The organism is Streptococcus sp. sy018, assembly GCF_007859185.1.
Lineage (GTDB): Bacteria > Bacillota > Bacilli > Lactobacillales > Streptococcaceae > Streptococcus.
Map to the genome: position 1 here is coordinate 57,672 of NZ_VOHN01000002.1, position 115,343 is coordinate 173,014.

The window sequence follows — 115,343 nt, forward strand, 5'->3', positions numbered from 1 at the left end:
TTGTTTGGCAATCTGCCCCGCTTCCTTACTAGTCAAATGAGCTGGGTGATTTTCGCGACCTTCAAAGAAATACACATCTGCCAAAAACAAATCGGCATCTTTGGTAAATTCTGCTAAGCCTTCAAAATAGCCTGTGTCACCAGTAAAAACTAAGACTTGATTGGTTGCAACTTCACGAATACGCATGGCATAACAAACCACCGGATGTACCGTCTTGATGAAACTGATTTCAAAAGGACCTATCTGATTGACACGATCAACTTGATAGGCTTGTCCTTTTAAGGCTGTTCCCATGTTTAACTTAGCAAATTCATGTTCATCCTCATCATGACCATAAATTGTTAAAGTCGGTGATGATTTGGGATAAAGCAAACGATAATGTCCCAAAACACCCAAATCAGCAATATGGTCTGGATGATAGTGACTAATAATCACCGCATCTAGATCTAAGGGATTAAGAATTTTTTCCAACTCTGTCACAGCTCGACTACCTGCATCAATTAGCAGATTAAACCCATCTTGACTGGTCAATAAATAACTAGTTGTTCCAGCATCTTGATAAGGATAACCACCCCAACAACCCAAAGTTTGTAATTTCATTTAAACATTTCCCTTCGTCACTTTTTCTACCATTATATCATAGCTTGACAAAAAGACCTTGAAATCTTTTGTTACAGATTTCAAGGTGCTGATTAAGATAATTGAAGAAAAATAAAACCAAGAACAAATAGACACAAGATGAGTAACAAAACCAAAATACCAGATACACTGGTTAGCGTTAAATTGGACAAACATGCAAAAATTAACAACAAAGTTGTTGCTAGAGAAAACCATAACTTAGCAATCAAGTCTGCTGAAACATTGGTTGATGCCTTGCTGACTTCTGTTAACTCTTTAATCTCTTGTTCTACTTGTTTCATGATGAGTCCCTCCTACTTTATTATTTCGTAAAAGCAGATAAAAAATAGAAGAAATCAATGATTTCTTCTATTCGTCTCTTATTTCAAGTTATTAACAAGTTCAACAACTTTTTCCACAGTGAAGCCATATTCTTCGATCACTTTATTAGCTGGAGCTGACGCACCAAATTGATCAATACCAAGAACTGCTCCGTCTAAGCCAACATATTTATACCAGCTTTGACTTGCTGCCATCTCAATCGCAACACGACGACGCACTTGACTTGGCAAGATACTTTCTTTGTATTCTGCTGATTGTTGGTCGAACAAGTCAGTTGATGGTACTGAAACCACACGAACTTTAGTTCCTGATTTTTCAAGTTCCTTAGCCGCTTTAACAGCTAGGTTAACTTCTGAACCAGATGCCAAAAGAATGGTATCAAAGTCACTTGATGTTTCATAAGTTACATAAGCACCCTTAGCTACTTCATTGAACTGACTGCCTGCTTCAACTTCTAGATTTTGACGTGTTAAAACAAGGGCAGTTGGTGTTGTCTTACTTGTTAGGGCATAGTGCCAAGCCGCTTGTGTTTCACGCGCATCTGCTGGACGAAGAACAGTCAAGTTTGGCAAAGCACGAAGAGCTGCTAAATGTTCGATTGGCTCGTGAGTTGGCCCATCTTCACCAACTGCAATCGAATCGTGGGTAAAGACATAAGTCACTGGCAAACCTTGAAGGGCAGATAGACGCATTGCTGCCTTAACATAGTCTGAAAAGACGAAGAATGTTCCACCAAAGACACGAACACCGCCATGAAGTGCCATACCGTTTAGGACAGTACCCATAGCAAACTCACGCACACCAAATTGGATATTACGGTTAAGTGGATTTTGAGCATCTTGCAAACCATCTTCTTTGATGTAAGTCATGTTAGAGTGAGCCAAATCAGCTGAACCACCAAGGAAGTTTGGCAAGACCTTAGCTACGGCATTGATGGCATCTTGTGATGAATTACGCGTTGCTTGTGAGAAACCATCTTCATAAGCTGGGAAGTCTTTTTCTGTCAATTCAGCAACTGGTTCGTTAGCTAGAACGGCTGTTAACTCAGCTGCCATTTCTGGATAAGCTGTTTTATAGTCGTTGACTAATTTTTCCCAAGTGTCATAGGCTGCTTGACCACGATCTGCCACTTTTTCTTTGAAATCAGCATAAACTTCTGCTGGCACTTCAAATGGGGCATAATCCCATCCAAGAGCTTGACGAGTTGCTTTTGTTTCTTCTTCACCAAGTGGGGCACCATGGACACCGTTCGTTCCTTGTTTGTTTGGTGAACCAAAACCGATAACGGTTTTTACTTCAATCAAGCTTGGTTTTTTAGTTGCCTTAGCTTCTTCAAGGGCTTTTGAAATAGCTGCCAAATCATTGCCATCTTCAACTAGACTTGTATGCCAGCCATAAGCCTCATAGCGAGCACGGATATTTTCAGAAAAGGCATCTTTTGTTTCTCCATCCAAACAGATGTCATTTGAATCATAAAGGACAACCAACTTGTCAAGGTTTTGTTTACCAGCATAAGAAGCTGCTTCTGCTGATACCCCCTCCATCAAATCTCCGTCACCACAGATAACATAAGTGTAGTGGTCAAAGATTGGGTAACCTTCTTTATTATATTTTGCAGCAAGGAAACGCTCAGCTTGAGCCATACCGACAGCTGTTGCAATACCTTGACCCAATGGTCCTGTTGTGGCATCAACACCTTGGGTATGACCAAATTCTGGATGACCAGGTGTTTTTGAATTCCATTGACGGAAGTTTTTAATTTCTTCCATACTAACGTCTTGATAACCTGATAGGTGCAAGAGGGCATAAAGCAACATTGATCCATGACCTGCTGATAAGACAAAGCGATCACGGTTAGCCCAATCTGGTTGATTTGGTGTGACACGTAAATGCTTAGTATAAAGACTATAAGCCATTGGAGCTGCCCCCATGACAACACCTGGGTGACCTGATTTTGATTTCTCAATTGCATCAACTCCTAAAAAGCGGATAGCATTAACTGATAAGTTAGACATGTAAAATTCCTTTCTATTTTAAGCTACAACTTGGTAAGCTCTTACATTTTAATATTAACAAAAATATCCGCTTATCGCAAGGATAGGCGGATATGGTTTTCAAACCAATTGATTATAGTAAAGCTTTGAATTGGATATTAGAATCTTGTTCGAAGCAATCATCAAATCCGCGTGGGTGATGGTATTCGATAATATCTTTATCTTGTGGATAAGTGTATTTACCACCAACTTCCCAAATAAATGGATGGAATTTATATTGTAAACGTTCTTTACGCATTTTCCACAATTCTAAGATTTCATCGGTTGACGCCATAAAGTTTGACCAGATGTCATAGTGAACTGGGATAATTACTTTAGCACGAAGATTTTCTGCCATACGAAGAAGGTCAACAGAAGTCATCTTGTCTTGGATACCGATTGGGTTTTCACCGTAGTTATTAAGGGCAACATCAATCTCAAAGTCTTTACCATGTTTAGCAAAGTAATTAGAGAAGTGAGAGTCTGCTCCATGGTAGATTGTTCCACCTGGTGTTTCAAAGACATAGTTAACTGCCTTACGGGCCATTTCTTCATCAGTAACAGCAAGTCCACTCAATTCACCACCAGCTTCTTCTGCACCTTCTACTGGTAGAGTTACCAAGCAAGTACGGTCAAATGATTCAACGGCATGAACTTTGACATCTTTAAACTCGAAGCTATCACCTGGTTTCACAACGATGATACGATCTTCTGGAACACCCCATTTTTTCCAAATCTCACCACACTCGTAAGGACCAACAAATTTGACATGGTCAAGTTTTGGATTGTTGATAATTGCCGCTGCTGTATTGATGTCAATATGATCACTATGGAAATGAGAAACCAAATAGTAATCCAACTCGTTAATAGCAAATGGATCGATAACCATTGGTTGCACACGGAGATTTGGTTGCAATTTACGCACGCCTGCCATATTAGCCATTTGGTGACCACGAACCATGTCTTTTACTTTTTTAGTTGATTTACCACGAGCTGACCATAAATCCATAACTAAGTTAGCGCCACCTGGTGTTTTCACCCAAACTCCACAGTTTCCTAGCCACCACATCGCAAAATTATCTGCTGGGACAACTTCTTCTTCAATTTCTTCATTTAACCATGTGCCCCATTCTGGGAAAGTGCTTAAAATCCAAGATTCTCTTGTAATATCTTTTACATTAGCCATTTGTGTTCCTCCTCAAAACAATAATAAATAAGTTTCTTTACTTTTTTATTATAGTAAATGACAAGAAAAAGAAAAAGACCAAGTCTTACACAAGTCAGTGTTCACTTGTCACACCTTGAAAATGACTTGCTAAAACTTGATCTTCAAACAAACGACAAATGGCTTGACTTAGGTTTTGAGCTTGGTCTGATTGAGATAAATGAGGGAGTAATAATTGATTGATTTGTTCTTCAAAATAAGGCAAGCGATGACTAAAATCATGTTGGCGAGAAAATTGTTGAAGCTTTCTAACGTCTTCAGGCGATAAAATAGGATGTACTTGGATTAAGGGAAACTGTGTTTCAAAAGCATCACTGGTTGAAATCAAAACATCTGCCACCAATAAATCTTCAACACTTTTGAATTGCTCGCTAGTAAAAATCGCCTGAATACTATTGACTGGTAAGTAATCTTGACACTGTTTTAGGAGCAATTTTTGCATGGCAACCCCGTCGTCACAAATGATATAAACTTGCTTGGGTAAGACTGGACCAGACGTCAGTTGAAAATGGTTGATATACCCACCAAAATGAATGGTGAGGTAAGCCAAATCATCATCATTCAATTCAAGTTGCCAGGCTTCTTCTAAAATGGCAGATACTTTTTTCACTGCTTGAAAAACTTGTTGGTATTTTTCTTTGATGTGTTTGGTGAGCGGATTTTTAGATAGAATGCCATATTGTTTACGAAAAATGAGAGACTTAACATGCGTCAACAAGCGTTTATTTAAGTCTTCTTGATTCAAAATAATTGTACCACAAGCTTCTTCAAAGGCTTCAATGAAGGTGGTTAAGATCTTGGTCATTTCCAAGAAATCCTTGCTGCTAATATGGGTATCCTTATCCTTGCGATAAGATAATAGTAAAACTGCTATCAGGCAAGTATCAACATCATCTAAAGCAATACCTATTCGCTCCCAAATGGACTGGCTTAGGGCCTTAGCCACTTGATACTCAATTCTCTCATAGACTGGAGCAAATTTTTGTTCAATATCTGCCGTATCTTCTGTGGTCAAATCCATATTGTGATAAGACAAGAGTAGATAAGGCAAAATGCGTAACATCATCTTGACTTCTGAACGGTTGATTTTTTTACCCAATTCATGTTCTCTCTGGCTCAGCTCTATCAATAGAAAATCTTGCACTTGATCGGACAACAGCTCTTCTTGACCAAAAATCAAAGCTAATTTTTCTCGTAAAATATTGATAAAGCTATCACTGGCTTCATTAAAAATATCATAAAGAAAGGAATGAACATATTGGATTTTATTGATTGGGTGACATTGAAGAAAATAGCCTTGCGATTTGTTGGCATAAAGGTTAACCTTATACTGCTCTTGTGACAGACGATAGCGAATGTCATTGAGGTCATTAAGAACTGTATTGCGTGACACATCGGTTAATTCCATCAATTTTTCAATGGTGACACGAGCTGGAGATACGGCAATATAAACTAGCATCAACTGAATACGTTCGTCAATACTCATGATATAACTATCTGCCGCCACCTCATCCAAAAGTTTTTGACAAGCTTTCTTTTGATTGGCATCCAATAACAAGCCAATCCGAGGTTGACTGACAAGCGGATTAACCGTTTCTGGCAAGGCGTCATTGATTTTTTCTAAGTGATAATAAATCTTTCGCCGTGACTGCTCCATCGCACGACTAATGGCCATAACCGTTTCTGGATGATCAAGCTGAATGAGGTAGCGTAATAAATCGCAACTACTTTTATCCAATAAAATCATAAGTGATTTCCTTTCTCTTTCATCTCCATTATAGCATAGATACCAAATTTTATAACGCTAAGGACCGTCACTTAGCAAATCCACAAAAAAGCCTAGTCGATTACACTAGACTTTTCATTTTTTTAATGTGCATCTCCTTTTTGCCCATAATAAGCATTAGGACCATGTTTACGCAGATAATGCTTATCCATGATATATTGCGGAGCTGGTTCCACTTGTGGATTGATTTGTTCAGTGTAGCGATTCATGCATGCCACTTCTTCTAGCACGACTGAATGATACACTGCTTGTGCAGGATCTTTCCCCCAGGTAAATGGGCCATGATTACGCACCACAATACCTGGTACGGCAACTGGGTCAATGCCACGCTCTGCAAAAGTTTCAACAATCACTGCACCTGTTTCTTTTTCATAGGCTGAATTAACTTCATCTGCCGTTAACGAACGTGCACATGGAACAGGTCCGTAGAAGTAATCCGCATGAGTTGTCCCATAAAAAGGAATATCACGACCAGCTTGTGCCCAGCCCACTGCTTCTGTTGAGTGTGTGTGAACCACTGCTCCAACTTCTGGCCAAGCCTTATAGAGAGCAACATGGGTCGCCAGGTCAGACGATGGATTCAAGTCACCCTCAACCACATTACCATCCAAGTCAGTGACTACCATATTTTCTGGACTAAGTTTGTCATAATCCACACCAGAAGGTTTAATCACGATACGACCAAGTTCACGGCAAACTTCAGAAACATTACCCCAAGTAAACTTCACTAGACCATGTTCTGGTAGGGAAACATTGGCTTCATAAACACGTTGACGCATTTCTGCTAATGATTTTGGCATATTAGAATAACCCCGCTTTCTCAATCAATGGGTATAGAAACTCTTGTGCTTCTTTAATTGCTGCACGCGTTTCTTCCACTGTTTCACAATTTTCAGACCACATTTCAATCAAAAATGGGCCATTATAGTTGGTTTCTTTCAAAACGGCAAACATATTTTCCCAATCAACGCAACCTTGACCAAACGGCACATCACGGAATTGCCCCTTAGAGCTTTCTGTAACAGCATAAGTGTCTTTTAGATGAAGGGCTGCAATTGAGCGATGACCAAGTAGGAATTCACTGTAAATATCATTGTGCCAAGCAGACACATTGCCAGTATCTGGGTAAACAAAGAGATATGGCGAGTCAATTTCTTTTTCAATGGCTAAGTATTTTTCAATCGAGTTAATAAATGGATCATCCATAATCTCGATGGCTAGCATAACTTGAGCTGCTTCAGCCCAGTCACACGCCAAGCGTAGGTTTTTCAAGAAACGTGCTCTGGTTTCTGGCGATTTTTCTTCGTAGTAAACGTCATAACCAGCCAACTGAATGGTACGAACACCCAAATCTTGAGCCAACTCAATACATTGTTTCATGGTTTCCAGTGATTTGGCTTCCAGTTCTGGATCATTTGACCCTAGTGGGTAACGACGATGACCTGAGAAACAGATGGTTGGAATACGCACGCCTGTTTCATAAATGGCCTTAACAACTTCCAAACGTTCTTCTTTACTCCAGTTTAGGCGAGCCAAACGATCGTCTGATTCATCCACAGACATTTCAACAAAATCAAAACCGAGTTCTTTAGCAAAATTCAATCGCTCTAACCAAGTAAACTGTTTTGGTGTTGCTTTTTCATAAATACCAATTGGACGCTTCATGGCCTACCCCCAAATACGACGGATTTCATCCTTGAATTCACGAGCTGCTTGTGCAGGATTTTCTGCTTCGGTAATACCACGACCAGCGATAAAGGTATAAACGTCAACGCCCTCAAATAATTTCAAGGTATCCACATCAAGACCACCTGTAACTGATACACGGAAACCCATGTCAATCAATTTCTTAACTTTGTTAAGGTCTTTTTCACCCCAAGTTTCACCTGCAAGAAGGGCGTCACGAGATTGATGGTAAATGGCTTGAGAAATACCTGCATCCAACCATAATTGAGCTTGTTCATAAGTCCAGTCACCATACAACTCAATTTGAATTTCTCCTTTATCACCATTTACTTCTTGGATGGCTTTAAGGGCTGCTGACATGGTTGGAATCGTTGCTGAACAGATACACGTCATCCAGTCAGCACCACGCACGGCATTGTTTTTAGCAATCGTACCACCAGCGTCCGCACACTTGGTATCTGCCACGATAATCTTATCTGGAAACAGATTGCGAAGGACTTCTACCAACTCACTTCCCACTTGAAGTAAGCAAACTGTCCCTGCCTCAATAATATCAACTTCTGCACCAACTGCAACGGCTGCCTTAACAGCACCTTTCAAGTCAGAGTGGTCAAGGGCAACTTGTAAATTTGGAATATGTTTTGTCATTTTTTCTCCTCTTTTCTATTCGTTTATTCAACTTATCTTAGCTTTCCAAATCAAGACCTTCAAGATATGGGCTATTTTTTGATTCTTCAACCATAGCTAGCACTTCTTCAGGACTTTGACATGCCACTAGACGCTCGATTGAATTTTCCAATTCAAAAAGAGCAATAATTTGTGGAATCGCTACTGATGTGTGAATCGCTGCTGATGTTGCAGCAAGTGTGAGAAGAACTGATACTTCCTTACCGTCTGAGAAAGTTACTGGCTCTGTCAAGGTAATCAAAGAGAATGAATCACGATTAACACCTTCACCTGCCTGAGCATGTGGCATTGCCATACCTGGCATTAGGATGTAATAAGGGCCATGTTCTTCTGTTGACGCAATGATATTTTCATAGTAGGTTTCTGTAACAGCACCACTCTCAATCAAAGGGTTAACTGCCAACTTAACAGCCTCTTGCCAAGTTGTAGCTGTCAAACCAAGACGAATCGAATTATTTTCAGTGAATGATTTTTTCAAGTTCATAAGTATTTCCTCCCATTAACAGAGGGGCTTTCGTTTTATGAAAGCCCCCGCCATCTCTATTATTTCAATGCTGCTTCCAATTTTGTTTTGATTTCATTATCATCCATCAAATTGTCAAGACCAATCAATTTACCATTGGTGCGACCTTCTAACTCGCTAATGAGGTGATTTGAAGCGACGATAATATCATAACCACCAGCTAATCCTTTAGCTTCACCAACTGAACATGATGCAGACTCAAAGTTAGTCACGCCTAGACCACGAAGAGCATTTTCTACTTTCATTTTGATCACCATTGATGATCCCATACCATTACCACATGCTGTAAGAACTTTAACCATTGTATTTTCCTCCTGTCAAATCAATTTCTAATCGTTTATTAAATTATTCACCTTGAGCTTCACCACGATAGTAAGCTTCTTTATCTTTCGCTTTGGCAAATTGAAGTTGTGGGATAACCAATAAGAATACACAAACCAACACATAACCAGCCAAGCCAAGATATTTGAATAGGTATGCAAATGGCAACCATGGGAATTCAAAGTCGATATTTCCGTGATAACCACCGTATGCTGCCAAGTCAAGTAGGCCTACTGCAACTGCACCAAGAGCTACTTGAAGCACACCAGAGATAAATGATAGAATAACTGCTGCTTTCCAACCACCACGCTTGTCAGCGTAAACTGCGATTGCCGCATTATCAAAGAATACTGGAACGAAACCTGTGATGATCAACACTGGGTTTTTGAAGACAATCAAGAGAACAATTGTGATCAACTGACCAATCAAACCAACTGCAAATCCTGAAAGAACTGCGTTTGGTGAACCAAAACCATAAGACGCTGCAACGTCAACCGCTGGGAACGAACCTGGAAGTAATTTAGATGAAATACCTTGGAAGGCATTAGTCAACTCACCAACGAACATGCGAACCCCTTGCATCAAGACAAATAGATACACTGAGAAAGTAAATGCTGTTTGGATAACATACATGAAGAATGATTGTTTCGCTGGGTTAAATGGTGTACCTGATGTGATAACTTCTGCATTAGACATTACATCTGGACCCAAGATAGTCAAGATTAATCCGAAGAAGATTAACATCAGTGTTGCTGAGGCAACCACTGTATCATGGAAGATGTTCAAGAAAGTTGGTAATTTAAGATTATCCAAGTTGTCTTCTTTTTTACCAAGTTTTGGAGCAACTTTATCAACAAACCAAATTGCAAATTGTTGTTGGTGACCGATGGCAAAACCACCACCACCTGTCAAGCGTTGTGTTGCTTCAACAGTCATATTTGAGCTGACTGCCCAATAAAGACCACAAATCACACCGATAGCGATAACACCTGCACTACTACGAAGTTGTGGCACAAGTAACAAAACAATCAAAGAAACGGTTGCTGCTTGTTGCACCATGATATGACCAGTAATGAAAAGGGTTCTAACTTTAGTCAATTTACGCAAAGCAACTAAAAGAATGTTAACTCCAAAACCAATCAAAAGAGCTGTTGTTGCTGCACCAACGAAGTCTGGGAATTGCTCAGCAATTTTAGTATTTGCAGCAGTCAAACCAAAGTAAGGGTCGATAACTGCCGCACCAATCTTGAATTTATAGTTTAGGGCTGCCAAGATTGGACGGAATGTAGTAACCAATCCTCCTGCACCAACATTCAAAATCAAGTAACCAACTGTTGCTTTAACAAATCCTGCATAAACATCATGCAAGGGTTTTTTCAAAAGTAGGTAACCGATCAGAACGAGCAAACCGACAAAGAACGCTGGATTCTGCAAAATATTTTGCGAGAACCAGTTTAATAGGTTAAAAATGACTTCCATTTTAAAACTCCTTTTCTTTTTATTTTTTCTTATTTACAGTCCTATTATATCTTTTGTAAGCGCAAACAAAAAGACCAATAAGTACACAAGCAAGTGTTCAAAGATAGTGAGTGAATAGTTTAGCAATCTTTTGAAAAAAATTAAAGAAAATTTGTCAAGGGACTTTACTTTACAAAAAGATTATGTTATCATAGTAAAAGTTGACTAAGATAGTCTAATATATTTTAATCTTTGAAAGGAGTCTATCATGGCTGTTCCTGCACGTCGTACGTCAAAAGCTAAGAAAAACAAACGTCGTACTCACTATAAATTGGCTGCTCCTAACGTAGCATTCGATCAAACAACTGGTGACTATTCACGTTCTCACCGTGTATCTCTTAAAGGATATTACAAAGGACGTAAAGTTGCTAAAAACGCTAACTAATTAGAAGGGAGTTATCATGCGCGTTAATATCACTCTTGAACATAAAGAATCAGGTGAGCGTTTGTACCTTACTTCTAAGAACAAGCGTAACACACCAGATCGTCTTCAATTGAAAAAATACTCACCAAAACTTCGCAAACACGTTGTATTTACAGAAGTTAAATAATGGGTCAGTACACGTCAATAGGACGGTAAAAACCTTGATTTAAAGGGATTCTTGAAATTTCAAATTTCACTGTATTTCAATAAAAATCAATCGAATGACTACATTTTTGACTACATTTTTTGTGAAATAAATTTAGACATTCGGATATATAAAAGAAAACAAGCTCTAGTAATTACTAGAGCTTGTTGTAATTTCTACTTTTATAAATTAGAGTATTGCTCTATACATTAGTCATTTTACTAAAATAAATTGAATTTAGACAAATCAAATTCTGACTTGAAAAAAGAGCAATAGACTTTTTGTCCTGAGCAAGAATTTGAAGAAATGGAGAGAAAACAAAATGGAAACCGTTGATTTTAGAGAATATCTTAACAAACGCTTAGAAAACGAAAAATTTAAAAAAGGATATACTGAAGAATTAGACAAATTGCTAAGTTCAGTAGCAGTAATGAAGGCAAGACATATAAAAACCCCTTAACTAGGTAACTAGTTAAGGGGTTTAATATCACTTAAAAACATATTCCTAATTAAGTGAATTGTTTCTTTAATCAAATACCTTTAGTAAGAGGAGAACGACCATTATTTTTTAAGAATTGATTACAAGATTCAACCGTTACATTTGGTAATATTGCCCACTGTAAAAAAAGATTATACATAGAATGTAAAAGACTCTTATTTTTTAATGAATAAGACGCTGCTTCTACTAATTGTTCACTAATCTCATAGGGAAGAGAAAGTCCAATACAAATAGCGACCACTGTTTCTATAGAAGGGTTCATCTTCTCATTTCTAATCTTAGAGATGGTCTCAGTAGCCACACCTATATCAGCCGCTAGTTCTTCATTTGGAACATTGAATTCTTTCATCAAATATTTAAGTGCCTCACCAAATTGATATGGCATCTTTAGTGATAACTGATGTGCTTCTTCGTAATCCTTTAGTTGTAAACTATCTAAATCTACATTTTTGATAATAACTTTTTCTAGCAAAGCTGGACGATTTAATGAAGTCATCATCTCAATAGCTATTTCAGTCTGAGCATAATTTTTAGTGAGAACTATACAAGCTTCATCCATGTGCTTTCTGGCATAGTCAGTCAATACCATTTTAAAGTCACCCTTTTGTGCCTTTATTCTTAAATAGTCAGGGTGATTTTTACAAAGATGAGATTCAACATAAACCAAGGCTCCATATTCTAAGGCTTGACGTAATTTAGGGTTTTCTTGCTTTAGTTTTTCTAATTCTTTTTCACTAATGCAAAACGTTTGCTTAGCATTTAGAAAACCTGATTTCCAACTATGAGCTGGTACATAGGCTGAATCTACCCACTCATAAACTCCTCTAGCCAACTCATAACCTAAGTGTGTCAAACGAATTTTAACTGCTTGTCGAGAGACTCCAAAAAAGTCTTTCAATTGATTAATGACTTTCTTCATTATAAGCAGTTCATCTGCCTCTGGATAGAGTTGTTTTTGCTCTTCAGTGACTTCTTCAACCTTTTTGATAAAGCTTGTTTTAGGCAAAAGAACTTTATTTGCAATACTATTAGCTTGATATTCAATATAGCTATGGCTATCAGCCTCAATTTGATGACTTGCGACTTCTAAGTCCTTATGAGCTACACGGTGCAAATGCCAATGTAAACATTCGTGCACAATTGTATTTGCCAAAACACCTTGTTTCTGATGACGAGAATGAGATTTGTTGATTAAGATTGTTCCTGCCTTAAATTGTGTTTCAGGATCATCTACAATATAAATCTTTCCAAGAACATCTAGTGTATCTGTTTCAACTAACGTTAAGTTCATTTTATCAACTAAAGCCATGTAATCCAACGGTTGAGGGGTTACTGGGTTTTCGGGGAAATAACGACTAACAAATCGCTCTGCTACCCACTCCAGTTCATCTGAAGCGAGTTTAAACTGACCTTGTCTTTTTTCATAGACAGATTTAATCTCACTTTTTTCAATCGGCTGACTTACGTTCAAATCTAAGACAACTTTCAGTAGGCAACGTCGCATGGCAGCATCTGTATTTGGTTGATACGTCTCACGATTATATAGATAGCACTCGATTTCCAAATCAAGAGTAATTGTTTCTAAAGTTGATTGCAAGCAAGTTACTGATTCGTAGCTTGCTCCTTCAATCACATATTTTTCTGATAAAGAATACTCATCTAAACAAGTTCTGAGAGCTTGATGATACTTTTCTTTTAACGTGCGTTTCAGTTCCTGATTTTCTGTTAAGGGTCGAGCACTTCCATTTTCAAATCGGGCTAAAAGTTCTTGACGTTGCTCTTCAAAGAGACCTCCTGGATGCAATCGCCTGATTAGCTAAGTTATCTGCTCGATCATTATAGGTCACGCCAGAATGTGCTTTAACCTTGATGAAATCAATATCTAAGCCATCCACAAGTTCTTGATAACGTTTAACGTAGTATTTGGAAATTGGTTTTTCTGCTTTCCAACCTCCAGTTACCCATTCTTCAATTCCGGTATAGTCATAATAGATAGCTGCACTTGCATAACCCTGTTCTTTCATCCATGTTAGCGCATGAATAACAGAGAGCACTTCACCTGCAACTTGATAGCTCTCTACAAAGCTATCGTCTTGACTTGGAATCGCTAATTCTTCAATGACTTGGTCGTCTTTTAGGATAACAATTCCACTACCATAGATTTGAGATTCTGAATCAAAAGAACCATCTACATAGATTTCTAATTCTTTACTTGTCATGTCAATCATTTGTGCATCTTTTGGCAACATGTAGGCTTCTGCCTCTTCCAAAGTAGGAAAGCCTTTAAACTCTGCATTAGAGAAGCTTTTCACTTCTTGTTCAGCTTCTGGCCAACTGGTATAGATTCCAGGTTTTCTTCCGTTTCTTACTGCGTAGTATCTATTTTTCGCCATTGTTATTCCTCCCAACGTGCTTTCTTTTGTTTTAATCCGACTAGACCAAGGAGTGTAACTCCAATAAGAGCAAGGAAACTAGTTTCTTTTACTCCTGTTTGTGGCAAACGTTTTTCTGTGTTTGTATCATCAGTTACTGGCTTACTCATTGCTTGATTCACTTTATTGACTAATTTTTGATAGTCTTGTGGGTTGCTTTGAGCAAAAGAGTTCATTATAGGTTTATGACGTAATGTTTCAACTGGTTTAGTTGCAGTTGGCTTAGCTGGTACTTCAACTGGTTTTACTTCAGTTGGCTTAGCTGGTACTTCAACTGGTTTTACTTCAGTTGACTTAGCTGGGGTTTCAACTGGTTTTACTTCAGTTGGTGTAGCTGGCACTTCAACTGGTTTTACTTCAGTTGGTGTAGCTGGCACTTCGACTGGTTTAGTTTCAGTTGGCTTAGTTGGTACCTCAACTGGTTTTACTTCAGTTGGTTTAGCTGGTGTTTCAACTGGTTTTGTTGCAGTTGGTTGAGCTGGTGTTTCAACTGGTTTAGCTTCAGTTGGCTTAGCTGGTACTTCAACTGGCTTAGTCTCAGTTGGTTGAGCTGGTGTTTCAACTGGTTTAGTCTCAGTTGATTTAGCTGGTTCAACTGGTTTTACTTCAGTTGGTACAGTTGGTACATCAACTGGTTTAGTTTCAGTTGGCGTAGCTGGTTTTACCTCAGCTGGTTTAGCTGGTGTTTCAACTGGTTTAGCTACTTCAACAACTTCTTCACCCTTACTGTCAGCTAACAAGGCTTGGGCGTCATAGATGCCTTTAATCTTATTGTAGGTGTTGACTGCTTCATCACGCGCAAGAAGGGCTTCTTTTAAGGTTTGGCGTTTAGTTTCAAGGCTAGCTAGGGCTGCGGTTAGGCTAGCGTCAGCAGCTACTTTTTGCTCACTGGCTTTTGCAACAAGGGCTTTAGCTTTGGTAAGATTAGCCTGTGTTTCAGCTTTTAGGGTTTCAATATCTGACTTAACCACAAAACGGTAAGTGCGGCGTGGACCTGCGACTACTTCTTTACCCTTGTAGTATTGGACAAAGGTTGGGTCAACTTTATCGGTTGAACTAACAGAACCATCCATGTTGTAAGTGGTTGACGTTAAGTTTTTGTCAACCATGGCATATGATAGTTTATTGAAGTTGGCGTCTTCCCAGTCACCGTCAGCAACACTATTCATTCTGAAGTCTGTGTCTTTTTTCTTAGCTTCGATGTTGTTATCATACATGAAGGTCATAATAGCTTGGTAAACACCATTTGGATTAGTTTGGTCTTCGTTAGCATTTTTAGCTAGACCAACACCGACATAACCGACACGACCCATCATGGCTGTGCGGTGACCGACAGCGCGTGCTTGAGTGAATGGGTTGGCTTCAATCTTACCAGTTGTCATATCAATGAGTTGTTGACGGCGCTCGTTTGACTTTAATTCAACATTACGTGTATCAGCAAACCATCCTAGGAATAGATAATTAGCTAATTCTTTGTCTGAGCGAATGTTACTGTATGATGTGTCCGTTGCAGATAATTGATTAAGCTTTTTACCAGCAACATGTGCAGCTAATCCGTCACTGTAGGCGTTTTCATTTTTTTCAAAAAAAAGAACACCCTGACTGGCGTTTTCTGTAGACTTCACTTTATCTTTAGTGATAATTTCACCGGAACGATCAGTCATCCAGTAGTTACCGACTTCATCATTGTCTGTGTTTCTCACGTATAGTTTTGATGAATGCGTCATTTCATTACGCTCAGCGTTTTCTTCAGCACGGGCTTGGGCAGCACGAATAGCATCACTGTCTGCGACAACATTTGCCGTAATGCCATTAGCTTCATTGAACTCGTTGATGTACTGGGCCATGTACTCCGATACTTTTGCCATATCTGGGGTGTACTCAAAATCACCAGTTTCTTTAAGTGACTTGGCTTGTTCAGGGGTTAATTCAACCACTTCTTCAACCTCGCCCGAGTATGACCATGAGTTGTTAGGATCTCCTAGATAGGTTTCACCATTAATTTCTTGTGTCACACCCTCTTGTTTTGAATACTCCTCTTGCGGTAGGGATACTGAATCCTTAACCATAAGGGTTTCTTCTACTGTTGGTGCTGTTTCTACTTGAGTAGCTTGCTCTTCAGCTTGAGCAAGAAGGGTTTGCGCCGTTTCAAGATTGGTAGCTGCTTGTGTGCTATCAGCTTGAGCGGTATCAACAGCCGTTTGAGCGGTATCAACGGCTGTTGTTGCGACCATAACTTGGTTGCTTGTCGTGTCAACCGTCGTTTGTGCTTCTGTCACCTGCTCAGCGGTAACGGTAACCTCCTGTGCTTGGGTTTCAGCGACTGGTTGGTTAGTTGGTACTGCTACTTCTTCGGCTTTAACATTACCTGCTAAGCCAAGTGTTGCGATGGTACCAGCAGCTAGGATTGTTTTTGTTTTTTTTGTTTTTATTGTGATCATCCTTTACTCCTTTCAACATGATGATTTTAAAAAACGTTTGCGTAAGCACTTAATGTCAGATTTAGACCTTTGCCTACTTTTTCTGATAGATTGGCCTACTCTCCTCCCTCTCTATCAGCTATTCAATTGTCAAAGGTCTATCTCACTTAAGTCTTACATCATCAGTTTATCATAGGCACATGACCCCTTGTTAAGGGTGGTGCATATAGGTTCAAAATACATCTAAAAGGGGTACCCCCCCCCCCCCGATTTTTGATTTTTGCTACCTATAGGTTGTCTCTATTTTTGGTTGAGGCTTAAATATGATATGATGAAAAAAAGAACAACAGGAGGAAATGATGCCTCATCATTTTGGAAAAGTTTTTCGTCAGTTGAGAGAAAAAAGAGACTTATCAATCAAAGCTGCCGCTGGAGAAGTCGTTTCTGCTCAATTTTTAGGACGCTTTGAAAGAGGAGAAAGTAGTATTAGCTTAGAGAACTTCTCACGTCTTTTGATTACTATTGGTCTTGATTGGGTGGATTTTGCTCAAATTCATCATCAGGATAGACTCTATCAAGGTAGAATTGCTATGGAAAAATTAGCGATTAGCCCGATTGAAGTTCAACAACAAGCCAAAAAAGTTAGCTCTGATATGGAGAACATTAGACAAGACAATCCTTTCCAGTATGACTTGGAACAAAAACTCTTTTATTTAAAGGCTAGGGGACAAGTTGAAAACTTTAAGACTTATGAAAAAGAAATTAGACACTTTATCAATGAGATAGAAAGTCGAGAATACCTTAGCTTACTGAATCATATTGAAACAGATTTTTACTTGTGTATTATTGAAGCCTGTCCTTACCAGTTTGTCAAACGAATGACCAAACACTTTCTTGAGGTTTATTCCAAACAAAGCACACTTGAACAAGTAAAAAGTGCTCAACGAATCCTGATTGCGACTGTGGGCTATTTTTCTAAACGTGGTTATTATTTACGAGCAGACTTGTTAATTAAAAAAATTAGGTCAAAACCTTATCTTTTTAAATATCAGCAAACCTATGAAATGATTTGTCTTGAAATGGAAGAAACTTATCATCTGCTACGTCAAAACAAAGTAGAAGGACTTTCAAAAGCTCGGGTGATTATTGAGTGGTTAACATTAAGTCAACAGTTTGAACCCCATTACCGAGAAGAATTAGCCTTATTTCATCAAAAAGTACAAGAACTCAATTATACAGGAAAAGAATTGTATGGATAAGAGAGTTTTATTTGACAAAGTATCATTTGTAACCTATACTTAAGATAGTAAACATCGTTAACGATGATAGGAGTGACGGTTCTGACTCCTTTACCAAATAAAAATTGACCGAAACGATGATAGGAGTGACGGTTCTGACTCCTTTACCAAATAAAAATTGACCGAAACGATGTTAATGATAGAGAGTTCCTCTCTATCATTTTTTACATAAGGAGTAATAAAGTTGACACTTCAATATGAACAAGAACTATATACTTTAACAAGTGATTTTTACAAAGATTATCCACACAATAGATTTCCTGAAATTCTAAAACCTAGTGGAAATCGTACTTATAACTGTATTGTTGTTGAGTATAAAGATTATTTTATTTGTGTTCCATTTCGCAGTCAGATGAAACATCGAAATGGTTATCATTTTAGAAATACAAGTCGCTCACGTCGTTCTCTCTCTGGTCTAGATTATTCAAAAATGGTAATCATACAAAATTCAGCCAGATATTTAAGTACAAGCCATGTGCTTATCGATAAAGATGAATATATTGAAGCAATGAGTCAATCAAAACGTATTATTTCTGAAATAACAAGATATTTAGATGATTATATCAATCATAATCAGCATCATATCACATTAAATAAACAAAAATATCAAAAAAGATATGCTTATTCAACTTTAAAATATTTCCATGATATATTACAAATTCTTTAAATCAAAAACTGACAAAAAAAGACCTTAATGGTCTTTTTTCTATTACTATGAAAAACTAGTCAACTCTTTTCTTGTCAGAATACTTTTTGAACTCTTTGTTTTTTAGCTCCATATCTACCTCTAACAACCTAGCAAAAGCTGGGTTGTTTTTTCTTGTCAAAGTACATATCTACTTCTTTTTTAAAAAATAATTAAATTTTTTTTCTTATTTTTTGACCTGTGAGGTCATTTTTCTACTGTAAAAATAAAGATTTTAACTTTTTATAACCTGACTAAAAGCTTATAAATCGCTTAGTTATACGCTTTATAGACCATGACCTGAGAGGTCATGGTCTTCTTTTCTTATCTGTTTTATGATGAAAACATCAAGGAATTATTCTTGATAAAAAATAATCACAGTTCTATATGATGCGCATCAAATGGACGGATTGAAACTAATTATGATGATATGACGATAACGGTCATATCTTGCATAAATGGTTTTGCCGTTTATTTGGCGTGCTTTTATGCCAAGGCGTTCAAAACTACTGCTCATAACTGTTTCTATTTGTCCTATAAAGAAACTGTTAGAAAGAGGCATAGTATGTCTAAAGTAACAGAACGTCGTCATCAAAAAATAATAGAAGCTGCAAATAATAAAGATTGGAAAACAGTCTCACACTTACTTAATCAACCATTAGACAATCTTAAACGTCAAGATCGCAAATATCACTTACTTAGTTTGGATGCGACTATTGAACGATTAGGAAGACCTACTAATATTATTGACATGTATTCAGATTATCGTCATGAACCTCTGAAATATTTACTTCTGAAAGAACAAAATGAACGGATTTGCCGAGCTTTATCAACATTGTCAATAGATGATTTACATATTGTCATCGAAATCGCTATTTACAACACCTCTACACTTCAATTAACCAAAGAAACTCGATTCAAGAGTCATAAAACGGTTAAGAGCCATTATCAAAAAGCTCTAAATGTTTTAAAACAAGAGTTAAAAGATTATTTCTAAAAAATTTAAAAAATAATTACCAATTACTCTAATTATTTCTCCTGATAGATAAGGAGGTAAAAATGTATGACATAATCTATTGTCCAGCTCATGACATTAAACCGAGCATGTTGCTCTACACTAAACAAACAATAAATAATACACGAGGTATTTAAACTATGAAAATGAGACCACAATACCGCAAAAGCGGATACTCAAACCAAACAGCAGAACAATATGTTGACCTTCAAGCTCCTATCCACTTGCTTAGTGACGAGCTTGAACCCCAACAAAAATTTGAAGATGGAAGACCAACAAGTGAAATTGTCGCCTACAAAACATGGTTTGGTCAAAAAGGACTACCACCATTTCAAGTGAAATTCCTTGAAAAGCCTGACCTTCCTGAATATCTTTCTCTTGTTAGTTTTGATAACTTACAGGCATGTGAAGTAAGCTATAATGTTTACTTCAAAGCTGACGGATTGAAAGAGGTGAAATAATGGATGGGATTGTTTCACAAGGTCGTGCCAAGTTGGAACAATACCTGTTACAGAGCCTAAACATGGCTTTAGGATCTGTTTTACAGGGTGAGACCTCCTACACTAATTCATTTGACATCATTGTACAAGAAAACGGATTCATCTTCGTTCCACGTCTTCCAACTGGATTTATTATTGATGACGACTTGTATCAAAAGATTTTCTTAATCGCCAATGCGTCACTTTATCCCCAATACACATTGCTAAAGCAAAATTCTGCCTACTTTGTCGCATTGAAAACAGATGATATTCATGTTCAACGAGGCCTATTCTTCCCTTGGAAAAAAGGAATTTCTGAACGTCTAGTCATTCCAGACCTTGAACAATTTTCTACATCTCTAAAAGGCAATGATATTCCTATCATGAAAAATCTAGTCATTAACTATGATAAGGTAACTTCCATTGCTATTGCTGGAAACTCAGGAAGTGGGAAAAGTTATGCTCTAACGTATTTGCTAAGTTTTCTTAAAAACATCTCTGACTTGATTATCGTTGACCCTAAATTTGATACCCCTTCACGCTGGGCAAAGCAACATCAAATTGCTGTTATTCACCCTCAAGAAAATCGCTCCAAGTCTGATTTCGTATCAGAAATTAATGAAAATTTGAGTCAATGTTTAACCATCATTCATAAACGTCAAGGGATTCTCTTTGAAAATCCACGTCATGAATTTAAACATCTGACTATCGTCATTGATGAGGTACTTGCTTTATCCGAAGGAGTTAATAAGAATATCAAAGATTCATTCTTATCTCTATTGTCTCAGATTGTACTATTGGGACGGTCAACAAAGGTTCATCTACTCCTTGTCAGTCAGCGTTTTGACCATAATACAATCCCTGTCTCAGTGCGTGAACAGCTCAATGTACTCATCCAGATTGGAAATATCAATCAGAAAACTACACAGTTCTTATTTCCAGACCTCAACCCAGAAGGCATTGTGATTCCCATTGGAAAAGGGACCGGGCTTATTCAGATTATTGATAATGAACATCCCTATCAGATTATACCCCTGCTTTGCCCTACGTATTACACAAAGAAAGGTATTTTATAGCCAATGAAAAGAAATTACTATCAACAAACTTTCAACATCTGCACTTTGTTCTTTATTATAGGAGTTCTTTGTGCTGTTGGTTCTACGTTATTCAGTATCAGCATGACTTCCTTACAAAGTACTGTTTATCTGTCTTTCATTTATCAGTTTGTAGGTATACTTTATACCATTAGCTTGTTTATTGCTATTGTATCAATCTTTTTTCTTTCAGTTCTTGTTTATTATGAGTTTTTCTTACGATTGAAAGAAGACAATCTAACAAACCTATGGAAATCTGTTCATCAGACATTTACTATGCGTATTTTTTTAAGGCAAAGCGAACGCTCTAAAACCGTGACAACCATAGAACAAGCAAGAGTAATACGCTACAACCCGATTAACAAATACTTTAACCGAGCGATTCAAAAAGCAACTGTAGATATTCGAAAAAATAGAGTTACACTATTGATTCGGATTCCTAAAACTCAACAGGCAACAAAAATTCTAAAAGATATGGAAATGCTTATTAGTGAAGAAATTGCCAACCGTAACCCTGACTATTATTTTTCACGACCTGAGCGAAGCGGAAAATGGTTGTACTTTATCGGTACTAAACGAAAATAGTTATAAGGAACGGTGCTGTGGCTCACGAAGTGAAGGCCAAACAGCACCGTTCTATACTCTGGATGTTATGGGGTTACTACGACCCCCCATAACATCAATAATCAACAATCAGCAAAATTCAATCTAGAAAGGCAAATATTCTATGACAAAAGAAAAACGTTCAAACAAATGGGCATTTCTACTTTATCAAGATAGTACCCCTAAAAACTACCTTGATATTCTTGAAGATATGCACATCCCATTTATCCTGAGTCCTTGGCACGACAAGGACATCAATCGACAAACAGGAGAATTCAAAAAAGCACATAAGCATGGTGCATTATTCTTTGACTCACTGAAAAGCTATTCACAAGTATCTGAGTTATTAACTGAGAAATTAAACACGCCAGCTCATATCGAAATCGTCATGAGCCCAAAAGGGATGTATGACTATTTTATCCACGCTAACGACCCTAATAAGACACCTTATGATATTAACGATATTGAATTCGGTTGTGGCTTCGACTTAGACAAGTTTTTAATTAGCAATAATACTGATGGATTTATTACCTCAGTCATTGATATTATTGAAGAGAATAATTTTACGGAATTTAAAAATTTGGTGCTCTATGCACGACGTGAAGATGCTAAACTCTTAGAATTCATAATGGAGAAGACCTATTTTTTCTCTCGATATTTGGATTCTAGGAGACATGATAATAGAAAAGAGGATTACTAACATGACAAAAACTAACGAACATATAAAGTTAAATCAAATTGAACAACTTCTAAATTATCTCATTACCCTAATACAAACTCAACAACAAGAATTAAAAAGCAATGGACTGGTTACTCAAAAGGAATTATTAAAAATTCTCAATATCTCCCCGAACACACTAAAATCATGGGAAAATACAGGTCTTAGACGACTAGAACCTCCCATTGAAAACACCCGAACTGTCTATTATAAAATGGAAGATGTGATCAATTATTTAACTCCTTAATCTAAAATATGCTAAAATAAAACTATCACATTAAAAGAAATGTGAAGGTCTTATTTTAGCCTTTTATATATCCGATAAAGAAGGCTAACGTGAAAAAAGAAATTATCATCCATAACAATCGTAAGATTATCAAGACAACTAAAAACAACGGTTCTGTAAGCTACACTCAAAGAGGCGTTTATATAGGAATTGATGTGAAAACAAATAAAAAGGTGACATCATCTCTCACTGCCAAAACTTTAAGAAGTCTTGACCGAAAAATTATCCAAGCTAGATTGGATTTTGAAGCAAAAGGGTCAACATTAAAAGAAACAGTAGTCATCAATAATTTTGAAGAACTGGCTGAAGCGTGGTTTATTAGTTTCGTCACTTGGGTTTCTTCTCAAAATACTATCAATCGTGTTAGAAGCTATCTTGACACTTATATCATCCCTAAATTTGGAGAATACAGACCTGATGCCATCAAATCTGCTGATATTCAACTATGGGTCAATAAACTCGCTCAACAATCAAAAAAATCAGTTGAATCTGGAGTAAAAAAATCAAAAAAGGGGCACGCCAAGGACTTTGGAGCAGTTATTCATAAGATGAGTGATATTTTTGATTTTGGTATAACCAACTTTGAACTTTCTCATAATCCTGTAAGAACAATCAAAATTCCACCAAAACCAAAGTCATCTAAAGAACGGGTACGAGTCTTACATGAACAGGAATTATCAAGATGGCTTAATTTTTTAAACGATCTACCAGACACGCGAACTAATAGGCGTTTCAGAATTATTTGTGATACACTCTTAGCTTCAGCACTACGTATTAACGAACTTCTCGCTCTAACTATTCACGATTTAGACTTTGAAACAAATGAAATTATCGTTAATAAAACTCTCATGTGGCGAGCAGGAAATCGAAAACTCGGTATTAAAGGGGAAATGATTTGTAAAAATAGTGCTAAAACTGATTCAGGAAATCGTCGAGTTGCTGTTCCTCGACAAATTCTTATAGATTTACAAACTTTTTACAATGAAATGAGCAATTACTTCAAAGAACATAATTTACCTTGTGTTGATTTGATTTTTCCAACTATCTATGGTAACTATATGTGTGATAGAAATGAACGAGCAACTCTGAAAAAGCGTTTAAGTGAGTTAGGGTTACCAAATTATGGTTTTCACCTTTTCCGACACACACACGCTTCTTTAATGCTAAATGCTGGTGCAAATTGGAAAGAACTTCAAACAAGAATGGGACATAAGTCAATCAAAACTACAATGGATACCTATGCTGAACTAGCTCCTAAAAAGAAGGCTGAAGCAGTTGATATTTATCTTCAAGAAATTGCTAGACTTACAAGTTGATTTTATGACTACATTTTTGACTACATTTTCTTAGTAAAAAAATTAAAAATACTGATATATCAACATTTCTAGCACGCTAAAATAAGATTTCTAACCTTTACAGAAGTTAAATAATTGAATAAAAAAAACTCCTATGAAATCAATATTTTATAGGAGTTTCTTTTATTCATAAACATATAAAATTAGTCCCACTTGCCATCTAGAACCTCTTTCAAAAATTTCTTAGGTAGCCAAAATGAATGTTTGGTAATCCGTCTTTGGTTCGGTAAAATATCGGTATCTGAAATTTTACCTTTACCAACAAACTTGCCTTGTTCTAACTCATATAATGTATTTTGAGCATGGATTTTAGTAAATACTACCTTATTTACTTTACTTTGGGGAAAGTTAGTTGAAACTTTATTTCCTTTTTGAGTTAATTGAACACCATCTATTAAAATCTGACGTGTTTCTTGCCAAACTCGTTTAACTTCATTTATTTGTCTATCAGGAAAACCCCAAAATTTTATTCGATCTAAGACAAACACCTTGGGTGAAATTTCTTTAAAGACAACAAAAAGAAAACGTTTATTACAAATTTCTAAATATGGTTGTGATTCTTCCCAAATATCATTAGAAACTAATTCTTTAAAATTATAAGTCTTAAATGGAGAGTCCTCTTTTGGCAAACCTTCTTTATTCACACGAATCACACGCATATTCATATTAGCTTTTTGAAATTCTTGAGTTTTATCAACATCACCTGTTAATCCAATCATTTTTCGAATTAGGATATTATTTTTTCCTTTTGCTTTTGGATTAACATCAAATTTTTCATAAAGCTCTTTTTCCGTCATTCCTTGATATTGTAAAATCTTTTGGGTGATAATTTCAGTAAAACTTTGTTTATTATTCTTAACAGTAGCTACAACACTTTCTTGTTCTTTTTGATTAAAAATTCTATTATTAATCAAATAAGTCATGTAGCTAGATTTCAATTCCCATGCTCGTTGTTTAGCTAGTTCGTTACTAAATGGTTGCTCACGAAAATCTCTTCCTTTACCTGCTCCTTTTGTACACGTTGAAAGATAATTTCCATCAGATTCAGATAATTCATGAGCTTTTCCTTGCTTTATTTTAGCAGTGATACGTTCATAATCCTCTAAAATCACTTGCATATCTTCGGCAAACCATTCAAAAAGAAATACTTTTTCAATCATATAATCAGCCATAGTCTGATTAGGAATTAAACCGTTATAAAAAAGTAATAAAATTTTTGAGCATTTTTTCCATAAATGAGTGCCATAAAAATCGTCAAGATTTTCATCCATATAATTTAAAATCGTTAGAACTAATCTTTCCTTAGCACTAATAGAACCATTTTTATTAACTTTAAAAGGAGTTACTTTTAATTCTACACCAATTTTTTGAAAATCAGCTTCTGAATCACTGTTTGGAAGATAACCATAAAAATATTTTTCAATATAATTTCCATATTGCCCTTTAGATTTCATACTAATCTTCTTATCAAGAATATTTGAAACTGTCTTATTTTGAAAATCCTCATAAGTTTTATATGGGGTTTTCTGATATTCTTCAATAATCTGTTCAAATTTCTTCCCCAAAAGAACTTGAGAATAATTTATAACACTATCAATATTATTCTCATCATAATCATATAATTGTTTTTCCATTGTAATCTCTTTTCTAAACATTTTCTATTTATTATATCAAATTCAAATCTTGATCAATAAGAAAATTTTAGGTATAATAGTAAAAAGTACATAAAAAGATAGAGGAATATATGAAAGTCTTAGAATTATTTGCTGGTGTAGGAGGGTTCCGTATAGGACTCGAAAACTCAGATAAAGAATTATTTCAAACAAAATGGGCTAATCAATGGGAGCCCTCTAGAAAATCTCAAGATGCCTTTGAAGTTTATAATTATCATTTTCCTGATAGTGATAATATCAATATTAGTATTTCAGACATTACAGACGAAAAATTCGCTTCAATGGATGCAGACATGATTGTTGGTGGATTTCCATGTCAAGATTATTCAGTTGCTCGTTCTAAAAAAAATGAACAAGGTATTGAAGGTAAAAAAGGCGTTCTCTTTTGGGAGATTATTCGTGCAACTCGCATCATTAAACCAAAATATTTGATTTTAGAAAATGTCGATCGTCTACTTAAAGCTCCATCAAAACAACGTGGGCGTGATTTTGCTATCATGTTAACAGCTTTCAACCAACTAGGGTATTCCGTTGAATGGCGTGTTATCAATGCTGCTGAATATGGTAGAAGTCAACGTAGAAGACGTGTTTTCTTTTTCGTCTATCATAATGATACTGATTTTGCTACACAAGTAGATTCAAAATTTGAAAATCAAAATCCCGTTTTTGAAGAAAATAAATATGATGATTACATCTTTAAAACAGGACTTTTTGCAAGTCAATTTCCAATCAAACAAGTCCCTGTCAAGAAACGCCAAGTCTATTATGAGCTTTCAGATGATATTATAGAAGTTTCAGATAATTTTACAGGTACAGTATGGAATACAGGCGTCATGAGACACGGAAAATACTACTCAATTGACACTAAATCAGATTATATTGGACAGCCGATCACACTAGGTCAAATTTTACAAGATGAAATGGATATTCCAAAAAAATACTATGTAACTGACCAAGCTAAACTTGAAAAATTTCAGTATCTGCGTAGTTCAAAACGTATTGAAAGAACTTCTGCTGATGGCCATACTTACATTTACTCAGAAGGCGGTATGTCCCCAGTAGATGACTTGAATCTCCCAGGACGCACTATGCTAACATCTGAGGGAACCGTGAACCGCTCTACACACTTTTTAAATGTGAAAGGAAAATATCGATTAATAACACCTGTTGAAGCAGAACGATTACAAGATTTCCCAGATAATTGGACAGCTAAGAAAAAACTCTCTGATGGTAGCATTGTTGAAGTCTCAGATAAAATGCGCATGTTCTTCATGGGGAATGCTCTTGTAACGGAGATTGTTAGACAAATTGGAGCATTTATTTCAGAATTAGAAAAATAAGTATTGTTTTAAAATAATAGAGCCATCAAAAACAGATAAAATCTAATTTTTAATTTATCCTTTCCTGAAATTTATTATATTTTGGTTCAAATTATTCACAATTTCCATAGAACTTAAAAAATCAAATTGGAACTTTCCAATTTGATTTTTTGTTAGACACTCCAAACACTCTCTAAGATATTGGTCTGATCTCGATCTGGACCAACGGAGAAGGTAGAAATACGAACGCCTACTAATTCACCAATACGACGAACATAATTACGAGCATTTTCTGGTAAATCTTCTAGACGACGAACACCTGTAATATCCTCTTGCCAACCTGGTAATTCTTCATAAATCGGCTGACAACGTTTTAATTTTTCTAGACTAGCTGGGTAATAATCAATTCGTTCGCCATCCAAATCATAGGCTACACAAATTTTAACAGTATCAAGTCCGGATAGCACATCAATAGAATTCAAGCAGAGGTTAGTAATCCCTGAAACACGACGACTATGACGCATTACCACTGAATCAAACCAGCCTACACGACGTGGACGACCTGTGGTTGTGCCATATTCATGGCCAATTTCTCGAATTCGCTCGCCAGTCGCATCAAAAAGTTCTGTTGGGAAAGGACCATCACCAACACGGCTAGTATAGGCTTTACAAACACCGACTACTTTATTGATTTTACTTGGCCCAACTCCTGATCCAATGGTTACTCCACCTGCCACAGGGTTAGATGACGTCACAAAAGGATAGGTACCCTGATCAATGTCTAGCATGACCCCCTGTGCGCCCTCAAAGAGCACTCGTTTACCATGATCCAAAGCATCATTCAAAATAACAGAGGTATCGGTTACATATTGTTTGATTTCCTGTCCATACTGATAATATTCTTCAAAAATCTCTTCAAAATCAATGACTTTGTCATCGTACATCTTTTCAAATAGACGATTTTTTTCACTTAGATTGATCTTCAATCGTTCTGCAAAAATATCCCTATCCAAAAGATCTGCGATTCGAATACCGACACGCGCAGCCTTGTCCATATAAGCTGGGCCAATTCCCTTATTGGTCGTTCCAATCTTATTAGCCCCCTTGGCAGCCTCTTGCAACTCATCTAACTTAATATGATAAGGTAGAATCACATGGGCACGATCAGAGATACGCAAATTGTTCGTTGAAACACCCTCATTGTGTAAATACTTCAATTCTCGCACCAAGGACTTGGGATTAACAACCATCCCGTTTCCAATAATCGAAATCTTGTCTGCAAAGAAAATCCCAGATGGAATCAGGTGTAACTTGAATTTTTTTCCGTCAATAACAATGGTGTGACCAGCATTATCTCCACCTTGATAGCGTGCAATCACTTCTGCATCTTGTGATAAAAAGTCGGTAATTTTTCCCTTACCTTCATCTCCCCATTGAGTTCCTACAACAACAACTGAAGTCATAATGGCTTTCGCCCTATCCTTTCTCTAACCTCGGCAGGACTTTCACCTGCAAGCATAAGTCATACTTCAATATTATAATAAAATTTTCATATTTTTACAATTTAAGAACAGGTTTCATAGCTTGTTGAAAAATTCTTTTCTGTGACTTGACAGCATCATATTTTTACGGTAGAATAATAGTTGTTGTGGCGGTATAGCCAAGTGGTAAGGCACGGCTCTGCAAAAGCTTGATCGTCGGTTCAAATCCGTCTACCGCCTTTATACACCTATTTTATTAAGATTTATCCAACTAAAAAGCCCATGACATTGGGCTTTTTAATTTATTTAAAAACGTTTTTTAACAGACAAAAAGCTAAGAACTCTTTCTTAGCTTTTTCTTTATGCGACTTAGTTAAAACCGTATAAAATCATTAGGGTTAGCATGCTCATCAACAAACCAACTGACCAAAAGAAAGCATCTACTTTCCATTCACTCCATGGTTGTCCTTTACCAGAAAAACCACCTAACTCAAAGTGATGATGTAGGGGAGTCATACGGAAGATACGACGACCTTGACCATATTTTTTCTTAGTGTATTTGAAGTAAGCCACTTGTAACATCACTGAACTTGTTTCACAAACGTAAACGAAACCAATCAAAAGCAACGTCCATTCTTGATCAAGAGCAATAGAAATAGTCGCCAACAGAGCACCTAGGGCTAAACTACCAACATCTCCCATAAAAATTTTGGCGGGTTTTTTATTGTAAAGGAAGAAACCAAGTAGGCCACCAATGGTACTAAGAATCAACAGTAAAACATCATATTGTTTTTGTATCATAGCAATGATACCATAGGCAGCTAAACTAATGACAACTGAAATAGAAGCTAGACCATCCAAACCATCTGTCAAATTGACAGCATTAGAAAATCCGACAATCCAAAAAAGGACAAAGGCTAGATAAAGAATACCCAAATCTAGTTCCCAACCGAAGAAATTGAGCGAATCAGCACCACTTGGACGAACATAAACAATATAAAATAGTAAACCAGCTAAAATCTGAGCCAGCATCTTTTGTCTAGGAGTCAGACCCTCATTGATTTTCTTGAAGATTTTTAGGAAATCATCCAAAAAACCAACAATGCCATAAATAACAACGACCAGTAAAATGGCTAAAGGCTTAGCTAAATTTGTCCCTTGATTGAAAAAAAGTGTAAAGAACAAACTAACTAGAACCGTTGCTGTTAAAAATACTAAGCCTCCCATTGTTGGAGTACCCGCCTTAGCTATATGTTGTTTGACATCCTCATGCATCTGTTGGCCTGCAATTTTTTTCTTTTGGAAAAAAGCCATAAAATGTGGCATGGCTACCACTGTCAAAACGAAGGTTAATCCTCCTGCCATTAGGCTTACTAACATGTTATTCTCCTAACCTTATTGTTATTTTTTTAACCTTACTTATCAACTCACCTGGATTGACACTTTGCTTGGTCACTCGAGCTGAGGCAGATTGACTACCTTTATAAGTGATTTCAAGATTCAACCATTTGGCAAAGACTTCCACGTTTTGTCGCGTCCAACCATACATGTCTGGGAGATTTTCTAAATTACTCGTCAACAGTAAAATTTGTTGATTTTCATTAAGATTATTACCAATTTTGGTAGATACCTTGTTAATTTTACTACCTGTCCCTAAGACGATTGGTTGAACTAAATTACGACGTAGTTCATCCGCTGTATCACCGGGATTTTTACCGATAATTTCACCTAGTTTATAAGGTGTTTGATTTTTCTTACCGTTTGGCACAGCCTCCAAAATGGTATCTTTCATCAACACTGCTTCTTCTAAGACTGGATTGATCACATCACGCCAGAAAAGACCTGACCATTCTTTTGGTTGTTGAAGGGTCACATACATGACAAAATCTGGATTATCAGACGGAACCATGGCCACCACCGAATAAATATAATCTGTGGCTCCAGTCAAGTAACCCGAACCATCTTCTGCTGCAATCTCAGCCGTCCCAGACTTAACGGCAACGGATTGATTGCCAACTTGGATAATCGGACCTTCTGATTTTGAATAAAGCGTACCAAAATCTGGATCAGTACCAACCGTTACCATGTAATCACGAGTTTGCTTGGCTGCTGTTTCAGAAACTGGATTACCCACAACTTCTTTTTGTGCTGTTCGTGTGGTTTTCGTGTTTGGATCATAGATTTTGCTAATAAACTGTGGCTCTAGCATGATTCCATCGTTAGAAATTGCCGTAAAAGCTCTTAACATCTGAGTTTGGGTAACGGCAATCCCTTGACCAAAAGAACTCATGGCAATACTAACAATGTTATCTGATGGCAAAAGACCTGTTGCCTCGCTCCCCATTCCAAAACGTGTTGGGAAACCAAAGCGGAATTTAGCTAAGTAATTAAGCCACTGATCGTCACCCATTTTTTGCTCAAGAAGAGCCATACCGACGTTACTAGAGTAAGCAAATCCTTGAGCAAAGGACATGTAGCCCCCTGTTGATGTTCCGTCATTGATTGACCAATCTTGAATAGTTGCATCAATAATGGTCAATTTGGTATTGTCATAAATTTCATTTGGATTAAAGACACCGGCATCAATAGCTGAAGCTAGGGTCATGACTTTCATGGTCGAACCCGGCTCATAGTTGGTTTGATAAAGGGAACTACGCCAAGTAAAGTCCTCAGTTAAACCCTCTTTAGTATCCGCATTAAAGGTTGGTCGCTGGGTCGTTGCTAAAATCTCACCTGTCTTAGCATGAACCAATGTCGCACTGGCTTCCACCCCTTGTGCCTTGGATTGAAAAACATCCATCTGTGTTTCTAGATAGCGTTGAATTGGCTCTGAAATTGTCGTGTAAACATCTCGACCGTCTATGGCCTTACTCACTTGAACACCTGTTCCTAGTAAGGTATTGCCATTTTTATCTTTTTGATAAGTAATTTGACCGTCTGTACCTGACAAAATATCATTGAAAGCAGCTTCAAGACCAGTTGTTCCGACTAATTTTTTATTACCATTATCATCTTCTTGAGTTTGAGCTAAGCCGATAAACTGAGAGGCAAAGGTTCCGTTAGGATACATCCTACTGGTACTGGTTTCAAAAGAAAGCCCCTTAATATCAGCGGCTTCTGCAGCTTTTTTGATACTACTCATGGTGCTATAAGTCAGATTAGACCCCTTAATACCAAAATAAACTTGAACCAGACCTTCTTGATTGAGTTGTTTAAGGACATAATCCTTTTCCAATTTCAAATGCTTTTTGAAAATCTCAGCCACTTTGTCATACTGACTAGATTTAATAAATAATTCTTCGCCACTAGCTGTTACATAGTTTTGATCAAGAATGGCATACACCGTATAAGTAGTTGAATCCTCTGCAATCACATTACCATTACGGTCATAAATAGTCCCACGCTTAGCAGCAACTGTCTGGGTTCGCTGATAAACCTGCTTCGCCCCTTCTGATAAATCTACTCCAAATTTTTTATCGGTTCCAATAATTACGACAAAATTGATAATGAAGATAAAGAACATGAAAATGGCTAACAACATCAGGTTTTGCCCAACATGAACACGGTTTTCTTCTGGCGTTTTTCTATCTGTTACGACATAACGCAAAAAAAGATTTCGTAACTCTTTCATGCCTACTCCACCTTACCAATATTATCATGCTGGATACTCAAACCAGCCTCTGTCGCAATCTTTGAAATGCGATCAAAACGATTAAGCTCATTAACTTCTTGTTTAGCGTCATTCAGCTCAGTTTCTTTTTCGCTAATTTGATTATTCAAAATTGTTACTTCCTGCTGCAATTGTAGCATCCGACTTTGAAGATAGACAATGCTAATTGCCATCATCACTGCTGTCAATACAATTGATGCATAAAAAGCCTTTTCTATTCTTGATAGGGTACGGATATGAGCCTGTACTGCTTGTGACAAGGCTTCCTGCCGTTTCTCTCTGGTCATATGTCTTTCCTAATTCTCTCAATCACACGTAATTTTGCCGAATGAGCACGATTATTATCTGTCAACTCGGTTTGACTTGGCAAAATCGGTTTTCTTGTAATCAGTTGATACTGAGCCTGTAATTCATCAGGGATAAAAGGTAACCCTTTTGGAATATCAAGACGACTAACTTCTTTAAACAGTTGCTTAGTCAAGCGATCTTCCAAGGAATGAAAGGTGATCACTGAAATACGTCCACCGACTGCTAGCAAGTCCAAGGCCTGCTGCAAGGAATCTTCTGCAGCTCCCAATTCATCATTTACCTCAATACGAATAGCCTGAAAAATTTGTTTAGCTGGATGTCCCTTTTTCTTAAGCTCTTTAGCAGGTTTCGCCGCCTTAATCAATTCAGCAAGCTGAGTCGTTGTTTCAATCGGTGCTTCTTGACGAGCCTGTTCTATTTTTCTAGCTACCTGTTTAGAAAATTTATCTTCACCATAACGGAAAAAAATCCGCACTAAATCATGGTAGTCATAAGCATTGACTACCTCATAGGCTGTTAAGGTTGCATCTTGATTCATCCGCATATCCAAAGGAGCTTCCTGTTTATAAGAAAAACCACGCTCACCTTGGTCAAGCTGAGGACTGGAAACACCTAAATCATAGATGATTCCATCAATTTCATTGATACCATGTTGGGCAAGACGACTTGACAAATGCCTAAAATTGTCCTTAATAAAAGTCACCTGACCACGCTCAACAAATTTTTTTAATCTCACCTGAGCATGATCAATAGCTGTTTGATCCTGATCAAAACAATAAAGGTGACCTTGATCGCCCAATTGTGACAGTAAATACTCACTATGTCCTGCTCCCCCTAAGGTCGCGTCAACATAAATCCCATTTGGTTTAATCTCTAACTGATCAACCGTTTCATGTAGTAATACGGTTACATGATGAAAATCTTTTATCATAATTCTATTTTATCATATTTTAGTTATTTAATAAATCAAAAGAAAAATACCAGTCGCCTTTAGCGAACTGGTATTGAAAAGTTAGTGACTTATTCAGCTGGGCTAGCTTCAGTTTCAATAACTTCTTTTGTTTCTGCATTTAGAATATAGTGGTAACGTGTGCCATTGCTAACAAAGTCAACGTCAAATTGTTGAACACCATCTTCAGTTTCTAACTCGCTACCAACAACTTCTGCATCTGCTTCAGTAATACCTGCGTCAGCCAAAGCTGCTGCTACAAGTTTATCTTGATCTGCTGAAGATACTGTCGCTGTAGATGTTGATGCGTCTTCTGAATCAACCATCTCAGAAGCATTTTCAATCACTTCTCCTGTTTCAGCATTCAACGTGTACTCATACTCTTGACCAGCACTTGTGAAATCCACTTTAAAGACATTCACACCGTTTTCAACTTCTTTTTCAACTGAAGTCAAAACTGCATCTGCTTCAGAAATGCCGGCTGCTGCTAAGGCTGCTGCAAAAGCTGTGTCTTTAGTCAAAGTTTCTGTTGCCGTGCTTGCTGACGCATCAGTTGATGATGAGGCTGTCTTATCAGACGAAGATGATGACGTTGTTGATGAAGCAGACTTGTCTGATGAAGTTGATGCTTCTGATGAACTTGCTGAACTACTTGAAGAAGTAGTTGCCGTGTTGTTATTGCTACCGTTCAAAAATGAACCTGCACAAGTAGAAAGGCCTAGTAGAGCCAAGATAGCGACCACTGCCGCGACTAAAAGTTTTTTCATAATAACTTTATCTCCTTTTTTATTACTTAATTATTCTATGCTATCTTCAAAAACCTGTCAAGAAATTTGACCACAATAAAACTAGATTGATTCCCCAACCTAGTTTTATGATAAGTCTTAGTCTTTATCATCAAGCGAACGACCATGTAGGCCTTTTTCACGTTGAATTTGTTTTAATTTTTCTGGGGTCAAGTCATTGCCTTCTTCATCAACAATCTTAATCCCTTCGATATGATGACGGACGGCTCGACGATAGCCCTCGATATACTCCTCACGCAAGACTTTTTGTTCAGCCAATTCTGCCTCAGTCAAACCTTCTGCTTTCTTCTTACGGGCTAGTTCATTGATGCGATCAATTTTTGCTTGTTCCATCTTTTCTCCTACTTTGTATTTAGTTGGTTAAAGGCTGCCATTTGGCAAGCGTAACTGGCTAGACTAGCCAATAAGTTCAAACGATTGTTTTTGATAGCTTCATCATCAACCATAACCATGGTTTGATCGAAGAACTTAGTAATGACAGGACTCAGGCCAAATAACTGGTCTAGATTAGCTGCGACATCGTCAGTTAATTGTAGGTCTTGAATCGCTTGATAAAGTGCTTTTTCTGCCTCATTTTCAAATAATGCTGGCTCAACCGTTTGACCTTCTGCTTTTTCTGCCAAATTAAAGACACGAGCTAAACTTTCTACGGCTGCCTTGTAGTCAGTTTGTTCTGATTTTGCAAGCAAGGCTTTAGCGGTTGCAAAAAGATTGCTCACAATCAGACTTGAACTAGCAAGAACAGCTTCACGAATATCTTTTGTAATACCCTCATCTGCCATCAACCTATCCAAACGGGCTTTGATAAAGCTCATAACGTCGTCTTTATTCGCATAAGTCTGGGGTGAGAACGTGTTTTGATACAGGTTATTGACAAACTCTGCCAAATCAAGTTTCCACTCTTCTTGATCGAGAATCTTAACCAAACCTTGTGTCGCACGGCGAAGAGCATAGGGGTCATTTGACCCACTTGGAATCAAGCCCACACTAAAGAATGACAACAGGGTATCCAATTTATCAGCCACGGCTAAAATCGCTCCAAGCTGGCTAGCTGGTAATTCGCCATCACTACTTGTTGGCAAATAATGCTCACGAATGGCTTGGGCAACAGCCTTATCTTCACCTGCAAGTAGGGCATATTTTTCCCCCATCAAGCCTTGAAGTTCGTCAAATTCACCCACCATGCCAGTCATCAAGTCAAATTTATAAATGGCTGCTGCTCGCTCTAACTTGCTTTTATCTGTTTCAGACAAGCCCAATTCAATAGCCAACTTATCCGCAATCAAGCCTGTGCGTTTCATGTGCTCTGCCAGAGAACCAATCTTTTCATGGAAGGTTACCTTATCTAATTTTTCCACTAAATCGGCAATCGAAAGTTTTTGATCTTCACGCCAGAAAAACTCAGCATCTTCCAAGCGAGCTAGAAGCACTTTTTGGTTACCCTTAATGACATTTTCAAGATGTTCAGCATTACCATTACGAACTGAGATAAAGGCTGGCAAGAGTTGGCCTTTTTTATCACGCACGACAAAGTAACGTTGGTGATTTTTCATTGAAGTGACTAGAACTTCTTCTGGAACGTCTAGATATTTTTCATCAAATTGTCCTATAAAGGCTGTTGGGTATTCAACCAAGTTTAGCACTTCGTTTAGAAGGTCTTCATCAACGTCAACTTGAATGTCGTGTTTTTCTTCTAGGACTTTGATTTGATCAAGAATCATTTGCTGACGCTCAAGTGGACTTGCAATAACAAAAACCGAACGCAAGGTGTCTTCATAACGATCACTAGTTGGAATTTCTACGTCATGGCCAAGGAAGCGATGACCACGACTCACTCGACCACTCTTGATGTCAAAGAAATCTAAATCCAAGGCTTTGTCGTCCAAAAGCACCGTCAAGGTGTGAACTGGACGAATGTACTTGAAAGAATTAGATGCCCAAGCCATGCTGACAGGGAAACTCAAACTCTCCAACACCTTAGGGAGTTCTGCCAACACCTGCTCAACAGGCTGACCTTTTTCGGTCTTTGTCACATAGACGTAGTCTTCTCCCTTGATGGTTTCAAAACGAATATCGTCTATGGTCAAGCCCTTACCACGCACAAAGCCTTCGGCTGCCTTGGTAAAATGACCAGACGCATCAAGGGCAATCTTTTTCGCAGGCCCCTTAAAATCTTCTGTCAAATCACTTTGTTCATCTGCCAAACCGACAACACGAACTGCTAAGCGACGAGGCGTTGAAAAAGGTTCAATCTTATCAAATGTCAAACGGTTATCTGTTAGAAAAGTCGCCATGCGATTTTCAAGTTGTTCCATACTTGGCGTTACCACATAAGCTGGCAACTCTTCCAAGCCAATTTCTACTAATAAATTTTTTACCATGTTATTTCTCCTCTGCTAACAGTGCTTGACGTGTTTCGTCATCTAGTAAAGGATAGCCTAGGCGTTTGCGTTCTGCAACAAAGGTTTTGGCTACGTTGCGGGCTAGGTTACGAATGCGGGCGATATAGCCAGCACGTTCTGTTACTGATACGGCTCCTCTGGCATCTAAAAGGTTGAAGGTGTGCGAACATTTCAAGACATAATCATAGGCTGGATGCACCAAGTTTTCAGCCAGACAGTTCTTAGCTTCTTGCTCAAATTTTTCAAAATTAGATAGAAGCATGTCTTGGTCACTCAATTCAAAGCTATATTTTGAATGCTCATACTCTGGTTGAATGAAGATTTCACCATATTTCACGCCATCTGCCCACTCAATGTCATAGACAGACTCCACTTCTTGAATGTAAGACGCTAGACGCTCCAAGCCATAGGTCACCTCAGCAGTGACTGGCCCTGTTTCCAAACCACCAACCTGTTGGAAGTAAGTAAATTGAGTAATTTCCATACCATCAAGCCAAACTTCCCAACCTAGACCAGCAGAACCTGTTGATGGATTTTCCCAGTTGTCCTCAACAAAACGAATATCGTGTTCTAAAGGATTGATTCCCAACAACTCCAAACTTTCCAAGTAAAGCTCTTGGATATTGCTTGGACTTGGTTTCATAACCACTTGGAATTGATGGTGTTGATACAAACGGTTTGGGTTTTCACCATAGCGACCATCGGCTGGGCGACGACTTGGCTCTACGTAAGCTGCATTCCAAGGCTCAGGTCCAATCGCACGCAAAAAGGTGTATGGACTCATGGTTCCGGCTCCTTTTTCATTATCATAAGCTTGCATGAGCAGACAGCCTTGGTCATTCCAAAATTGTTGTAAGGTCAAGATAATCTCTTGAAAGGTTAATTTTTTAGACATAGTTTCCTCTTTCTATTGCTTTAATGTGGTGGCGATAGCTCGTTGACATCAACTTAGTAAACAAAGACCGTTATTAGACAAGAAAAACCACGCACTAGCCCCTGTTGATAACAGGGGCGTAGCAACGCGGTTCCACCCTATTTTATGACTTCATTTGTATTGATTAAAGCATTGAATCGCCACCATTTATTGGTCTCCTGTCTAGCTTCCACCAACCTAGACTCGCTTTGAGGGTTCAATAAAATCTCTTTCAACACCTTTTATCTTATCATAAATTGATTGGCCTGTCTAATCTTACTTATCTTGTGACCAAACTTTTTGACCATTGAGATAAGTTGCTTGCAAGGTCATTTCCTTGTTTAAGACGATAAAATCAGCAGGCAAACCGGCTTTGATTTGACCGCACTCATCTAGCAAGTTCAAGGATTTAGCTGGAACGTAGCTAGCCATGCGAATAGCTGTCACCACGTCTGCCAAACCCCACTCAACCACATGTTTGACAGCATCTTTGAGTTGCAAGATAGAGCCAGCCAAATTACCACCATCCTTTAATCTAGCCGTCCCAGCTTCAACACGAACAGGGAACTCGCCTAGCATGTAGTCACCGTCTGCCATACCACCTGCACTCATACAGTCCGTAATCAAAGCCACACCATCATAGCCTTTTTGTTGCATCAACAAATCACAAGCCTTAGGATGAACATGATGACCGTCACAGATTAGCTCGGCATAAGTATTTGGCAGATGATAAACAGCTCCTAACATGCCTAGTTCACGATGGTTGAGTCCTCTCATGCCATTATAAGCATGAACCCAGATAGAAGCTCCTGCCTCTACGGCTTTTTCTGCCTCGTCATAGGTAGAGTCAGAATGCCCCAAGGCTACTGTCACACCTTGTTCTGTCGCATATTTGACAAATTCGACTGTTCCTTCACGTTCAGGAGCTAGGGCTATTTTGGACAAAAGCCCTTGTGAACTCGCCAACCACTGATCCAATTCAGCAATACTTGGATTTCGCATGTAACTAGGATTTTGTGCTCCCTTATACGTTTCGGTAAAATAAGGTCCTTCAAAATAAAGCCCTTGAATTTTACTGCCCTGAACGGTATCTTTGGCTGTCACTACCAACTGACAAACCTTGTTCAAAGTGTCAAAATCAGCCGTTAGAGCAGTTGGTAAAAAGCTGGTCACCCCTGTTTCTAACAAGGACTGACTCATACGTTCTAAACTCTCTAGTTGACAATCCATGACATCGGCTCCTGCATACCCATGAATATGGGTATCAAACAAACCAGGAGCAATCACATAGCCACTATAATCTAAAATCTCAGCCTCTTCTGGCACCTGCTCTTGCCACTGACCAAATCGACCATTTTCAATCGCTAAAAAGCCACCGACTTTTTCTTCATAAGGGTAAATAAACCCATCAGCTTTGATAAACATGCTTACTCCTTTCATCAGAAAAACTTCTACAACTCACCATCTGATTCTGTTTGATTGGCTCTCAGTGAAAACTTATCTGGCACAGGATCCCAGCCACCTTTGACAAAGGGATGGCAGCGGCAAATCCTTACCAAGCCCATGACAAGACCCTTGATACCATGACGCTCAACTGCTTCAATCATATAGGCAGAACACGTTGGACGATAGACACATGAGGGTGGAAACAAGGGCGAAATCAAACGCTGATACGACCTAACCATATAAATGATTAGCGACTTCATTTGACCTTGTTGATGGCTGCATTATGTAGCTGGCTGATTTCTTTTTTATTCAAACGGCGAGATTGACCTGGGCGTAAGCCAGTCAAATCAAGCGTTCCAAAGCGTGTTCGTGACAATTTATCAACCAAAAGCCCTACACTTTCAAACATCTTTTTAACCTGATGATGACGCCCTTCATGGATAATCAATTCAACAACGGAACGATTTTTTTCAGGATCAACCTTAATGATTGAATAACGAGCTGGCTTGGTTTTTTTACCGTCAATTACCACACCACGAGTTAGGGGACGTAAATTGTCCTTGGTTGCAATACCCTTTAGGCGAGCCACATAGACTTTGTCAATCTCATTGCGAGGATGAATCATCTTATCAGTAAAATCACCGTCATTGGTCAAGATCAAAAGACCTGTCGTATCCCAATCCAAACGACCAACAGGGTAGATACGCTCCTTGACTTGAGGGAGTAAATCAATCACGGTTTGTCTGCCCTTGTCATCTGACACACTGGAAATGACTCCACGAGGTTTATTGAGCAGGTAGTACACCTTTTCTTCGTTATAAATGGGGCTACCACTCACTTCTACGACATCTCCAGATTTGACTTGAGTAGCTAAGTCAGTAATCACTTGACCATTGAGCGTTACCAACCCCTTTTTAATCAATTCTTCTGCCTTACGGCGACTGCTCACTCCGGCATGGGCCATATATTTGTTAATTCTCATCTTCTTTTCCTTATTCTTCTGCTAAATCTTCTGTATTAAAAAGCGAAATTGGCTCTTCCGTCACGGCTAAATCTGACACATCTATCAATTCCGATAACTCATTGATTCCCAAGTAATCTAGGAAATAAGCCGTGGTCCGATAGAGATTGGGACGACCCAAGACATCTTTTTTTCCAGCTTCTTCAATCAAGTTAAAAGCCTGTAACTTGCTAATGGCTCCACTCGAATTGACCCCTCTAATCGCATCTACTTCCACCCGAGTAATCGGTTGTTTATAAGCAATGATTGATAAAACTTCTAGACTAGCTCGTGATAGGCTTTGATTGATTGGTGTTTGGGCATAACGACCAAGTAAGTCTGCATGCACGTCTTTTGTGACCAACTTATAACGATTGGCTGAGAGTAACAAAGACAAACTTGATGTTTCGTCATTTTGATATTTGTCACTTAGTTGGTCTAGTTGTTGCAAAAGAGCTGAGGGAAGCACATCTAATAATTCTGTCAACTGTCTTAAACTAAGACCATCTTCTCCAGCCACAAACAAGAGTGCTTCTAAAGCTGCTAAATCATTTGCCATGTTCACTCCTTTTCCAAATAAATCTCACCAAAATTAACCGCTTGGCTAAAGGATAGCTGACCAATTTTTATCAATTCCAAACAGGCTAAAAATAAGGTAATCAACTCATTGACAGCTGTCGTTTGCGAAAACAATTGTGACAGACTCAGTTTTCTGGCTTGCGCAAATCTTTCTTCCAACCAAACCATCATGTCTTCAATCCGATAATCCTCAGCTTCAATCAAAGTATGACTAGTTTTAAATTCTTCCTGTTTTTTAGCCATAATCTTGGCAAAAGCAAGGTACAAATCTAGCGGTGTCTTATCTTGTTTCAAACTGATTTCTTCATGAATCAATTCTTGCTTAGCTTTTGAAAAATGACGGGATCGCTGCTCATGCTGGACAGCCAACTCTTGACTTAGCTCCTTAAAACGAGCATATTCTTCAATCTGACTCAAAAGTTCATACTCAGGCGTTTCTTCAACAGGCTGACTTTCTACCACCTTAGGTAGCAACTTACGACTCTTGATTAACATGAGCTGACTGGCCATCACCATGTAGTCACCAGCAATCTCTAATTTCAGTGTTTTCAACGTGGCTAAATAGGTCAGATATTGCTCAATCACTTCAACGATAGGCACATCATAAATATCCACCTCATACTTGGAAACCAAGTGCAAAAGCAAATCTAAGGGGCCTTCAAAATCTTTTAGTTTTATGTCCATTAGTGATAATACTTCTCCAGAGTGATGGGGGATTTTAGTCCTAGACGCTTGGCCAGGGTTGACAAATCAAGTCCTGCTGCCAGTTGCCGTTTGATGTATTCTTCACGCAAAGAATGAGCCGTCAGGCTTGTTAAACCCTTGTTTTTGAGATATGTCGTCAACACACGATGAAACCATTGCCGTGAATAGGGATTTCCCCCATGTTCAAAAACATAGGTTTGATTTTGCGGCAGGGAAAAATAAGTCAAAAATCGTTCAGACAAGGGTAAAATCCTCACCTGTTGTTTATTGACCAAGCGTAAAATTCTCAACTCAAGTTCAAACCATCCTACTTCCAAGGATAAGATCTGACTTGGCGTCAAACCAAGCTCTACAATAAATAGGGCTAACAGTTGACCAATGTCTTTCTCTTTTTCCTGATAAAGACCAGACAAGTCCACTTGCTTTGTCTCTTTACTTGGTTTTGGTAATTTTTCTTGACTGGTCAAGCGATAAAACGTTTGAAGTTGACCTGATTGATAAAGGTAGTATAAAAACTGATTAACAACAGACAACTTACGATTTTTAGCTGAAGCCTTGAGTGGTAATAAAAACTGCTCATAACGAGATAAGCTACTTCTATCAATCTGTTCAGCAACCACTTGGCAAAATTGGTCTAAATCATAAGCATAGGCCTGATAGGAATTTTTAGCCAGTTGTCGTTGCTTCAAAAACTGGGCAATCTCATTCTTGAGATGATTTTGGGCTAATGTCATAATAATGTTTGAAATCATGAAGCAGGCTATTTAAAGCCTTGAGAATGGATTTACGCGTAATAATCCCAACAAGGATATGGTCTTGTAAAACGGGCAGAAAGGACGCATCTACCAATTTGTGCATGACCTCTGTCAAATTAGCGTTCAAAGCCACTGTCGGTAGTTCCTTATTAACCATTAAGCCAATATTCAAATCAGCCATTTCTATCTCAGACAGCTCATGTTCTTTTTGATAGTGGATAATGTCTGACATGCTGATGGTGCCAACATAAATTTTATCTTTAGTCATGACTGGTACGCGTGAAAAACCGTTATTGCTCAACAAGAGCAAGACATGCCCCACATTATGCGTGTCAATAAAAAGGGCCAATTCTTCTTCTGGCGTCAGATAGGTTTCCATATGAGCCAATAAAAATTCTTCAAATTCTTTTGCAATCATCGTTGAAATTCCTTTGATAAAGGAGCATAAAGCTGGTGATTCAAATCAAAAAAATCCACCTTAATCTTATCTCCTGTCACCTCAATCTTAGCATAAAGTTTTTCTCTAACCTCTCCACGAGGTTGCTCAACACTGCCAGGATTAACAAAAACAATCTGCCCTTCCTGCCAAGCACTCGCCTGATGCAGATGACCATAAAGACAAATGTCTGCTCTTTCTTCTTGAGCCCATAGATTCAAACGATCCCAAAATAAGTTAATCAAATGATGATGACCATGAGTTTGAGCTACCCTTAACCCATCAAAATCCGTCACCAAACGTTCCGGATAATCTCCGCCATCACAGTTTCCACCAACGACTTGAATCCCTTCCCATAAGGGCAAGTTGCTAGGTAGTTCCGAGTCTCCATTGTGGAAAATAGCGTCCACCTTACCTTGATAATAATCTTTGATACTTTGCACAACGGCTTTATTGCCATGAGAATCACTCATCACAATTAGAGTGTAAGTTGCCATTTTGGAAAGACCTCCATTAGTTTTTTCACAGCCTGCCCACGATGAGATTGCTGATTTTTTTCTGTAGCTGATAATTGAGCGGCTGTTTGCCCTGTTTCTCCCACCAAAAAGATTGGATCATAGCCAAAACCATTCTCCCCCTTTGGTCCAAAGGCAATATAGCCCTCCCACTCGGCTGACACGACCAAACTGTCACGCTCTGGTACTGCAACAACCAAAGTGGTGTGAAATTGAGCTGAACGTCGCTTCAAGTCTGTAATCACAGCTAGTTCATGTAAAAGTTTAGCATTATTAGCCTGATCATCAGCACCTTGACCAGCAAATCTAGCCGACCAGACCCCAGGTAAACCGCCTAGCAGATCAACCTTTAGGCCGGAATCATCAGCCAAGACCATTTGACCAGTCAAATTGGCAATGGTTTCAGCTTTCAAACGAGCATTTTCTTCAAAGGTCATCCCAGTTTCTGCCACCTCAGGTAGATCAGGATAATCATTGAGATTCTGTACAGCTATGCCCAAAGGAGCAAACAAGTCACGGAATTCCTTGGTTTTGCCCTCATTACGAGTTGCAATTAAGAGATTACTATCCAATCCCCTTGTTTCACCAGCCAATAACTCTGACAGCTTGACCGTTGACTTAGCCGGCTGAATCCATAAAATCTTATCTTGCTCGGAGATGACCATTAACCCCTTAAAAGAAGTCAAAGTCAACTGACGTCCTTGCTCTTGATTGAGCATATCCAAGATAAACTGAACTAAAGCCAAGTTTGAGGATAGTTTGATGACAAACAGATCATAAGCAACAGAAGATTCTTCTCCCAATAAGATATGGTTTAAGTTATCATACATCGTTTTTGGATAATCAACAAAAGAATGGATTGAGGGACCTGCAACTCCCCATTTGGCAACAAACCAGTCTTCTTCTGTCTTATACTCATATAATTTTTCACTCATAGATCAACATGCTCCACATTTATCTCGATTTTTAACCAATTTTCAGCAATTTCTTTGAAAATTTTAGCACTGGCCGTCGTATAAAAACGGTGATTGGGTTCTCCCTCTTGCCAACTGCGATTTAGTTGGAAATAATTCAACAAAACCGACACATCACGAATACATTCTGCTCCACTATCAATTAGACTTACCCCATCTCCTACTGCTTCTTGAATAAGCGGTCTTAACAAGGGATAGTGTGTACACCCCAAAACTAAGGTATCCACTCCTTGATCAATCATCGGAATCAAACTTTCATAAACCACTTGTCTGGCTAAGTTAGAACTAATTTCATTGGACTCAACCAAGGGAGCAAATCGCGGACAAGATAGGCTCATCACCTCTGTTTGTGGAGAAAGTAATTGGATTTTTTCACGATAAATATCTGATTGAATGGTCATAGGTGTGCCAATCACTCCGATTTTACCACCTTGATTGGTCTGAATAGCAGCACTTGCTCCAGGTAAAATAACCCCGATAACAGGTATGTCTAATTTTGCCTTAATGTCTTCCCAGACAACAGCAGTTGCTGTATTACAGGCAATAACGATCATTTTAACATCTTTGGTTAAAAGAAATCTAACCAAGTCCCAAGTAAAGTCACGAATCTGTTCAGCAGATCTAGGGCCATAAGGTGCCCTAGCCGAGTCACCAATATAGACAACCTCTTCTTGAGGTAGCTGCCTTATCAACTCTTTCACTACCGTTAGACCACCCACGCCAGAATCTAAAAAACCAATCGGCCGATTATCCATAGGACCTCCACTTTATGTCTTACTTGCTACTACAAAGAAAGAGCAGAAAATCCCTTCCCTGCTCCCCATCAGTTATTTTTTCTTAGCCTTTGTTTTAGCAGCTTGTTGTTGCTTGTTCATTTGACGGACAACTTGTTGCACCTTAGCTTCACTTGGTTTTTGACCCATTTGGCTCATCATGGTACGAATCACATCAGCATTAAGTGGTGGGTTTTCTTCCAAATATTTTTCCATTTGCTTACGAGCGATAAAGGTTCCACCTACAAGCCCTCCAAAAAAAGCAATGATTACAATTACAATCCAAAGAAATGTTGACATCTTTTCTCTCCTAATTTTTTTACCAACCCATTATATCAAAAATTCAGTAAAATAACAAAATTTATCTCCAAACAAAATCACTGGAAGCATCTTCCAGTGACTATTGTTTATTAAACATCAATCATTTCTACCCATAATACGCAACAGGCTGAGAAACAGATTGATAAAGTCTAAATAAAGGCTTAGAGCCATCGAAATCGCCCAACCATCTGTTACTTGTCCTTGTTGTTGAAGGTAAACACGTTTAATCAATTGATTGTCATAAGCAATCAAGCCAGAAAAAACAAAGACAGAGATAATACTCACCACGTAAGACATCAAACTGCTAGCAAAGAAAATATTCACCAAGCTAGCAATCATAATACCAATTAAGGCTGCCATCATCGCCTTTCTCATGCCAGACAAGTCTTTTTTAATGGTAAGACCAAGAACGGCCATCACCATGAAAACAAGAGCTGACGATAATAGAGCTTGAAAAACTGTTGCTTGAGCGTAAGCTAACAACATAAAGCTCATGGTAAAACCATTTAAAGCAGAATAGCCCAAGAAAATAGGTAGAGCCATTGGAGTATTTTTACGAGCTGCCCCACTAGCAATAAAAACAAGAGCAACTTCAAGAAACATCCCCCCATAATAAAGCCAAGAGTAGTTTGTCAAAATCACTTGCATATTGGCAGGGAAAACATACAGCATTAGTCCTGCCACTGCTGCAGACAAGCCTATTCCCATGCCAACTAAACCATAAATTTTGGCATAAAAAGCAGCCAAGCCGGTATCTGTTTGTGTATAAGTAACGGTTTGATTCATCTTACTTCTCCTAAAATTTTACTTTTTCAATATTCTTGGTCATTTTTTAGCCAAGTATTTTCTAAAAGGAGTTAGGGCCTCCTTAACTGCCCAATATTTATCAACCATGGTCACAATATAGCTTTCCTTATAACGAGGAAAAGCCAGCGTTGCTCCCCACATGTGCTTCAAGATAATATCTTCTTCACGTTTGTTGAGATTGATGAGTTTTCTAGCATTGCGAACAGCAATTCGAGGATGAACCCAAGCATGACTTTTATTAAATTTTGTCACTCGCCAATCATAATAAAAGAAATCATGCAAAAGGCCACCACGAGCCGTACTTTTCGCATCCCAACCAAATTTTTTAGCAATTTTATAACTCGTATAGGCAACGTTAATCGAATGCTCTAATCGTGTCGAGTGCTGATGTTGGACAATCGGTGCCAACTTTTGAAATCTCGGATGAGCAATCAAATGACCCACGTAGTCCATAAATTCTCGATCTTTTTGATAATTTTTTGTCATTATTAAACCTCTGTCGCTAATTTTAGTCTATCGGTCTTAAATAAAACTAAACATCAAAATGCCCGCAGCAACAGCTACATTCAGACTTTCTGCTTGACCAGGCATATTGATATGGACTAGAAGATCGGCTTGAGTTGCCATTTCTTGCGAAATCCCTTGACCTTCATTGCCAAAAACCAAAGCAAAATTACTCAAGTCAGACAGACTGCGATAATCCACGGATTTTTTTGACAAGGTTGTTGCTAGGCAGGTTACACCACTTGCTTGCATTTGGTTAAGATAAGTCAAGACATTCCCTCGATAAATGGGAAGATGAAAATGACTACCCTGCATAGATCGTAAGGTCTTAGCATTATAAATATCAGCTGACTTTTCTGAAATAAAAACTGCATCAAAACCTGCGGCATCAGCCGTTCGTACCATTGTTCCTAGATTACCTGGATCTTGGACATCTTCCAAAATCAGATACTTACCTTTAAACTGACTTGGGGGCATCATATTAGGTAGAGCTATTTCCGCCACAATACCTTGAGGAGTTGGCGAGGTTGACAAGTCTTTAAGAATTTCGGGTGAAACAAGAATCAGTTGCCCCTCATAGTCTCTTAGCTGGCTAATTTGATCAGCAACAACAAATACCCTGAGAATTTCTGCCTTCGCCCGCACTGCTTCTTCAAATAAATGCCAACCTTCAATCAAATAAGACGATTGGCGATGTTTTTTTTGTAATAATTTCTTGGTTTGCTTGATTAAAGGATTAGCCTTTGATGTTATCTCAATCATGTTTACATTATATCATATTTAAGACCAAGCTATGTTATAATAACATTAACAAATCAAAGGAGAACATCATGCACAAACTACGTCTCTTAGTTTCTGGTCGAGTTCAAGGAGTCGGCTTTCGCTACGCTGTTCTTGGACTTGCTTTAGAACTAGAAGGAATCACTGGTCGAGTCTGGAATAATAGTGACGGTACGGTTGAAATTTTAGCTCAATCTGACAAGCCTCAACTCCTAGCCAAATTTACCCAAGAAATCCGGAAAAATCCTTCCCCCTTATCCAAGGTCACTTATGTGGATGTGACTACAGCCAATTTTTCTTCATTCAGCGATTTTCAAATCATTTCTTAAATTCCAACTAAGGAACTATTGAGAAATTTAATAAAAAAAGGTAAAATAAAGGGTATCTTAAAAATCGAGGAAATGATAGTGAACAAAAAACAAAAACGATTACTCCAGTCAGGACTCGGCCTGAGCCTTCTGTTTCTTTTAGCTGGCTGTGTCCAACAAAAAAATGGTGTCCCAACAGGAGAAGGTTGGGTCTATAACCTACTAGTTGAACCTATGGGACGCTTTATCCAGTATTTTGCTAATGATATGGGACTCGGTTTTGGCATTGCCATTATTCTTGTCACCATTGTTGTGCGTTTTCTAATTTTACCACTAGGACTTTATCAAAGTTGGAAAGCGAGCTACCAGTCTGAAAAAATGGCTTATCTCAAACCTATCTTTGAGCCTTTGCAAAAACGCATGCAAGAAGCAAATACCCAAGAAGAAAAATTAGCTGCCCAAACAGCCTTTATGGCTGCCCAGCGTGAGAATGGCGTTAGCATGCTGGGGGGTATCGGCTGTATGCCACTCTTGATTCAACTACCTTTCTTTTCTGCTCTTTTCTATGCTGCTCGCTTTACTGAAGGTATTGCTGGAAAAACATTCCTTTGGTTCCGACTTGACCAACCAGACTTGATTTTGGTCTTAATTGTCGGTGCACTGTACTTTGCTCAATCGTGGTTATCTATGCAAGGCATGCAAAATATGTCACCTGAACAAGGTAAACAAATGCAAACCATGATGTATATGACGCCTCTAATGATGGTCATGATGTCATTTAGTATGCCAGCAGGGGTGACACTTTATTGGTTTGTCGGTGGTATTTTCTCAATCCTCCAACAACTCATTACCATGTATATTCTTAAACCTAAACTTCGCCAAAAGGTAGAGGCAGAATTTGCTAAAAACCCACCAAAAGCTTACCAAGCTCCAAAGACGCGTAAAGATGTGACACCACAAATGACACAAGCTATTCATCAACCAAGCAATCGTAATGCTGGTAAACAACGTAGCAAACGCTAAGATAAAAAGCTATCTAAATTAGATGGCTTTTTTAATAACTAAAAAGACTAAAACCTAAGGGCTTCAGTCTTTTTGATTAAGTTGTTTTAATCACACTAACAATTTCTAATTGGTAGGCTCCACCTGGCGCTTCAATCTTAGCCACATCCCCAACTTTTTTACCAATAAGGGCTTGAGCTACAGGGCTTTCATTAGAAATTTTCCCTGAAAAAATATCTGCACTGGCAGCACCAACGATTGAGTAGGTTACTTCTTTACCACTATCCAGTTGTTTTACCACAACGGTTCGACCAATAGCTACCTCATCCTTTGCAACCGCATCACTATCGATAATTTCAGCATAACGAATCTTGGTTTCTAGAGTTGAAATTTGATCTTCCACAAAAGCCTGTTCATCTTTTGCTGCATCATACTCACTATTTTCTGACAAGTCACCGTACGAACGAGCAATTTTAATTCGTTCAACAACTTCAGGACGACGGACAAGTTTTAGTTCTTCCAGTTCTTTTTCTAGCTGTTCTTTTTCAGCTAGGGTCATTTGATAGGTTTTTTCTGCCATAATATTTCATTTCCTTTTCTGATTTTTTATTCTTCAAAAACCAAAGAGCAGCAGGGCAACCCCTACGCTCTTTTTATGGTTACTATTTTGTCATTAGTTTAACTGACTATTGACATATTTTTCAACATTAGCTGAATGTTCTTCATAAGTTTCAGCATAATAAACACTACCAGTCTTAACATCTGCTACAAAGTAGAGATAATTCGTATTGGCTGGAGCAATGGTTGCTTTAATCGCTGATAAGCTTGGACTATCTACTGGCCCTGGCATCAAACCTGGATTTTGATAGATGTTATAAGGCGACGCAATACCAGTATCGATTGCAGCGTCTTCTGCCAAGGTCGTTTTTTGACCGAGTTTGCCCATAGCATACAAGATAGCGATGTTACTTTGCAAAGGCATGTTTTCAGCCAAACGATTATAGAATACGCTAGCAATCATCTTACGATCGTCATCTGTTGAGCCTTCTTTTTCAACCAGAGAAGCCAGTGTTAAAACTTCATTGACGGTCTTACCAGAAGCGACAATCTGATCATAGTAAGGCGATAGTTGACTATCCATCGTCGCAATCATGTCCTCAACAACTTCTTCCAAGGTTGTTTCTTCATAGTAGTTATAAGTCGCTGGGAAAAGATAACCTTCCAGTTGGTAACGAGCATCTGTGGTTGATGGCAAGTCAGCTAACAAATTCGGATATTTTTGCACCATTTTATTGATAAAGCTACTATCTGTCATCAAAGCAAGAAAATCTTCCTTGCTAAATGGTGTTTTGTCTGTCGTGTCCTTGGTATTGGCATTACTAGTAATCGCTTGAGCAATCTGATCAATGGTGTAACCTTCTGTGACCAAAATTTTACCAAGAGCTGGACGAGTTGGTTCTGCTGTCCCACCTTTTTGTAGTTCTGCTACAATTTCATCTAAAGACATACTCTTTTGAAGATTGTAATAACCACTTTGGAAGTTGGTATAATTACGAAACTTGGTATAGTAATTAAAAATTGTTCCACTCTTAATCACACCAGATTGTTCTAAAATCTGACCAATCATCTTGTTACCAGAACCTGATGGAATTTCAACCTGAACATAGTCAGTTGATGTTTTATCAGCCGGATTGATACCTGATTGAACATAACGATAACCAAAGAAAGCCGTGATTAACAAGACCAACAAAATAGCTGCAATCAAGCCACGAGAAATACGTCTGGCCAAATGGTCTGTTCGTTCCTGTTTACTTAAATAAACAGGTTCTTCTTCAAGGACATCCTCATCTTCAAAGGCAACGACTTCCTCTTGCTCCACCATATCGTCTCTATTTGAACTTGAAAAAATCTCAGGATTTGTTTGTGCTTCTGGTGCCAAGCCCAGTCCGTGATTAGTTGATACTTCTGAAGCAGATAACTCTTCTTCCTGTAAATCAGCTAGACCGACCAAATCAGATAGATTTTGTGTCTGAACTAACTCTAACGGTTCATCTTGTGGCACAAATTGAGAGAAGTCTTGATCTCGATTGAAATCAATCGTTTCTGAAAGATCTGGTTCAAGTTCAACCTGCTCCATCTCTTGGTCAGTCACTAAGTTTTCAACACGAATATCCTCAAGGGCAGCCTGTGCTTGACGCTCTAACTCTTCCCTTTCTTCTGTTGTTCGTAGTTCTTCTAAACGTTTTTGTTCTTCATATTCTGCTAAAAGCTGAGCTGTGCGTTTGGCAGCTTCTTCTGCTTCTAACTGTTTTTGTCGTAGTTCTTCTTCTCGAATCTTACGCAAACGATTGGCTTCTTCCAATTCAGCTAAAATCTGTTCTTTGAAAGAGCGGCCTGTTTGAGCTTTTGGCTTATCATTATCAGTCAAATTCTCAACCTCCCATTTTTATCAAAGGCCATTATACCTTAAAAATCAAGGAAAATCAAGCAGGAGCATACCAAACCAGATTATACCATTGATAACCACCTAAATTTGACGTGTTTGATTCGCCCTCGTCAACAAAACCATTCATGACATAATAACTAATTAAATGGTCATGACAGGTTAAACTCAGCCCTTGGCGATCTTGGGCCACTGCCAAATCTTTCATTGTTGCTAATAGGCTACTGCCAATCCCTTGCCCTTGATGACTTTTAGCTACCGATAAGGCACTAATGATGAAATAACCACCATCAACTTGATTGGGAACTGCTCCCATAAAAACGTCATCTTTCAGATATTTATCTTGACGAGCATGAGCCGTAATATAACCCACCACTTGATTATCTATTTCTGCTACTAGAAAACTATCGCTGATCGTTTTAATCTGCTCACTCATAGCTGTTTCTGTAATGGCCTCATCAGGTAGAAAATTCTCTCTTTCCAGAAACATTAAACGCTCTAAATCGTCTAGCCTAACTTGTCTAATCTGCATAACCATATCTTATTATTGGGTATTCGTTGCCAAGCTAGACACCAATTGTTCAAAGGCATGTTCATAGGTTTGAATATCACCTGCTCCCATAAAGACATAAACGGCATTGTCATGTTTCAAAAGAGGTGACACATTATCAGCCGTGATGATTTGAACGGGTTTTGTGATATTAGCGGCCAAATCATCAATCTTAACTTGACCATTATCCACCTCACGCGCTGACCCATAAATTTCTGCCAAATAAACTGCATCTGCATCATTAAGTGCAGCTGCAAACTCATCTAACAAGGCAATCGTACGAGTAAAGGTATGAGGTTGGAAAATAGCCACAACCTGCTTAGCTGGATATTTTTGGCGTGCAGCGTCTAAGGTTGCAATGATTTCTGTTGGGTGATGAGCAAAATCATCAATAATGATTTTATCATTAACAATTTTTTCTGTGAAACGACGTTTTACGCCTGCAAAGGTTTTAAGATGTTCAGCTACTAGGCTCATGTCAAACCCTGCAATATATAGGTTACCAATAACCGCCGTGGCATTCAAAATATTATGGCGACCAAAGGCAGGCACATGGAAGTTACCCAATTCTTTTTGACCATAACGCACCTTGAAATCCGATCCATTAGTCGTTCTAACCAAATCATAGGCGATAAAATCGCAATCCTCTTCAAAACCATAATAGTAAATAGGAGCATTAGCCGTCAAACGACGCAATAGTGGATCGCCACCAAAGATAAAGAGACCCTTAGTCACTTGTTTTGCATAGTCATCAAAGGCATTAAAGACATCATCCAAGCTCGTGAAATAATCTGGGTGATCAAAATCAATATTGGTGATAATGCTGTACTCAGGATGATAAGGTGCAAAATGACGCTCATATTCGTCTGATTCAAAAACAAAATACTCACTATTGGCTGAACCACGACCAGTTCCATCACCGATAAGATAAGACGTGTCTGTAATATTCTTCAAAACATGGGACAACAAACCAGTCGTTGAGGTCTTGCCATGTGCTCCTGCCACACCTAGACTGGTGAATTGACGCATGAATTCACCTAAAAACTCATGGTAACGTTTGAAGGGAATACCTTCTTTAATCGCCTTAGCTAGTTCAATGTTGTTATCTTCACGAAAGGCATTACCGGCAATCAATTCTAAATCAGCAGTAATGTTCTCTTCAGCAAAAGGTAGTACCGTAATGCCTGCTTCTTCTAAACCATATTGGGTGAAGTAGTACTTGTCCACATCGCTTCCTTGCACCTTGTGGCCCATTTGATGCAACATCAAGGCCAGGGCACTCATACCAGCCCCTTTAATCCCAATAAAGTGATAGATTTTTGTCATGATTTTCTCCTCATTTTTTACTCATCAAATCGTGTCAAATTCAATTCTTGTGCCACCTGACGCTCTTTTTGAACTTGATTCATCGTTCTATTATAAATTTGACTGGTTTTCAAAAAGTCATAATTATTTTTTTTCGGTTTATTCTTGCTAGAAAGATTTTTAGGTTCTTGATAAACAGTTGGCAACTCAGCCAAGATATAATCTGTCTGATGCAAGACTTGTGCTAGTTTACCCAAGGTTGTTAAGGGTTTTGTTTCCTTAGCCTTGTCTAAAGACTTAACACTTGATGTAAAACTTGACTTGGGTGCTAATTTAAGCTCCTGAGCCATCATGGTCTGACGTTTTTTTCTAACATCTTCCCTAGCCTGTTGACGCATGGTTTCCAAATAAGTACCATTTTTATCATCAGACAAGTTGACCTGTTTTGTCATCTGCACTGGCTGCTGATTGACCACTGGATTGCTATCATACTTTTCCATATAACTGCCGTGAATTTGACTGATTAAATCTTCCTTTTCATATAAATTCATGGCAGGGGCTGGTGTGATAATCGGTTCATTATCTGCCACCAAGGGATAGGATCTTTTTTGTTTCATCAAGAAAACCTCCTTTCTATGCTTGTTTATTATACCCTAAAACCAAGTTTTTTTCAAAGCCTTCTTGACTGAGAAAAAGAACGGCTCTTGACCATTCTTTCAGCTAATCCAGCCCTAAAATTTGCTTGATTTCAGCCAAACTTAGATTAGTTTTACTATCTTGACCATCTAGGACTGTTGTAATCAGATGACGCTTACGGTCTTGTAAAGCTAAAATTTTTTCTTCAATACTTCCTCGGGTTATCAAACGATAAACCGCTACAGGTCGTTCTTGTCCCAAACGATGTGCACGACCAATCGCCTGCATCTCAACGGCAGGATTCCACCATAAATCTACTAGAATTACCGTATCTGCCCCTGTTAAATTAAGACCTACCCCACCAGCTTTTAAGGAAATGAGAAAAACATCTCTTTGACCCGCATTAAATTGTTGGGTCATGTTTTGTCTTTTATCTGACGGGGTTGACCCTGTCAACTTAAAACTACTCAAAGACAAGTCTTGAAGAAGGCCCTCAATAATGTCTAGCATCCCCTTAAATTGAGAAAAAATCAAAACACGTCGTTGGTTTTTCTTTAACTGTATGAGCAGTTCGATTAGGCTATCGATTTTACCACTAGAACCTTGATAATCCATAAAAAGCGCTGGGGTATCACAGATTTGACGTAACCTCATCAAACCTGATAAAATTTCCATTTTTTTAGCTTGAAATTCCTGAGTCGAGGTGTGTGCAACCTGATCTTGCATTTGCCTTAATTGTGCCAAATAGATGCTTTTTTGCTCATCAGCCAATTCGTTATAATGTGTAATTTCAATCAAGTTTGGTAATTCTGGCAAGACATCTTCTTTTTTTCGCCGCAAAATAAAAGGAGAAATTCTTGTCGCAACCATTTGAGCTGACCAGCTTAAAAACTTAGACCGACTAGGCAAAAGCCCTGGCATAACAATTTGAAAAATAGACCAGATTTCCAACAGTTTATTTTCAATTGGTGTTCCAGACAAGGCAAAACAACGTTTGACTTCAAATTGACGCAACTGTTGTGCTAGTTTACTCTGATTATTTTTCATCATTTGAGCTTCATCCAAAATCAAATAATCAAACTGCTTGGCTTGATAAGTCAAAACATCCTGACGAAAGGCAGAATAACTGCTGATAATCACTTGATGGCCTTCAGCAATAATCTTATCTCGCAAGGATTTCGGACCATAAGCCACTGCCACATCTACGTCTGGAGCAAACCTTGCCCATTCTTCCTGCCAATTATAAATCAAGCTAGACGGTGCAAGAATCAAAACCCTTGTATCTGCAGTCATGCGAGAGGTCAAAAAGGCAATGGTCTGTAAGGTTTTTCCCAAACCCATATCATCTGCCAAGATACCACCAAACCCATAACGATCAAGCATACTTAACCACTTAACCCCAATTTGCTGGTAGTCACGTAAATTCGCCTTGATGTTTAATTCAGGTAATTCCAATTCTTCTGGATGCCTTAAATCATAGGCCAACTGTTCAAATGGTGCTGAAAAATTCACGCGCGACATGGACCGAGTTAGACTTTCTAGTTGAAAAGCACTTAAAATAGGAAGGCTCAATTTCCCCGGCTCAATCGTTTCTACTGATGTAACTTGCAAGGCTTGACTAATTTTCTGCGTCATGTCATCAAACTCAACCAGTTGACCTGATTGATTGATAAAAAAAGACTCATTTGCCAAGAGGGCTGACATGGCTAACTCAACATCATCTTCGGTAATACCTGTAAAATCAAAGGAAATTGCAAGTAACCCTTCTTGATAGTCAATTAAAACGTTAGGGGCAAGTTCTTTTTTTCGCCTGTCCAAATCTTCTGATAATCTTACCAGTCCCAATTGTTGTAATTGTGGTAAGGTTTGATGAAAAAATTGATGCAAATGAGATGACCTTAATGGTGGATGATAGGCGGTAAAATCACCAATAAAACCACATGCCTTAATCGTCTGAAAAACTGCCTTTTCATGTTCAAAATGACTGGTAAAAGGCAACGCCGACAAGTCTTGACGATTATGAACCACTGCTTGACCGTAATCAAAAACCGTTCTCAACACAAGACGACCATCATTTGCTATATCCAAATCAAAACTTGGCACAAAATCCTTAATCACAAATTCTTCTGGTGCAATTACCTGACCCAAACTTTGAAACGCCAATAGACTAGCTGCCAGTTGAGCCTGTTCTGATTTTAGAAAACTAATCATTCTCTTTTTGTCATCTATCACAGGCAAACTCTGTATTGCTGTCAATAGACGCATTTGCTTATTATTTAGACGATAAAAAGTTCCTTGATGCCACAAGTATTCCTTATCAAAAAACAGTTGGTCTGTCAATGCTTCACAAATCAGCTCAATCTGATTTTCTTGATTATTTACCTTAAAGAGATAAAATCCATCATTTCCAGTCAACTCAGCAAAAGTGATTCGACTATAGTTGATCTGATCCATTTCTAAAGAAAAATCGTACAAGTCTGCTAACAAAAGCAACCCCTGTTCAAAGACACTAACAGGCAAACTAAGGTGACGCGCTTGATTAGGAAAATAATAGTCCAATAATACAGACTGACCTTGTGGTAGTAAGCGCCAAAGAAACTCAATTAATCGTTGACTTGCTTGATCAAAGTTTTCCAAAGACAAAGGCTCAAAATACTGTTTGCCAAGTTGATAATGCGATTTTCGACGAAGACCTTGCAAAAAACTTTTGATATCACGAATAATATATTGACGGTTATCTGGTAAACGATTGATTTTCAAAGTCCACCAAAAATCAGAAGAATAAGGATTGGGCTCGCCAAATGCTGACAAGCGATAATCCCTCTCACTATCTTGAGTCAAGTCCAGCTGATCCAAAAATAATTTACCAAGTGATGCTACCACTTCTACGGGCTCTGGAATAGATTTTTCTTGCTCTACAAGATGTTGGAGCAATTTATCATTTTTAAGTGCATGTTCCACAGCTGCTAGATGTTGACAATATTGTTTTTGTAAAAAACAATCACATTGACAGTGCGTCTCGCTCTCTTGTGAAGAAAATTGAAGGGCTACCTGATCCACTTGAAACAATAAGCTTTTCGCTTCTTCTTTTTCAAACGTCACTAAACCTTTCTCATAAAGAGATATCCCTTCATTTCTCACACGACTCGGAATCATTCGCACCATAGTTTACAGTCCTCCTTATCCCTTCATTATATCAAATTTCTCTTTCTTTTACTGAAAAATCCAGTCAATACTCCAGACACAAAAAACCAGACTTGACGAACACAAGTCTGGTTAGTGTTGAATATAGATTTTTAGTAACCACCTCCTTGATTTAGCGTGTTGGAACATAAGTGAGTTTGTCACCATTTTCAGCTAAGAACTGCTCCAATTCACTATCTGGGATGCGTCTCATATAGAGATTTGAGCGAATGGTATCATCATCTTCACGACAGGTTGATAACACCAAATATTTATCTGTTGGCTTGACTACGGCTCCTTCTTTTTTGCTGACTGCATCTGTAGCCACTGCATTCAGCTGCTCAGCAAACGATTCTTCACTGTCAAAAGAAGTTCGATAAAAAGCAGTCGTTTCTGGAACGATAATAAAGAACATCGCTTCATAGTAATACTTCCGCTCTGCCGTTTCAAGAACAAGGTAACGATTCTGATCAAAGAAAGTTTGATCTTCATAAAAATTAACATCATTAAACATACGATTATCTGGCACCTGGCTACCTCTAGCATGTCCAAACAACCAAGTCAAACTGTCATTCCAATCCTTATTATTATCCGTATCCATAAAAACAGCTCCCATTAACGGTTCATTGTTACCCTCAAATGTCTTATCCAGATAGGTGGCATTATCGCCTGTCTGGACGACTGGTTCGTCTAATTTCGTTCCAGGAGCATAGATATAACCAATCACTTCAGGGTTGATGACTGAAAGAGCATCAAAACGTTCCTTCAAATAAGCTTGCTCTTCTGCACTTGGTTGATAAGTGACTTGATTGGTTGTTATCTGTGCTGGTGTGTCTTGAGAGCTAGCAACATTAGACACTGGATTTTTAACACCAAAGGCAAACCATGTACCGATCGCTACAGCCACAACCAATAAGCTTGCTAATAAGTATTTGAGTTGCCTGTGCTTTCTTCGTTCATTTTGATAAAACATATTATCCTCCATTATTTAATAAAGAAAAGGCTATTCTATCGAATAACCTTTAACCTTACTTCGACAGCAAATAGATTATTTTACTGCTGATGTTTTTGGCAATGTTTTCTCACCAGATTTCGCTGCAGCTGCTGGCGATACTTTTGCTGAACTTGATTTACCAGAAGGAGCAACTGCTGAACCAGCTTTAGATGAAGCAGCTTTAGCTACTGTTGCTGATTTCTTATCTGATTTAGCAGACTCTTTTTTATCTGAACTTGTTGTTTCTTTTTTAGTTTCTGAGCTTGCTGCTGTTTCGCTTGAAGCCGTTTCAGAAGTTGTTGAGTCACCTTTAACAGTTACTTTTGAACCTGTTTTAGTATTTTCAACAACTGTATTACCTACACCGTCAAAGTTGCGTGTATCAACTTCGTTTGTGTCAAGTACTTTTGCTGAACCGTTCTCAACAACTGTGTTACCTACACCTTCAAGGTTGCGAACATCGATAGCTGCATCATTATTGTTAACGGCTCCTTCTACTGTTGAAGGAACTGGTTGAGCCAATTTTTCTTTAATGATTGCTGCTGCATCTTCTGCCGCTTTCACCTCAGCTTTAACAGCTTCTTCTTTTGCTGTTTCTTTAGCAACTTCTGATTTTAACCATGCAGCTACGTCAGTATTTTGATCACCAACCATAACGTTATCTTGTGCAAATGCTGGCGCTGCAACTGACAAGGCAACACTTGCCAATAGTGATGTTGACATTAATTTCAATTTCTTGTTCATAAACGAACTCCTCCGATTTTTTATAGAATTCCCCATAGGATTCTATTTATATTGTAACGCACCCCCCCCCCCGTTTTGTCAAGCTTTTTGCACGTTTTTTTCAAATTTTCATCAACTTTTTTGACCTTTTTTGACCATAAAAACAACCCAATGATTAGGTTGTTTTTCTTTATTAACGAGTTGGAACATAGGTGAGTTTTTTTCCATTTTCAGCTAGAAATTGTAGTAGTTCCTCATCAGGAATTTGACGTAAATAGAGATTAGCTCTCAAACTACCATCTTCTTCACGACAGGTTGACAATACCAAATACTTGTCAAGCGGATCAATCACCGCATTTGCCTTTTTGACCTTGGACTCGGCTGCCACCGTTTCTAACTGCTTACGAAAATCTTCCTTACTCTCAAAAGATGTCCGATAAAGCGGAGTCGCTTCAGGAACAATGATAAAATAGGTCGCTTCATAATAATAGTTGCGCTCAGGTGTTTCTAATACCAGATAGGGATTTTGATCGAAAAAGGTCTGATCATCATAAAAATTCACATCGTTAAACATGCGATTATCTGAAACAAGACTCCCCCTAGCATGCCCAAAAAGCCAAGTCAATGAATCCGTGAAATCTTTTTGATTGTTGGTATCCATAAAGACTGCCCCCATATAAGGTTCATAAGTGCCTTCAAAAGTTTTTTCCAAATAAGTCGCATTATCTCCTGTTTGCACAACAGGTTCATCCAACTTAGTTCCTGGAATATAGATATAACCAATGACTTCTGGATTGATAGCTGATAATTTAGCAAAACGCTCTTTCAAATAAGCTGTTTCTTCATCACTAACTTGATAGCCTTCAGGTGTTTGAGAGGAAGCTGTTTGAACAACTTGCTCACTTGATTGGCTACTGCTTACCGTAGAAACCGTTGATGTTTGCTGATTTTGGGTCATAACTATCAGACCACAAGCGAACACCAACCCTAACAAAGCAAGCAACAAATATTTAACATAAGCAGACATCGGTCTTTTTTGATTAAACATACTCATTTCTTTCTAAGTCATTTAAGTCCAAGGGTTATAAAACCGTCCTTGATTGAGCCAAATCAACACAAAACTAAGCACTAAGATAAGAATTGCCAAGGCAATGACGCCATAATCGCCAGCTTTCAAGTCTTGTTTTTGGTACCAAGTTCGTTTTTTCCCCTTGCCAAAACGACGTAACTCCATAGCCGTTGCAACAGTGTCAATTCGTTCTAAGGAGCTAAAAATCAAGGGAGTTAAAATCAACAAGTTCCCTTTAATACGTTCTAACAATTTAGCTTTTTGAGATAATTCCAAACCACGCGCATTTTGTGATAACTTAATGAGATAAAATTCCTCTTGTAAATCTGGAATATAACGTAAAGTCAGACTAACAGCATAAGCAATCTTATAAGGGACACCAATTTGATTAAGGTTAGCTGCAAATTGACTCGGATGAGTCGTCAACAAAAAGACAATAGCCATAGGCACTGTTGAGAAATACTTCAGAGCAAGATTAACAAGATAGAACAATTCTTGACTTGTCAGACCATAAGCTCCTATCCCAGTCCAAAGTAAAGTCTTTTGCCCATAAATCTCAACCCCATAATTGGGAGCAAAGAGATAAACCATGAGCAAATTCAAAAATGCAAAGAATAAGACCAAATAAATCACAAAAGCCACTTGTCGCCATTTGATATTAGCTAGCTTGAAAAGCAATAAGGAACCAAAACCCACAAAAGCAAGCAAACGTGTGTCATAACTAATCATTACTGCTATTGAAACAAGGATAAAAAAGACTAATTTGCTAGCACCTGACAAACGATGAATCGGACTAGTTCCTGGTTGGTAACCCAAGAGTTTATTTGTCTGCATGATGCTCTCCTTTATTGCGCAATATATAATGATGAACCACTTGCTCAACATCAAGCCCAAGTTTATCCGCCAAAGCAAATAGACTTGGCTGACAAAGATTGGCTTGTGTTAAGACATCTTTTTGTTTTAAAATCTGAATTGGTTGGTCGTCAGCCAAAATTTGCCCCTTGGCTAAAACTAAAGCTCGATCACTATGTTCCAACATCAACTGCATATCATGAGTAATCATGATAATGGTATGGCCTGCTTGATTAAGCTGATCCAAAAACGCCATAATCTCGCTATAATGCTGAAAATCTTGACCTGCTGTTGGCTCATCTAACAAGATAATTTCTGGATTCAAGACCAAAATAGACGCAATGGTCACTCGTTTCTTTTGACCAAAAGACAAGGCTGCAATCGGCCAGTGGCGATAAGGATACAGACCACAAATTTTTAAGGTTTTTTCTACACGTTCCTTTACGTCTATCTCATTCACTTGACGCAAACGTAAACCTAAGGCTACCTCATCAAAAATCATGGTCTGACTAATCATTTGATTAGGATTTTGCAAGACATAACCAATACGCTCCGCTCGCTCCTTAATCGTATCTGCTGAAATGTCTTGACCTTGATAAAAGATTTGACCTTGGCTAGATTCAACAAACTGGCAGAGTGCTTTAGCCAAAGTGGACTTCCCAGCTCCGTTTTGACCAATCAAGGCCAGACGCTCACCTTTTTTAACAGTAAAGGAAATATCAGATAAAATGGGCTGTCCACCACCATAACTCACCTCTAAATCTTTGACAACCAACACATCTTCGCTTGGCTTTGAAGATTGATAAGAGTCAATCGTTGGCAAGGATAACTTGGGCAAATCCATACCTTCCAACTGCGACAAAGAACTTAGTGAGGTCAAGTCCAATCCTTGTTCACGCAAAAAACTAAGATATAGAGGCTCACGAATCCCCTGATCTTTCAACAAAGTTGTTGGAAGTAAGTCATCTGGTTGCCCATCAAAAATAACCTCACCTTCTGTCATCAAAATCACTCGATCAACAGAAGCAGCTAGCACTTCCTCTAAGCGATGTTCGATAATCAAGGTTGTGACTTTCTCACTCTTATGAATGCTGTCAATAAGAGCCAACATATCCTGACTGGATTTAGGATCTAAATTAGCCAAAGGCTCGTCAAATACTAAAATCGGACTTTCATCAATCAAGACACCTGCTAAGCTCACTCTTTGCTTTTGCCCACCTGATAAATCTTGTGGACGGTGTTGCAGCAAATTTTCCAAACCTAGTCGTTTGCTCCACACCTCGACTTTTTCTTTCATCTCTTTTTCAGGTACTTGATCATTTTCTAAAGCAAAGGCTATATCTTCTGCCACAGACAAGCCAATAAACTGGCCATCGGTATCCTGCAATACCGTACTGACCAGTTTTGACTTATCATAAATCGATTGTTCAAAGCTAGGCTGACCCGCCATTAGAAAACGACCTGTCATTTTTCCCTTGTGATGATTAGGAATCAAGCCGTTAATTAACTGTCCTAAGGTTGATTTGCCTGAACCAGACGGCCCAACTAATAAGATTTTTTCACCTTCTTGGATACTTAGGTTAATATTTTTCAGAGTAGGCTCTGCTTGTGTTTCATATTGAAAACTAAAATCATCAAATACAATCAAGTCTGTCATCATTTCTATCAATCCTTAGAAAGACTACCAGCTTTAATTCGAGTCCGAGCATAAAGCCCAATCAACAAGCTACCACCCAAACCAACTGTTAGGGCATTAACTCCTGCTGACCAAATCCCTTGAACATACACTTTACTTGCAATTTCCTTGTAAATCAAAACATCTGCATAAGGTGCAATCAACCCCCAGCCAATAAAGTTTACTACTAGTTGAGTAAGGTTAAAAACAAGATAATCCTTCCCTTGTAGTTGGCCCTTATCTAATTTAATCACACCAGATAACAAACCAATGCCCAAACCAATCAAACCACTGACCAAGACCCAAGTCCACCAAACTGAGCCGTATTGAATGGCATCTTTGAGTGCATGACCAATAAAACCTGCAAAGAAACCAACACTTGGTCCATAAATCAAGGCAAATAGAGCCAAGACCGCATATTGCAACTGAATACTGGTATTGGGTACTGGTACAGGAATATTCACCAAAATTCCAATAATCACAAAGAGTGCGGCACCAATTCCTGTTGCGACAACTTTTTTAATTGAGTTATTTTTCATAGACATCTCCTAAATTTTCTTCACTTCAATATGCCAGTTCGAACCCACTCCCACATTATAGGCCTTGGCAAACGACCCTTGGTTAATCGCCAAACCTAGACGATAGAGGGAGTTAATATACAAAATTGGCTGACCAATACGAACATCTGCAAAAGATTTACCATACGTCACTTGATTTTGATACACCAACATATCATTGTTATAAATCGTCACTTCAAAACGGTCGTTAAATTCTGGGTTTAATTGATAAAACTCCTCACGAGTAATCGAAGTCCACAAAGACCCAAAGCGAACATCCAAAATGTCAATAGCTCCCCTAACCTGATTGTCAGTAACTTGGGTTTCTACCACTGGCAATTCCACAATATCATCCACTGACAAGACAGGACCAACTTCTTCAAAGCTAATATGCCCACTAGCTAATTTTGCTCCTGTATAGGCATAGACATCACGACCATGGAAGGTATAAGAATGCTCTGTATTTTGACGACGATTTTTCACTTCAGAAATCTCACGAACAGCCTTAATACCAACATGTTTTTTAATGTAAGATAGGGTACCATTGTCTGGTGTCACGATATAGTGGTCTTGTTCTGTTAAGGCAACGACACTTTTACGTTTAGACCCCACACCTGGATCAACAACCGAAACAAAGGTTGTTCCTTTCGGCCAATACTCAACCGTTTGGAACAGACGATAGCTACCTTCAAAAATGTTATAAGGTGTAATGTCATGCGTCAAATGGTGAATACCTAAGTTGGGTGACTCTTGCAATGCTACACCAATCATGGCCGACACTGCCCCATCAACCAAACCAAAATCTGATTGTAACACTAGTAATTGATTACTCATTTATCTTTCCTTTTTCTAACTAAGATAGTATTTATTTTACCATAAGTTACACTATTTTTGTAGGCTATACTTAACAAGGAATATCCATAGTTACAAACTATATCAAAAAGTATAAAAACAGGTTGAAACATGATCTGTTCAACCTGTTAATTTATGAAACAACAACTCTGATGTTCTTATTTTTTACCCCAGGCTGATTTTTCAGCTACAGCAGTAAAGAGAACGTCTGTTGATGAGTTGATGGCTGTCTCACATGAATCTTGAATCACACCAATGATGAACCCAACACCAACAACCTCAGCAGCAATGTTGCCATCAATTCCAAACAAGCTACAAGCTAAAGGAATCAAAAGTAAAGAGCCACCTGCAACTCCTGACGCACCACATGCTGATAAGGCAGCAATCACACTAAGTAAGAAAGCCGTTGGGAAATCTACAGAAATTCCCAAGGTATTCACTGCAGCCAAGGTTAAAACAGTGATAGTAATGGCTGCACCACCCATGTTGATCGTTGCTCCCAGTGGAATTGATACTGAATACATATCTTCATTCAAGCCAAGTTCCTTACAAAGACGCATATTAACAGGAATATTTGCTGCTGAACTACGCGTGAAGAAGGCTGAGATACCACTTTCTTTCAAACAACGGAAAACCAATGGATAGGGATTTTTTTTCATCACAATAAAAGCAATCAATGGGTTAACAACCAATGCGACAACAGCCATAGTGCCAACCAATACAAGTAACAAACGACCGTATGTGGTTAGAATATCTAAACCATTTTGTGAGATTGTCGCAAATACTAAGCCCATAATCCCGAATGGTGCCATCTCAATGACCCATGTTACCACTTTTGAAGTCGCATCAGAAATTTGTCCTAGACCATCTTTAATCGAATCACTCGCTTGACGCAAAGCCAAACCAAAAAGAACTGCCCAAGATAAGACACCGATGTAGTTGGCATTGGCAATGGCATTAAGCGGGTTATCAACAATGTTGGTGATAAAAGTGTTGAAAACTTCCGCAATCCCTTGTGGAGCTGATGACGTATCTGTGGCTGCTCCTGATAGGTTCAGTGTGACAGGAAAAGCAAAACTAGCCAAGACAGCTACAAAAGCTGCTGCAAAGGTCACAAGCAAATAAAGGATAATGACACTTTTCATGTTGCTTTGTTGCCCTTGTTTAGATTGTGATAAGGCATGGACAACCAAAACAAATACCAATACAGGCGCAACACCTTTTAAGGCACCTACAAAGACGGTACCAAACAAGCCAATCACTGACCATGAGGGAACAACAAGACCTAAAATCGCTCCAATAACGACACCGATAATGATTCGCTGAATCAAACTCAGTCGTTTCCAAAATTGAATTTCTTTCATTTCTTTACTCCTTTAGAAAATAATAATATTACTATAGTACCTAAAAAAAAAAAAAAATTCAAGACTATTTATGTCAATTTTCACAAGATTTCCTTGATTTATAAGGCTATTGACGAATGTTTAGGACTAGGGTACAATGGTTAATTAAGATAACTAACTTATCTTTTTATCTCAATTAACCGATAAGGAAAAATAAATGAAATCTACTCAAAATAAGTATTTAATTATTGGTTTGATGTTATTTGCCATGTTTTTTGGTGCTTCAAACCTAACCTATCCTGCTTTTCTAGGTATCTACTCTGGTAGCAACCTATGGCTTGCCATTCTTGGATTTTGCTTATCAGCAGTGACACTCCCGCTATTAGCCGTTATTGCCATTTCTTATTCTGGTAGCGATAATGCCCAAGACATGATTGAAAAACGCGTTTCCAAATGGTTTGCCGTTACCTTTATGACGGTGCTTAATCTGGCAATCGGTCCTCTCTTTTCTATTTCTAGAACAGGTGCTGTTTCCTTTTCTGTTGGTGTGGCTCCATTCTTCGGCAATGACCTCATCAGCAAACTTATCTATGGTCTGATTTTCTTTGGCTTAACCTACCTAATCGCTGTTAAACCAAGTAAAATCGCTGATAATATTGGTAAACACCTCACGCCAGCACTACTCTTGGTTATTGCAACTCTAATTATCGGGTCTTATATCAGTCCCGCAGCGACTTCTCCTAATAATAGTTATAATGCAGCCAATGATTTATCAAATGCCTTTTCTGATGTGCCATTTATCGCCGGACTCCTTCAAGGCTATGGAACACTGGACGCTCTAGCTGCCTTTATGTTTATCAATGTTGTGATTAGCTCAGCCAAACAATTTGGAGCTAAATCTAAACATGATGTTGCCATCATTTCACTCAAAGCTGGTGTCATCACAACCGCCTTTCTTGCCATTATTTATATCTTTATTGCTCGTTTAGGTTCGGTATCACAAGGCTTATTTAACATGCAAGATGGGCTCTTTGTCCTTAATAGAGCAGGTGTAGATGGTGGAACTGTTCTCAGTATCGCGGCTCGCAATTATTTTGGAACCTTTGGGCAATTAACCCTTTCATTAGCTGTCTTTCTGGCTTGTTTGTCAACATCGTCAGGTTTAGTGGTGGCTAGTGCAGATTATTTCCACACTTTGTTGCCAAAACTATCTCATGCTCGCTGGTCTGCTATAATGACCTTAATTGGTACTTTTCTTTACTTTAGTGGGCTAAATGGCATCATTAAAGCTTCTCTTGCCATGCTCTTCTTCCTTTATCCTATTGCGATTAGCTTGATTGTATTGACCTTAACAGGCAAATGGTTTAAAGATAAAAAAATCGTTTATGTTTCAACTCTGATTTGGGCTTCTGTTGCTGCCCTTTACGATTCATTATCTACCCTAGCTGGTCAATTAAACATGGATTTTATCCCATCTAGTATCAGTCATTTCTTTACCCAAATCCTTCCCTTAGGACAATTTCAATTAGGTTGGATTTGTTTTGCATTGGTTGGCTTTATTCTAGGTCTTGCTTTAGATAAAATCAAAGCATAATAAATACGCTTAGTCATCACTAAGCGTATTTTCTTTATCTAAAAATTATTTATGACTTACCTTTTTGGTTAAGAAATCCCCTAGGAACTGAATGGCAAAAATCAAAATCAAAATCATCAGAGTTGCCACCCAAGTCACATCATTATTATAACGATTATAACCATAAGAAATGGCAACGTTACCTAGACCACCTGCTCCGATTGCGCCTGCCATGGCTGTTTCACCAACCAAGGAAATCAAGGTCACCGTTGACACACGAATCAAATCTGGCAAACCTTCTGTCAAATATACGCCCACAATATCCCATGTGGTCCCACCTGACGCTTGAGCTGCTTCAATAATTCCCTTGTCCAACTCAGACAGAACCACCTGCACTTGACGAGCAAAAAAAGGAAATACTGCCACAGAAAGCGACACATTGGCCGCATCAGGTCCAAGCATGGTTCCAACCAAAAGAAGCGCAACAGGGAACATAATAGCTAACAAGAGAATAAAGGGAATGGCACGAAAGACCGATGTCACCTTATCCAAAACCCAAAAAACTAATTTATTTTCGATCACACCACCTGGTTTAGTCATTACCAATAATAAACCGGCAACCAAGCCCAAAATGCCACCGATAACAAAAGGAATTAAGGTCATATAAAGGGTATTAAACAGAGCAGTTCCCCAACCTGCATCACCAGACCACCCCAACGCATAGACGTTAGGCAAATAGGTTTGAATCAATTCACTCATCTAGGCACCTCTTTTCAATACAACAACAGATACCCCAGCTTTTTCTAGGGCAGTTAATGCACTAGCCAAATTGTCCGTTTGACCAGATAGGATAACGACCAATTCACCAACTGGCACATGGTCTAGAATTTCAATATTGCCATAAAGGATATTGGCACTGACATCAAATTCTTTATAAATCTGATTAAGAATCGGCTCATCGGTTGACGTTCCCGCATATTTTAACTCAACTAAAATCGAATCATCCGCTAGATTAGCTACAATATCTTGCTTTTCAATCTTGATCAGAGCCTCATCCAATCCAGTAGCCGTTTGGATAAATTCCTGAGTTAAGACTTGCTGTGGGTTAGAGAAAATATCCAATACACTGCCTTCTTCAATCAGCACACCATTTTGCATAACCGCAACACGATTACAAATATCTTTAACTATCTGCATTTCATGGGTAATCATGACAATGGTCAAACCTAATTTTTCATTTAGATTTTGTAAAAGACTCAAAATTTGCTTGGTGGTTTTTGGATCCAAGGCACTGGTTGATTCATCTGAAATCAAAATCTTAGGATCATTAGCAAGGGCACGAGCGATGGCGACACGTTGTTTTTGCCCACCAGATAGTTGTGAGGGGTAATTGTCAGCACGATCCGCCAAGCCAACCAGACCCAAGAGTTCTGTCACTTTTTTATCTTTTTCTTCCTTACTCAAGTCAGAATGTTTCAGAGCAAAAGCAACATTTTCTCGAGCAGTTTTTTGTGACATTAGGTTAAAGTGTTGAAAAATCATGCCAATATCACGACGTTTCTCTCGCAACTGAGTCGCTGTCAAAACAGGCTTGTCATTATCAAAAATCACATCACTATCAATGACCACACGACCCTTGGTCGGTTTTTGCAACAGGTTGATGACACGAACCAAGGTTGATTTTCCAGCACCAGAATAACCAACAATACCATAAATATCCCCTTGGTTAATTGTGATACTGACATCTTTGACGGCTTCAATCACTCGTTTCTTCTGATGAAAGGTAATATCAATATGTTCTAAGTTAATAATTTCATTTGCCATAACTTCTGATTAACTCCTCTATTAGTTTCACATGACGGTAGTAATCTGCTACCGTTACATTTTCATCTCCAGCATGGTCTCGACTATTGGGATTCCCCATTCCAAAGGCAGCAATCGGCACGCCTAGGGCATCAAAAACCGTGTGCATAGGACCTGTACCTGCTGAAGTCGGCAAAATAGCCACACCCTCTTCATAGTGAGCCTTAGCCAGTTCTATCACTCGGATAATGGCATCATGACTCATATCACTGCGATAGCTCTTTTCGCCCAAAGTATAGGTCAATTCCACTTGAGAAAAGCCATTTTTGACCAATTGTTCTTTGACCTTGTCAAAGACATCCTGCGGACTGAGATTAGGAACTAGACGAATCTCCAATTTTGCATGGGCTTGACCTGGCAAAATCGTCTTGACACCACTTCCTTGATAGCCCGACCACAAGCCTTCAATAGCAATCGACGGTTCAAAATAAAAACGTTTCAAGAAGACTTCACGCTCTTCAACCAAAATAGGTAATTCCAAGCCATAGATAGCCTGTAATTTTTCTGGACTTAGTTGGGCATGTTTCTGAATAAGAGCCATTTCTCGCTCATTTGGTTCAAGTAACTCATCTGTCAAACCCTCAATTAACAAGGAACCCTCTGCTTCTCGTAAACTATTAAGTGCCTGAATCAAGTACCAAATACTTGATTCCACGACACCACCATAGCTAGAATGAATATCCAAATCTGCACTCTTAACATGCGCATCAAAGGTCAAAATCCCCTTGTTGCCACCGTAGATTTCAAGCTGGCCTAGATTATTGCGATTTCCCTGTTCCCAAATCAATAAATCTGCCTTAGACAACTTGGCACTATATTTAGCTAGATACTTATCCAAGTCAACAGAAGCTGATTCTTCAGCCCCTTCCATGATAAAAATGACATTAACTGGCAGGCCTTGACCTTCTTGCAGAACCTTCATCATAGCTGTCAAGCGAGCTGTGATATGCCCCTTGTCATCATCAACACCCCGTCCGTAGATAATATCATCTCGTATGGTCATGGTAAACGGATCGCTCGTCCAGATTTGGTCAGCGTCAGCTGGAACAGTGTCATAATGGTTGTAGAAAATGATGGTCTTGGCATTTGCTTGCTCACTCTTAAACTCGGCCATTACAAAAGGAGCGGTATAACTATCATCGAGTGTCACTTGAGCACCTGCTTTACGAAAAGTTTCTGCTAAAAAGTGGGCCACTTCTAAAAGGCCAATACCTTGAGCATAGATTGATTTTTTGGCAATCAAATCGCGTAAAACCATCAAATAATCTTGAACAATTGAATCTGACCAAAAGGCCTGAATATCAGCTTTTTCACTTGTCATATCTATCTTTTCCTTATATTCGTAAAGAAAGGAGCAGGAAAACTAGCAGCAACCTCGCTTTTCCTCACTCCTTAATCTCATATCATTCTACCAAACTGGAACATCGACACCATCTGAAGTTTCATCAATAACTTTTTTCACATCATCAGTATGGTAAACTTCAATGATTTTCTTAATGGCATCTGCCTTAGCTGAAGACTCCCAGTCTTTTTGACCAGCCAAGATGTTGATCCATTGTTTAGAGTTATCGTTTACTTCTTCTTTAAGCAATGATGTTGAGTAGTCAATACCTGCTGGGACAGCGTAACTATTGTTTACAAAGGCTGCATCAACTGATGTCAATGAACGAGCCGTTTGTGACGCGTCAACTTCCTTGATTTGTAAGTTCTTTTTGTTTTCAGTAATATTAGCTACTGTCGCAAATTCCTTACCTGAAACGTTCAATTTAATCAAGCCTGCTGATTCAAGAACGTATAGGACACGACTTTCGTTAGTGGCATCGTTTGGTACAGCAATCGTTGCATTGTCTGGTAGTTGGCTAAGTTCTGTATATTTAGCTTTACCTGAACTGTCAGTTCCTGAGAAGAGATGAATTGGACTGATATAAGTTTCCGCAATCGCAACCAAATCTCCCTTGTTTTCTTCATTCCAATTATCTAAGAAGTTATAATGTTGGAAGGCATTGATATCAACCTCACCGTTAGCCAAGGCCTTGTTAGGTTGTGAGTAGTCTGTAAATTCCTTATACTCCAAAGTGATACCATCTGCTTTAAGAAGTTCTTGAATTTTACTCCAACGTGCATCGTCAGATTCTGTTTTTGTCATCACACCAACGGTTACTGTTTTAGCGTCATCTGAGCTAGTTGATTTTTGACCACAAGCAGCCAAGACAAAACCTGATACAAGTGCCAAACTGGCAATACCTAAAATCTTTTTCAATTTCATCAATAAATACCTCTTTTGTTTTGATGAATTTATTATCCCATAGCCTGTTATAAAAATCAAACTGTTAAAAACTTGTCTTATGTATAGTTTTTATCTATATCAATAACTTTTTTAAAGTAACCGCTTTCTCCCGAGAGGAGATTTTCTCTAGTTTTTTAACCAATATTTTCCTTATCATTTAGTGAAAGAAGGTTGGTTATTTATTTGTATGTATGATATTATAAGGTTGACAACAAAAGCCTAAGATCTCTTATTTTAAAAAGAAAGGACAAACAAATGAGTACTGCTCAAAAAAAGTGGGACAACAGTAAAACTCAACTATACAACAATACCTTTAAATCAATTTATGAAATGAGGAAAAAAAACAAGAAAGAACATCTAAAGATGATTAGTATCCTTACTTTGATTTTTAGTATTATTTTTATTATTACTTATTTAAGCACTTTTCCCATCTCTATTATTGGCATACTGGGAATAATTATTGGTGTATCTATAATTATGACACTCTATGTTTGTTTAGAGTATAGAGAAGATAAGACACAGTATTTAGATGATGAAACTTACTTAAAACCAATAAAAGATTTGCCTAAATCTGATTTCAATAAATTAAAAAATGAATTAAATTACAACATAAAGCCTCTTACACAAAATTTTATCTTATCTACTATCTTATCTCTTATCATAACAATTATAGCAGAGCCTAAGATTCAAGATATGAAAGATATGATAAGTAACTGGAATCTCAATTTTATAGACATCCTAGTTTTTTTACTACTTTTCTACGTTATTAGTATTATTATCAAAAATTTTATTTCTATCTTCTTACCTCGTGTAGCCACTAAACGTATTGCTCATCATCTATTAAATATCTACGACCATTCATCTAAATAAATACTAGATATTATTTCATCCTGTTTACTAAAAAGATCAAATCCTCCACTCTAATCAATAAGTGGAGGATTTTTCTTATTTCACATCAGCACTTGCTGGTAGGTAGCTACCTTCTAGGTATTCTTGTGAGATTTTTTCAAGTGTGCCGTTGTCATAAAGTTCTTTAATACGTTTATTGACAAAGGTTTGCAGGTCTGTTTGATCTTGACCAAAAATCATGTAAACATAAGGTTGTTGATCGCTTGGCAATTCAATCACTTCAACATTGTCCAAACCTTGGCTCTTGACAATTGAATTCACTGCGATTTTATCAAAAATCTTGAAATCAAATTTACCTTCATTCACATTACGAAGAATGGTTGTGATGTTTTCGTTTGTATAACTCAATTCAACTGGCTTGTCTTTGTTTTCTTCGTTGTAGGTTTCTAGCTGAGCAGCCGATGTAGTTCCTTGAACGACTTGGGTTGTACGACCTGCGATATCATCATAACTTTTAATATCACTACCTTTTTGTACCACTAAAACACTTGGATTTGAGGCGATTGGATTTGAGTATAGGTACTTATTGGCACGCTCGGCAGTGTAGCTGATGTTGTTTGCTCCGATTTGGAATTTGTCGCTATCTAAACCTGTAAAGATTGATGACCATTCTGTTTTTTGATAGGTCACTTCATACTTATCGCTGCCTTCAAAAACAGCTTTTGCAACTTCAATATCATAACCTGTCAAATTTCCCTTGTCATCTTCATAAGAGAACGGACGGGTTGTACCAACCGTTGCAAGAGTAATTTTTTCTTTACCTGATGTTTCTGATGCACTATCACTTGTTTTAGAACCACATGCTACCAAGGTAAGAGCAGAGGCTGCTAAAAGACCTAGTGTTAATAATTTTTTCATGCTTTTATTCTCCTTTTATCTGATAAATTTATTCTATCATGATTCAAATGATTTTCCTAATACTTGGTTTTTATCGTCTTGATAGTTTACTTCTATCAAGTTAGATAAATAGAAAAAACAGAGAAAAATTCTCTGTTTACCTGTCTGCCACGTTATGATAAACCTTTTGCACGTCATCATCACTTTCAAGAGCGTCAATAAGTTTTTCAAAGGTTGCCAAATCATCCCCTTCAAGGGTCACTTCTGATTGTGGAATCATTTCTAGCTCAGTGACTTGAAACTCGTTAATGCCTGCTTGACGAAGAGCTTCTAGGCCTTTATGTAGGTCAGTTGGTGCTGTATAAACAGTAACTGTTCCTTCTTCAGCTTCCACATCATCGACTTCGACATCTGCTTCTAAAAGCAATTCAAAAATCTTGTCTGCATCATCACCTGCAAAAACAATAACACCTTTTTTATCAAACATGTAAGAAACAGAACCTGCTGCTCCCATGTTACCACCATTTTTACCATAGGCTGTACGTACATTAGCTGCTGTACGGTTGACATTACTGGTTAAGGTATCTACGATAATCATTGAACCATTTGGTCCAAAGCCTTCATAGCGACCTTCTACAAAGGTTTCATCAGTATTACCCTTAGCCTTGTCAATGGCTTTATCAATAACGTGTTTTGGCACTTGAGCTTGTTTTGCTCGATCCAAGACAAATTTTAGGGCTGAGTTAGTTTCTGGATCTGGATCGCCTTGTTTAGCAGCAACATAAATCTCAACACCAAATTTAGCATAAACTTTTGAGTTAGCACCGTCTTTAGCGGTTTTTTTGGCAACGATATTTGCCCATTTGCGTCCCATAAGTGTTCTCCTTTTTATTTATCAATCTTCTATATTATAGCATTTTGTTAGGAATTGGTAAATCTTATTTTTTTAAACTGCATCAGGATAAGTATGATGCAACTACTACTGGATAATACTAAGCTTGGCCATAGCCACCATGGTTCTTGATAGCTGAGCAAGAGTTGATTCGTTCCTTTTTGAGACAAAACGGTCGGCGTCCCAATTACATTAAGTTGGTAATCTTTAGTAGCAAGTTTTTTGCCATTTAGGGTTAATTGCGTATCTCGATAAACAACCACAGGTAAATTAAGTGACTGTTGGTTATTGGTCTGCCAAGTCACTATCAGATTTTTTCCCTCTACTGCCTTATCAAATCTTAGGTTGTCTAGTATGATAAATTTCTCATAAAGATCGTAGCGACTTTCCTTAATATAACGAAGACCATTTGGTGTCGTTGGTTTCTTAATTTTGGGTAAATAGTCTGGCGTTGAACGATTAACTAATTCTAATAATTTTTTCAAATTCTCATCATGATAGGCTCTACGAATAGCCTCACTCTCTCCAAATAAGGTGGTATGAACCTTGGTTTGAAGAAAAGTATCACTGCGATAATTCTTGACAACATTATCCCAACTGGCTTTCCAAGTATAAGATAAGCCAATAACTAAACAAGCCAGTAAAAACATCCGATAAGTTTTGAAGTACTTTTGAGGACTTTGGCTTAATTGTAAACCAACAACCACTAATAATAAGGGAATGGCATAGAAGAAAAAGCGAGTGGGAAATTGAATCAAATCAACAATGGCAATCTGACGTCCTGCTAATAAAAACCAAGGGAACAAACCTGACGACAGGATGAGAAAACTTAGGTAAATCCACATCAAAGCCTTAGTGATACTTGACCAACGCTTATAATAGCAAATAAAGTGAATCACTTGAGCAACCAATAGAACTAAGAGACTCCATGGAGAGACCAGCACTGCACGATCTAAACCAGTAATGGTCTGTTCTACCATTTTTTTATTGATATAGGGTTGAATAAGCTCATTGGCTAAATTAAGTTGAATAAGCGGTAGCCAAACATTAGCGGTCATCACTAAAAAGAGAAAAACAGATCCGATAACCGTTTTGATAAAATGCCATTTATTCTTAGTCACTAGCAGTATGTAAGTTCCAACCCCCATATAAATCACAGACAAGAAAAGGGTTGATAGCACATGAATCTGTAGCATTAACCCCATAGAAGAGGCAATCAAGACTAGGTTGGCCTTACGATGTTTAAAAAGATCCACAACTCCCAAAAGCCCCAAAGGAAAAAAGGCCGCTCCCCAACTTGAAAAACCTTGTAAAATGGTCCAATATTGGATGGCATAGGTGGTCATGAAAAACAAAGATAAAAGCAGCGCATAGAGTTTAGCAACTTGCAAACGCCTCATCAAGAGATAAAGAGAAGAGCCTGCAATAAAACCTAGTAAGGTTCGTGATAAAATGTGATAACCAAACCATGTTCGACCTAGTAAAACCAAGAACCCCTGAAAATAGGCAAAATAAGGGCCATATAAGGCATTAACAATCCGTCCAGACTGCTGATAACCATACAAGCTAATAAAATAAGAAAAATTATGATTTTTAATCTGCATGGCCGCTTCATAAAAGCGATTATAATGAAAAATTGAATCTGCGCCCATCGTCACTTCTCTAGTTAGGGCTTGAGGCAAACAAAGAAGAAAAGAAAAACTTGCCAAAATCACTACAGTCAGTAATCTTTTTTGCCAGCTAGACCAATCTTTTCTTTCTAACATGACAACATCCATCCTCCTAATGATAATAAATCGGGATTTGTCCCCAGTTTTGTTCAACAATCTCAGCGTGACCAAGTTGGTAAATCTGATCCGCTTGTTGACTCAGTGGATCCCACTTGGTTTGACCAATGCGACTAATAAGTTTGATGTCTTTTTTTAATTGAGATAGATGATCTCGACCAGCCTGAGAAAATCCCAACAGCCGAAGACCATCTGGCAAGTTCGCTTCTCTCGCATTAACTAAAATATAGGTTAAAATGCGTCGTAAGCGAGCTTTGGTGTAACGTTTTGTAGCCAGGTTTTCCAATAACTCTGTAAAATTATTAGCCTTTCGAACCCCCTTTTTCAACCGACTAGCCAATTCTTCATTGACTTGATAAATCTGGGTTAAATCATCTTGCGTTAAAATCTGATAACATAAGAGATTAAAATAATTATCCCAACTAACCTTGGCTGACTGGATAAACAAGGCTGGATCTGGCATGGCTTGATTAACAAAGTCCAAATCAGCTTGATGTTGACGAATGGCGGTCGCGGACGCCATAAAATCAGCCTTATGTTCATCATGAAAACCCGCGCCCAGTCGTTTTATGGGACACAATCTTATTTTTTTTCCAGCAACTGCCTTGGTATAAGCCAGAGCCAGAATATGATTTGGACTACTACCAGAAAAATCAATCTGAGCAAACGCTGACCACATGGCTTGTGCCTTTTGAGGATAGGATAAAGACTTGGGAAGTTGGCTGATAAACAAGTCCATCTCTGCCTTTTTTTCTTGATAAAGATTGGCTAAATGATTATAGTCTAACACGTCTTCTGTACCAAACGTCAAATGGTCAATCCCAACTTGTTCCAAAATGTCAACAGCTCCTTTGGCAAAATAATCGGCAGACTGGACAGCCACCAAAAATGGTAACTCAAGAACAATATCAGCGCCATGAGCCAAAGCCATTTGCGTTCTTGTCCATTTGTCAATAATGGCAGGCTCGCCACGCTGCATAAAATTACCTGACATGACCACAACTTTTAGACCTTGTGCCTGACTAAGCAGGTAGGCATGACCATGATGAAAGGGATTAAATTCTGCAATGATACCTGTAACTGTCATTTTTTAGCCACAAAAAACCAACGAGCAGAGCTTTCATTAGGAGATTTATCTTCAAAATCAGCATAAACCTTGACATCTGTAAAACCGGCTTGCTCTAAAAGAATATCATAAGTCAAGATTTCATAGGTTCTCTCTTCATGAATTTCGTCAAATCGTGTGAAACGACCATCTTCATCCTGAACAAAAAAAGTCAACTCATGCACCACTGAATACGGTACTTCGTCCGCATAAGTATCCCAAACAAATGCAAAATCTTCACGATTTTCATGATAGGTGTAACCTGGAAAAACTTGCTCCATCTGATAGGTCGAATGTACATCAAAAATAAAGACACCGTCATCTGCTAAACAAGCCGAAACTTGTGCAAAAACATCCCCAACTTCAACTTCATCTGCCATATAGCAAATCGAGTCTGAATAACAAGTGACGAGGTCAAACTGCCCAACCTGTGATAAATCTAGCATATTACCTTGAATAAAGGTCACTGACTGTTTGGCTGATTGAGCACGTTTTTTTGCCAAATCAAGCATGTCTTGACTAAGATCTAATCCTGTCACCTCGTAACCTGCTTGAGCAAACCGTACTGACTGGGTTCCTGTTCCACAGGCCAATTCTAACAATTTCTTTTTCCCTTTTGGAAAATGACGCAAACTAAAATCAGTCCACTTGTCATAGAGGCTATCATCCATAATGGCATCATAGACTGATGCAAAGGTTTCATAAGTTGCCATGATTTCTCCTTTATGAAAACCTTGTTCGATGAACAAGGTCTTTTTCTTATCCTAAAAATTCTTCCACATCAAGCAAGGGTGCTTCATGCCAAAGTTTTTCTAAATTGTAATGCAAACGTTCATCTTCTGAGAAGACGTGTAAAATTACACTGTTTAAGTCTAATAAGACCCAACCTGCCTTGCTGTCACCTTCAACATGACTAACAATTTCTTCTTCCTTCATTTTGTCACGCACATTGTCACAAATCGCTTCTAATTGACGGCTATTGGTGCTACTGGCGATCACAAAATAATCTGTCATGGTTGTTAGCTGACGCAAGTCCATAATGACTAGGTCTTCTGCCCGTTTTTCATCACAGGCTTTTACAATCAATTTTAATAAATCTTTTTCTGTCATCATCTTTCTCTTTACAAATAATTTACATAGGCATTATAGGTTGCCAAGGTTTGTGGATAAACGGCTAGGCCTTGTCGAATCAAATGGCTAATGGTTGACGCTGTTTCATAGGCTACGGCTTGATCGAGTGATTGATAAGCGAGTTCTCGTGCCTTTTCCACACCTGGAAAATCACGTCCACATTCGATATAATCCGCCACATAGACCACCTTATCCAAGTCAGACATATCTGCACTACCTACGGTGTGAATTTCGATAGCTCTCAAAATAGCTGTATCAGTCAAACCTAAATCTTCTTGAATTTTATAAATACCGACTAGGCCGTGCCAAACATTATTGTTCCACTGTTTAAGTTGGGAATCCAACTGATAGCGTTCAATTAAGTCTAGAAATTCCTGATCAGGCAATTCCTTGGCATAATCATGCAACAGACCTGCCAAACCTGCTTGCTCCTTGTCAACACCATATCGCTCTGCCAATTCAATACTGGCCTTTTCTACACCTAGACAATGGGTGAAACGTTTAGAACTAAGCTGCTCTGCCATTTTTTCCAAAAGAGTGACACGCCCTCCTGAAATGTAACGCTCATAGGTCATTGGTAAAGCCCTTCTTTCTCAATATAAGACAGTACCGATTGTGGCAAGAGAAAATTAGGTTGACGCTGTTTCTTGATAAAATCTCTAACCATACTAGACGAAATATCCATCAAGGGCACATCAACCCAGATTACTGGGTAGCTAGTCCCTGCCTTATACTTGGGACGTTGCACACCGACAAACTGAACCAATTGAAGCAATTCATCAATGCGATGCCATTTAGGCAGATACTCTACCATGTCTGCTCCAATGATAAAATAATAATCCACATCTGGATTTTGTTCAGTCAACAGCTTCATGCTGTCATAAGTATAACTGATGCCTTTACGGTCCAATTCCAAGGTTTCAATGGCTAGGCCTTTTATTCCTTCAATGGCTAAATTAAGCATCTTTAAGCGATGCTTCTCATCAATGGTTTCTTTTTTATCAACATGAGGAGGCAAATATTCTGGCATTAACAAAACTTGATCTAGGCCTAACTGTTGTCTAACCTGATCCGCCACTACCAGATGGGCATTGTGTACAGGATTAAAATTCCCACCTAGAATACCAATCTGGCGACGATTACGATCTTTTTGCTCAACTTCTAATTCTACCTTGGTAAAAGGAGTTAGTAGTTCAATTGCCATAGTTCCTCCTTGACTTTACTCCTAGATAGCTTTAACCTTAGGAGATAATTTACGATTTTCTTTGCGACTCGATTCTTTATATAAGATTAAGATACGACCAATCTTTAGGACTGTATCCACACCAATTTCTTCTTCTAAAATCTCTGCGACCTCATGAATATCCTCATCAGTGTTCTGTAACAGTGTCACCTTAATCAATTCCCTAGCATCTAACGCATGACGGACACTCGTTTTGATCTGATCATTTAAACCATTTTTACCAATCTGAATAATTGGTTTTAAGCTATGAGCCTGACTTTTCAAAAAAGCACGTTGTTTACTGGTTAACATTTTCTCTTTCCTTTACTTAAATAATGGCTTTACGCATCACAACTGCCACACCCTTAGGTGCCCAAGCAACTACCTTGGCTGGATGACCCATTCGAATCCATCCTAGACCTGAAAAAACAAGATCCGTTTTTTCAGTGATAGTAAATTCATGAGGCACAAGGTCTGGAAAACTAGCCAATTCCTCTTGGTTTGGTGGATTGAGCAAGCCACCCTTATGCTTGGCATAAAAGTCATCTGCTCCCTCTAACTTGGTACGGTGAATACTTAAATTATTATCAAAAAATCCTGTAAACCCTTGTTTATCACCTGACACATAGTCAAAACGTGCCAAGCCAGATAAAAAGAGAGTCTGACCACTATTTAGCTGATAAGTCTTGGGTTTGATTTCTTTTTTAGGACTGACATATTTGAGATTTTTAGCTGTCAAGTAGTGGGCCATTTGATGACGATGAATAATTCCTGGCGTGTCAAAAATATAAGACCCGTCGTCCAGGGGAATCTCAATCTTATCCAAGGTTGTTCCCGGAAAGCGTGATGTGGTAATCAGATCTTTATTGCCTGTAATCTCTTGGATAATGGCATTGATTAAAGTTGACTTTCCGACATTGGTAACACCAACCACATAGACATCTCGTCCGTTACGATAATACTCAATTTTATCAATCAAGTCTTTAATGGCTTGTTGATTTTGGGCACTGGTCAAGACAACGTCTAAGGGACGCAAACCCTCTTCGTGAGCTCGTTCCACTAACCATTGATTGATTTTATTGTCTTTAACAGACTTAGGTAGAATGTCCTTTTTATTGCCGACTAGTAAAATATCATTGCCTGCCACAAAGCGTGACAAACCTGGAATAATCGATCCATTAAAGTCAAAAATATCAACCACATTGACTACCAAGGCTTGACTGTCACCAACACTATGTAAAAGACTCAAAAAATCGTCATCTGAGATATTGACATCTGTGATTTCATTATAGTGTCGCAAGCGAAAGCAACGTTGACAGTAAATCTGACCTGCCGCCATTCCCTTGTCCAAGGCTGCTTGAGGCGTAAAACCTGCTTTATCCTTATCTTGAGTTTGAATCGCAATACCACAACCAATACAATGTAAACTTTCCACTTAAATATCCTTCTGATAATCTAACTTGCCATATTTGGCTTCAATCTTCGCCAACATGCGACGTTCTCTAGCACGGTTAAATTTAGTATTCCAAGCATCAGAATTGACCAAGGGCTTAACCAAAATCGACCGAATACCTGCTCGATGACTGGCTCTGATATCAGTCATCAACTGATCACCAACCATGACCACTTCTTCACGATGAAAACCATAACGTTCAATCGCTTGGTCAATGCCTTTGGTAAAGGGCTTCATGGCACGACTAACAAAATCTACCCCAAATTTTTCAACCGCTCGTTTGACTCTGACATGTTTGTTATTGGATACCACTACTACAGGAATATCAGCAGTGGTCATTTCATCTAGCCAAGCACGCAATTCTGGCGTGCCATCAGGATTATTCCACGCAATCAAGGTATTGTCCAAATCAACCAAGACCGCCTTAATCCCATTACGACGCAAACTCTCAGGGGTCAAATCATAAACAGCCTCAACCGCAAAGGTGGGCCTATAATCTTCGATACTCACATCATTCTCCACATCTACATAGTCTTTTTTATTATAGCACAATTTCAAAAAAATGCATGAAAAATAAGCAAAGTTCCCTAGACAGACTGCGGATAAAAAGAACCCCAAGGCAAGTAACTTGCTTTGGGGAATCAAAATCAATCTAACAACTTCTGCAATTCTTGGGCGAGGAGTTGTTGTGCGACTTGTGGATTGGCTTGTCCTTTGGTCGCTTTCATAAGGAAACCTGTAAAGGCCTTGTCAGCATTACGCTTGCCTGACTTGAAGTCAAGAACGGCTGCCTCGTTGTCTGCAAAGACTTGGTGGATAATTGGAATCAAAACGTCTGGATCAGAAATCTGTACCAACCCTGCTTTTTCCACATAAGCCTTAGCCGAACCACCATTTTTAGCCAGATGAACAAAGACTTTCTTGGCGATTTTAGATGAAATCGTTCCATCAGCAATCAAACCAATCATCTCAACTAAGTTTTCAGGGCTAAGGGCAATTTGATCCAAGGTTTTGCTTTCCGTATTGAGATACTGAGCTACCTCTCCTTGCAACCAGTTAGACACTTGTTTGGCATCACCACCTAGTGCAATGGCTGCCTCAAAGAAGTCTGACGTTACCTTACTAGCTGTTAATTGCCCCGCATCATAGTCTGTCAAGCCCATGCTCACATATTTAGCACGACGCTCTTTTGGAAATTCTGGCAATTCATTTCTAACAGCTTGAATCCAAGAGTCGTCAATTTCAAAGATTGGCAAATCTGGCTCTGGGAAGTAACGGTAATCACTAGCCCCTTCTTTGACACGCATTAAAATGGTTTCACCAGTTGCCTCATCATAACGACGGGTTTCTTGTTGAATACGACCACCAGAACGTAGAATTTCTGCTTGGCGTTTTTGTTCATAAGCCAAGCCCTTACGGACATAATTGAACGAGTTAAGGTTTTTCAATTCTGTCTTAGTACCAAATGCTTCTTGACCATAAGGACGCAAAGAGATATTGGCATCGACACGCATCGAACCTTCTTCCATCTTCACGTCAGAAATACCTGTATATTGGATAATTTCTTTCAAGGCAGTGAGGTAAGCATAGGCCTCTTCTGGGCTACGCATATCTGCTTCTGACACAATCTCAATCAAAGGCACCCCTTGACGATTCAAATCGACATAAGAGTAGCCATCCGTGCCATGAGTATTTTTACCAGCATCTTCTTCTAAATGAGCGCGTTCAATACGGATGGTCTTAGTCGAACCATCTGGCAGTTCAATCTCAATCGAACCATTATAGCCAATCGGTTCATCAAATTGAGAAATCTGATAAGCCTTGGGATTGTCTGGATAAAAATAGTTCTTGCGATCAAAGTGCATGGTTTTATGAATGTCCATATTCAAGGCTAGGGCTGCCTTAATCCCTGCGTCAATCACACCCTTGTTAATCACTGGCAAGACCCCTGGGAAAGACCAGTCAATGACATTGGTGTTAGCATTGGCTTCTTCACCAAAGTGGGCTGGAGATGGCGAGAAAATTTTAGAATTCGTTTTTAATTCGACATGGACTTCCAAGCCGATAATGGTTTCAAAATTCATTACTTAGCACCTCCAAAAATCATCGGTTGTTGTTTATGATAATCTGTTGTCGCCTCAAAAGCTGCTGCCACTTGATAAATAATCGCTTCGCTATATTTTGGACCAATCAATTGTAAACCGACTGGCAAACCTTGAACAAAACCTGATGGGATTGAAATAGCTGGCAAGCCTGCCAAATTGACTGGAATGGTCAGCAAATCACTCAAATACATGGCAACAGGGTCATGATGTTTAGAATCAAGGTCATAGGCCACCGTTGTCGTTGTTGGCCCCAAAATCAAATCATACTTGGCAAAGACCTTGGCAAAATCATCAATAATCAAGGTTCTAACCTGACCTGCTTTTTTGAAATAGGCATCATAGTAACCAGACGACAAGCTAAAGGTTCCTAGCATGATACGACGCTTAACTTCTTCACCGAAACCTTCACTGCGTGTGTTGACATAAACATCCTCTAGGTTATTGACATTTTCAGTACGGTAGCCATAACGAATACCGTCAAAACGTTGCAGGTTAGATGAGGCTTCTGATGAGGCGATGATATAGTACACTGCAACACCATACTTGCTATGAGGCAGGCTCACTTCTTCAACGATTGCTCCCAAACTTTCAAGATGTTTAGCTGCCGCTAAAATATTATCCTTAATCTCTGGATCGATACCTTCACCCAAGTATTCCTTAGGTAGGGCAATCTTCATCCCCTTAATCTCTTGACCAATCTTACTTGTAAAGTCCAAGGGCTGATTGGCTGATGTTGAATCTTTGGCATCATAACCAGAAATCACGTCTAGTAGTTGGGCATTTTCTTTGACGGTTGGAGCAAATGGCCCAATTTGATCCAAGGAACTACCAAAGGCAATCAAGCCATAACGTGAGACACGACCATAGCTTGGTTTCATGCCCACAATGCCATTGAAGGCTGCTGGTTGACGGATTGAACCACCTGTATCAGAACCAAGTGACAGACGCACTTGACCAGCCGCCACAGCTGAGGCAGAACCACCAGATGACCCACCTGGGACTTTGCTCTGATCCCAAGCATTTTTGGTTTTCTTGAAATAAGATGTTTCTGTTGATCCACCCATGGCAAATTCATCCATGTTGGTCTTACCAATCACAATCATGTCCTTGTCATAGGCCTTGCTGACACTAGTCGCATCAAAAATTGGTGTGTAGTTGTGAAGCATTTTTGAGGCAGCAGTTGTTAAAATCCCCTTAGTTGAAATGTTATCCTTAACAGCCAAAGGAATACCGCTCATGACATTTTCTGAATCAATCCCACGTTTATCAAGGGCTTCCGCTTGAGCTAGCGCTTCATTTTCAGCCAAACTAATGAAAGAGCCAACTGCCTCTTCACGCTCTTTAATATCCTCCAAAGTCGCCTTGGTCAACTCAAGAGCAGAAATTTCCTTTTTAACAAGAAGATGATGCAACTCATCAATGGTTTTATGATTAAAAGTCATTAGGCATCTCCTCCATCTTCTAAGATAGCTGGTACTTTGATATAATTATTTTCATGTTCAGGTACATTTTGGAACAAGAGCTTACGATCTTCTCCTTTTTCAGCCACGTCTTCACGCATGATATTGATGGTATCTGCCATCGTTGTTGTGACGGCAACACCTGTCGTATCTACTTCATTTAAGAGTTCAATCATATCAACAATCTTGGTCAAACTCTCTGCAAATTGACTGGTTTCTTCTTCTGAAAAAGACAATTTTGAGAGATTGGCGACATGACGCACTTCGGCTTCAGAAATCTTCATCAGTTTCTCCTTAAAATTTATAGTCCCTACTATTTTACCACATTTTACAAGACTTATTAAGAAAAAGAGATGGTCATTTAACCATCTCTTTTGTCTATTGACCTAATAGGCTCACACGTTTGCCGACATGCTGACCACTTTCTAAAATATCCACTAGACCAATCGCATAATCGGCATAGCTAATCTCGCTGACCCCTTTATCATTAAGGGTAAATTCCTCACCGGCTAGGATATAGTGACCAGTTTTTGGCAAATCCACTTCAAACTCTGCAGCTGGACTAATAAAAGTCCATGCCAAATTCTTGGTTTGACGTAGGCTATCAAGTGCTTGAGCTTGCGCCTTAGCTAATGGATAAAATTCTTCTGGAAAATCTGGGGTTTCAAACAATTGTTGTTGATGACTGGCATCAACATACAAACTACCTGCCCCACCAACAACCAACAGACGCGTCTGCGTTCCAATCAAAAGATTAGCCAAATGTTCGACCACCTTAACATGTAAGTGTAAGGTTTCAGATGAAAATGTCCCAAAAGCATCCACAACTGCTTCAAAATCTCTCAAATCTTCCTTGGTCAAGTCAAACAAATCTTTTTGAATGTAGGTTTGAGCCAGTGATTGATTGTCAAGACCACGAGCAAATCCTGTCACCTCATGACCACGCGCCACCAATTCTGCTACAATATGTTGACCTGCTTGACCGTTAGAACTAATTACTGCAATCTTTGCCATTTCTTTTCTCCTTTTGTTGTAAGTTTTGTTGTTACATTAAAAGAATACTGCATTTCTGATGTAATGTCAACTGTTACATTTTATTTTCTAAAAAAATCTTAGCTTTTTGTCAGCTAAGATAAGGTCATCAACTAAAATAAGCACGTCCGTCTGCTAAAATTTGAGCTAGGCTGATTTGGGATAGTTCCTTTTCCATGGCCGTTTGTACTCGTTGTAATTTATCATCTAAAAGTAAGTGAATATTCCGACCGACAGGACAATCCTGACTAGGTTGTTGGTGAAAATGAAAAAGTTGGTTATCTTTCACACTTTCTACAGCTTGATACAAATCAAAAAGAGAAATGTGATCATAGGGTTTTAAAATGGTAACACCACCTTGACCACGCTTAACCGCAATCAATCCAGCTTTTTTTAATTGACTAAGGATATTACGAATAATCACTGGATTGACTTGAATACTGGTTGCCAAAACGTCACTGGTAATTTTTTCTTCTTTATGATAAGTGGCCACATAAATCAAAATATGACTGGCAATGGTAAAACGACTAGAAATCTGCATGGCTAGCTCCTTCCAATACTTAATCACACTATATCTTATTTCAACTACTCTGTCAATCAAAAGAAAAAGAGAACTGACAAGCAGTTCTCTAATCTAAAATAGTAGCTCCTAAAACCGTTTGAAAATGCTCTAAGGCCCATTTTTGTCTAGCTTCTGATAAGGTGGCAACAGCGGACTTTGGTATTTCAAGCTGATAACCTAGATGATAAGCATCAATCGCCGTATGCAAGACGCAAATATCTGTCAAAACCCCAGTCAAAATCAAGGAACGAATGCCTCGCTCACGCAGCCGAGCATCCAAACTCGTGCCTGCAAAGGCAGAGTAATACCGCTTATCCAACCAAAGCACACGCTGATCATCTTTAATATCTTGATAGAGCTGATCTAGTTGCCCATAGAGTTTTCGCCCACTGCTTCCCAAAAGATTATGTGGGGGAAACAAGCGACTTTCTGGATGATAGATATCTTCTTTGTCATGCCCATCAATAGCAAAAACAATCACATGCCCATCATCGTAGGCCTTTTTAGTGAGCTTGGTCAAATCTGACTCAATGGCTTGGGCTGCTGCTCCTGCGGTCAAACGCCCCTCATCTGCCACAAAGTCAACTGTATAGTCAATAGAAATTAAAGCCTTGGTCATCATTATTTACGTTGATCAACCTCGGCAAACAAACCTTCATTTAAGACACGAATGTAGGTTCCCTTCATTCCCAATGAACGACTTTCAATCACACCTGCACTCTCAAGTTTACGAAGGGCATTAACAATGACAGAACGAGTGATTCCAATCCGATCGGCAACTGATGACGCCGTCAAGCGTCCTTCATTGCCATCTAGTTCATTTAAGATCGCATCTACTGCTTTTAATTCAGAATAAGACAAGGCACTGACAGCCATGGTCACTGCTGTTTGCTGGCGAATGGCTTCTTCTAGATTCTCCGATTGATGATTAAGGAGCTGCAAGCCAACTACTGTCGATGAAATCTCAGCCAAAATCAAATCATCATCGTGGAAGGCTTCTTCATTTTTCCAAATAATAAAGGTTCCAAGACGCATGCCACCACTATAAATCGGAACAATCGTGGTTACACCATTTGGATAAACTTCATGAGATTCATAGGGAAAAATGGTTAAGTCATGACTAATTGGCAAATTAGCTTCTGTATCAAACATACGATTGATACCACTAACATAATCGGCTGGAAACTGATGGGTATTGAATAGTTTTTCTGTGCGATCATTATGGGTTTTATGCTTCATTACATAACCTAAGAAGGCACCTTTTTCATCAACAATACAGACATTGCAATCAATGATATCTGCCAGTTGTGCTGCAATCATATTATAAGGTAACTCGTTTTCCAATCGCTCAACCGTCCGTTGTAAAATAGAGGTGATTTTGCGTGTTTTTGTTAATAAGTCAACCATAAGTCCACTCTTTCTATTTTTCTAATTTTGCACGTTCTTCACTATTATACCAAAAATATAAAGCGTTTGCACCTTATTTTTGAAAACTTTTATGAAACAAAGTATTTTTAGCTTAACGACGGTATTGGTGCAAAAAGCGAGTTAATTTTTCTTCAACTTCTGCTAACTCAGAAACCCTTGGCAAATACACGATACGGAAATGATCTGGATCCTTCCAGTTGAAACCTCGTCCATGAACCAACATGATTTTTTCTTGCTTGAGAAACTCTAAGACAAACTGCTCATCATCCGTGATATTATACATGGTCTGATCAATCTTAGGAAATACATATAATCCTGCCTTGGGCTTAACTACTGACAAACCCGGAATATTGTCAATCGCCTTAGTGATAAATTCACGTTGTTCATAAATACGACCACCTGGTAGGAGCAATTTATCAACAGACTGATAACCGCCTAGCGACGTCTGAACAACTTGTTGAGAGAGAACATTCGAACATAGACGCATATTGGCCAACATATCAAGCCCAGCAATGTAATCTTTAACATGAGCTTTTGGCCCTGACAAGACCATCCAGCCTACTCGGAAACCGGCAATCCGATGAGACTTAGACAAGCCATTCATGGTTACCACAAACACATCTGGTGCAAGACTTGCAATCGGAATATGGGTCAAACCGTCCATCACCAAACGGTCATAAATTTCGTCAGAATAGATAATCAAGTCGTTTTGGCGAGCAATTTCGACAATCTCCTCCAAAACTTCTTTGGGATAGAGTGCCCCTGTGGGATTATTGGGATTGATGATGACGATAGCCTTTGTTTTTGAGGTGATTTTAGATTTGATGTCGTCTAAGTCCGGATACCATTCGGCTGCTTCATCACAAATATAATGAACAGCATGGCCACCTGCCAAACTAACAGCTGCCGTCCATAAAGGATAGTCTGGCATTGGCACCAATACTTCATCACCATTGTCTAGCAAACCTTGCATAGACATGGTAATCAATTCACTGACTCCATTGCCAATATAAATATCGTCAATGGTTACGTCAGGAAAGTCTTTCAGCTGGCAATACTGCATAATCGCTTTTCTGGCACTGAAAATGCCCTTACTGTCTGAGTAGCCCTCACTGTTTCTAGCATTGACAATCAGGTCATGAATGACCTCATCAGGTGCGGTAAAACCAAAGGCTGCTGGATTTCCTGTATTAAGCCTTAAAATTTTCTCACCATTTGCTAGCATTCGATTGGCCTCATCCAAGACTGGACCACGAATATCATAAGCCACGTCCTCTAGCTTGCTTGATTTATTAAAAACTTTCATTGATTTAACCTCTCATTTCATAACCCCTATTATAGCTTAAAAGAAAGGTATCTGACAATAGAAAAAAGCATTGCTTAGCAATGCCTTTTAGTTTAGCTTAATTCTGCCACAATCGCTTTAATTTGGTCTTTAGTATGAACACCAGCGACTTGTTTGACGACTTGACCGTCTTTTTTGAAAAGTAGGGTTGGAATAGACATGATGCCAAATTGCTTAGCGGTTTCTGGATTTTCATCCACATCCATTTTCACAATTTTCAATTCATCTTCATCAAATTCTTCAGCCAACTGTTCCAAGATAGGTGCCTGCATCAAGCATGGACCACACCATGTTGCCCAAAAATCAACCAAGACTAAACCGTCTTTTGTTTCTGTTTCAAAGTTTGCATCTGTTAGACTTTGTACCATTTTCTCTCTCCTTTTTCAAATGATGATACTTATTGTACTCCGATTGATTTGATTTGTCTAATAAAAGAATTGGTCAACCTAGATTGGCAATGGTCGCTCCAGAACCACCGGCATTTTGTGGGGCATAGCCAAAGCTCTTAACATGCTTGTTACGACGCAGGTACTTGGTCACACCATCACGAATGACCCCTGTTCCAATCCCATGAATAATATCTACCTGAGCCATATTATTAAGCAAAGCTTGATCAATAAAGGCATCCAGCTCCTGCATGGCTTCTTCATAACGTTTGCCACGCAAATCTAAACGAGCTCGTGGCCCTGATGACGTCTTAGCTTTTTTAACCACATTCACACGCTTTTGAGCAGGCTTTTGCTCGGGTTCATTTAGGCGTTGCAAACTAAACTCATCTGCTTTCAAGGTCATTTTAATCAAGCCGACTTGAGCTTCCCAACGACCATCTTTCAACTGTTTGATCAAGGTACCACGCTGCCCATAACTGCTTACCAAAATATCATCGCCAACCCTAGCTGCTCGTGCTTTTTTCGCCTTTTTCAGCACCTTATTTTTAGACAAATCTACCTGTGGAGCTAATTGTTTCAGTTTCCCTTTAGCTTCAATAATTTCATGAGGTTTCAGTTGGGCTTTTTGATGAAGATTTTTTAGAATCGCATCACTTTCAGCCAAAGCCAAATCAACAATTTCTTGAGCTTGTGTTTGAGCCTTGAGCAACTCCTTATCCTTGGCATGAGAAAATTCATTATACAAGCGTTTCACAGCACGGTTAAATTTGAGATTTTCCGTTTCCACCTCTCGAATATGCTCCAAGCGTTTACGGCTTTCCAAGGTTTGACGCTCTAATTGCTCAATCATTTGTGTCACATCACCGTTAGTGTCCGTCATGCTTTCTGCTCGAGCCACTACCTCTTCAATCAAACCTAGTCGTCTAGCAATGTCAAAGGCATTGGAACGCCCTGGTACACCTTGCATAAAACGATAGGTCGGCGACAAACTTTGACTGTCAAAGGCCATACTGGCATTTTCCACACCAGTTGTTTCTAAGCCGTAAGCCTTGAGTTCAGGGTAGTGGGTGGTCGCCATTGTCTTAATCTTGTGCAGTCGCAAGTAATCCAAAATACTAATAGCCAAACTCGCTCCTTCTTGTGGATCCGTTCCTGCTCCCAATTCATCAAATAGCAAAAGACTGTCCTGATCTGCCTCTTCTAAAATAGACACAATATGAGTCATGTGGCTAGAAAATGTTGATAGACTCTGCTCAATAGACTGCTCATCGCCAATGTCGGCAAAGATTTCTTTGAAAATTGCCACTTGACTACCGGTATCAGCTAGGATGGGAAGCCCAGACTGAGCCATGAGTTGGGTCAAGCCCAAGGTTTTAAGCATAATGGTCTTACCACCTGTATTAGGACCGGTAATCACAATAACGGATAAGTCATCCACAAAATGCAAATCATTGGCAACTGGTTTTTCCAAAAGTGGGTGACGAACTTGCAAGAGCCTTAGACCTTGATTGCTTGTCAACTCAGGCACAACCGCCTGACGATCACGCATATACAAGTGCTTGGCACGAACCAAATCCAAGTGACCAATCAGCCAAGCATTATTACGCAAACTCGCCACATGAGGACGAATTAAGGCCGACAAATCATGTAAAATTTTAGCAATTTCATGACGCTCGGCTGCCTGTAACTGTGTGATGTCTTCGTTAAGAGAAACTACTGCTCGTGGCTCAATATAGACAGTTGCTCCAGAACTAGAAATGTCATGAACGACACCTGCGACACGATTACGATGAGTGTTTTTGACAGGTAAGACACTTCGACCATTACGATTGGCAATCAAAGGTTCTGATAAATAGTCTGCCTGTTTTTTCAAAATATCTTGCAAAACCTGTCGCATCTCACGTTCATTGCTAGTGATTTGACGGCGAATTTTTTCCAAGGTAGGACTGGCAAACGGTTCAACAAAACCTGCATCGTTAATGACTTGTAAGGCTCCTTGTAAGTTGGGGAAACTTTCGATATGACCAAAAATGCGGTCAAGTGCCTTTAATGTCACATTTTCTAAATCTTGATAAAAACGATTCAAGGCCGCCGATACTTGTAATAGACGCTTAATTTCCACCAATTCTGCCGTATTCAAATCCGCGGATAACTCTAAACGAGTCAGACTTTCTGATAGATCTGGTAAACTCCCTAGATTAAACTGATGATATTCCTGAAAAATTTCTTGCATATCTCGCAATTCAGCAAAGGCTCGCTCGATTTTCTCTCTTGAGGTCATCGGACCTAATTCTAATAATTCACGCTGGCCCAAAGCTGTTTGTATATAGACTTCAAATTGTTTTTTGACCTTATTAAATTCCAAGGCTTCTAAAATTTTTGTGTTCATGCTTTTATTATAGCACAAACCCAAGTCATGATTGAAATAGAGGGTTGTAAAAAATCTCAGCCCTTTACTAAGAACTGAGATGATTATGTTTATTATGCTTTGGCTTGACGTGAAGCCTTAATCATGCTGATACCTGTATAAATAACAACAAAGACCACTAGCCATTTAAGTACGGTAATTGGAATATTAGTTAGGAAGAGTACTGCGATGATAACACCGATAACCCCACCTATAACCATACCTGCAAAGCCTGTCCAGTTAACACGATCTGCCTTGATGAAAGGGATGGTTGACGTTGTCATTACCACCGCCGCATTAAGCATCATAACTGGCATGGCAACTGTTGGATTGATTCCTAGCATCGAGAAGAAAATCAACTCTGGTGCGTAGTTACCTAGACCGATAGTCATCAAGGCACCACATAGGAAGTTAAAGATAATACCAATAATCAACCAAATACCTGTCAAACCAGTAACATTGTCAGTCAAGCCTTCACCTGGATTAGTCAATAAGCGGTAAACGGTAAAGCAAGAGGCGATAATTAAGAGCGTCCCCAAAACTAATTGCACCGTTGATGTTTTCCAATTTCTCGTGATACGCGTCCCTGCAATTGCCCCGAAAATAGAAGCTACAGCCATTGACAAAAGGGTTGTCATATCAACCTTAACGGCCAAAATAAAGCAAAGTGCTTGAACAAGGGTTGGTATAAGATGCACAGCGTTCATCGTTCCAGGAATCTTGCTATCATCACTAACCAGTTTTGTCATCTTAAAGAAGGTTGTGGTTGTTGCAAAAGAACCAATACCAATCGCATCCAAACAGTCTGTAACCAGACCAATCCAAAAACCTGTGCCAAAACGTTCAAACATATTGATTTTATGACGACGTGTATGTTGGATAATATAGCCTGTTACAAAAATAATAGTGACTACAAGTAAAACTTGAATTGTTCGTAAAATAAGATTATTGTCCATGCCATCTAGTTTACCGTAATTTTCTAATCTTGTAAATAAGTCATATATAAATTCTTGCGAAATGACTGAAATTTATCTAGAATAAGAGGGATAACTAAAGGAGATAAAGATGACAATATTTGATCAAATCAATTTTCAAGGAGTTGCTCTACGCGTCAAAGATAAAGATGCCAACATCACTTTTTATCAAAAGACGCTTGGACTAACACTTTTGCGTGAGGAAAATGCCCTAGCTCTCTTTGGTTCACTAAAACAGAATCGCCCTCTTTTTACCCTTGAAGAATCCCCAGATTATCGCACAAGGGAGGCTAGGGGGCATAAAAAACTAGCCAAGCTCATGATTAAAGTTCTAGACCCTCGAGAGATTGAAAGCCTTTTGGCTCAATCTATTAAAACAGAACAGGTCTTCTTAGGGGAAAAAGGCTACGCTTTTGAAGCGCGTTCACCTCAAGGCGACTTGATTCTATTGCACTCAGAAGATGACTTAGCCAAGTTGAGTCCCATCAGTCACAGAGATTACCAAAAACAAGCTGACTTTAAGGGGTTAACCGACTATCGTATTGATGGTTTAAGCCTTCATGTGACCAATCTAGAAAACACCCGTTCTTTTTATCAACAACTACCCCTAAGGCTTGATTTGAAACAAAGTCAAGATCAAGATTTGTCAGTCAATCCTAATGAAACATGGGATTTAGAAATCATTCACTTCGAGGTAGCAAAAGATTATGACCTTAACCACCTAGCTCAATTTTTCACAGATAAAAGCGTTGACATTTTTTTAGATAAGAAAGAAACGATTCTTGTCGTTTCAGATCCAAGCAATATTGAAGTATGGTTTCAAAAATGATAGACAACATCTTAACAAAAATTCAATCACAAATTAAAGAAAACATCTACCATGGTGCCAGTCTTTCACTCTATGACGGCAGATGGACACGTCATTATCTAGGCACTCTTGACGGTAAAAATCCTGTCAAGAGTGATTTAATCTATGACCTCGCGAGTGTCTCCAAGGTTGTTGGCGTCGGTACCATCATGATTTTTTTATTGCAAACTGGCCAAGTCGAACTGGATAGACCACTCAAAGACTACTATCCCGCCTTTCACAGTAATCAAGTGACAATTAGAGAGCTGTTAACCCACCATTCTGGCATCAATCCTTTTATTGCTAATCGCGATCAGCTAAACGCTAAGGAGTTGATTGAGGCCATCAATCACATTACCGTATCAACCGATAAACCTTTCCTTTATACTGACATCAACTTTATTCTTCTTGGTTTCTTAATTGAAGAACTCTATGGTCAGGACTTGGCTACCATTTTCCAAAAGGAAATTTTTAGCCCTTGGCAGATGCCCAATACATCTTTTGGCCCTATTAGTCAGGCAGTGCCTACTGTCAAAAATGTGACAGACGGTTACGTTCATGACCCAAAAGCACGAGTGCTTAAAGAACACGCAGGCAGTGCTGGATTGTTTTCAAATCTTGCTGACCTTGAGCAATTTTTAGCACATTATTTACAGGATGAATTTGCCAAACAATTAGATCAAAATTATAGTTTAGGCGAAAAAGAACGCTCTCTTGCTTGGGATTTACAAGGCGACTGGCTTCTCCATACAGGTTACACAGGTACCTTTATTCTCTTTAACCGCAAGCAACACAAGGCTGCTATCTTCCTAACCAATCGTACCTATGAAAAGGATGATCGTGAACAATGGATTTTAGACCGTAACGACTTGATTGCTGTAATTAAAGACTCCTTATAAACAAAAAAAGAGGGAATCCCTCTTTTTTCTTATCCTAGATAAAGGTATTTGAACAAAGCAACTGCCAAGACACCTGCTAAGATAGGTGCTACAACACCAACCCAAGCATACCACCATTTTGAATCGCCCTTAGCTGAACCAAGAACTGATTTTGGCAAGAAATGGTGAACCAAACGAGGTCCCAAATCACGCGCTGGGTTAAGTCCTGCTCCTGTTGGGCCACCTAGACCAGCAATAAGAGCCATCAACAAGAAACCAATCGCCATGTGAGCAACTGACAAGCTACCAGTTACAAATGGAGCAACTTGTGTTTCAGCGACTGTTTGTTCATAGCCAGCTGTAACCAATTTACCAACCAATTCTGCACCGAAGAAATTCTTAGTTAAGGCTAGAACCCCAAAGAAAAGAACAAACGAACCAATAAATTCGCTGATAAAACCATTGCGAGTGGCAGCTTTACGACTTTCGACTGTGTTATCATCTAAGTTATTGATAATAGCAAATGACCCTAAAATCGCATTAGCATCGTCAGTTTGTTTGAAAAATGACGCATACATGCTAACAACGACCAATTGTGCAAACATCGCTCCTAAAAATTGAGCCAAGATATAAGGAGCCACATGAGCCCATGGGAAAAGCCCAGAAACTGCCAAACCGATTGTAATGGCTGGATTCACGTGATTACCTGAGACATTACCAAACATCAAGGCTGGCAACATCAAACCTAAACCATAACCAAGAGCAACCAAGGTCAAGCCTTGACCATTTCCCTTAGTTCCCTTCAAACTAACGTTAGCCACAACACCATTTCCTAGTAAAACAAGAAAAGCAGTGGCGATAAATTCTGTGATATACTTGAGTACCCAAGTCACATCCATCTTAACATCCTCCAATAAGTAAAATTTACAACAGTCTTCATTTTATCAAGTCTGACTAAAAATGTAAAGATTTTCTGAAAATAAATTTATATTTTTTCATTCCTTAACCAAAAAAGTTGAGATAAGTTTTCTCAACTTCTTTTTAATTCAAGCACCAAAGTTTACAAAATCTTTTTCAATTCATCAATATCAGCCTGTGTTGTTGACCAGCTAGTTGCCAGTCGGACAACGGTATGTTCTTCATCATATTTTTGCCAACTACTGAACACCACATTTTTTGCCAATTCTTGTAAGTGACTATTTTCCAAAATAATAAACTGTTGATTAGTTGGGCTTTCTAAATAAAAACGATAACCCTTATCTGTCAAGATTTGTTTCAGTTGCTCTGCCAAATCAATGGCTTTTTGACCAATTTTCCAATACAAATCATCGGTAAAGAAGTGATCAAATTGAACACCAAATAAACGGCCTTTAGCAACCAAAGCTCCGTGATGTTTCATCACTGTTGTAAACTGTTTGGGACGATTATTTTTCGTAAAAACAACCGCTTCCCCTGCCAAAGCTCCTAACTTTGTTCCACCGATATAGAAAACATCGGTCAATTCAGCAATGGTCGGCAAATCCACATCATTCCCCTTAGCCACTAAACCATAACCTAGGCGAGCGCCATCCAAAAACAATGGCAACTGATAGCGATGACAAACCTCCACCAACTCACCAAGCTCTTGTTTCGTGTACAGAGTGCCGTATTCTGTCGGATGAGAAATGTAAACCATGCCAGGAAATACCATGTGAGCATGTGACGCATCTTGATAAAAATCAGCCAGATAACTTGCCACATCCGCTGCCTGAAGTTTTCCTTCACTAGCAGGTAAGGTTATCACCTTATGCCCAGTATATTCAATCGCCCCAGCCTCATGAACAGCAATATGACCCGTGTCTGCAGCAATCACTCCTTCATAAGAAGCTAAAAGACTAGCGATTACCACTTGATTGGTTTGAGTGCCACCTGTTAAAAAATCCACTTCTGCATGAGGGCAAGCCGTGGCTTGACGAATTTTTTCACTGGCACGCTGACAATAAAAATCTGCACCATAGCCTGCTAAATTTTCTTCATTGGTAGTTATTAAAGATTTTAAAAGTTCTGGATGAACGCCTTCATTATAATCATTTTCAAAATGTAACATCATCGACTCCTATAAACTGTCAAAAGTCAAACTAGGTTTAGCATTAAGAGCCAAATCAGCAAAATGACCTTTCTCGTATTCCACCTGAGCAGCATAAGCAATCATACCAGCATTATCTCCACATAGACGCAGAGGTGGGATAATCACCTTGGTTTCAGTCAGTTCAGCTGCCAAACGTTCACGCAAACCTTGATTGGCTGCCACTCCTCCAGCCACAACCAAACTCTTGACAGGATAGGTTGCTAGGGCTTTTTTTACCTTGGCTAATAAAATGTCTAGAACAGCTTCTTGAAAGGACGCACACAAATCTTCCAAAATCAACTCCTCACCTTTTTGCTGAGCATTATGATGAAGATTGATAAAAGCTGATTTAAGACCTGAAAAGGAAAATTCTAGATGATCTTCCTTAATCATGGCACGAGGGAAATGATAGGTGTCCTCTCCCTGATGTGCCAACTCATCAATCAAACGACCAGCAGGATAAGGCAAGCCCATGACACGCCCCACCTTATCATAGGCTTCACCTACTGCATCGTCACGCGTTTCCCCAATAATCTTATAGTCACCCTCTTTCGCCACATAGACCAGTTCGGTATGCCCCCCACTAACTAGCAAAGCCATCAATGGATACTGCAATGGCTCTACACTTTGAGCAGCCATCAGATGACCTGCCATGTGATTAACTGGAATTAAAGGCAAGTGATTGGCCCATGCAAAAGCCTTAGCTGCCGACAATCCAACCAACAGAGCACCAACCAAACCAGGACCATAAGTCACCGCTACTGCTGTCAAATCTTTAGCAGTTACCTCAGCTTCAGACAAGGCTTGTTCAATACAAGTCGTAATGACCTCTACATGATGACGACTAGCCACCTCTGGCACTACCCCACCAAATCGCTCATGACTTGCCACTTGACTAGCAATCACATTGCTGACCAGTTGATCATTTTTCAAAATTGCCACGCTCGTTTCATCGCAAGATGACTCAATGGCTAAAAAAATCTTTTCTGTCATGTTTTCTTCCTATCGTTTCATGATTACAGCGTCTTCTCTTGGCTGATGATAATAATTTTTTCTCACACCAAGTTCAACAAACCCAAACTTTTTATAGAGATGTTGGGCGACTGTATTTGACTGACGCACTTCTAAAAAAATCGACCCCATTTCTTTTGGTAAATGCGCCAACAACCGACTACCTATTCCTTGACCACCGTAGGTAGTTTTCACCGCTAAATTAGTCACTTCAATCTCACCAAACAAGTCCTGCCAAGTCAAAAAACCAAGCACTTCACCTTCTTGGACTGCCACTAAATAGGTCACATCTTCTCGACGTAAATCCGCTTGAATTTGTGGCAGACTCCAAGGTGATTTGGCATACACATCGGTTAAAATCTCAAAGATGATTTCGGCAAGAATTTCTTGGTCGTACTTAGACCCATTTAATATAGTGATCGTCTGTGTCATCGTGTTCTTTCAACCAGTTTTCTTCAGCTTCAACGCGTTTAAGATAATTAGGAACTAAATCATGGGTGTTAAGGGCAGGCATTTTTTGACCCAATTGGCCTAATAGACTCGCTGATGGCAGACTGGCTTTAATCTTAGCTGTTGGCATAGTTTCTTCTATCTGTTGGCGAAAAGCTTCCACTTCACCAACAAAACAGACCTCACCTTGCCAATCTTGAGCAATGGTCAAAACCGTTTCAAAACTCATATAGGCATCAGCTTGTTGACGGTTTCCGTCAAGATAAAAACCAGCATAAACATGATTGCGTCTAGCGTCAATCAAGGGAATCACTAAACCAGAAAAATCAACAGCAGTTAACGCTAACAGACTAGATAAACCAACAACATCAATCTGTAAGGCATAGGCTAAAGTCTTGGCTGTTGCCACTGCCATTCTCAAGCCAGTATAAGAACCAGGCCCCTGAGCCACCACAATACGCTCTAAATCACTTGGTTGCCAACCCACTAAAGTCATCAAAAAATCGATAGTTGGCATCAAGGTCACACTATGATTTTGTTTCATATCAAGGTTAGTTTGTGCCACTATATTTTGATTGTCTAATAAAGCAACAGATAAGGCTTGACTAGAACTATCAAACGCTAAAACTTTCATCTTTCTTACTTCCTTACTTGATTCTCCCTTTTATTTTATGATATAATTATTATAATTGCAACGAATCACGGTTAAATCTATTACACAAAAATTGAAGAAAAGAAACCTCAGGTCTAGCCACATCTAGTGCTTATCTGATAGCTTTTTCACACCATTGATTTAACAGGATGACAAAAGAAAGGATTTTTATGATTTACAAAATTTTTTACCAAGAAACCAAGGATCGCAATCCACGTCGAGAACAAACTAAGGCACTCTACCTTGACATTGATAGTAAAGATGAACTGGCAGGGCGTATTATGGCTCGTGAATTAGTTGAACAACACACTGCCTATAACATCGAACACATTGAACGTTTATCTGAAAAGCACCTTGAATACGAAAAAGAATCTGGTGCCTTTGTCTTAACGGAGTTCTAATATGTCAAGTATCAATCTCAAATCAGAAGAAGTTGGCGTTTTCGCTATCGGCGGTCTGGGAGAAATCGGTAAAAATACCTACGGCATTGAATATCAAGACGAGATTATCATCGTTGACGCTGGAATCAAGTTTCCAGAAGACGATCTTCTTGGTATCGACTACGTTATTCCAGATTACTCTTACATCGTTGACAACATTAAGCGTGTCAAAGCCTTGGTTATCACCCATGGTCACGAAGATCATATCGGTGGGATTCCCTTTCTTCTCAAACAAGCCAATATCCCTATCTATGCTGGGCCATTAGCCTTGTCACTGATTCGTGGCAAATTGGAAGAACATGGTATCTTACGTGAAGCTAAATTACACGAAATCAACCACAATACCGAACTGACTTTCAAAAATCTAAGTGTTACCTTCTTTCGCACGACCCACTCGATTCCAGAACCATTAGGAATCGTTATCCATACCCCACAAGGCAAGGTCGTCTGCACGGGTGACTTCAAGTTCGACTTCACACCTGTTGGTGAGCCTGCTGACCTTCACCGTATGGCTGCCTTGGGCGAAGATGGCGTCTTACTTCTTTTGTCAGATTCGACCAATGCTGAAGTGCCAACCTTTACCAACTCTGAACAAATGGTTGGACAATCTATCATGAAGATTATCGAAGGTATCGAAGGACGCATCATCTTTGCCTCTTTTGCCTCAAATATCTTCCGTCTGCAACAGGCCGCCGAAGCTGCCGTTAAAACAAGACGTAAGATTGCCGTTTTTGGTCGTTCTATGGAAAAAGCCATTGTCAACGGTATCGAACTCGGCTATATCAAAGTGCCAAAAGGCACATTTATCGAACCTACCGAAATCAAAAACTATCACGCTAGTGAGATTTTAATCATGTGTACGGGAAGTCAGGGCGAATCGATGGCTGCCTTGGCTCGTATCGCCAACGGCACCCATCGTCAAGTAACGCTGCAACCAGGTGATACCGTTATCTTCTCATCTAGTCCAATCCCTGGTAATACCACCAGTGTCAATAAATTGATTAACACCATTCAAGAAGCAGGTGTTTCTGTTATCCACGGTAAAATCAACAATATTCACACATCTGGTCACGGTGGTCAACAAGAGCAAAAACTCATGCTCCGTCTGATGAAACCTAAATATTTCATGCCTGTTCATGGTGAATACCGTATGCAAAAGGTACATGCGAGCTTGGCAGTTGATACAGGGGTCGAAAAAGACAACATCTTCATTATGGAAAATGGTGACGTCTTGGCCTTGACCAAGGACTCAGCTCGTATTTCTGGTAAATTCAACGCCCAAGACATCTATGTTGATGGTAGTGGGGTCGGTGATATTGGAGCTGCCGTCCTTCGTGATCGTCATGACCTATCAGAAGATGGTGTCGTGCTTGCTGTAGCAACTGTTGACTTCAAATCTAAGATGATTTTGGCAGGACCTGATATTCTCAGTCGCGGCTTCATCTACATGCGAGAATCTGGCGAGCTAATCCGAGAAAGTCAACGCTTGCTCTTTAACGCCATTCGTATCGCTCTGAAAAACAAGGAAGCAACTGTTCAGTCTGTCAATGGGGCGATTGTCAATGCCCTACGACCATTCCTATATGAAAAAACTGAACGTGAACCTATCATCATCCCCATGGTCTTAACACCAGATAAAAACAATCATAAATAAGAAAAATCCACCAAATAGGTGGATTTTTTCTTATTATACTTAGTCTGAAACCTTGTAGTAAAAAGTATCAAGGTCAGCCATAACAACTGATGGATTCATCCCAGTACCAACAAACCAAATTCTTTCTTTACTACCATCAGAAGCGTCAACATCAGAACCCTCACTAACAGTAGAACCAACTGGCAAGAAGCATAAACCTGCAGCACTATTAAAGCTAAGTCTAGAATCTTCATTAAATGTACCTGTTAAATAACCTTTTTCTGCAATCGTTGAACTAGCATAACTTTCATTAAATGTCAAAAACCTAGTCTCTACTCTGCCATCAGGATAAGTTGCTTGAATAGATGAACTGGTAAACGTATAGGTCGGAGAGTCAGCTTTTCCATTCTTCCACGTCCCTGCAATCGATGAATAATCACCTGCCATAATGGCTTGTAAGTCCATTGAACTACTTGCTACCGTCTCAGTTTGACTGCTTGATGTCTGAGAGTCACTATTTTGGACTGATTGCCACGTTAGAGTAGTTAAGTCTAGAGCTTCTGGCAATTTGCCAAGGTCAGATTCAGACATGCTTTCAGTAACTTTTTCTAAAGCTCCACCATCAGCAGTTAAGCGATAATGAGCATAAACAGCCGACGAGGCAGACCCTGACCCTTTATAGTAGAAAGAACCATCCTGTAACGGAATCAACCGCATACGATTACCTAGCATAGCAAGATTACTATCATTGGTCAATCTAATCGCTTGGTTGTCTTTGATAGTAAAAATATCAAGAAGAGCACGGTAACCATCTTTAGCGATTAAAGAAACCGTCAACTCATCCACACCATTCTGATCAAAGTCATACAGATTGTATTCAATATCTGTATAATAAGAAATACCTCTTCTTAATTGAAGGGATTCTGCACTAATAGATGACGTTGGATTATTACCATCCACCACTTGACGATATTCTGAAATCACACTGTCATAGAGTGAATAATCCACTGCTACAGTAGAGCTAGAGTCGCTTGATTCCGTTTGACTTGAACTTGACGAGTCACTGTTTGAACTTGATTGACTTGATGTGTTAGCTTTCTTGTCTGCTGACGATGATGACTCACTCTGACTTGATGAACTGCTCTCTTTCGCCACGGTTGACGACGACTCTCCTGCCGAAGAAGAAGAACTCGACGCATTTTGACTTGTACTCGACTGACTTGACGAGCCGTTTGCTGTTTCGATAATCGTCGTTGTGCTTTCTTTACTCTCTTTTACCGAACAAGCTGTCAACAACAAGAGAGAAAATAAGGTAAGATACTTTTTCATAAATACTCCGTTTCTTTTTTTATTCACTTAACTAGTTTACTCCCCCCCCCCCTATTTATCAAGTAATTTGCTTATATTATCTACTTTCCTTGACAAAGGCTGAGCTGATAAACAAAAGACTTGGCAGACAGACCAAGTCTTTTAGTAAGGGCTAATAACTGTCCAGATAGTTGTCGATTTCCCATTGGGAAACATAGGCGGCATAGCTAGCCCACTCGATTCGCTTGGCTTCTAAGAAATTGGTATAGATGTGCTCTCCCAAAGCCTCTTTAACCACCTCATCTTTTTGCAAGGCTTTAAGAGCATTATGCAAGGTTGACGGCAAATCAATAATATCTGCTGCCTGACGTTCCTCTGGTGTCATGACATAGATATTGCTCTCAACAGGAGCGGGTGCCACAATTTTATTGCTAATGCCATCCAAACCGGACGCTAAAAGTACCGCCAGAGCCAAATAAGGATTGGCCATGGGATCCACCGAACGCAACTCTAAACGCGTTCCCATCCCTCGTGAAGCCGGCACTCGAATCAAAGGCGAACGATTTTGCCCAGCCCAAGCCACATAAACAGGAGCTTCATAGCCTGGCACCAAACGTTTGTAGGAATTAACAGTTGGATTGGTGATAGCGGTATAGCCATAGGCATGTTTCATCAACCCACCCAAGAAATAATAGGCAGTTTTTGATAATTGCATCCCCCTTGGGTCATTAACATCGTAAAAAACATTTCCTGTTTCATCAAACAAGGACATATTGCAGTGCATACCAGAGCCTGCGATACCATACTTTGGCTTGGCCATAAAGGTCGCATACAAACCGTGCTTACGAGCAATGGTCTTAACCACCAACTTAAACAGTTGAATATTATCACAAGCTCTCAAAGCGTCCGTGTATTTGAAATCAATCTCGTGTTGACCTGCTGCTACCTCGTGGTGACAAGCCTCAACTTCAAAGCCCATTTTGGTTAACACCGCAGCAATTTCTCGACGGGTATTATCAGCCAAATCCGTTGGAGCCAAATCAAAGTAGCCCCCCTTATCATTGACTTCTAGAGTTGGATTACCCGTTTCATCCAATTTAAAGAGAAAGAATTCTGGTTCTGGCCCCAGATTAAAAGATTTGAAACCCATTTCTTCCATATTTGCCAAGGCACGCTTGAGATTGCCACGAGGATCACCTGCAAATGGTTTCCCCTCAGCCGTATAAATATCACAAATCAAACCACCGACTGCACCATGTTCATCTCCCCAAGGAAAAACCGTCCAAGTGTTCAAATCAGGATAAAGATACATGTCCGACTCATTGATGCGAACAAATCCCTCAATGGAAGACCCGTCAAACATGGCTTTATTAGATAGAATCTTCTCTAATTGCTCACTGGTAGCTGGAATTTCAACATTTTTCATAATTCCCATAATGTCAGTAAACATGAGGCGTAAAAAGGTCACATTTTTATCACAAATATCACGACGAATATCTTCTGCAGTAATTGACATGTTGCTCTCCTTCTTGTCTAAACTATCGTCCTAAACGGTGACCACCCAAGTGCTGAGTGGGCTGATTGAAACGTCCTTGACGCAGCAAATCATCGTGTAAAATTTGCCTAACATCAGCGTCAGATAAGGGTTTCTTGGACTTACTTCTAGTAGAAACTGGCTTTTCTTGGGCATAGTGAGCCTTAATAGCCGCCATATTTAAGCCATCATCTAGAAAATCCTTAATTTCCAATAACCTATCCATATCATTCAGTGAATAAAGACGACGATTACCCTTACTTCGTTTGGGCAGAATCAAACCCTGTTCTTCATAATAGCGAATCTGTCTAGCCGTCAGGTCAGTCAAGGTCATTACCGAACCAATAGGAAAAACTGCCATATGCCGTCGTAATTCCTTCTCTCTCATCACCATTTCTCCTTTATTTCTTACATTATAAAAAGAAAAGCAAGCACTGTCAAGAGCAAATGTTAGATTTTATCACATGGATTTCTTTTTTAAGCGGTTCTTAAGCCAATCCACATCAGCATTAACCATAATGGCAATAAAAACACCAACAAAGGTTTCAAAAATTCGCACGAAAACATATAAAATAGTATCCCCATCTGGGATAGACAGGGTAATGATTAGCAAGGCAGCAACACCACCAATCACACCCGCCTTATTATTCATGGCAACATTGGTCATAATGGTCAGCATGGTCAAAATCGGTAGGCTAAAAAGCGTCAGCCAGTAAGATCCTCCCAACAAATTAGTCAAGGAAAAGAAAATAACTGCAAAAAAACCACCGATACTATTGGCTAAAATCCGAGAAATCCCAAACTGCAAACTCGTTCCAAAATCTTCTCTCAGGCTAAAAACGGCTGTCAAGGCAGCGATTTGCGTTCCTTCCCAACCAAATAACTTAAATAATAACAAAACCAAAAAAACTGACAAGCCTGTCTTAAAAGTCCTCAACCCCAAACGAAACTGTTTTTTATCAAATTTAAATTGTCTAAAATCCATCTTATGTCTTTCTCAATCTCAAAGAAAAGGATATCGCCAGCTGCGATACCCTCTCCCATTAATCATTCAGTCTTATTTTTCTGTTAGGGCAGCAAGACCTGGAAGAACTTTTCCTTCAAGCAATTCCATACTTGCTCCACCACCAGTTGAAATCCATGAGAATTTATCAGCACGACCAAGATTGATCGCTGCGGCTGCTGAGTCACCACCACCGATGATTGATTTCACATCAGGTTGTTTAACGATAGCGTCCATCACACCGATTGTACCAGCTTGGAAATCAGGATTTTCAAAGACACCCATTGGACCATTCCAAACAACTGTCTTAGCACCTGTTAGCTCAGCATCAAATTTCTCAATTGATTTTGGTCCGATATCAAGACCTAGGAAACCTTCAGAAACTGCTTCACCATCAGTATCACGAACAACATCATAACCTGCAAAAGCATTCGCTTCTTTTGAATCAACTGGCAAAATCAATTTACCATTTGATTTTTCAAGAAGAGCCTTAGCTACATCAAGTTTATCTTCTTCAACCAATGAGTTACCAATCTCAATACCTTGTGCTTTGTAGAAAGTATAAGTCATACCACCACCGATAAGTACCTTATCAGCTTTTTCTAAAAGGTTCTCGATAACACCAATCTTATCAGATACTTTTGAACCACCAAGAATGGCAACAAATGGACGTTCTGGTGTTTCAACTGCTTCTTGGATATAAGCAATTTCATTTTCCAAAAGGAAACCTGCCACTGCTTGCTCAACGTTTGCTGAAATACCAACGTTTGACGCATGGGCACGGTGAGCTGTACCAAAAGCATCATTAACGAAGATACCGTCACCTAGACTTGCCCAGTATTGACCAAGTTCAGCATCGTTTTTAGATTCTTTCTTACCGTCAACATCTTCAAAACGAGTGTTTTCAACCAAAAGTACTTGACCATCTTCAAGAGCATTGATTGCAGCTTCTAGTTCTGCACCACGAGTAGCTCCCGCAATAAAGACAACTTCTTGACCAAGTTTAGCTGACAAATCAGCCGCTACTGGTGCCAATGATTTCCCTTCTTTATCTGCTTCTTCTTTAACACGTCCTAAATGTGAGAAAAGAATCGCACGTCCACCTTGCTCAATAATATACTTGATTGTTGGAAGTGCAGCTGTAATACGGTTATCATTTGTAATCACACCATCTTTCAAAGGTACATTAAAGTCCACACGAACAAGGACTTTTTTACCTTTTACATTCACATCTTTTACAGTTAATTTAGCCATTTTTAAGACTCCTTCTTTTTTGTACTCTCTTATTATATCATAATTTTTGAAAATGTTAAGGATTTAACAAAATATCAGACCCTTATTTGACAAAAAAGGAAGGTCAAACGACCTCCCTAATCACCTAATTATTTTGCCAATTTTGCAAAGTACTCAAGTGTACGAACAAGTTGTGCAGTGTAAGACATTTCGTTGTCATACCATGAAACAACTTTAACCAATTGCTCACCGTCAACGTCAAGCACTTTAGTTTGAGTTGCGTCAAACAATGAACCGTAAGCCATACCAACGATATCTGATGATACGATTGCATCTTCAGTATAACCGTAAGACTCGTTTGCAACTGATTTCATCATTGCGTTGATTTCGTCAGCAGTTACTTTCTTATCAAGTGTTACAACCAATTCAGTTACAGAACCTGTTGGAACTGGAACACGTTGTGCAGCACCGTCAAGTTTACCGTTCAATTCTGGGATAACAAGACCGATAGCTTTAGCAGCACCTGTTGAGTTAGGTACGATGTTTGCTGCTGCTGCACGAGCACGACGAAGGTCACCACCACGGTGTGGACCATCAAGAACCATTTGGTCACCAGTGTAACCATGGATTGTCGTCATCAAACCTTTTTGAACACCGTATGCATCATGAAGAGCTTTAGCCATTGGTGCCAAGCAGTTTGTAGTACATGAAGCACCTGAGATAACTGTTTCGCTACCGTCAAGGATGTCATGGTTAGTGTTAAATACAACTGTTTTAACATCATTTCCACCAGGAGCTGTGATAACAACTTTTTTCGCACCATTTTCATGGATGTGTTGCTCAGCCGCTGATTTAGAAGCAAAGAAACCAGTCGCTTCAAGAACGATTTCTACACCATCTGTAGCCCAGTCAATGTTACCTGGCTCACGCTCTGCAGAAACTTTGATGAATTTACCGTTAACTTCGAATCCACCTTCTTTAACTTCCACAGTACCGTCGAAACGACCTTGAGTTGTGTCGTATTTCAACAAGTGTGCAAGCATGTTAGGATCTGTAAGGTCGTTGATACGAGTCACTTCAACACCTTCTACGTTTTGGATACGACGGAAAGCAAGACGACCGATACGTCCGAAACCGTTAATACCAACTTTAACTACCATTTGTGATTTCCTCCTTATGAAAATCAATACTTAATATTTTTAAGGGAACTCCCTTTTGTGAAAAGATTAACTTGATTAGTTACAAGAATCCTTCAACATGTCTATTATATAACTATTTAATTTGAATTGCAAATACTTTTCGCAGCTTTGAAGTATTTTTAACAAAAAAGACAGAGCTCATCACTCTGTCTATTGAAGATAATTAGTCTTCACCTTTATTTTTTTTGATAATTTCTTCTTGAACTGACTTAGGAACATCTTCATAATGGTCAAATACCATCATGAACGTACCACGTCCTTGAGTTGCAGAACGAAGAACTGTTGCATAACCGAACATTTCAGCCAATGGTACAAAGGCACGAACCACTTGTGTATTACCACGAGCTTCCATACCATCTACACGACCACGACGAGCCGTCACATGTCCCATAACATCTCCAAGGTTATCTTCTGGAGCAGTAATGGTTACAAGCATCATTGGCTCAAGGATAGCTGGTTGAGCTGATTTAGCTGCTTCTTTAAGGGCAAGAGAAGCCGCAATCTTGAAGGCAGTTTCAGATGAGTCAACATCATGGTATGAACCATCGTAAAGTTTAGCTTTTACGTCAACCATTGGGTAGCCGGCAAGGACACCGTTAGCCATAGACTCAACCAAACCTTTTTCAACCGCTGGGATAAATTCACGAGGAACCACACCACCGACGATAGCATTTTCAAACTCGAAACCTTTACCTTCTTCGTTTGGTGTAAATTCAATCCAAACGTCACCGAATTGACCTTTACCACCAGATTGGCGTTTGAAGAATCCACGAGCTTGAGTTGAAGCACGGAATGTTTCACGGTAAGATACTTGAGGAGCACCTACGTTAGCTTCAACCTTGAACTCACGACGCATACGGTCAACAAGGACATCCAAGTGAAGCTCACCCATACCAGAGATAACTGTTTCACCAGTTTCAACGTTAGTTTCAACACGGAATGTTGGATCTTCTTCAGCAAGTTTTTGAAGGGCAATACCCATCTTGTCTTGGTCAGCTTTAGATTTTGGCTCAACCATCAATTGGATAACTGGTTCTGGAACGTTGATTGACTCAAGGATTACTTTAGCTTTCTCATCAGTCAATGAGTCACCAGTTGTTGTATCTTTCAAACCAACAGCGGCAGCGATATCTCCAGAGTAAACTGTTTGGATTTCTTCACGGCTGTTTGCGTGCATTTGAAGGATACGTCCGATACGCTCACGTTTACCTTTTGATGTATTCAAAACGTATGAACCTGAGTTAAGAACACCTGAGTACACACGGAAGAATGTCAAACGACCTACGAATGGGTCTGTCATGATCTTGAAGGCAAGGGCTGCAAATGGCTCTTCATCAGATGCTGGACGAGTTTCTTCTTCGTCAGTATCTGGGTTAATACCTTTGATTGCTGGGATATCAAGTGGGCTTGGTAGGTAGTCGATAACTGCATCAAGCATCAATTGAACACCCTTGTTTTTGAAGGCAGAACCACAAAGTACAGGGAAGAACTCAACGTTGATTGTTGCTTGACGGATTGCTTCTTTCAATTCGTCGTTAGTGATTTCTTCACCTTCAAGGTATTTCATCATCAAGTCTTCGTTTGTTTCAGCTACTGCTTCAACCAATTTTTCACGGTACTCTTCAGCTTGCTCAAGGTATTCAGCAGGAATATCTTCTTCCAAGATGTCAGTACCAAGGTCGTTAGTGTAGATCTCAGCTTTCATCTTGATCAAGTCAATGATACCACGGAAGTCATCTTCTGCACCGATTGGCAATTGAATTGGGTGAGCATTTGCTTGCAAACGATCATGAAGTGTGCTTACTGAGTAAAGGAAGTCAGCACCGATTTTGTCCATTTTGTTGGCAAATACGATACGAGGAACGCCGTACTCAGTTGCTTGACGCCATACAGTTTCTGTTTGTGGCTCAACACCTGATTGTGAGTCAAGAACGGTAACTGCACCATCAAGAACACGAAGAGAACGTTGTACTTCGATTGTGAAATCCACGTGTCCTGGTGTGTCGATGATATTTACACGGTGGTCGTTCCATTGAGCTGTTGTTGCTGCAGATGTGATTGTGATACCACGTTCTTGCTCTTGCTCCATCCAGTCCATTTGTGATGCACCTTCATGCGTTTCACCAATTTTATGGATTTTACCAGTGTAGTAAAGAATACGCTCAGTTGTTGTTGTCTTACCAGCATCAACGTGAGCCATGATTCCGATATTACGAGTTTTTTCAAGTGAAAATTCGCGTGCCATTAGTTTCTCCTAATAAATTTTTATTTACTTTTTTATTATAGCATAAATTTGTCAAAAACGGATAGGCAGGACCTACCCGTTCTTGCTATTTCTTAAATCTTAACCAGATGCTTCAACTCAAATGCTATTTAATTTGAGAACAAACCTCCAGCTTGAGTAAAGACTGACAATTTGAAAAGATTGGTTATTATCAACTTTTTGAAATTGTCTTTTAATCGTCTTAAACCTCTTATTCTTACCAGCGGAAGTGTGCGAATGCACGGTTTGCTTCTGCCATTTTGTGAGTGTCTTCACGTTTTTTAACAGACGCACCAGTGTTGTTAGCAGCATCCATGATTTCTTTAGCCAAACGGTCTTTCATCGTGTGTTCACCACGCAAACGTGATGCATTGACCAACCAACGAAGACCTAATGTTGTACGACGCTCTGGACGAACTTCAACTGGAACTTGGTAGTTAGAACCACCAACACGGCGTGCACGAACTTCAAGAACAGGCATGATGTTTTCCATAGCTGTTTCAAAAACTTCAAGTGCGTTTTCACCAGTTGCTTCAGCGATTTGTTCAAAGGCACCGTAAACGATGCTTGCTGCTACTCCACGTTTTCCATCAAGCATAACACGGTTGATAAGACGTGTTACAAGTTGTGAATTGTACAATGGATCTGCCAATACTTCGCGCTTAGGCGCTCTATTTTTACGACTCATATTTTCTTATCTCCCTTCTATTATCCTTTAGGACGTTTTGCACCGTATTTAGAACGGCCTTGCTTACGGTCAGCAACACCTGCTGTATCAAGTGCACCACGAACGATATGGTAACGTACCCCTGGAAGGTCTTTTACACGTCCACCACGGATAAGTACCACGCTATGCTCTTGCAAGTTGTGGCCGATACCTGGGATGTAAGCAGTTACTTCGATAAGGTTGCTCAAACGTACACGGGCAAATTTACGAAGGGCAGAGTTAGGTTTTTTAGGTGTCATTGTTCCAACACGAGTTGCAACTCCACGTTTTTGTGGTGATGACACGTTAGTTTGAACTTTTTTATGGCTGTTGTAACCAACGTTCAAAGCTGGTGATTTAGATTTTTCTACTTTAGATTTACGTGGTTTACGTACCAACTGGTTAATTGTAGGCATCTACATTCTCCTGTAAGATTTTATTTTTGGTTGTTCTAGCACTTGGTGACAGTCTAGAACAGTGTGTACTTTGCAACTATTTGTCAGCACGTCTCTGTACACTTTGGAGAGACCAAAAGTAAAAAGTACTCCCATTATCTTAGCACGTCCGACTTTACTTGTCAAGGATATTTATCTAAAAATGAGTGGTATTTTTAAGCAAATAGTGATGACATCCTGACTATCTCTTTTCTGAACGATAGTGGTCATAGGCGATATAAATAATCAGCAATAAAATCGGCATTGACAAGTAATCTGACAAAGTCATCAAATTTTGAGAACTCTTTAATGTTACGACTCCAAAATTTTTCAAAGTTTCAAGTAAGGACAAACCTACTCTTAATGCCAATAAAACAAATAAGAGTATCACTTTCTTGTTTTTTAACATAAGATGCCTCCTAGACTTTATTTCTTACAACTTTAGTATAGCAAAGAAAATAAAAAATAACAGGACATACATGTCCTGTTACTTAACCTTTAATTGATTTCAGCAATCTGATATAGGCCTAGTTCAGCTTGGGTTTCTGAACCAAACATGCTAATCATGATTTTCACTTTGTTGTTTTCAATCTCGATAACTCGACCTTCTTGTCCCATAAAGGCACCATCAATGATTTGTACGGTATCTCCTACCTTGATATTGGTATCAATCACATCAATCGTTTGACCCATTGACAAGAGAATTGAACGAATCTCTTCTTCCAATAATGGTGTTGGTTTTGAACGGTTACCATGTGACCCCACAAAACCTGTGACGTTTGGTGTGTTACGCACCACAAACCATGCCTCGTCTGTCATGACCATCTCAACCAAAACATAACCTGGAAAGCGATTTTCTTCCACTTCCTTGGTTTGACCATTTTTTTCAACATTCACTGTCTGAGTTGGAATCTCAACACGCAAGATGTTTTCCAACATATTATAAGTTTGAGCTCGCTGAATCAGGTTTTCTTTTACCTTATTTTCATAACCTGAATAGGTCTGTAAAACAAACCAGCCCTTATCAAAACTATCTAACATTTTTTATCCTTTCATCAGAAAAAGTCAGATTAACTTTTTACTGTCCCTTTGATTAAAATCGTTTAATTAAATCAAGAATACCCAATGATAATAACTTATCAAAGATAAAAATAATCAAAGCAAAAAACGCTGTGTATTCAATGACTGACAAGAAATCCTTCCAACGTTGTTTGCGATCTGGCCAGCTGGTATCTTTCAAAACCTTAAAAATACTGAATTTCACACCATTCTCCTTTTATCTTGTTTCCTTGTGTAAGGTGTACTTTTTACAATGTTTACAGAATTTATTAACTTCTAACCGTGTCATCTTAGGATTACTACTTAAACCAATCGAATAGTTTCGACTACCGCAATCAACACAGGCTAAACTCGCTTTTTTTTGTGCCATAACGCCTCCGTAACCTACATTTTACCATGACTTATCCTTTTTCGCAAGTCAGATTATGCGTCAAAAAAGGACACTTCCTTTGGAAGTGCCTCTAAAACTAGCTAATTTTTGCTAGCATTTGTTCTAGGTGTTGGATTGATTTCTCTTGACCCAACAAATAGATCGTATTTGGTAAATCTGGTCCGTGCATTTCACCTGATACGGCAATACGAATTGGCATGAAGAGATTTTTCCCTTTGATTCCTGTTTCTTTTTGAACCGCCTTGATTTGTGGGGCAATATTTTCTGCCAAAAATTCTTCTGACGTCAGCTGACTCAATTTTTCCTTAAAGCTAGTTAGAACTGTTGGAACTGTTTCAGCCGCCATCATCTCTTTTGCTTCCTCCGATAGACTTGGGAAATCTGTAAAGAAAAGATCCGTCAAGCCTACAATTTCATCAACAGAATTTAATTGTGGTTGATAAAGAGCCACCATATCAACTGCTTTGTCTGTCAAACGACCTGCCTCTTCAAGATAAGGCTTAGCCATATCAAAAATCTTAGCTGAATCAGCTTTTTTGATGTAGTCATTGCTCATCCAATCCATTTTTTTCTGATCAAAAGCTGCTGGTGACTTGCTCAAACGATTTTCATCAAATAGCTCAATCAACTCTTGACGAGAGAAGATTTCTTCTTCACCACCTGGGTTCCAACCTAATAGCGAGATAAAGTTAAAGACTGCTTCAGGCAGATACCCTTTCTTACGATAGTCCTCAATAAACTGTAGGGTATTGGTATCACGTTTTGACAATTTTTTACCGGTTTCAGAGTTGATAATCAAGGTCATGTGCCCAAATTCTGGAGCTTCCCAACCCAAAGCCTCATAAATCATCAACTGCTTAGGTGTATTAGCGATATGGTCATCTCCTCGGATAACATGAGAAATTGCCATCAGATGATCATCAACAACCACGGCAAAATTATAAGTTGGGTAGCCATCTTTTTTCTGAATCACCCAATCGCCACCGATGTTGCCACCTTCAAACTCAATTTCACCCTTGACCATATCTGTCCATTTATAAATACCAGATTCATTGACAGCCAAACGAACGGTTGGGATAATTCCCTTAGCTTCACGTTCAGCAATGTAGGCTGCTTTTTCCGTTTCCGTCATGCCTAAAAACTCATTGACGTAACGCGGGGTTTCTCCAGCGGCCTCTTGACGCTCACGCTCAGCAGCCAGTTCTTCTTCAGTCACATAAGATTTGTAAGCCAATCCCTTTTCTAAAAGCTCATCTACATATTGCTGATAGATTGCTAGACGTTCTGATTGACGGTACTGTTCATGAGTTTCTGGGCTTTCATCCCAATCAATCCCTAACCAGCGTAGATTTTCTAGCTGCGAGCGTTCACCATCTTCAACATGACGTTTACGATCTGTGTCTTCAATACGAATGATAAATTGACCACCATGATGACGGGCATAGAGATAATTAAACAAAGCAGTACGGGCATTACCAATATGAAGCAAACCCGTTGGACTTGGTGCATAACGCACACGAATTGGTTTTGACATTTTACTCTCCTGTTATTGAGGGTCTAAGACCTCTAATAGTTCAATCCATTTCATTATATCATAAATGACGAAAAACAAACCTTTCTAATCCCTCTTTAATTGAGACTTTTTCATTTTTTCTATGAAAACGTTAACTTTATAAAAATGTGAAGTTTTTTACTAAATCATCTTTTTCTCCTTAGCAAATATGTTATAATAGCTATGCTTTATCAAAATAAAATAGGAGAATAGAGATGAAAAACAACTACACTGGTTATAACAGTGAATTGATTAACAACCTCGCTAAGAGTATCGAAAAAAAAGACGACCTGTCACGCCATAACTACCTCAAATATGCTGTGAGGTCTATGCTAGCAACCATGTTTTTAACCTTGGGAACAGCTGTTGCCTTTTATATCGCCTCATATAGCGATAATCTCGTGCCACATTCTGGTAAATTCCTTTTTGCCTTTATGTTTAGCTGGTCACTCGTTATGATTGTCTATATGAATGCTGAGTTGGGTACTTCTAACATGATGTATATGACCAGTGCTGTTTACAATAAAAAATTACGTCTTTTAACAGCAGGGAAAATCCTTGTAACCTGTATCTTCTTTAACTTAGTTGGGGCTCTTTTGTTTTCTTGGCTCATGTCAAAAACAACACCGTTTAACCACCTTACTCCTGACAACTATCTCTTTGAAGCTGTTAGTGCTAAACTAGCTAAATCTCCGATGACCCAATTGATTGAAGGAATTTTTGCAAATATCGTTGTTAATACTGCCGTTTTTGTTGCCCTACGAATGAAAGATGATATTGGCAAGGTCTTTTCAATGATTTTTATCATTTACATCTTTGCCTTTCTTGGTTTTGAACACGTTATCGCCAACTTCGTTTCTTTCCCACTAGCCTTCTTTGCCAACGGTGGACCTGTTGAAGGCATGACCGTTGCTAGTGTCCTTTCCAATCTTTTCTTTGCTGGACTAGGTAACTATATCGGTGGTGGTCTCATTATTGGCTTACTTTATAGCTGGCTTAATAACTCATCAGAAATCTATGTGGATTAACAAAAAAAATCTGTTGGAAAATACCAACAGATTTTTTTAATTAAATACTTGGGTCAAAACATCCTTGACTCTTGCCACTCCAATCACTTGAATCCCTTTGGGAATCTCAATACCTGTTAAGGAATTTTTCGGAGCATAAATCTTTGTAAAACCCAGTTTAGCTGCTTCATTGATACGTTGTTCGATACGTGTCACTCGACGAATCTCACCTGTCAGACCAATTTCTCCAATAAAAGCTTCTTGAGGATTAGTTGGTTGTTCCTTATAACTCGAAGCAATCGCTACTGCAACAGCTAGGTCAATGGCTGGTTCATCTAGTTTGACACCACCTGCTGATTTAAGGTAGGCATCTTGATTTTGTAGTAACAAGCCACAACGTTTTTCCAAAACTGCCATAATTAAACTCACACGATTGAAATCCAAACCAGTCGTGGTTCGCTTGGCATTGCCAAAAACGGTCGGTGTTACCAAGGCTTGAACCTCAGCCAAAATAGGACGAGTACCCTCCATGGTCACAACAATGGCTGAACCAGTTGCTCCGTCCAAACGCTCTTCCAAAAACACTTGACTTGGATTTAACACCTCAACCAAGCCATTTGATTGCATTTCAAAAATTCCAATCTCATTTGTCGAACCAAAACGATTTTTAACTGCTCGTAAAATTCTAAAAGTATGATGGCGCTCTCCTTCAAAATAAAGCACCGTATCCACCATGTGTTCCAACATCCGAGGACCTGCCAAAGTACCTTCTTTAGTGACATGGCCAACAATAAAAATGGCAAGATTATTTGTTTTCGCCAGCTGCATCAGCTCTGCCGTCACTTCTCGAACTTGACTAACAGAACCCTGAACCCCTGAAATTTCTGGGCTCATAATGGTCTGAATGGAATCAATAATCAAGAAATCTGGCTTCAATTTTTCAATTTCTGCTCGCACACTCTGCATATTGGTTTCAGCGTAAAGGTAAAAATCATTGTCAATCTTACCCAAACGTTCGCTACGGAGTTTGATTTGCTGGGCAGACTCTTCCCCAGAAACATACAGTACTATGCCTTGATCAGCTAGTTGAGCAGACACTTGTAGGAGTAGGGTAGATTTACCAATACCTGGATCTCCCCCAATTAAAACCAAACTACCTGGAACAACGCCACCACCAAGCACACGGTTAAATTCATCCATTTCAGTTTTCGTTCGTTTGACCCGAATGGAATCTACTTCATTTAACTTCATAGGCTTAGTTTTTTCGCCAGTTAAAGACACACGCGCATTCTTAACTTCAGCTACTTCAACTTCTTCAACAAAAGACGACCATTCCGAACAATTAGGACAACGACCTAAGTACTTGGGCGAATGGTAGCCACATTCTTGACAAATAAATGTTGTTTTTTTCTTAGCCATAGCCTATCTCCTTAAACAACTAAGAGCCTGTACTACCAAAGCCACCCGTTCGAACACCAGTCGCCACATCACCATCAGCCAATAAAAACGGAGCAAAAACAGCCTGCACCAAGCGTTCACCCTCTATCAACTCGACTGGTTGATCACTTATATTTTTCATTTGAGCAAAAATATGACCCTCATTAGCAGGATTATTATAGTAATCGCCGTCAATGACTCCTACTGAATTGATTAACACCAAGCCTTTTTTACGAGGATTGGAAGAGCGGTCATAGAGATAGAGCACTTCGTTTGACTGCATATAAGCTTTCACCCCTGTTGGAACTAGTTGGATTTCTCCAGGAAGAATCACCATCTCCTTAGCAACTTTCAAATCATAGCCTGCGGCTTGCGCCGTTTCTCTTTTAGGCAATAACTCTATATTTGTGAAAGACGATACCAACTCAAAACCACGAATTTTTGTCATATTAACCTCTTTTCTAGTCTTTTTATTATACACAAGAATGACTTGAATTTCAAAACTTATCAAAGCATCATTCAATAGTAAATTCGCTTACTTTATGATATAATTAAAAAGACAATATGTTCTCAAAGGAGAAACTATGACTAAGCAACGTATCGCTGTTCTAGGGCCAGGCTCATGGGGAACAGCTCT

At 39.0% G+C, this 115,343-nt stretch carries 122 protein-coding genes and 1 tRNA gene (2 of these 123 cut by a window edge); 24 read left to right on the forward strand and 99 right to left on the reverse strand.

Going from position 1 to position 115,343, the window contains the following annotated elements:
- From FRX52_RS02610 to FRX52_RS02660, 11 genes are all read right to left on the reverse strand, one after another.
- A protein-coding gene (locus FRX52_RS02610) for an MBL fold metallo-hydrolase (RefSeq protein WP_146538406.1) crosses the window boundary here: on the reverse strand, positions 1-600 show its 5' portion. Its footprint begins 168 nt before the window's first position; only the first 600 of its 768 coding nucleotides appear in the window; the start codon lies at positions 598-600; its stop codon lies beyond the left edge, outside the window.
- 92 nt (positions 601-692) lie between these two features.
- Complete coding sequence (locus tag FRX52_RS02615) at positions 693-920, reverse strand: hypothetical protein (RefSeq protein WP_146461042.1); 228 nt, start codon at positions 918-920, stop codon at positions 693-695.
- 78 nt (positions 921-998) lie between these two features.
- Positions 999-2,975, reverse strand: a complete 1,977-nt coding sequence (gene tkt / locus FRX52_RS02620) for a transketolase (protein ID WP_146495737.1) — start codon at positions 2,973-2,975, stop codon at positions 999-1,001.
- Positions 2,976-3,087: 112 nt separating this feature from the next.
- Positions 3,088-4,179: an L-ascorbate 6-phosphate lactonase gene (ulaG, locus tag FRX52_RS02625; protein ID WP_146461039.1), complete on the reverse strand. Its 1,092-nt coding sequence runs from the start codon at positions 4,177-4,179 to the stop codon at positions 3,088-3,090.
- A gap of 94 nt (positions 4,180-4,273) precedes the next feature.
- Complete coding sequence (locus FRX52_RS02630) at positions 4,274-5,965, reverse strand: transcription antiterminator (RefSeq protein ID WP_146538407.1); 1,692 nt, start codon at positions 5,963-5,965, stop codon at positions 4,274-4,276.
- Positions 5,966-6,087: 122 nt separating this feature from the next.
- On the reverse strand, positions 6,088-6,804 hold the full coding sequence (locus FRX52_RS02635) for an L-ribulose-5-phosphate 4-epimerase (protein WP_146538408.1): 717 nt from the start codon (positions 6,802-6,804) through the stop codon (positions 6,088-6,090).
- Position 6,805: 1 nt separating this feature from the next.
- Positions 6,806-7,669: an L-ribulose-5-phosphate 3-epimerase gene (locus FRX52_RS02640; RefSeq protein WP_146495730.1), complete on the reverse strand. Its 864-nt coding sequence runs from the start codon at positions 7,667-7,669 to the stop codon at positions 6,806-6,808.
- A 3-nt stretch (positions 7,670-7,672) separates the two neighbouring features.
- The gene (locus FRX52_RS02645) at positions 7,673-8,338 is read right to left on the reverse strand and encodes a 3-keto-L-gulonate-6-phosphate decarboxylase UlaD (protein ID WP_146495728.1); all 666 of its coding nucleotides are present in this window, start codon (positions 8,336-8,338) and stop codon (positions 7,673-7,675) included.
- A gap of 37 nt (positions 8,339-8,375) precedes the next feature.
- Entirely contained in the window at positions 8,376-8,861 is a 486-nt protein-coding gene (locus FRX52_RS02650) for a PTS sugar transporter subunit IIA (protein WP_146495726.1), read from the reverse strand.
- A gap of 59 nt (positions 8,862-8,920) precedes the next feature.
- Positions 8,921-9,202, reverse strand: a complete 282-nt coding sequence (locus FRX52_RS02655) for a PTS sugar transporter subunit IIB (protein WP_146461028.1) — start codon at positions 9,200-9,202, stop codon at positions 8,921-8,923.
- A gap of 43 nt (positions 9,203-9,245) precedes the next feature.
- Positions 9,246-10,700 (reverse strand): PTS ascorbate transporter subunit IIC, encoded by a 1,455-nt coding sequence (locus FRX52_RS02660; protein ID WP_146538409.1) that lies wholly within the window; start codon positions 10,698-10,700, stop codon positions 9,246-9,248.
- A gap of 247 nt (positions 10,701-10,947) precedes the next feature.
- On the opposite strand from FRX52_RS02660, the gene rpmF reads away from it, so the two are divergent.
- The 3 genes from rpmF to FRX52_RS05480 all read left to right on the forward strand — a co-directional run bounded on the left by rpmF (position 10,948) and on the right by FRX52_RS05480 (position 11,768).
- The gene (rpmF, locus tag FRX52_RS02665; RefSeq protein ID WP_146461024.1) at positions 10,948-11,124 is read left to right on the forward strand and encodes a 50S ribosomal protein L32; all 177 of its coding nucleotides are present in this window, start codon (positions 10,948-10,950) and stop codon (positions 11,122-11,124) included.
- Between the two features lie 16 nt (positions 11,125-11,140).
- The gene (rpmG, locus tag FRX52_RS02670; RefSeq protein WP_001265622.1) at positions 11,141-11,290 is read left to right on the forward strand and encodes a 50S ribosomal protein L33; all 150 of its coding nucleotides are present in this window, start codon (positions 11,141-11,143) and stop codon (positions 11,288-11,290) included.
- Between the two features lie 340 nt (positions 11,291-11,630).
- On the forward strand, positions 11,631-11,768 hold the full coding sequence (locus FRX52_RS05480; RefSeq protein WP_186603326.1) for a hypothetical protein: 138 nt from the start codon (positions 11,631-11,633) through the stop codon (positions 11,766-11,768).
- A 70-nt stretch (positions 11,769-11,838) separates the two neighbouring features.
- Here FRX52_RS05480 and FRX52_RS02675 read toward each other — a convergent pair whose 3' ends face one another.
- From FRX52_RS02675 to FRX52_RS02685, 3 genes are read right to left on the reverse strand one after another with little or no spacing between them, the layout of a single operon-like run.
- Positions 11,839-13,611 (reverse strand): XRE family transcriptional regulator, encoded by a 1,773-nt coding sequence (locus FRX52_RS02675; protein ID WP_146538410.1) that lies wholly within the window; start codon positions 13,609-13,611, stop codon positions 11,839-11,841.
- Positions 13,589-14,200 (reverse strand): viroplasmin family protein, encoded by a 612-nt coding sequence (locus FRX52_RS02680; protein WP_146538411.1) that lies wholly within the window; start codon positions 14,198-14,200, stop codon positions 13,589-13,591. The genes FRX52_RS02675 and FRX52_RS02680 overlap by 23 nt, the downstream gene beginning before the upstream one ends.
- 2 nt (positions 14,201-14,202) lie before the next feature.
- The gene (locus tag FRX52_RS02685; protein WP_146538412.1) at positions 14,203-16,680 is read right to left on the reverse strand and encodes an LPXTG cell wall anchor domain-containing protein; all 2,478 of its coding nucleotides are present in this window, start codon (positions 16,678-16,680) and stop codon (positions 14,203-14,205) included.
- Between the two features lie 338 nt (positions 16,681-17,018).
- Between FRX52_RS02685 and FRX52_RS02690 the strand changes: the two genes are divergently transcribed.
- From FRX52_RS02690 to FRX52_RS02730, 9 genes are all read left to right on the forward strand, one after another.
- Positions 17,019-17,918 (forward strand): helix-turn-helix transcriptional regulator, encoded by a 900-nt coding sequence (locus FRX52_RS02690; RefSeq protein ID WP_186603328.1) that lies wholly within the window; start codon positions 17,019-17,021, stop codon positions 17,916-17,918.
- A gap of 223 nt (positions 17,919-18,141) precedes the next feature.
- Positions 18,142-18,624 carry a type III toxin-antitoxin system TenpIN family toxin gene (gene tenpIN, locus FRX52_RS02695; protein ID WP_146495718.1) on the forward strand — a complete coding sequence of 161 codons (483 nt, stop codon included), beginning with the start codon at positions 18,142-18,144 and terminating at the stop codon, positions 18,622-18,624.
- A 583-nt stretch (positions 18,625-19,207) separates the two neighbouring features.
- Positions 19,208-19,639 carry a sigma-70 family RNA polymerase sigma factor gene (locus FRX52_RS02700; protein WP_146495716.1) on the forward strand — a complete coding sequence of 144 codons (432 nt, stop codon included), beginning with the start codon at positions 19,208-19,210 and terminating at the stop codon, positions 19,637-19,639.
- Positions 19,640-19,803: 164 nt separating this feature from the next.
- A complete protein-coding gene (locus FRX52_RS02705) occupies positions 19,804-20,118 on the forward strand; it encodes a hypothetical protein (RefSeq protein ID WP_186603332.1) in 315 nt (104 codons plus the stop codon).
- Positions 20,118-21,212: an AAA family ATPase gene (locus FRX52_RS02710; RefSeq protein WP_146495712.1), complete on the forward strand. Its 1,095-nt coding sequence runs from the start codon at positions 20,118-20,120 to the stop codon at positions 21,210-21,212. The genes FRX52_RS02705 and FRX52_RS02710 overlap by 1 nt, the downstream gene beginning before the upstream one ends.
- A gap of 102 nt (positions 21,213-21,314) precedes the next feature.
- Entirely contained in the window at positions 21,315-21,815 is a 501-nt protein-coding gene (locus tag FRX52_RS02715) for a hypothetical protein (protein ID WP_261379141.1), read from the forward strand.
- Between the two features lie 142 nt (positions 21,816-21,957).
- The gene (locus FRX52_RS02720; protein ID WP_146461006.1) at positions 21,958-22,533 is read left to right on the forward strand and encodes a replication protein; all 576 of its coding nucleotides are present in this window, start codon (positions 21,958-21,960) and stop codon (positions 22,531-22,533) included.
- 1 nt (position 22,534) lies between these two features.
- Positions 22,535-22,798: a MerR family transcriptional regulator gene (locus FRX52_RS02725; protein ID WP_146461004.1), complete on the forward strand. Its 264-nt coding sequence runs from the start codon at positions 22,535-22,537 to the stop codon at positions 22,796-22,798.
- An 89-nt stretch (positions 22,799-22,887) separates the two neighbouring features.
- Positions 22,888-24,153: a site-specific integrase gene (locus tag FRX52_RS02730; RefSeq protein WP_146495708.1), complete on the forward strand. Its 1,266-nt coding sequence runs from the start codon at positions 22,888-22,890 to the stop codon at positions 24,151-24,153.
- A 182-nt stretch (positions 24,154-24,335) separates the two neighbouring features.
- Here FRX52_RS02730 and FRX52_RS02735 read toward each other — a convergent pair whose 3' ends face one another.
- Positions 24,336-25,826: a Sau3AI family type II restriction endonuclease gene (locus tag FRX52_RS02735; RefSeq protein ID WP_146538413.1), complete on the reverse strand. Its 1,491-nt coding sequence runs from the start codon at positions 25,824-25,826 to the stop codon at positions 24,336-24,338.
- A 110-nt stretch (positions 25,827-25,936) separates the two neighbouring features.
- On the opposite strand from FRX52_RS02735, the gene FRX52_RS02740 reads away from it, so the two are divergent.
- Positions 25,937-27,205: a DNA cytosine methyltransferase gene (locus FRX52_RS02740; protein WP_146538414.1), complete on the forward strand. Its 1,269-nt coding sequence runs from the start codon at positions 25,937-25,939 to the stop codon at positions 27,203-27,205.
- A gap of 152 nt (positions 27,206-27,357) precedes the next feature.
- On the opposite strand, the gene FRX52_RS02745 is transcribed toward FRX52_RS02740, so the two are convergent.
- The gene (locus tag FRX52_RS02745) at positions 27,358-28,647 is read right to left on the reverse strand and encodes an adenylosuccinate synthase (protein ID WP_146495702.1); all 1,290 of its coding nucleotides are present in this window, start codon (positions 28,645-28,647) and stop codon (positions 27,358-27,360) included.
- Between the two features lie 187 nt (positions 28,648-28,834).
- On the opposite strand from FRX52_RS02745, the gene FRX52_RS02750 reads away from it, so the two are divergent.
- Positions 28,835-28,905, forward strand: a tRNA-Cys gene (locus FRX52_RS02750).
- A gap of 129 nt (positions 28,906-29,034) precedes the next feature.
- On the opposite strand, the gene mraY is transcribed toward FRX52_RS02750, so the two are convergent.
- The 22 genes from mraY to FRX52_RS02860 all read right to left on the reverse strand — a co-directional run bounded on the left by mraY (position 29,035) and on the right by FRX52_RS02860 (position 47,291).
- Positions 29,035-30,045 (reverse strand): phospho-N-acetylmuramoyl-pentapeptide-transferase, encoded by a 1,011-nt coding sequence (mraY, locus tag FRX52_RS02755; protein ID WP_146495700.1) that lies wholly within the window; start codon positions 30,043-30,045, stop codon positions 29,035-29,037.
- 1 nt (position 30,046) lies between these two features.
- Complete coding sequence (gene pbp2X / locus FRX52_RS02760) at positions 30,047-32,296, reverse strand: penicillin-binding protein PBP2X (RefSeq protein ID WP_146538415.1); 2,250 nt, start codon at positions 32,294-32,296, stop codon at positions 30,047-30,049.
- A gap of 2 nt (positions 32,297-32,298) precedes the next feature.
- Positions 32,299-32,622 (reverse strand): cell division protein FtsL, encoded by a 324-nt coding sequence (ftsL, locus tag FRX52_RS02765; protein WP_146495697.1) that lies wholly within the window; start codon positions 32,620-32,622, stop codon positions 32,299-32,301.
- A complete protein-coding gene (gene rsmH / locus FRX52_RS02770; protein ID WP_146538416.1) occupies positions 32,619-33,575 on the reverse strand; it encodes a 16S rRNA (cytosine(1402)-N(4))-methyltransferase RsmH in 957 nt (318 codons plus the stop codon). The genes ftsL and rsmH overlap by 4 nt, the downstream gene beginning before the upstream one ends.
- A gap of 89 nt (positions 33,576-33,664) precedes the next feature.
- Positions 33,665-34,360, reverse strand: coding sequence for a PepSY domain-containing protein (locus FRX52_RS02775; RefSeq protein WP_146495693.1), 696 nt, complete (start codon positions 34,358-34,360; stop codon positions 33,665-33,667).
- 117 nt (positions 34,361-34,477) lie between these two features.
- Positions 34,478-34,732, reverse strand: coding sequence for a DUF896 family protein (locus tag FRX52_RS02780; protein WP_146495691.1), 255 nt, complete (start codon positions 34,730-34,732; stop codon positions 34,478-34,480).
- Between the two features lie 8 nt (positions 34,733-34,740).
- Positions 34,741-36,780 carry a glycine--tRNA ligase subunit beta gene (gene glyS, locus FRX52_RS02785; protein ID WP_146538417.1) on the reverse strand — a complete coding sequence of 680 codons (2,040 nt, stop codon included), beginning with the start codon at positions 36,778-36,780 and terminating at the stop codon, positions 34,741-34,743.
- Position 36,781: 1 nt separating this feature from the next.
- On the reverse strand, positions 36,782-37,696 hold the full coding sequence (gene glyQ, locus FRX52_RS02790) for a glycine--tRNA ligase subunit alpha (protein WP_146460984.1): 915 nt from the start codon (positions 37,694-37,696) through the stop codon (positions 36,782-36,784).
- 294 nt (positions 37,697-37,990) lie between these two features.
- Complete coding sequence (gene nagA, locus FRX52_RS02795; protein WP_146538418.1) at positions 37,991-39,154, reverse strand: N-acetylglucosamine-6-phosphate deacetylase; 1,164 nt, start codon at positions 39,152-39,154, stop codon at positions 37,991-37,993.
- A gap of 11 nt (positions 39,155-39,165) precedes the next feature.
- A complete protein-coding gene (gene yidD, locus FRX52_RS02800; protein ID WP_146538419.1) occupies positions 39,166-39,420 on the reverse strand; it encodes a membrane protein insertion efficiency factor YidD in 255 nt (84 codons plus the stop codon).
- Positions 39,417-40,142: a pseudouridine synthase gene (locus FRX52_RS02805; RefSeq protein ID WP_146460978.1), complete on the reverse strand. Its 726-nt coding sequence runs from the start codon at positions 40,140-40,142 to the stop codon at positions 39,417-39,419. Before FRX52_RS02805 ends, yidD begins: the two co-directional genes overlap by 4 nt.
- 10 nt (positions 40,143-40,152) lie before the next feature.
- Positions 40,153-40,719, reverse strand: a complete 567-nt coding sequence (scpB, locus tag FRX52_RS02810) for an SMC-Scp complex subunit ScpB (RefSeq protein ID WP_146460975.1) — start codon at positions 40,717-40,719, stop codon at positions 40,153-40,155.
- Between the two features lie 2 nt (positions 40,720-40,721).
- On the reverse strand, positions 40,722-41,423 hold the full coding sequence (locus tag FRX52_RS02815) for a segregation/condensation protein A (protein WP_146538420.1): 702 nt from the start codon (positions 41,421-41,423) through the stop codon (positions 40,722-40,724).
- Complete coding sequence (xerD, locus tag FRX52_RS02820) at positions 41,423-42,178, reverse strand: site-specific tyrosine recombinase XerD (RefSeq protein ID WP_186603330.1); 756 nt, start codon at positions 42,176-42,178, stop codon at positions 41,423-41,425. The genes FRX52_RS02815 and xerD overlap by 1 nt, the downstream gene beginning before the upstream one ends.
- Positions 42,147-42,617, reverse strand: coding sequence for a cyclic-di-AMP-binding protein CbpB (cbpB, locus tag FRX52_RS02825; protein WP_146538422.1), 471 nt, complete (start codon positions 42,615-42,617; stop codon positions 42,147-42,149). The genes xerD and cbpB overlap by 32 nt, the downstream gene beginning before the upstream one ends.
- Complete coding sequence (locus FRX52_RS02830) at positions 42,614-43,132, reverse strand: metallophosphoesterase (RefSeq protein ID WP_146460967.1); 519 nt, start codon at positions 43,130-43,132, stop codon at positions 42,614-42,616. Before FRX52_RS02830 ends, cbpB begins: the two co-directional genes overlap by 4 nt.
- On the reverse strand, positions 43,114-44,085 hold the full coding sequence (locus tag FRX52_RS02835; RefSeq protein WP_146538423.1) for a nucleoside-triphosphate diphosphatase: 972 nt from the start codon (positions 44,083-44,085) through the stop codon (positions 43,114-43,116). Before FRX52_RS02835 ends, FRX52_RS02830 begins: the two co-directional genes overlap by 19 nt.
- On the reverse strand, positions 44,082-44,879 hold the full coding sequence (gene racE / locus FRX52_RS02840; protein WP_146538424.1) for a glutamate racemase: 798 nt from the start codon (positions 44,877-44,879) through the stop codon (positions 44,082-44,084). Before racE ends, FRX52_RS02835 begins: the two co-directional genes overlap by 4 nt.
- A gap of 72 nt (positions 44,880-44,951) precedes the next feature.
- Entirely contained in the window at positions 44,952-45,197 is a 246-nt protein-coding gene (locus FRX52_RS02845; protein ID WP_146460961.1) for a YneF family protein, read from the reverse strand.
- Between the two features lie 117 nt (positions 45,198-45,314).
- A complete protein-coding gene (locus FRX52_RS02850; RefSeq protein ID WP_146538425.1) occupies positions 45,315-46,004 on the reverse strand; it encodes a Bax inhibitor-1/YccA family protein in 690 nt (229 codons plus the stop codon).
- A gap of 39 nt (positions 46,005-46,043) precedes the next feature.
- Entirely contained in the window at positions 46,044-46,511 is a 468-nt protein-coding gene (locus FRX52_RS02855; protein WP_146460957.1) for an HD domain-containing protein, read from the reverse strand.
- 36 nt (positions 46,512-46,547) lie between these two features.
- Positions 46,548-47,291, reverse strand: a complete 744-nt coding sequence (locus FRX52_RS02860; protein WP_146538426.1) for an RNA methyltransferase — start codon at positions 47,289-47,291, stop codon at positions 46,548-46,550.
- A gap of 68 nt (positions 47,292-47,359) precedes the next feature.
- Here FRX52_RS02860 and FRX52_RS02865 point away from each other — a divergent pair, with 68 nt between their 5' ends.
- Entirely contained in the window at positions 47,360-47,638 is a 279-nt protein-coding gene (locus FRX52_RS02865) for an acylphosphatase (protein ID WP_146495663.1), read from the forward strand.
- Between the two features lie 78 nt (positions 47,639-47,716).
- Positions 47,717-48,640: a membrane protein insertase YidC gene (gene yidC, locus FRX52_RS02870; RefSeq protein ID WP_146538427.1), complete on the forward strand. Its 924-nt coding sequence runs from the start codon at positions 47,717-47,719 to the stop codon at positions 48,638-48,640.
- 76 nt (positions 48,641-48,716) lie between these two features.
- On the opposite strand, the gene greA is transcribed toward yidC, so the two are convergent.
- The 14 genes from greA to sstT all read right to left on the reverse strand — a co-directional run bounded on the left by greA (position 48,717) and on the right by sstT (position 64,822).
- Positions 48,717-49,199 carry a transcription elongation factor GreA gene (greA, locus tag FRX52_RS02875; RefSeq protein WP_146538428.1) on the reverse strand — a complete coding sequence of 161 codons (483 nt, stop codon included), beginning with the start codon at positions 49,197-49,199 and terminating at the stop codon, positions 48,717-48,719.
- A 93-nt stretch (positions 49,200-49,292) separates the two neighbouring features.
- A complete protein-coding gene (mltG, locus tag FRX52_RS02880) occupies positions 49,293-51,047 on the reverse strand; it encodes an endolytic transglycosylase MltG (RefSeq protein ID WP_146538429.1) in 1,755 nt (584 codons plus the stop codon).
- 55 nt (positions 51,048-51,102) lie between these two features.
- Positions 51,103-51,594, reverse strand: coding sequence for a GNAT family N-acetyltransferase (locus FRX52_RS02885; RefSeq protein WP_146495655.1), 492 nt, complete (start codon positions 51,592-51,594; stop codon positions 51,103-51,105).
- A gap of 12 nt (positions 51,595-51,606) precedes the next feature.
- A complete protein-coding gene (gene murC, locus FRX52_RS02890) occupies positions 51,607-52,938 on the reverse strand; it encodes a UDP-N-acetylmuramate--L-alanine ligase (RefSeq protein WP_146495653.1) in 1,332 nt (443 codons plus the stop codon).
- Between the two features lie 17 nt (positions 52,939-52,955).
- Positions 52,956-53,534, reverse strand: coding sequence for a hypothetical protein (locus FRX52_RS02895; protein WP_261379142.1), 579 nt, complete (start codon positions 53,532-53,534; stop codon positions 52,956-52,958).
- 103 nt (positions 53,535-53,637) lie between these two features.
- Complete coding sequence (locus FRX52_RS02900) at positions 53,638-56,718, reverse strand: DEAD/DEAH box helicase (RefSeq protein ID WP_146538430.1); 3,081 nt, start codon at positions 56,716-56,718, stop codon at positions 53,638-53,640.
- 151 nt (positions 56,719-56,869) lie between these two features.
- Entirely contained in the window at positions 56,870-57,709 is an 840-nt protein-coding gene (gene srtB / locus FRX52_RS02905; protein ID WP_146538431.1) for a class B sortase, LPKTxAVK-specific, read from the reverse strand.
- A 75-nt stretch (positions 57,710-57,784) separates the two neighbouring features.
- Complete coding sequence (locus FRX52_RS02910; protein ID WP_146538432.1) at positions 57,785-58,474, reverse strand: LPKTxAVK-anchored surface protein; 690 nt, start codon at positions 58,472-58,474, stop codon at positions 57,785-57,787.
- Positions 58,475-58,646: 172 nt separating this feature from the next.
- Positions 58,647-59,501 carry a class B sortase, LPKTxAVK-specific gene (gene srtB, locus FRX52_RS02915; RefSeq protein WP_398586891.1) on the reverse strand — a complete coding sequence of 285 codons (855 nt, stop codon included), beginning with the start codon at positions 59,499-59,501 and terminating at the stop codon, positions 58,647-58,649.
- A 21-nt stretch (positions 59,502-59,522) separates the two neighbouring features.
- A complete protein-coding gene (locus tag FRX52_RS02920; protein WP_146538434.1) occupies positions 59,523-60,356 on the reverse strand; it encodes an energy-coupling factor transporter transmembrane protein EcfT in 834 nt (277 codons plus the stop codon).
- On the reverse strand, positions 60,343-62,031 hold the full coding sequence (locus FRX52_RS02925; RefSeq protein WP_398586892.1) for an ABC transporter ATP-binding protein: 1,689 nt from the start codon (positions 62,029-62,031) through the stop codon (positions 60,343-60,345). Before FRX52_RS02925 ends, FRX52_RS02920 begins: the two co-directional genes overlap by 14 nt.
- A gap of 8 nt (positions 62,032-62,039) precedes the next feature.
- A complete protein-coding gene (locus FRX52_RS02930; protein ID WP_146538436.1) occupies positions 62,040-62,588 on the reverse strand; it encodes an ECF-type riboflavin transporter substrate-binding protein in 549 nt (182 codons plus the stop codon).
- Between the two features lie 9 nt (positions 62,589-62,597).
- The gene (locus FRX52_RS02935) at positions 62,598-63,440 is read right to left on the reverse strand and encodes an S-adenosyl-l-methionine hydroxide adenosyltransferase family protein (RefSeq protein ID WP_146495637.1); all 843 of its coding nucleotides are present in this window, start codon (positions 63,438-63,440) and stop codon (positions 62,598-62,600) included.
- A 176-nt stretch (positions 63,441-63,616) separates the two neighbouring features.
- Positions 63,617-64,822 carry a serine/threonine transporter SstT gene (sstT, locus tag FRX52_RS02940; RefSeq protein WP_146495635.1) on the reverse strand — a complete coding sequence of 402 codons (1,206 nt, stop codon included), beginning with the start codon at positions 64,820-64,822 and terminating at the stop codon, positions 63,617-63,619.
- Between the two features lie 196 nt (positions 64,823-65,018).
- Between sstT and brnQ the strand changes: the two genes are divergently transcribed.
- Positions 65,019-66,395, forward strand: a complete 1,377-nt coding sequence (brnQ, locus tag FRX52_RS02945) for a branched-chain amino acid transport system II carrier protein (RefSeq protein WP_146538437.1) — start codon at positions 65,019-65,021, stop codon at positions 66,393-66,395.
- Positions 66,396-66,440: 45 nt separating this feature from the next.
- On the opposite strand, the gene FRX52_RS02950 is transcribed toward brnQ, so the two are convergent.
- The 4 genes from FRX52_RS02950 to FRX52_RS02965 form a co-directional block, all read right to left on the reverse strand.
- Positions 66,441-67,133, reverse strand: a complete 693-nt coding sequence (locus tag FRX52_RS02950) for a methionine ABC transporter permease (RefSeq protein WP_146538438.1) — start codon at positions 67,131-67,133, stop codon at positions 66,441-66,443.
- Positions 67,134-68,198: a methionine ABC transporter ATP-binding protein gene (locus FRX52_RS02955; RefSeq protein ID WP_146538439.1), complete on the reverse strand. Its 1,065-nt coding sequence runs from the start codon at positions 68,196-68,198 to the stop codon at positions 67,134-67,136.
- A complete protein-coding gene (locus tag FRX52_RS02960) occupies positions 68,188-69,558 on the reverse strand; it encodes a M20/M25/M40 family metallo-hydrolase (protein ID WP_398586893.1) in 1,371 nt (456 codons plus the stop codon). Before FRX52_RS02960 ends, FRX52_RS02955 begins: the two co-directional genes overlap by 11 nt.
- An 87-nt stretch (positions 69,559-69,645) precedes the next feature.
- A complete protein-coding gene (locus FRX52_RS02965) occupies positions 69,646-70,503 on the reverse strand; it encodes a MetQ/NlpA family ABC transporter substrate-binding protein (protein ID WP_146495628.1) in 858 nt (285 codons plus the stop codon).
- A 276-nt stretch (positions 70,504-70,779) separates the two neighbouring features.
- On the opposite strand from FRX52_RS02965, the gene FRX52_RS02970 reads away from it, so the two are divergent.
- Complete coding sequence (locus FRX52_RS02970) at positions 70,780-71,394, forward strand: hypothetical protein (protein ID WP_146538441.1); 615 nt, start codon at positions 70,780-70,782, stop codon at positions 71,392-71,394.
- A gap of 75 nt (positions 71,395-71,469) precedes the next feature.
- On the opposite strand, the gene FRX52_RS02975 is transcribed toward FRX52_RS02970, so the two are convergent.
- The 22 genes from FRX52_RS02975 to FRX52_RS03080 form a co-directional block, all read right to left on the reverse strand.
- The gene (locus FRX52_RS02975) at positions 71,470-72,291 is read right to left on the reverse strand and encodes an amino acid ABC transporter substrate-binding protein (protein WP_146538442.1); all 822 of its coding nucleotides are present in this window, start codon (positions 72,289-72,291) and stop codon (positions 71,470-71,472) included.
- 136 nt (positions 72,292-72,427) lie between these two features.
- The gene (locus tag FRX52_RS02980) at positions 72,428-73,144 is read right to left on the reverse strand and encodes a YebC/PmpR family DNA-binding transcriptional regulator (protein WP_146538443.1); all 717 of its coding nucleotides are present in this window, start codon (positions 73,142-73,144) and stop codon (positions 72,428-72,430) included.
- 47 nt (positions 73,145-73,191) lie between these two features.
- The gene (locus tag FRX52_RS02985; protein ID WP_146538444.1) at positions 73,192-74,928 is read right to left on the reverse strand and encodes a hypothetical protein; all 1,737 of its coding nucleotides are present in this window, start codon (positions 74,926-74,928) and stop codon (positions 73,192-73,194) included.
- Positions 74,929-74,944: 16 nt separating this feature from the next.
- Positions 74,945-76,036: a nucleotidyltransferase gene (locus tag FRX52_RS02990; RefSeq protein ID WP_146538445.1), complete on the reverse strand. Its 1,092-nt coding sequence runs from the start codon at positions 76,034-76,036 to the stop codon at positions 74,945-74,947.
- Positions 76,033-76,767 (reverse strand): class I SAM-dependent methyltransferase, encoded by a 735-nt coding sequence (locus FRX52_RS02995; RefSeq protein ID WP_146538446.1) that lies wholly within the window; start codon positions 76,765-76,767, stop codon positions 76,033-76,035. The genes FRX52_RS02990 and FRX52_RS02995 overlap by 4 nt, the downstream gene beginning before the upstream one ends.
- 46 nt (positions 76,768-76,813) lie before the next feature.
- Positions 76,814-77,164 (reverse strand): ribosome silencing factor, encoded by a 351-nt coding sequence (gene rsfS, locus FRX52_RS03000; protein ID WP_146538447.1) that lies wholly within the window; start codon positions 77,162-77,164, stop codon positions 76,814-76,816.
- A gap of 11 nt (positions 77,165-77,175) precedes the next feature.
- A complete protein-coding gene (gene yqeK / locus FRX52_RS03005) occupies positions 77,176-77,760 on the reverse strand; it encodes a bis(5'-nucleosyl)-tetraphosphatase (symmetrical) YqeK (protein WP_146538448.1) in 585 nt (194 codons plus the stop codon).
- The gene (locus tag FRX52_RS03010; protein WP_146460886.1) at positions 77,757-78,389 is read right to left on the reverse strand and encodes a nicotinate-nucleotide adenylyltransferase; all 633 of its coding nucleotides are present in this window, start codon (positions 78,387-78,389) and stop codon (positions 77,757-77,759) included. The genes yqeK and FRX52_RS03010 overlap by 4 nt, the downstream gene beginning before the upstream one ends.
- Positions 78,390-78,410: 21 nt before the next feature.
- Entirely contained in the window at positions 78,411-78,719 is a 309-nt protein-coding gene (gene yhbY / locus FRX52_RS03015; protein ID WP_146460885.1) for a ribosome assembly RNA-binding protein YhbY, read from the reverse strand.
- A gap of 16 nt (positions 78,720-78,735) precedes the next feature.
- Positions 78,736-79,842 carry a ribosome biogenesis GTPase YqeH gene (yqeH, locus tag FRX52_RS03020; RefSeq protein WP_146538449.1) on the reverse strand — a complete coding sequence of 369 codons (1,107 nt, stop codon included), beginning with the start codon at positions 79,840-79,842 and terminating at the stop codon, positions 78,736-78,738.
- On the reverse strand, positions 79,843-80,370 hold the full coding sequence (locus tag FRX52_RS03025; protein ID WP_146538450.1) for a YqeG family HAD IIIA-type phosphatase: 528 nt from the start codon (positions 80,368-80,370) through the stop codon (positions 79,843-79,845).
- Between the two features lie 137 nt (positions 80,371-80,507).
- Entirely contained in the window at positions 80,508-81,944 is a 1,437-nt protein-coding gene (gatB, locus tag FRX52_RS03030; RefSeq protein WP_146538451.1) for an Asp-tRNA(Asn)/Glu-tRNA(Gln) amidotransferase subunit GatB, read from the reverse strand.
- On the reverse strand, positions 81,944-83,407 hold the full coding sequence (gene gatA / locus FRX52_RS03035; RefSeq protein WP_146538452.1) for an Asp-tRNA(Asn)/Glu-tRNA(Gln) amidotransferase subunit GatA: 1,464 nt from the start codon (positions 83,405-83,407) through the stop codon (positions 81,944-81,946). The genes gatB and gatA overlap by 1 nt, the downstream gene beginning before the upstream one ends.
- Entirely contained in the window at positions 83,407-83,709 is a 303-nt protein-coding gene (gene gatC / locus FRX52_RS03040) for an Asp-tRNA(Asn)/Glu-tRNA(Gln) amidotransferase subunit GatC (protein WP_146460874.1), read from the reverse strand. Before gatC ends, gatA begins: the two co-directional genes overlap by 1 nt.
- 94 nt (positions 83,710-83,803) lie before the next feature.
- Positions 83,804-84,439, reverse strand: coding sequence for an NAD(P)-dependent oxidoreductase (locus tag FRX52_RS03045; RefSeq protein WP_146538453.1), 636 nt, complete (start codon positions 84,437-84,439; stop codon positions 83,804-83,806).
- Between the two features lie 127 nt (positions 84,440-84,566).
- Positions 84,567-84,998, reverse strand: coding sequence for an Rrf2 family transcriptional regulator (locus tag FRX52_RS03050; RefSeq protein ID WP_146538484.1), 432 nt, complete (start codon positions 84,996-84,998; stop codon positions 84,567-84,569).
- Positions 84,999-85,086: 88 nt separating this feature from the next.
- Complete coding sequence (locus FRX52_RS03055) at positions 85,087-85,638, reverse strand: cysteine hydrolase family protein (RefSeq protein WP_146538454.1); 552 nt, start codon at positions 85,636-85,638, stop codon at positions 85,087-85,089.
- Positions 85,639-85,640: 2 nt separating this feature from the next.
- Positions 85,641-86,426 carry a GTP-sensing pleiotropic transcriptional regulator CodY gene (gene codY, locus FRX52_RS03060; protein WP_146460870.1) on the reverse strand — a complete coding sequence of 262 codons (786 nt, stop codon included), beginning with the start codon at positions 86,424-86,426 and terminating at the stop codon, positions 85,641-85,643.
- Between the two features lie 112 nt (positions 86,427-86,538).
- Entirely contained in the window at positions 86,539-87,753 is a 1,215-nt protein-coding gene (locus tag FRX52_RS03065; RefSeq protein ID WP_146538455.1) for a pyridoxal phosphate-dependent aminotransferase, read from the reverse strand.
- Between the two features lie 92 nt (positions 87,754-87,845).
- Complete coding sequence (trxA, locus tag FRX52_RS03070; protein WP_146460866.1) at positions 87,846-88,160, reverse strand: thioredoxin; 315 nt, start codon at positions 88,158-88,160, stop codon at positions 87,846-87,848.
- Positions 88,161-88,233: 73 nt separating this feature from the next.
- Positions 88,234-90,570 carry an endonuclease MutS2 gene (locus tag FRX52_RS03075; RefSeq protein ID WP_146538456.1) on the reverse strand — a complete coding sequence of 779 codons (2,337 nt, stop codon included), beginning with the start codon at positions 90,568-90,570 and terminating at the stop codon, positions 88,234-88,236.
- Positions 90,571-90,662: 92 nt separating this feature from the next.
- On the reverse strand, positions 90,663-91,544 hold the full coding sequence (locus tag FRX52_RS03080) for a sulfite exporter TauE/SafE family protein (protein ID WP_146538457.1): 882 nt from the start codon (positions 91,542-91,544) through the stop codon (positions 90,663-90,665).
- A 109-nt stretch (positions 91,545-91,653) separates the two neighbouring features.
- On the opposite strand from FRX52_RS03080, the gene FRX52_RS03085 reads away from it, so the two are divergent.
- Together FRX52_RS03085 and FRX52_RS03090 are read left to right on the forward strand one after the other, a co-directional pair.
- Positions 91,654-92,391, forward strand: coding sequence for a CppA N-terminal domain-containing protein (locus FRX52_RS03085; RefSeq protein ID WP_146538458.1), 738 nt, complete (start codon positions 91,654-91,656; stop codon positions 92,389-92,391).
- Positions 92,388-93,308 carry a serine hydrolase domain-containing protein gene (locus tag FRX52_RS03090; protein WP_146538459.1) on the forward strand — a complete coding sequence of 307 codons (921 nt, stop codon included), beginning with the start codon at positions 92,388-92,390 and terminating at the stop codon, positions 93,306-93,308. Before FRX52_RS03085 ends, FRX52_RS03090 begins: the two co-directional genes overlap by 4 nt.
- 29 nt (positions 93,309-93,337) lie before the next feature.
- Here FRX52_RS03090 and gla read toward each other — a convergent pair whose 3' ends face one another.
- The 5 genes from gla to tsaB all read right to left on the reverse strand — a co-directional run bounded on the left by gla (position 93,338) and on the right by tsaB (position 97,489).
- Entirely contained in the window at positions 93,338-94,186 is an 849-nt protein-coding gene (gene gla / locus FRX52_RS03095; RefSeq protein WP_146538460.1) for an aquaglyceroporin Gla, read from the reverse strand.
- A 161-nt stretch (positions 94,187-94,347) separates the two neighbouring features.
- Positions 94,348-95,373, reverse strand: a complete 1,026-nt coding sequence (locus FRX52_RS03100) for a low specificity L-threonine aldolase (protein ID WP_146538461.1) — start codon at positions 95,371-95,373, stop codon at positions 94,348-94,350.
- A gap of 9 nt (positions 95,374-95,382) precedes the next feature.
- Entirely contained in the window at positions 95,383-96,387 is a 1,005-nt protein-coding gene (gene tsaD, locus FRX52_RS03105) for a tRNA (adenosine(37)-N6)-threonylcarbamoyltransferase complex transferase subunit TsaD (RefSeq protein ID WP_146538462.1), read from the reverse strand.
- 9 nt (positions 96,388-96,396) lie between these two features.
- Complete coding sequence (gene rimI, locus FRX52_RS03110) at positions 96,397-96,837, reverse strand: ribosomal protein S18-alanine N-acetyltransferase (protein WP_146538463.1); 441 nt, start codon at positions 96,835-96,837, stop codon at positions 96,397-96,399.
- Positions 96,803-97,489 carry a tRNA (adenosine(37)-N6)-threonylcarbamoyltransferase complex dimerization subunit type 1 TsaB gene (gene tsaB / locus FRX52_RS03115; protein WP_146538464.1) on the reverse strand — a complete coding sequence of 229 codons (687 nt, stop codon included), beginning with the start codon at positions 97,487-97,489 and terminating at the stop codon, positions 96,803-96,805. Before tsaB ends, rimI begins: the two co-directional genes overlap by 35 nt.
- Positions 97,490-97,677: 188 nt before the next feature.
- Between tsaB and FRX52_RS03120 the strand changes: the two genes are divergently transcribed.
- Both FRX52_RS03120 and rnjA read left to right on the forward strand, forming a co-directional pair.
- Positions 97,678-97,908, forward strand: coding sequence for a DNA-directed RNA polymerase subunit epsilon (locus FRX52_RS03120; protein WP_146460845.1), 231 nt, complete (start codon positions 97,678-97,680; stop codon positions 97,906-97,908).
- 1 nt (position 97,909) lies between these two features.
- Positions 97,910-99,601 carry a ribonuclease J1 gene (gene rnjA, locus FRX52_RS03125; protein WP_146538465.1) on the forward strand — a complete coding sequence of 564 codons (1,692 nt, stop codon included), beginning with the start codon at positions 97,910-97,912 and terminating at the stop codon, positions 99,599-99,601.
- A gap of 39 nt (positions 99,602-99,640) precedes the next feature.
- Here rnjA and FRX52_RS03130 read toward each other — a convergent pair whose 3' ends face one another.
- The 14 genes from FRX52_RS03130 to gltX all read right to left on the reverse strand — a co-directional run bounded on the left by FRX52_RS03130 (position 99,641) and on the right by gltX (position 112,244).
- Positions 99,641-100,909: a DUF6287 domain-containing protein gene (locus tag FRX52_RS03130; RefSeq protein ID WP_146538466.1), complete on the reverse strand. Its 1,269-nt coding sequence runs from the start codon at positions 100,907-100,909 to the stop codon at positions 99,641-99,643.
- A 151-nt stretch (positions 100,910-101,060) separates the two neighbouring features.
- Positions 101,061-102,404 (reverse strand): type I glutamate--ammonia ligase, encoded by a 1,344-nt coding sequence (gene glnA / locus FRX52_RS03135; protein WP_146538467.1) that lies wholly within the window; start codon positions 102,402-102,404, stop codon positions 101,061-101,063.
- A gap of 22 nt (positions 102,405-102,426) precedes the next feature.
- Complete coding sequence (locus tag FRX52_RS03140) at positions 102,427-102,810, reverse strand: MerR family transcriptional regulator (RefSeq protein ID WP_146460837.1); 384 nt, start codon at positions 102,808-102,810, stop codon at positions 102,427-102,429.
- A gap of 72 nt (positions 102,811-102,882) precedes the next feature.
- The gene (locus FRX52_RS03145) at positions 102,883-103,407 is read right to left on the reverse strand and encodes an aromatic acid exporter family protein (protein WP_146538468.1); all 525 of its coding nucleotides are present in this window, start codon (positions 103,405-103,407) and stop codon (positions 102,883-102,885) included.
- A gap of 72 nt (positions 103,408-103,479) precedes the next feature.
- A complete protein-coding gene (locus FRX52_RS03150; RefSeq protein WP_146538469.1) occupies positions 103,480-104,679 on the reverse strand; it encodes a phosphoglycerate kinase in 1,200 nt (399 codons plus the stop codon).
- Positions 104,680-104,807: 128 nt separating this feature from the next.
- Entirely contained in the window at positions 104,808-105,818 is a 1,011-nt protein-coding gene (gene gap / locus FRX52_RS03155; RefSeq protein WP_146460828.1) for a type I glyceraldehyde-3-phosphate dehydrogenase, read from the reverse strand.
- 202 nt (positions 105,819-106,020) lie between these two features.
- Positions 106,021-108,102, reverse strand: coding sequence for an elongation factor G (fusA, locus tag FRX52_RS03160; protein ID WP_146460826.1), 2,082 nt, complete (start codon positions 108,100-108,102; stop codon positions 106,021-106,023).
- A gap of 235 nt (positions 108,103-108,337) precedes the next feature.
- Positions 108,338-108,808, reverse strand: a complete 471-nt coding sequence (gene rpsG, locus FRX52_RS03165) for a 30S ribosomal protein S7 (RefSeq protein WP_146460823.1) — start codon at positions 108,806-108,808, stop codon at positions 108,338-108,340.
- A 20-nt stretch (positions 108,809-108,828) separates the two neighbouring features.
- Positions 108,829-109,242 (reverse strand): 30S ribosomal protein S12, encoded by a 414-nt coding sequence (gene rpsL / locus FRX52_RS03170; RefSeq protein WP_009854984.1) that lies wholly within the window; start codon positions 109,240-109,242, stop codon positions 108,829-108,831.
- A gap of 220 nt (positions 109,243-109,462) precedes the next feature.
- Positions 109,463-109,669 carry a hypothetical protein gene (locus tag FRX52_RS03175; RefSeq protein WP_146538470.1) on the reverse strand — a complete coding sequence of 69 codons (207 nt, stop codon included), beginning with the start codon at positions 109,667-109,669 and terminating at the stop codon, positions 109,463-109,465.
- Between the two features lie 89 nt (positions 109,670-109,758).
- Positions 109,759-110,301 carry a transcription termination/antitermination protein NusG gene (gene nusG / locus FRX52_RS03180; protein ID WP_146460819.1) on the reverse strand — a complete coding sequence of 181 codons (543 nt, stop codon included), beginning with the start codon at positions 110,299-110,301 and terminating at the stop codon, positions 109,759-109,761.
- 52 nt (positions 110,302-110,353) lie between these two features.
- Positions 110,354-110,524: a preprotein translocase subunit SecE gene (gene secE, locus FRX52_RS03185; protein WP_146460817.1), complete on the reverse strand. Its 171-nt coding sequence runs from the start codon at positions 110,522-110,524 to the stop codon at positions 110,354-110,356.
- Positions 110,525-110,536: 12 nt separating this feature from the next.
- The gene (gene rpmG / locus FRX52_RS03190) at positions 110,537-110,689 is read right to left on the reverse strand and encodes a 50S ribosomal protein L33 (RefSeq protein ID WP_146460815.1); all 153 of its coding nucleotides are present in this window, start codon (positions 110,687-110,689) and stop codon (positions 110,537-110,539) included.
- Between the two features lie 97 nt (positions 110,690-110,786).
- The gene (gltX, locus tag FRX52_RS03195) at positions 110,787-112,244 is read right to left on the reverse strand and encodes a glutamate--tRNA ligase (RefSeq protein ID WP_146538471.1); all 1,458 of its coding nucleotides are present in this window, start codon (positions 112,242-112,244) and stop codon (positions 110,787-110,789) included.
- A gap of 233 nt (positions 112,245-112,477) precedes the next feature.
- Here gltX and FRX52_RS03200 point away from each other — a divergent pair, with 233 nt between their 5' ends.
- On the forward strand, positions 112,478-113,290 hold the full coding sequence (locus FRX52_RS03200; RefSeq protein WP_146538472.1) for a formate/nitrite transporter family protein: 813 nt from the start codon (positions 112,478-112,480) through the stop codon (positions 113,288-113,290).
- A gap of 36 nt (positions 113,291-113,326) precedes the next feature.
- Here FRX52_RS03200 and radA read toward each other — a convergent pair whose 3' ends face one another.
- The gene (radA, locus tag FRX52_RS03205; protein ID WP_146538473.1) at positions 113,327-114,688 is read right to left on the reverse strand and encodes a DNA repair protein RadA; all 1,362 of its coding nucleotides are present in this window, start codon (positions 114,686-114,688) and stop codon (positions 113,327-113,329) included.
- A gap of 19 nt (positions 114,689-114,707) precedes the next feature.
- Positions 114,708-115,154, reverse strand: coding sequence for a dUTP diphosphatase (locus tag FRX52_RS03210; protein WP_146538474.1), 447 nt, complete (start codon positions 115,152-115,154; stop codon positions 114,708-114,710).
- 136 nt (positions 115,155-115,290) lie between these two features.
- On the opposite strand from FRX52_RS03210, the gene FRX52_RS03215 reads away from it, so the two are divergent.
- Positions 115,291-115,343: the beginning of an NAD(P)H-dependent glycerol-3-phosphate dehydrogenase gene (locus tag FRX52_RS03215; protein WP_146538475.1), read on the forward strand. It continues 961 nt past the right edge of the window; only the first 53 of its 1,014 coding nucleotides appear in the window; its start codon is at positions 115,291-115,293; its stop codon lies off the right edge, out of view.

Bases quoted from the DNA above. Each gene is read 5' to 3' on its own strand.
- rpmG (WP_146460815.1), bottom strand. From the start codon at position 110,689: ATGGCACAAAAAAAAGCGAGTTTAGCCTGTGTTGATTGCGGTAGTCGA.
- murC (WP_146495653.1), bottom strand. From the start codon at position 52,938: ATGACAAAAATCTATCACTTTATTGGGATTAAAGGGGCTGGTATGAGT.
- FRX52_RS02725 (WP_146461004.1), top strand. From the start codon at position 22,535: ATGACAAAAACTAACGAACATATAAAGTTAAATCAAATTGAACAACTT.
- rpmF (WP_146461024.1), top strand. From the start codon at position 10,948: ATGGCTGTTCCTGCACGTCGTACGTCAAAAGCTAAGAAAAACAAACGT.
- FRX52_RS02900 (WP_146538430.1), bottom strand. From the start codon at position 56,718: ATGGTGCGAATGATTCCGAGTCGTGTGAGAAATGAAGGGATATCTCTT.
- FRX52_RS03200 (WP_146538472.1), top strand. From the start codon at position 112,478: ATGAAAAACAACTACACTGGTTATAACAGTGAATTGATTAACAACCTC.
- FRX52_RS02990 (WP_146538445.1), bottom strand. From the start codon at position 76,036: ATGACAGTTACAGGTATCATTGCAGAATTTAATCCCTTTCATCATGGT.
- rpsG (WP_146460823.1), bottom strand. From the start codon at position 108,808: ATGAGTCGTAAAAATAGAGCGCCTAAGCGCGAAGTATTGGCAGATCCA.
- rsmH (WP_146538416.1), bottom strand. From the start codon at position 33,575: ATGATAAAAGATTTTCATCATGTAACCGTATTACTACATGAAACGGTT.
- FRX52_RS03075 (WP_146538456.1), bottom strand. From the start codon at position 90,570: ATGAACACAAAAATTTTAGAAGCCTTGGAATTTAATAAGGTCAAAAAA.
- FRX52_RS02775 (WP_146495693.1), bottom strand. From the start codon at position 34,360: ATGAAAAAACTTTTAGTCGCGGCAGTGGTCGCTATCTTGGCTCTACTA.
- fusA (WP_146460826.1), bottom strand. From the start codon at position 108,102: ATGGCACGCGAATTTTCACTTGAAAAAACTCGTAATATCGGAATCATG.
- rpsL (WP_009854984.1), bottom strand. From the start codon at position 109,242: ATGCCTACAATTAACCAGTTGGTACGTAAACCACGTAAATCTAAAGTA.
- FRX52_RS05480 (WP_186603326.1), top strand. From the start codon at position 11,631: ATGGAAACCGTTGATTTTAGAGAATATCTTAACAAACGCTTAGAAAAC.
- FRX52_RS02830 (WP_146460967.1), bottom strand. From the start codon at position 43,132: ATGGCAACTTACACTCTAATTGTGATGAGTGATTCTCATGGCAATAAA.
- srtB (WP_398586891.1), bottom strand. From the start codon at position 59,501: ATGTTTAATCAAAAAAGACCGATGTCTGCTTATGTTAAATATTTGTTG.
- glnA (WP_146538467.1), bottom strand. From the start codon at position 102,404: ATGTCAATTACTGCAGAAGATATTCGTCGTGATATTTGTGATAAAAAT.
- tsaD (WP_146538462.1), bottom strand. From the start codon at position 96,387: ATGACAGAAAAGATTTTTTTAGCCATTGAGTCATCTTGCGATGAAACG.
- FRX52_RS02690 (WP_186603328.1), top strand. From the start codon at position 17,019: ATGCCTCATCATTTTGGAAAAGTTTTTCGTCAGTTGAGAGAAAAAAGA.
- FRX52_RS02685 (WP_146538412.1), bottom strand. From the start codon at position 16,680: ATGATCACAATAAAAACAAAAAAAACAAAAACAATCCTAGCTGCTGGT.
- srtB (WP_146538431.1), bottom strand. From the start codon at position 57,709: ATGTTTTATCAAAATGAACGAAGAAAGCACAGGCAACTCAAATACTTA.
- nagA (WP_146538418.1), bottom strand. From the start codon at position 39,154: ATGAAAGGAGTAAGCATGTTTATCAAAGCTGATGGGTTTATTTACCCT.
- FRX52_RS02865 (WP_146495663.1), top strand. From the start codon at position 47,360: ATGCACAAACTACGTCTCTTAGTTTCTGGTCGAGTTCAAGGAGTCGGC.
- FRX52_RS02705 (WP_186603332.1), top strand. From the start codon at position 19,804: ATGAGACCACAATACCGCAAAAGCGGATACTCAAACCAAACAGCAGAA.
- yidD (WP_146538419.1), bottom strand. From the start codon at position 39,420: ATGAAGTCGCTAATCATTTATATGGTTAGGTCGTATCAGCGTTTGATT.
- FRX52_RS02965 (WP_146495628.1), bottom strand. From the start codon at position 70,503: ATGAAATTGAAAAAGATTTTAGGTATTGCCAGTTTGGCACTTGTATCA.
- yqeK (WP_146538448.1), bottom strand. From the start codon at position 77,760: ATGACCTATGAGCGTTACATTTCAGGAGGGCGTGTCACTCTTTTGGAA.
- FRX52_RS02850 (WP_146538425.1), bottom strand. From the start codon at position 46,004: ATGAATCAAACCGTTACTTATACACAAACAGATACCGGCTTGGCTGCT.
- radA (WP_146538473.1), bottom strand. From the start codon at position 114,688: ATGGCTAAGAAAAAAACAACATTTATTTGTCAAGAATGTGGCTACCAT.
- FRX52_RS02960 (WP_398586893.1), bottom strand. From the start codon at position 69,558: ATGACAAGTGAAAAAGCTGATATTCAGGCCTTTTGGTCAGATTCAATT.
- cbpB (WP_146538422.1), bottom strand. From the start codon at position 42,617: ATGATTGCAAAAGAATTTGAAGAATTTTTATTGGCTCATATGGAAACC.
- FRX52_RS03120 (WP_146460845.1), top strand. From the start codon at position 97,678: ATGATTTACAAAATTTTTTACCAAGAAACCAAGGATCGCAATCCACGT.
- FRX52_RS03150 (WP_146538469.1), bottom strand. From the start codon at position 104,679: ATGGCTAAATTAACTGTAAAAGATGTGAATGTAAAAGGTAAAAAAGTC.
- FRX52_RS02735 (WP_146538413.1), bottom strand. From the start codon at position 25,826: ATGGAAAAACAATTATATGATTATGATGAGAATAATATTGATAGTGTT.
- FRX52_RS02650 (WP_146495726.1), bottom strand. From the start codon at position 8,861: ATGAACTTGAAAAAATCATTCACTGAAAATAATTCGATTCGTCTTGGT.
- FRX52_RS03045 (WP_146538453.1), bottom strand. From the start codon at position 84,439: ATGGCAAAGATTGCAGTAATTAGTTCTAACGGTCAAGCAGGTCAACAT.
- ftsL (WP_146495697.1), bottom strand. From the start codon at position 32,622: ATGACCAGAGAGAAACGGCAGGAAGCCTTGTCACAAGCAGTACAGGCT.
- FRX52_RS02935 (WP_146495637.1), bottom strand. From the start codon at position 63,440: ATGAGTAATCAATTACTAGTGTTACAATCAGATTTTGGTTTGGTTGAT.
- glyS (WP_146538417.1), bottom strand. From the start codon at position 36,780: ATGGTAAAAAATTTATTAGTAGAAATTGGCTTGGAAGAGTTGCCAGCT.
- FRX52_RS02710 (WP_146495712.1), top strand. From the start codon at position 20,118: ATGGATGGGATTGTTTCACAAGGTCGTGCCAAGTTGGAACAATACCTG.
- FRX52_RS02640 (WP_146495730.1), bottom strand. From the start codon at position 7,669: ATGAAGCGTCCAATTGGTATTTATGAAAAAGCAACACCAAAACAGTTT.
- FRX52_RS02660 (WP_146538409.1), bottom strand. From the start codon at position 10,700: ATGGAAGTCATTTTTAACCTATTAAACTGGTTCTCGCAAAATATTTTG.
- sstT (WP_146495635.1), bottom strand. From the start codon at position 64,822: ATGAAAGAAATTCAATTTTGGAAACGACTGAGTTTGATTCAGCGAATC.
- FRX52_RS02855 (WP_146460957.1), bottom strand. From the start codon at position 46,511: ATGACAAAAAATTATCAAAAAGATCGAGAATTTATGGACTACGTGGGT.
- rimI (WP_146538463.1), bottom strand. From the start codon at position 96,837: ATGACACAGACGATCACTATATTAAATGGGTCTAAGTACGACCAAGAA.
- greA (WP_146538428.1), bottom strand. From the start codon at position 49,199: ATGGCAGAAAAAACCTATCAAATGACCCTAGCTGAAAAAGAACAGCTA.
- FRX52_RS02615 (WP_146461042.1), bottom strand. From the start codon at position 920: ATGAAACAAGTAGAACAAGAGATTAAAGAGTTAACAGAAGTCAGCAAG.
- FRX52_RS02635 (WP_146538408.1), bottom strand. From the start codon at position 6,804: ATGCCAAAATCATTAGCAGAAATGCGTCAACGTGTTTATGAAGCCAAT.
- racE (WP_146538424.1), bottom strand. From the start codon at position 44,879: ATGGATAATCGGCCGATTGGTTTTTTAGATTCTGGCGTGGGTGGTCTA.
- ulaG (WP_146461039.1), bottom strand. From the start codon at position 4,179: ATGGCTAATGTAAAAGATATTACAAGAGAATCTTGGATTTTAAGCACT.
- FRX52_RS03050 (WP_146538484.1), bottom strand. From the start codon at position 84,998: ATGCAGATTTCTAGTCGTTTTACCATTGCCAGTCATATTTTGATTTAT.
- rpmG (WP_001265622.1), top strand. From the start codon at position 11,141: ATGCGCGTTAATATCACTCTTGAACATAAAGAATCAGGTGAGCGTTTG.
- FRX52_RS02930 (WP_146538436.1), bottom strand. From the start codon at position 62,588: ATGAAAAATAACTCAATTAAAAAAGTTGTCGCAACAGGAATTGGTGCC.
- FRX52_RS03065 (WP_146538455.1), bottom strand. From the start codon at position 87,753: ATGAAAGTTTTTAATAAATCAAGCAAGCTAGAGGACGTGGCTTATGAT.
- FRX52_RS03100 (WP_146538461.1), bottom strand. From the start codon at position 95,373: ATGTTACATTTTGAAAATGATTATAATGAAGGCGTTCATCCAGAACTT.
- FRX52_RS02780 (WP_146495691.1), bottom strand. From the start codon at position 34,732: ATGGAACAAGCAAAAATTGATCGCATCAATGAACTAGCCCGTAAGAAG.
- FRX52_RS02680 (WP_146538411.1), bottom strand. From the start codon at position 14,200: ATGGCGAAAAATAGATACTACGCAGTAAGAAACGGAAGAAAACCTGGA.
- FRX52_RS02815 (WP_146538420.1), bottom strand. From the start codon at position 41,423: ATGGACATAAAACTAAAAGATTTTGAAGGCCCCTTAGATTTGCTTTTG.
- FRX52_RS02885 (WP_146495655.1), bottom strand. From the start codon at position 51,594: ATGCAGATTAGACAAGTTAGGCTAGACGATTTAGAGCGTTTAATGTTT.
- FRX52_RS02910 (WP_146538432.1), bottom strand. From the start codon at position 58,474: ATGAACAAGAAATTGAAATTAATGTCAACATCACTATTGGCAAGTGTT.
- FRX52_RS03055 (WP_146538454.1), bottom strand. From the start codon at position 85,638: ATGACCAAGGCTTTAATTTCTATTGACTATACAGTTGACTTTGTGGCA.
- FRX52_RS02740 (WP_146538414.1), top strand. From the start codon at position 25,937: ATGAAAGTCTTAGAATTATTTGCTGGTGTAGGAGGGTTCCGTATAGGA.
- FRX52_RS03130 (WP_146538466.1), bottom strand. From the start codon at position 100,909: ATGAAAAAGTATCTTACCTTATTTTCTCTCTTGTTGTTGACAGCTTGT.
- gltX (WP_146538471.1), bottom strand. From the start codon at position 112,244: ATGTCAAAACCAATTCGTGTGCGTTATGCACCAAGTCCAACGGGTTTG.
- FRX52_RS03010 (WP_146460886.1), bottom strand. From the start codon at position 78,389: ATGGCAATTGAACTACTAACTCCTTTTACCAAGGTAGAATTAGAAGTT.
- scpB (WP_146460975.1), bottom strand. From the start codon at position 40,719: ATGGCAAATGATTTAGCAGCTTTAGAAGCACTCTTGTTTGTGGCTGGA.
- FRX52_RS02645 (WP_146495728.1), bottom strand. From the start codon at position 8,338: ATGACAAAACATATTCCAAATTTACAAGTTGCCCTTGACCACTCTGAC.
- gatC (WP_146460874.1), bottom strand. From the start codon at position 83,709: ATGAAGATTTCTGAAGCCGAAGTGCGTCATGTCGCCAATCTCTCAAAA.
- FRX52_RS02720 (WP_146461006.1), top strand. From the start codon at position 21,958: ATGACAAAAGAAAAACGTTCAAACAAATGGGCATTTCTACTTTATCAA.
- brnQ (WP_146538437.1), top strand. From the start codon at position 65,019: ATGAAATCTACTCAAAATAAGTATTTAATTATTGGTTTGATGTTATTT.
- FRX52_RS02985 (WP_146538444.1), bottom strand. From the start codon at position 74,928: ATGTTAGAAAGAAAAGATTGGTCTAGCTGGCAAAAAAGATTACTGACT.
- FRX52_RS02970 (WP_146538441.1), top strand. From the start codon at position 70,780: ATGAGTACTGCTCAAAAAAAGTGGGACAACAGTAAAACTCAACTATAC.
- FRX52_RS03085 (WP_146538458.1), top strand. From the start codon at position 91,654: ATGACAATATTTGATCAAATCAATTTTCAAGGAGTTGCTCTACGCGTC.
- FRX52_RS03080 (WP_146538457.1), bottom strand. From the start codon at position 91,544: ATGGACAATAATCTTATTTTACGAACAATTCAAGTTTTACTTGTAGTC.
- mraY (WP_146495700.1), bottom strand. From the start codon at position 30,045: ATGTTAGTAAGCCTAATGGCAGGAGGATTAACCTTCGTTTTGACAGTG.
- FRX52_RS03090 (WP_146538459.1), top strand. From the start codon at position 92,388: ATGATAGACAACATCTTAACAAAAATTCAATCACAAATTAAAGAAAAC.
- trxA (WP_146460866.1), bottom strand. From the start codon at position 88,160: ATGGTACAAAGTCTAACAGATGCAAACTTTGAAACAGAAACAAAAGAC.
- FRX52_RS03145 (WP_146538468.1), bottom strand. From the start codon at position 103,407: ATGGATTTTAGACAATTTAAATTTGATAAAAAACAGTTTCGTTTGGGG.
- yhbY (WP_146460885.1), bottom strand. From the start codon at position 78,719: ATGTTAACCAGTAAACAACGTGCTTTTTTGAAAAGTCAGGCTCATAGC.
- FRX52_RS02995 (WP_146538446.1), bottom strand. From the start codon at position 76,767: ATGGCAACTTATGAAACCTTTGCATCAGTCTATGATGCCATTATGGAT.
- FRX52_RS02925 (WP_398586892.1), bottom strand. From the start codon at position 62,031: ATGACAGACTTGATTGTATTTGATGATTTTAGTTTTCAATATGAAACA.
- FRX52_RS02655 (WP_146461028.1), bottom strand. From the start codon at position 9,202: ATGGTTAAAGTTCTTACAGCATGTGGTAATGGTATGGGATCATCAATG.
- gap (WP_146460828.1), bottom strand. From the start codon at position 105,818: ATGGTAGTTAAAGTTGGTATTAACGGTTTCGGACGTATCGGTCGTCTT.
- FRX52_RS02805 (WP_146460978.1), bottom strand. From the start codon at position 40,142: ATGAGAATTAACAAATATATGGCCCATGCCGGAGTGAGCAGTCGCCGT.
- xerD (WP_186603330.1), bottom strand. From the start codon at position 42,178: ATGACATTAGCCCAAAATCATCTCAAGAATGAGATTGCCCAGTTTTTG.
- pbp2X (WP_146538415.1), bottom strand. From the start codon at position 32,296: ATGAAAGAGTTACGAAATCTTTTTTTGCGTTATGTCGTAACAGATAGA.
- FRX52_RS02700 (WP_146495716.1), top strand. From the start codon at position 19,208: ATGTCTAAAGTAACAGAACGTCGTCATCAAAAAATAATAGAAGCTGCA.
- codY (WP_146460870.1), bottom strand. From the start codon at position 86,426: ATGGTTGACTTATTAACAAAAACACGCAAAATCACCTCTATTTTACAA.
- tsaB (WP_146538464.1), bottom strand. From the start codon at position 97,489: ATGAAAGTTTTAGCGTTTGATAGTTCTAGTCAAGCCTTATCTGTTGCT.
- gatA (WP_146538452.1), bottom strand. From the start codon at position 83,407: ATGACTTTTAATCATAAAACCATTGATGAGTTGCATCATCTTCTTGTT.
- FRX52_RS02920 (WP_146538434.1), bottom strand. From the start codon at position 60,356: ATGCAGACAAATAAACTCTTGGGTTACCAACCAGGAACTAGTCCGATT.
- FRX52_RS02955 (WP_146538439.1), bottom strand. From the start codon at position 68,198: ATGGCAAATGAAATTATTAACTTAGAACATATTGATATTACCTTTCAT.
- FRX52_RS03210 (WP_146538474.1), bottom strand. From the start codon at position 115,154: ATGACAAAAATTCGTGGTTTTGAGTTGGTATCGTCTTTCACAAATATA.
- FRX52_RS03140 (WP_146460837.1), bottom strand. From the start codon at position 102,810: ATGAGAGAGAAGGAATTACGACGGCATATGGCAGTTTTTCCTATTGGT.
- FRX52_RS02895 (WP_261379142.1), bottom strand. From the start codon at position 53,534: ATGAAACAAAAAAGATCCTATCCCTTGGTGGCAGATAATGAACCGATT.
- FRX52_RS03175 (WP_146538470.1), bottom strand. From the start codon at position 109,669: ATGTTAAAAAACAAGAAAGTGATACTCTTATTTGTTTTATTGGCATTA.
- rsfS (WP_146538447.1), bottom strand. From the start codon at position 77,164: ATGACAGAAAAAGATTTATTAAAATTGATTGTAAAAGCCTGTGATGAA.
- tkt (WP_146495737.1), bottom strand. From the start codon at position 2,975: ATGTCTAACTTATCAGTTAATGCTATCCGCTTTTTAGGAGTTGATGCA.
- FRX52_RS02980 (WP_146538443.1), bottom strand. From the start codon at position 73,144: ATGGGACGCAAATGGGCAAATATCGTTGCCAAAAAAACCGCTAAAGAC.
- glyQ (WP_146460984.1), bottom strand. From the start codon at position 37,696: ATGTCTAAAAAATTAACCTTTCAAGAGATTATCTTGACCTTACAACAA.
- FRX52_RS02860 (WP_146538426.1), bottom strand. From the start codon at position 47,291: ATGATTGAGATAACATCAAAGGCTAATCCTTTAATCAAGCAAACCAAG.
- FRX52_RS02745 (WP_146495702.1), bottom strand. From the start codon at position 28,647: ATGACTTCAGTTGTTGTTGTAGGAACTCAATGGGGAGATGAAGGTAAG.
- FRX52_RS02845 (WP_146460961.1), bottom strand. From the start codon at position 45,197: ATGTCAACATTTCTTTGGATTGTAATTGTAATCATTGCTTTTTTTGGA.
- FRX52_RS02630 (WP_146538407.1), bottom strand. From the start codon at position 5,965: ATGATTTTATTGGATAAAAGTAGTTGCGATTTATTACGCTACCTCATT.
- FRX52_RS02835 (WP_146538423.1), bottom strand. From the start codon at position 44,085: ATGAGTGAAAAATTATATGAGTATAAGACAGAAGAAGACTGGTTTGTT.
- FRX52_RS02715 (WP_261379141.1), top strand. From the start codon at position 21,315: ATGACTTCCTTACAAAGTACTGTTTATCTGTCTTTCATTTATCAGTTT.
- rnjA (WP_146538465.1), top strand. From the start codon at position 97,910: ATGTCAAGTATCAATCTCAAATCAGAAGAAGTTGGCGTTTTCGCTATC.
- gatB (WP_146538451.1), bottom strand. From the start codon at position 81,944: ATGAATTTTGAAACCATTATCGGCTTGGAAGTCCATGTCGAATTAAAA.
- gla (WP_146538460.1), bottom strand. From the start codon at position 94,186: ATGGATGTGACTTGGGTACTCAAGTATATCACAGAATTTATCGCCACT.
- nusG (WP_146460819.1), bottom strand. From the start codon at position 110,301: ATGTTAGATAGTTTTGATAAGGGCTGGTTTGTTTTACAGACCTATTCA.
- FRX52_RS02975 (WP_146538442.1), bottom strand. From the start codon at position 72,291: ATGAAAAAATTATTAACACTAGGTCTTTTAGCAGCCTCTGCTCTTACC.
- FRX52_RS02950 (WP_146538438.1), bottom strand. From the start codon at position 67,133: ATGAGTGAATTGATTCAAACCTATTTGCCTAACGTCTATGCGTTGGGG.